General features: G+C 70.5%; 103 protein-coding genes and 5 pseudogenes (1 of these 108 only partly in view). 57 read left to right on the plus strand and 51 right to left on the minus strand.

Annotation, left to right across the window (positions count from 1 at the left end; translation table 11 throughout):
* Positions 1-115 precede the first annotated feature (115 nt).
* The 4 genes from IEY79_RS03540 (at position 116) to IEY79_RS03555 (ending at position 4,060) form a co-directional block, all read left to right on the plus strand.
* Positions 116-1,456 (plus strand): RICIN domain-containing protein, encoded by a 1,341-nt coding sequence (locus tag IEY79_RS03540; protein WP_373292467.1) that lies wholly within the window; start codon positions 116-118, stop codon positions 1,454-1,456.
* A 202-nt stretch (positions 1,457-1,658) separates the two neighbouring features.
* Entirely contained in the window at positions 1,659-2,459 is an 801-nt protein-coding gene (locus IEY79_RS03545) for an SDR family NAD(P)-dependent oxidoreductase (protein WP_229700596.1), read from the plus strand.
* Positions 2,460-2,505: 46 nt separating this feature from the next.
* Positions 2,506-3,009, plus strand: coding sequence for a 2,4'-dihydroxyacetophenone dioxygenase family protein (locus IEY79_RS03550; RefSeq protein ID WP_189105789.1), 504 nt, complete (start codon positions 2,506-2,508; stop codon positions 3,007-3,009).
* Positions 3,010-3,091: 82 nt separating this feature from the next.
* The gene (locus IEY79_RS03555) at positions 3,092-4,060 is read left to right on the plus strand and encodes a LysR family transcriptional regulator (protein WP_189105790.1); all 969 of its coding nucleotides are present in this window, start codon (positions 3,092-3,094) and stop codon (positions 4,058-4,060) included.
* Between the two features lie 84 nt (positions 4,061-4,144).
* Here IEY79_RS03555 and IEY79_RS03560 read toward each other — a convergent pair whose 3' ends face one another.
* Entirely contained in the window at positions 4,145-5,077 is a 933-nt protein-coding gene (locus IEY79_RS03560) for a LysR family transcriptional regulator (protein ID WP_189105791.1), read from the minus strand.
* 236 nt (positions 5,078-5,313) lie between these two features.
* Between IEY79_RS03560 and IEY79_RS03565 the strand changes: the two genes are divergently transcribed.
* The 5 genes from IEY79_RS03565 to groL all read left to right on the plus strand — a co-directional run bounded on the left by IEY79_RS03565 (position 5,314) and on the right by groL (position 11,351).
* Positions 5,314-6,654, plus strand: coding sequence for an MFS transporter (locus tag IEY79_RS03565; protein ID WP_189105792.1), 1,341 nt, complete (start codon positions 5,314-5,316; stop codon positions 6,652-6,654).
* A 115-nt stretch (positions 6,655-6,769) separates the two neighbouring features.
* Positions 6,770-7,426: an RraA family protein gene (locus tag IEY79_RS03570; RefSeq protein WP_189105793.1), complete on the plus strand. Its 657-nt coding sequence runs from the start codon at positions 6,770-6,772 to the stop codon at positions 7,424-7,426.
* Between the two features lie 4 nt (positions 7,427-7,430).
* Positions 7,431-8,381: a sugar kinase gene (locus IEY79_RS03575; protein WP_189105794.1), complete on the plus strand. Its 951-nt coding sequence runs from the start codon at positions 7,431-7,433 to the stop codon at positions 8,379-8,381.
* A gap of 77 nt (positions 8,382-8,458) precedes the next feature.
* A complete protein-coding gene (locus IEY79_RS03580) occupies positions 8,459-9,718 on the plus strand; it encodes a mannonate dehydratase (protein ID WP_229700597.1) in 1,260 nt (419 codons plus the stop codon).
* Positions 9,711-11,351: a chaperonin GroEL gene (groL, locus tag IEY79_RS03585; protein WP_189105795.1), complete on the plus strand. Its 1,641-nt coding sequence runs from the start codon at positions 9,711-9,713 to the stop codon at positions 11,349-11,351. The genes IEY79_RS03580 and groL overlap by 8 nt, the downstream gene beginning before the upstream one ends.
* A 109-nt stretch (positions 11,352-11,460) precedes the next feature.
* On the opposite strand, the gene IEY79_RS03590 is transcribed toward groL, so the two are convergent.
* The 5 genes from IEY79_RS03590 to IEY79_RS03610 form a co-directional block, all read right to left on the minus strand.
* A complete protein-coding gene (locus IEY79_RS03590; RefSeq protein ID WP_189105796.1) occupies positions 11,461-12,804 on the minus strand; it encodes an amidohydrolase/deacetylase family metallohydrolase in 1,344 nt (447 codons plus the stop codon).
* 79 nt (positions 12,805-12,883) lie between these two features.
* Positions 12,884-13,354, minus strand: coding sequence for a RidA family protein (locus IEY79_RS03595; protein WP_189105797.1), 471 nt, complete (start codon positions 13,352-13,354; stop codon positions 12,884-12,886).
* Positions 13,355-13,498: 144 nt separating this feature from the next.
* A complete protein-coding gene (locus tag IEY79_RS03600) occupies positions 13,499-15,046 on the minus strand; it encodes an aminotransferase class V-fold PLP-dependent enzyme (protein WP_229700598.1) in 1,548 nt (515 codons plus the stop codon).
* 317 nt (positions 15,047-15,363) lie between these two features.
* Positions 15,364-15,852, minus strand: coding sequence for a hypothetical protein (locus IEY79_RS03605; RefSeq protein ID WP_189105798.1), 489 nt, complete (start codon positions 15,850-15,852; stop codon positions 15,364-15,366).
* A 268-nt stretch (positions 15,853-16,120) separates the two neighbouring features.
* Positions 16,121-16,738 (minus strand): DUF4352 domain-containing protein, encoded by a 618-nt coding sequence (locus IEY79_RS03610; RefSeq protein ID WP_189105799.1) that lies wholly within the window; start codon positions 16,736-16,738, stop codon positions 16,121-16,123.
* A 125-nt stretch (positions 16,739-16,863) separates the two neighbouring features.
* On the opposite strand from IEY79_RS03610, the gene IEY79_RS03615 reads away from it, so the two are divergent.
* The 4 genes from IEY79_RS03615 to IEY79_RS03630 all read left to right on the plus strand — a co-directional run bounded on the left by IEY79_RS03615 (position 16,864) and on the right by IEY79_RS03630 (position 19,806).
* Positions 16,864-17,619, plus strand: a complete 756-nt coding sequence (locus IEY79_RS03615) for a VOC family protein (protein WP_189105800.1) — start codon at positions 16,864-16,866, stop codon at positions 17,617-17,619.
* Positions 17,620-17,748: 129 nt separating this feature from the next.
* Positions 17,749-18,111, plus strand: a complete 363-nt coding sequence (locus IEY79_RS03620; protein ID WP_189105801.1) for a VOC family protein — start codon at positions 17,749-17,751, stop codon at positions 18,109-18,111.
* Between the two features lie 83 nt (positions 18,112-18,194).
* The gene (locus IEY79_RS03625; RefSeq protein WP_189105802.1) at positions 18,195-19,178 is read left to right on the plus strand and encodes an aldo/keto reductase; all 984 of its coding nucleotides are present in this window, start codon (positions 18,195-18,197) and stop codon (positions 19,176-19,178) included.
* A 76-nt stretch (positions 19,179-19,254) separates the two neighbouring features.
* Positions 19,255-19,806, plus strand: a complete 552-nt coding sequence (locus tag IEY79_RS03630; RefSeq protein WP_189105803.1) for a GNAT family N-acetyltransferase — start codon at positions 19,255-19,257, stop codon at positions 19,804-19,806.
* Here IEY79_RS03630 and IEY79_RS03635 read toward each other — a convergent pair.
* The 7 genes from IEY79_RS03635 to IEY79_RS03665 all read right to left on the minus strand — a co-directional run bounded on the left by IEY79_RS03635 (position 19,796) and on the right by IEY79_RS03665 (position 30,046).
* A complete protein-coding gene (locus IEY79_RS03635; protein ID WP_189105804.1) occupies positions 19,796-21,061 on the minus strand; it encodes an SGNH/GDSL hydrolase family protein in 1,266 nt (421 codons plus the stop codon). The two genes, IEY79_RS03630 and IEY79_RS03635, sit on opposite strands and share 11 nt — an antisense overlap.
* Positions 21,058-23,502, minus strand: coding sequence for a glycosyl hydrolase family 95 catalytic domain-containing protein (locus IEY79_RS03640; protein WP_229700599.1), 2,445 nt, complete (start codon positions 23,500-23,502; stop codon positions 21,058-21,060). The genes IEY79_RS03635 and IEY79_RS03640 overlap by 4 nt, the downstream gene beginning before the upstream one ends.
* A gap of 157 nt (positions 23,503-23,659) precedes the next feature.
* Entirely contained in the window at positions 23,660-25,504 is a 1,845-nt protein-coding gene (locus tag IEY79_RS03645) for an alpha-galactosidase D (protein ID WP_189105805.1), read from the minus strand.
* A 76-nt stretch (positions 25,505-25,580) separates the two neighbouring features.
* The gene (locus IEY79_RS03650; RefSeq protein WP_373292459.1) at positions 25,581-26,501 is read right to left on the minus strand and encodes a carbohydrate ABC transporter permease; all 921 of its coding nucleotides are present in this window, start codon (positions 26,499-26,501) and stop codon (positions 25,581-25,583) included.
* Entirely contained in the window at positions 26,498-27,472 is a 975-nt protein-coding gene (locus IEY79_RS03655) for a carbohydrate ABC transporter permease (protein WP_189105806.1), read from the minus strand. Before IEY79_RS03655 ends, IEY79_RS03650 begins: the two co-directional genes overlap by 4 nt.
* Positions 27,473-27,548: 76 nt before the next feature.
* A complete protein-coding gene (locus IEY79_RS03660; protein ID WP_189105807.1) occupies positions 27,549-28,862 on the minus strand; it encodes an ABC transporter substrate-binding protein in 1,314 nt (437 codons plus the stop codon).
* Positions 28,863-28,870: 8 nt separating this feature from the next.
* A complete protein-coding gene (locus IEY79_RS03665; protein ID WP_189105808.1) occupies positions 28,871-30,046 on the minus strand; it encodes an ROK family transcriptional regulator in 1,176 nt (391 codons plus the stop codon).
* A gap of 181 nt (positions 30,047-30,227) precedes the next feature.
* Between IEY79_RS03665 and IEY79_RS03670 the strand changes: the two genes are divergently transcribed.
* Positions 30,228-32,366, plus strand: a complete 2,139-nt coding sequence (locus IEY79_RS03670) for an alpha-galactosidase (protein WP_189105809.1) — start codon at positions 30,228-30,230, stop codon at positions 32,364-32,366.
* Between the two features lie 41 nt (positions 32,367-32,407).
* Here IEY79_RS03670 and IEY79_RS03675 read toward each other — a convergent pair whose 3' ends face one another.
* Positions 32,408-32,941 (minus strand): TetR/AcrR family transcriptional regulator, encoded by a 534-nt coding sequence (locus tag IEY79_RS03675; protein ID WP_189106028.1) that lies wholly within the window; start codon positions 32,939-32,941, stop codon positions 32,408-32,410.
* Between the two features lie 22 nt (positions 32,942-32,963).
* Positions 32,964-33,800, minus strand: a complete 837-nt coding sequence (locus tag IEY79_RS03680; RefSeq protein ID WP_189105810.1) for an alpha/beta fold hydrolase — start codon at positions 33,798-33,800, stop codon at positions 32,964-32,966.
* A gap of 191 nt (positions 33,801-33,991) precedes the next feature.
* Here IEY79_RS03680 and IEY79_RS03685 point away from each other — a divergent pair, with 191 nt between their 5' ends.
* Both IEY79_RS03685 and IEY79_RS03690 read left to right on the plus strand, forming a co-directional pair.
* Positions 33,992-34,954, plus strand: coding sequence for a LysR family transcriptional regulator (locus tag IEY79_RS03685; protein WP_189105811.1), 963 nt, complete (start codon positions 33,992-33,994; stop codon positions 34,952-34,954).
* A 56-nt stretch (positions 34,955-35,010) separates the two neighbouring features.
* A complete protein-coding gene (locus IEY79_RS03690) occupies positions 35,011-35,553 on the plus strand; it encodes a DapH/DapD/GlmU-related protein (protein WP_189105812.1) in 543 nt (180 codons plus the stop codon).
* Between the two features lie 18 nt (positions 35,554-35,571).
* Here IEY79_RS03690 and IEY79_RS03695 read toward each other — a convergent pair whose 3' ends face one another.
* Together IEY79_RS03695 and IEY79_RS03700 are read right to left on the minus strand one after the other, a co-directional pair.
* Positions 35,572-35,775 carry a DUF1918 domain-containing protein gene (locus tag IEY79_RS03695; protein ID WP_189105813.1) on the minus strand — a complete coding sequence of 68 codons (204 nt, stop codon included), beginning with the start codon at positions 35,773-35,775 and terminating at the stop codon, positions 35,572-35,574.
* 17 nt (positions 35,776-35,792) lie between these two features.
* On the minus strand, positions 35,793-35,984 hold the full coding sequence (locus tag IEY79_RS03700; protein WP_189105814.1) for a DUF1059 domain-containing protein: 192 nt from the start codon (positions 35,982-35,984) through the stop codon (positions 35,793-35,795).
* A gap of 211 nt (positions 35,985-36,195) precedes the next feature.
* On the opposite strand from IEY79_RS03700, the gene IEY79_RS03705 reads away from it, so the two are divergent.
* The 4 genes from IEY79_RS03705 to IEY79_RS03720 all read left to right on the plus strand — a co-directional run bounded on the left by IEY79_RS03705 (position 36,196) and on the right by IEY79_RS03720 (position 40,067).
* The gene (locus tag IEY79_RS03705; RefSeq protein WP_189105815.1) at positions 36,196-37,188 is read left to right on the plus strand and encodes a LysR family transcriptional regulator; all 993 of its coding nucleotides are present in this window, start codon (positions 36,196-36,198) and stop codon (positions 37,186-37,188) included.
* Between the two features lie 143 nt (positions 37,189-37,331).
* A complete protein-coding gene (locus IEY79_RS03710) occupies positions 37,332-38,708 on the plus strand; it encodes a carbohydrate-binding protein (RefSeq protein ID WP_189105816.1) in 1,377 nt (458 codons plus the stop codon).
* A gap of 67 nt (positions 38,709-38,775) precedes the next feature.
* Positions 38,776-39,222 carry a hypothetical protein gene (locus IEY79_RS03715; RefSeq protein ID WP_189105817.1) on the plus strand — a complete coding sequence of 149 codons (447 nt, stop codon included), beginning with the start codon at positions 38,776-38,778 and terminating at the stop codon, positions 39,220-39,222.
* 215 nt (positions 39,223-39,437) lie between these two features.
* Positions 39,438-40,067, plus strand: coding sequence for a DUF6629 family protein (locus tag IEY79_RS03720; protein ID WP_189105818.1), 630 nt, complete (start codon positions 39,438-39,440; stop codon positions 40,065-40,067).
* A gap of 12 nt (positions 40,068-40,079) precedes the next feature.
* Here IEY79_RS03720 and IEY79_RS03725 read toward each other — a convergent pair whose 3' ends face one another.
* Positions 40,080-40,844: a class I SAM-dependent methyltransferase gene (locus tag IEY79_RS03725; RefSeq protein ID WP_189105819.1), complete on the minus strand. Its 765-nt coding sequence runs from the start codon at positions 40,842-40,844 to the stop codon at positions 40,080-40,082.
* Positions 40,845-41,169: 325 nt separating this feature from the next.
* Between IEY79_RS03725 and IEY79_RS03730 the strand changes: the two genes are divergently transcribed.
* Complete coding sequence (locus IEY79_RS03730) at positions 41,170-41,373, plus strand: cold-shock protein (RefSeq protein WP_023543681.1); 204 nt, start codon at positions 41,170-41,172, stop codon at positions 41,371-41,373.
* 82 nt (positions 41,374-41,455) lie between these two features.
* Here the strand turns inward: IEY79_RS03730 and IEY79_RS03735 are convergent, their stop codons facing one another.
* Entirely contained in the window at positions 41,456-41,800 is a 345-nt protein-coding gene (locus IEY79_RS03735) for a PRC-barrel domain containing protein (RefSeq protein WP_229700600.1), read from the minus strand.
* A 211-nt stretch (positions 41,801-42,011) separates the two neighbouring features.
* Between IEY79_RS03735 and IEY79_RS37185 the strand changes: the two genes are divergently transcribed.
* Complete coding sequence (locus IEY79_RS37185) at positions 42,012-42,620, plus strand: hypothetical protein (protein ID WP_229700601.1); 609 nt, start codon at positions 42,012-42,014, stop codon at positions 42,618-42,620.
* A gap of 109 nt (positions 42,621-42,729) precedes the next feature.
* Here IEY79_RS37185 and IEY79_RS37190 read toward each other — a convergent pair.
* Positions 42,730-43,143, minus strand: a pseudogene (locus IEY79_RS37190) (enolase C-terminal domain-like protein); the annotation flags it as partial.
* A 187-nt stretch (positions 43,144-43,330) separates the two neighbouring features.
* Here IEY79_RS37190 and IEY79_RS03745 point away from each other — a divergent pair.
* The 5 genes and pseudogenes from IEY79_RS03745 to IEY79_RS03765 all read left to right on the plus strand — a co-directional run bounded on the left by IEY79_RS03745 (position 43,331) and on the right by IEY79_RS03765 (position 45,604).
* Positions 43,331-43,654: an L-rhamnose mutarotase gene (locus tag IEY79_RS03745; protein WP_189106029.1), complete on the plus strand. Its 324-nt coding sequence runs from the start codon at positions 43,331-43,333 to the stop codon at positions 43,652-43,654.
* 81 nt (positions 43,655-43,735) lie between these two features.
* Positions 43,736-44,449, plus strand: coding sequence for a GntR family transcriptional regulator (locus IEY79_RS03750; RefSeq protein WP_229700602.1), 714 nt, complete (start codon positions 43,736-43,738; stop codon positions 44,447-44,449).
* A gap of 110 nt (positions 44,450-44,559) precedes the next feature.
* Positions 44,560-44,736, plus strand: coding sequence for a CsbD family protein (locus IEY79_RS03755; protein WP_189105822.1), 177 nt, complete (start codon positions 44,560-44,562; stop codon positions 44,734-44,736).
* An 87-nt stretch (positions 44,737-44,823) separates the two neighbouring features.
* A pseudogene (locus IEY79_RS03760) lies at positions 44,824-45,218 on the plus strand (phage holin family protein).
* On the plus strand, positions 45,215-45,604 hold the full coding sequence (locus tag IEY79_RS03765) for a DUF3618 domain-containing protein (RefSeq protein ID WP_189105823.1): 390 nt from the start codon (positions 45,215-45,217) through the stop codon (positions 45,602-45,604). The pseudogene IEY79_RS03760 and the gene IEY79_RS03765 overlap by 4 nt, the downstream one beginning before the upstream one ends.
* 153 nt (positions 45,605-45,757) lie before the next feature.
* On the opposite strand, the gene IEY79_RS03770 is transcribed toward IEY79_RS03765, so the two are convergent.
* Positions 45,758-46,186 (minus strand): SRPBCC family protein, encoded by a 429-nt coding sequence (locus IEY79_RS03770; protein ID WP_189105824.1) that lies wholly within the window; start codon positions 46,184-46,186, stop codon positions 45,758-45,760.
* Positions 46,187-46,435: 249 nt separating this feature from the next.
* Here IEY79_RS03770 and IEY79_RS03775 point away from each other — a divergent pair, with 249 nt between their 5' ends.
* The 3 genes from IEY79_RS03775 (at position 46,436) to IEY79_RS03785 (ending at position 49,894) form a co-directional block, all read left to right on the plus strand.
* Positions 46,436-48,106, plus strand: a complete 1,671-nt coding sequence (locus IEY79_RS03775; RefSeq protein WP_229700603.1) for a glycoside hydrolase family 13 protein — start codon at positions 46,436-46,438, stop codon at positions 48,104-48,106.
* A 284-nt stretch (positions 48,107-48,390) separates the two neighbouring features.
* Complete coding sequence (locus tag IEY79_RS03780) at positions 48,391-49,350, plus strand: PRC and DUF2382 domain-containing protein (protein ID WP_189105825.1); 960 nt, start codon at positions 48,391-48,393, stop codon at positions 49,348-49,350.
* Between the two features lie 259 nt (positions 49,351-49,609).
* Positions 49,610-49,894, plus strand: coding sequence for a hypothetical protein (locus tag IEY79_RS03785; RefSeq protein WP_189105826.1), 285 nt, complete (start codon positions 49,610-49,612; stop codon positions 49,892-49,894).
* Positions 49,895-49,977: 83 nt separating this feature from the next.
* Here the strand turns inward: IEY79_RS03785 and IEY79_RS03790 are convergent, their stop codons facing one another.
* From IEY79_RS03790 to IEY79_RS03810, 5 genes are all read right to left on the minus strand, one after another.
* Positions 49,978-50,916 carry a TauD/TfdA dioxygenase family protein gene (locus IEY79_RS03790; RefSeq protein ID WP_189105827.1) on the minus strand — a complete coding sequence of 313 codons (939 nt, stop codon included), beginning with the start codon at positions 50,914-50,916 and terminating at the stop codon, positions 49,978-49,980.
* A gap of 340 nt (positions 50,917-51,256) precedes the next feature.
* Positions 51,257-52,687, minus strand: a complete 1,431-nt coding sequence (locus IEY79_RS03795; protein ID WP_189106032.1) for a rhamnulokinase — start codon at positions 52,685-52,687, stop codon at positions 51,257-51,259.
* A gap of 138 nt (positions 52,688-52,825) precedes the next feature.
* On the minus strand, positions 52,826-54,883 hold the full coding sequence (locus IEY79_RS03800) for a bifunctional aldolase/short-chain dehydrogenase (RefSeq protein WP_189105828.1): 2,058 nt from the start codon (positions 54,881-54,883) through the stop codon (positions 52,826-52,828).
* 163 nt (positions 54,884-55,046) lie between these two features.
* Positions 55,047-55,874 (minus strand): nucleotidyltransferase domain-containing protein, encoded by an 828-nt coding sequence (locus IEY79_RS03805; RefSeq protein ID WP_189105829.1) that lies wholly within the window; start codon positions 55,872-55,874, stop codon positions 55,047-55,049.
* Positions 55,875-56,007: 133 nt separating this feature from the next.
* Positions 56,008-57,867: a hypothetical protein gene (locus IEY79_RS03810; RefSeq protein ID WP_229700604.1), complete on the minus strand. Its 1,860-nt coding sequence runs from the start codon at positions 57,865-57,867 to the stop codon at positions 56,008-56,010.
* Between the two features lie 349 nt (positions 57,868-58,216).
* Here IEY79_RS03810 and IEY79_RS03815 point away from each other — a divergent pair.
* Positions 58,217-58,612 (plus strand): annotated as a pseudogene (locus tag IEY79_RS03815) (hypothetical protein); the annotation flags it as partial.
* A gap of 384 nt (positions 58,613-58,996) precedes the next feature.
* Positions 58,997-59,401, plus strand: coding sequence for a nitroreductase family deazaflavin-dependent oxidoreductase (locus IEY79_RS03820; RefSeq protein ID WP_189105830.1), 405 nt, complete (start codon positions 58,997-58,999; stop codon positions 59,399-59,401).
* Between the two features lie 105 nt (positions 59,402-59,506).
* On the opposite strand, the gene IEY79_RS03825 is transcribed toward IEY79_RS03820, so the two are convergent.
* Complete coding sequence (locus IEY79_RS03825; protein WP_189105831.1) at positions 59,507-60,394, minus strand: LLM class F420-dependent oxidoreductase; 888 nt, start codon at positions 60,392-60,394, stop codon at positions 59,507-59,509.
* Positions 60,395-60,653: 259 nt separating this feature from the next.
* On the opposite strand from IEY79_RS03825, the gene IEY79_RS03830 reads away from it, so the two are divergent.
* Positions 60,654-61,526 (plus strand): FkbM family methyltransferase, encoded by an 873-nt coding sequence (locus tag IEY79_RS03830; protein WP_189105832.1) that lies wholly within the window; start codon positions 60,654-60,656, stop codon positions 61,524-61,526.
* Between the two features lie 150 nt (positions 61,527-61,676).
* On the opposite strand, the gene IEY79_RS03835 is transcribed toward IEY79_RS03830, so the two are convergent.
* Together IEY79_RS03835 and IEY79_RS03840 are read right to left on the minus strand one after the other, a co-directional pair.
* Positions 61,677-62,021, minus strand: a complete 345-nt coding sequence (locus tag IEY79_RS03835; protein ID WP_189105833.1) for a hypothetical protein — start codon at positions 62,019-62,021, stop codon at positions 61,677-61,679.
* Between the two features lie 175 nt (positions 62,022-62,196).
* Positions 62,197-63,375 carry a S8 family peptidase gene (locus tag IEY79_RS03840; protein ID WP_229700605.1) on the minus strand — a complete coding sequence of 393 codons (1,179 nt, stop codon included), beginning with the start codon at positions 63,373-63,375 and terminating at the stop codon, positions 62,197-62,199.
* 154 nt (positions 63,376-63,529) lie between these two features.
* Between IEY79_RS03840 and IEY79_RS03845 the strand changes: the two genes are divergently transcribed.
* From IEY79_RS03845 to IEY79_RS03855, 3 genes and pseudogenes are all read left to right on the plus strand, one after another.
* Complete coding sequence (locus tag IEY79_RS03845) at positions 63,530-64,501, plus strand: GlxA family transcriptional regulator (RefSeq protein ID WP_189105835.1); 972 nt, start codon at positions 63,530-63,532, stop codon at positions 64,499-64,501.
* A 55-nt stretch (positions 64,502-64,556) separates the two neighbouring features.
* On the plus strand, positions 64,557-65,162 hold the full coding sequence (locus IEY79_RS03850) for a DJ-1/PfpI family protein (protein ID WP_189105836.1): 606 nt from the start codon (positions 64,557-64,559) through the stop codon (positions 65,160-65,162).
* Positions 65,163-65,292: 130 nt separating this feature from the next.
* A pseudogene (locus IEY79_RS03855) lies at positions 65,293-65,780 on the plus strand (beta-class carbonic anhydrase).
* A gap of 46 nt (positions 65,781-65,826) precedes the next feature.
* Here IEY79_RS03855 and IEY79_RS03860 read toward each other — a convergent pair.
* The 5 genes from IEY79_RS03860 to IEY79_RS03880 form a co-directional block, all read right to left on the minus strand.
* Positions 65,827-66,726, minus strand: a complete 900-nt coding sequence (locus tag IEY79_RS03860) for an alpha/beta fold hydrolase (protein ID WP_189105837.1) — start codon at positions 66,724-66,726, stop codon at positions 65,827-65,829.
* A 99-nt stretch (positions 66,727-66,825) separates the two neighbouring features.
* Entirely contained in the window at positions 66,826-67,191 is a 366-nt protein-coding gene (locus IEY79_RS03865) for an MmcQ/YjbR family DNA-binding protein (RefSeq protein WP_189105838.1), read from the minus strand.
* 96 nt (positions 67,192-67,287) lie between these two features.
* A complete protein-coding gene (locus tag IEY79_RS03870; RefSeq protein WP_189106034.1) occupies positions 67,288-67,929 on the minus strand; it encodes a DNA polymerase ligase N-terminal domain-containing protein in 642 nt (213 codons plus the stop codon).
* Between the two features lie 82 nt (positions 67,930-68,011).
* Positions 68,012-68,479, minus strand: a complete 468-nt coding sequence (locus IEY79_RS03875) for a DUF5709 domain-containing protein (protein WP_189105839.1) — start codon at positions 68,477-68,479, stop codon at positions 68,012-68,014.
* Between the two features lie 233 nt (positions 68,480-68,712).
* On the minus strand, positions 68,713-70,002 hold the full coding sequence (locus IEY79_RS03880; protein ID WP_189105840.1) for a tetratricopeptide repeat protein: 1,290 nt from the start codon (positions 70,000-70,002) through the stop codon (positions 68,713-68,715).
* Positions 70,003-70,166: 164 nt separating this feature from the next.
* On the opposite strand from IEY79_RS03880, the gene IEY79_RS03885 reads away from it, so the two are divergent.
* Complete coding sequence (locus IEY79_RS03885; RefSeq protein ID WP_189105841.1) at positions 70,167-70,676, plus strand: hemerythrin domain-containing protein; 510 nt, start codon at positions 70,167-70,169, stop codon at positions 70,674-70,676.
* Between the two features lie 22 nt (positions 70,677-70,698).
* Here the strand turns inward: IEY79_RS03885 and IEY79_RS03890 are convergent, their stop codons facing one another.
* On the minus strand, positions 70,699-71,085 hold the full coding sequence (locus IEY79_RS03890; protein WP_189105842.1) for a fic family toxin-antitoxin system, toxin component: 387 nt from the start codon (positions 71,083-71,085) through the stop codon (positions 70,699-70,701).
* Positions 71,082-71,384, minus strand: a complete 303-nt coding sequence (locus tag IEY79_RS03895; RefSeq protein WP_189105843.1) for a type II toxin -antitoxin system TacA 1-like antitoxin — start codon at positions 71,382-71,384, stop codon at positions 71,082-71,084. The genes IEY79_RS03890 and IEY79_RS03895 overlap by 4 nt, the downstream gene beginning before the upstream one ends.
* Positions 71,385-71,499: 115 nt before the next feature.
* Between IEY79_RS03895 and IEY79_RS03900 the strand changes: the two genes are divergently transcribed.
* From IEY79_RS03900 to IEY79_RS03920, 5 genes are all read left to right on the plus strand, one after another.
* Positions 71,500-72,225 (plus strand): FadR/GntR family transcriptional regulator, encoded by a 726-nt coding sequence (locus IEY79_RS03900; RefSeq protein ID WP_189105844.1) that lies wholly within the window; start codon positions 71,500-71,502, stop codon positions 72,223-72,225.
* A complete protein-coding gene (locus IEY79_RS03905; protein WP_229700606.1) occupies positions 72,222-73,007 on the plus strand; it encodes a creatininase family protein in 786 nt (261 codons plus the stop codon). The genes IEY79_RS03900 and IEY79_RS03905 overlap by 4 nt, the downstream gene beginning before the upstream one ends.
* A 217-nt stretch (positions 73,008-73,224) precedes the next feature.
* On the plus strand, positions 73,225-74,250 hold the full coding sequence (locus tag IEY79_RS03910; protein ID WP_189105845.1) for a CE1 family esterase: 1,026 nt from the start codon (positions 73,225-73,227) through the stop codon (positions 74,248-74,250).
* A gap of 28 nt (positions 74,251-74,278) precedes the next feature.
* Positions 74,279-75,865 carry an AbgT family transporter gene (locus IEY79_RS03915; protein WP_189105846.1) on the plus strand — a complete coding sequence of 529 codons (1,587 nt, stop codon included), beginning with the start codon at positions 74,279-74,281 and terminating at the stop codon, positions 75,863-75,865.
* Positions 75,866-76,071: 206 nt separating this feature from the next.
* Positions 76,072-78,312, plus strand: a complete 2,241-nt coding sequence (locus IEY79_RS03920) for an ATP-binding protein (protein WP_229700607.1) — start codon at positions 76,072-76,074, stop codon at positions 78,310-78,312.
* 105 nt (positions 78,313-78,417) lie between these two features.
* On the opposite strand, the gene fusA is transcribed toward IEY79_RS03920, so the two are convergent.
* Complete coding sequence (fusA, locus tag IEY79_RS03925) at positions 78,418-80,523, minus strand: elongation factor G (RefSeq protein WP_229700608.1); 2,106 nt, start codon at positions 80,521-80,523, stop codon at positions 78,418-78,420.
* Positions 80,524-81,001: 478 nt separating this feature from the next.
* Between fusA and IEY79_RS03930 the strand changes: the two genes are divergently transcribed.
* Together IEY79_RS03930 and IEY79_RS03935 are read left to right on the plus strand one after the other, a co-directional pair.
* Positions 81,002-81,283, plus strand: a complete 282-nt coding sequence (locus IEY79_RS03930; protein WP_189105847.1) for a hypothetical protein — start codon at positions 81,002-81,004, stop codon at positions 81,281-81,283.
* A 246-nt stretch (positions 81,284-81,529) separates the two neighbouring features.
* Entirely contained in the window at positions 81,530-83,215 is a 1,686-nt protein-coding gene (locus IEY79_RS03935; protein ID WP_229700609.1) for a glycoside hydrolase family 99 protein, read from the plus strand.
* Positions 83,216-83,298: 83 nt separating this feature from the next.
* Here the strand turns inward: IEY79_RS03935 and IEY79_RS03940 are convergent, their stop codons facing one another.
* Together IEY79_RS03940 and IEY79_RS03945 are read right to left on the minus strand one after the other, a co-directional pair.
* On the minus strand, positions 83,299-86,316 hold the full coding sequence (locus IEY79_RS03940) for a 3-keto-alpha-glucoside-1,2-lyase-like domain-containing protein (protein WP_189105849.1): 3,018 nt from the start codon (positions 86,314-86,316) through the stop codon (positions 83,299-83,301).
* A 327-nt stretch (positions 86,317-86,643) separates the two neighbouring features.
* Positions 86,644-87,414 carry an IclR family transcriptional regulator gene (locus IEY79_RS03945; RefSeq protein ID WP_189105850.1) on the minus strand — a complete coding sequence of 257 codons (771 nt, stop codon included), beginning with the start codon at positions 87,412-87,414 and terminating at the stop codon, positions 86,644-86,646.
* Positions 87,415-87,575: 161 nt separating this feature from the next.
* Here IEY79_RS03945 and IEY79_RS03950 point away from each other — a divergent pair, with 161 nt between their 5' ends.
* From IEY79_RS03950 to mmsB, 6 genes are all read left to right on the plus strand, one after another.
* Entirely contained in the window at positions 87,576-88,739 is a 1,164-nt protein-coding gene (locus IEY79_RS03950; protein ID WP_189105851.1) for a mandelate racemase/muconate lactonizing enzyme family protein, read from the plus strand.
* Positions 88,736-89,746, plus strand: a complete 1,011-nt coding sequence (locus IEY79_RS03955) for a zinc-dependent alcohol dehydrogenase (RefSeq protein WP_189105852.1) — start codon at positions 88,736-88,738, stop codon at positions 89,744-89,746. Before IEY79_RS03950 ends, IEY79_RS03955 begins: the two co-directional genes overlap by 4 nt.
* 144 nt (positions 89,747-89,890) lie before the next feature.
* Entirely contained in the window at positions 89,891-90,859 is a 969-nt protein-coding gene (locus IEY79_RS03960) for a hypothetical protein (protein ID WP_189105853.1), read from the plus strand.
* 18 nt (positions 90,860-90,877) lie between these two features.
* Positions 90,878-91,987, plus strand: a complete 1,110-nt coding sequence (gene chvE, locus IEY79_RS03965) for a multiple monosaccharide ABC transporter substrate-binding protein (protein WP_189106037.1) — start codon at positions 90,878-90,880, stop codon at positions 91,985-91,987.
* Positions 91,984-93,525 (plus strand): multiple monosaccharide ABC transporter ATP-binding protein, encoded by a 1,542-nt coding sequence (gene mmsA / locus IEY79_RS03970; RefSeq protein WP_189105854.1) that lies wholly within the window; start codon positions 91,984-91,986, stop codon positions 93,523-93,525. The genes chvE and mmsA overlap by 4 nt, the downstream gene beginning before the upstream one ends.
* A gap of 5 nt (positions 93,526-93,530) precedes the next feature.
* The gene (mmsB, locus tag IEY79_RS03975; protein ID WP_308426644.1) at positions 93,531-94,790 is read left to right on the plus strand and encodes a multiple monosaccharide ABC transporter permease; all 1,260 of its coding nucleotides are present in this window, start codon (positions 93,531-93,533) and stop codon (positions 94,788-94,790) included.
* Positions 94,791-94,815: 25 nt separating this feature from the next.
* On the opposite strand, the gene IEY79_RS03980 is transcribed toward mmsB, so the two are convergent.
* The 4 genes from IEY79_RS03980 to IEY79_RS03995 form a co-directional block, all read right to left on the minus strand.
* Positions 94,816-95,106 (minus strand): DUF6510 family protein, encoded by a 291-nt coding sequence (locus tag IEY79_RS03980; RefSeq protein WP_189105855.1) that lies wholly within the window; start codon positions 95,104-95,106, stop codon positions 94,816-94,818.
* 1 nt (position 95,107) lies between these two features.
* A complete protein-coding gene (locus IEY79_RS03985) occupies positions 95,108-95,803 on the minus strand; it encodes a ferredoxin reductase (protein WP_189106039.1) in 696 nt (231 codons plus the stop codon).
* A 343-nt stretch (positions 95,804-96,146) separates the two neighbouring features.
* Positions 96,147-96,746 carry a sulfite oxidase-like oxidoreductase gene (locus IEY79_RS03990; RefSeq protein WP_189105856.1) on the minus strand — a complete coding sequence of 200 codons (600 nt, stop codon included), beginning with the start codon at positions 96,744-96,746 and terminating at the stop codon, positions 96,147-96,149.
* Between the two features lie 152 nt (positions 96,747-96,898).
* The gene (locus IEY79_RS03995; protein WP_189105857.1) at positions 96,899-97,519 is read right to left on the minus strand and encodes an L-threonylcarbamoyladenylate synthase; all 621 of its coding nucleotides are present in this window, start codon (positions 97,517-97,519) and stop codon (positions 96,899-96,901) included.
* Positions 97,520-97,826: 307 nt separating this feature from the next.
* Between IEY79_RS03995 and IEY79_RS04000 the strand changes: the two genes are divergently transcribed.
* Both IEY79_RS04000 and IEY79_RS04005 read left to right on the plus strand, forming a co-directional pair.
* A complete protein-coding gene (locus tag IEY79_RS04000; protein ID WP_189106040.1) occupies positions 97,827-98,567 on the plus strand; it encodes a chitinase in 741 nt (246 codons plus the stop codon).
* A gap of 110 nt (positions 98,568-98,677) precedes the next feature.
* The gene (locus IEY79_RS04005; RefSeq protein WP_229700610.1) at positions 98,678-99,598 is read left to right on the plus strand and encodes a serine hydrolase; all 921 of its coding nucleotides are present in this window, start codon (positions 98,678-98,680) and stop codon (positions 99,596-99,598) included.
* Between the two features lie 197 nt (positions 99,599-99,795).
* Here the strand turns inward: IEY79_RS04005 and IEY79_RS04010 are convergent, their stop codons facing one another.
* The 7 genes from IEY79_RS04010 to IEY79_RS04040 all read right to left on the minus strand — a co-directional run bounded on the left by IEY79_RS04010 (position 99,796) and on the right by IEY79_RS04040 (position 108,707).
* The gene (locus IEY79_RS04010; protein WP_189105858.1) at positions 99,796-99,963 is read right to left on the minus strand and encodes a hypothetical protein; all 168 of its coding nucleotides are present in this window, start codon (positions 99,961-99,963) and stop codon (positions 99,796-99,798) included.
* 21 nt (positions 99,964-99,984) lie between these two features.
* Positions 99,985-100,341, minus strand: a complete 357-nt coding sequence (locus IEY79_RS04015) for a PRC-barrel domain-containing protein (RefSeq protein ID WP_189105859.1) — start codon at positions 100,339-100,341, stop codon at positions 99,985-99,987.
* Positions 100,342-100,503: 162 nt separating this feature from the next.
* Positions 100,504-101,691, minus strand: a complete 1,188-nt coding sequence (locus IEY79_RS04020) for an ROK family transcriptional regulator (RefSeq protein ID WP_189105860.1) — start codon at positions 101,689-101,691, stop codon at positions 100,504-100,506.
* 390 nt (positions 101,692-102,081) lie between these two features.
* Positions 102,082-105,381 carry a PQQ-dependent sugar dehydrogenase gene (locus IEY79_RS04025; protein ID WP_229700611.1) on the minus strand — a complete coding sequence of 1,100 codons (3,300 nt, stop codon included), beginning with the start codon at positions 105,379-105,381 and terminating at the stop codon, positions 102,082-102,084.
* A gap of 118 nt (positions 105,382-105,499) precedes the next feature.
* Positions 105,500-106,468: a sugar phosphate isomerase/epimerase family protein gene (locus IEY79_RS04030; protein WP_189105861.1), complete on the minus strand. Its 969-nt coding sequence runs from the start codon at positions 106,466-106,468 to the stop codon at positions 105,500-105,502.
* Positions 106,469-106,835: 367 nt separating this feature from the next.
* Positions 106,836-107,789, minus strand: a complete 954-nt coding sequence (locus IEY79_RS04035; protein ID WP_189105862.1) for a hypothetical protein — start codon at positions 107,787-107,789, stop codon at positions 106,836-106,838.
* A gap of 498 nt (positions 107,790-108,287) precedes the next feature.
* On the minus strand, positions 108,288-108,707 hold the full coding sequence (locus IEY79_RS04040; protein WP_189105863.1) for a winged helix-turn-helix transcriptional regulator: 420 nt from the start codon (positions 108,705-108,707) through the stop codon (positions 108,288-108,290).
* Positions 108,708-108,826: 119 nt separating this feature from the next.
* Between IEY79_RS04040 and IEY79_RS04045 the strand changes: the two genes are divergently transcribed.
* From IEY79_RS04045 to IEY79_RS04065, 5 genes and pseudogenes are all read left to right on the plus strand, one after another.
* Complete coding sequence (locus IEY79_RS04045; RefSeq protein WP_189105864.1) at positions 108,827-109,687, plus strand: SDR family oxidoreductase; 861 nt, start codon at positions 108,827-108,829, stop codon at positions 109,685-109,687.
* Positions 109,688-109,872: 185 nt separating this feature from the next.
* On the plus strand, positions 109,873-110,889 hold the full coding sequence (locus tag IEY79_RS04050) for an MDR family NADP-dependent oxidoreductase (RefSeq protein WP_189105865.1): 1,017 nt from the start codon (positions 109,873-109,875) through the stop codon (positions 110,887-110,889).
* A 223-nt stretch (positions 110,890-111,112) separates the two neighbouring features.
* Positions 111,113-111,880 (plus strand): NPP1 family protein, encoded by a 768-nt coding sequence (locus IEY79_RS04055; protein ID WP_189105866.1) that lies wholly within the window; start codon positions 111,113-111,115, stop codon positions 111,878-111,880.
* 208 nt (positions 111,881-112,088) lie between these two features.
* Positions 112,089-113,380: pseudogene (locus IEY79_RS38600) on the plus strand (MFS transporter).
* A gap of 99 nt (positions 113,381-113,479) precedes the next feature.
* Positions 113,480-114,028, plus strand: coding sequence for an HAD domain-containing protein (locus IEY79_RS04065; RefSeq protein WP_189105867.1), 549 nt, complete (start codon positions 113,480-113,482; stop codon positions 114,026-114,028).
* Positions 114,029-114,170: 142 nt separating this feature from the next.
* Here IEY79_RS04065 and IEY79_RS04070 read toward each other — a convergent pair whose 3' ends face one another.
* Positions 114,171-114,250: the 3' end of a DUF5682 family protein gene (locus IEY79_RS04070; protein WP_189105868.1), read on the minus strand. It continues 2,746 nt past the right edge of the window; only the last 80 of its 2,826 coding nucleotides appear in the window; the start codon falls outside the window, past its right edge; its stop codon occupies positions 114,171-114,173.

Consider the following 114,250-nt stretch of genomic DNA (forward strand, 5'->3'; position numbering starts at 1 on the left):
CGGCGAACCGGCCCACCGGGCACACCCGGTGGCCCCCCTCCGAAGTGGACGGTGACCTCGCATGACTGCCTCGTTCAAGCCCTGGAAGCACCTCAGACCCCTGGCTCTGCTGGCCATGCCCCTGGTGGCCGTCGCCTCGACCATGACCGTGACACCGGCGACCGCGGCCCCCGCGGCCGTCGGCACCATCACCGGCCTCGGCGGCAAGTGCGTGGACGTGGCGGGCGCGAGCTCCGCCAACGGCGCCGCCGTCCAGCTCTACGACTGCAACGGCAGCGGCGCCCAGCAGTGGGACGTCGCCTCCGACGGCACGATCCGCGCGCTGGGCAAGTGCCTGGACGTCAAGGACGGCGGCACGGCGAACGGTTCCGTCCTCCAGCTCTGGTCGTGCACCGGCGCCGCCAACCAGAAGTGGACCGTCTCCGCGGCCCGCGACATCGTCAACACCCAGGCGAACAAGTGCCTGGACGTCACCGGCAACAGCTCGGCCAACGGCACCAGGCTCCAGCTGTGGACCTGCACCGGCGCCGCCAACCAGAAGTGGACCGCGCCCTCCGGCGGCGGCGGGAACCCCGACCCGGGCGGCGCGCCCATGGCCGTCGCGCCGTACATCTATAACGGCTGGGGCAGCCCGCCCAACCCCGCCACCGTCCAGAACGCCACCGGCGTCAAGTGGTTCACCCTCGCCTTCGTCCTCAGCAACGGCTACTGCAACCCGCAGTGGGACGGCGGCCGGCCGCTGACCGGGGGAGTGGACCAGCAGACCATCAACACCGTGCGCGCGGGCGGCGGCGACGTCATCCCGTCCTTCGGCGGCTGGAGCGGCAACAAGCTGGAGAGCTCCTGCGGCAGCGCGGGTGAGCTGGCCGCCGCGTACCAGAAGGTCATCAACGCGTACGGCCTGAAGGCGATCGACATCGACATCGAGGCCGCCGCGTACGACAGCCCCACCGTCCAGCAGCGCACCGTCGACGCGCTGAAGACGATCCGGGCCAACAACCCCGGCATCAAGATCTACATCACGTTCGGCACCGGCCAGAACGGCCCCGACACCAGCCTGATCAACCGCGCGGCCTCCTCCGGTCTCACGGTCGACAGCTGGACGATCATGCCGTTCAACTTCGGCGGCAACGGCCAGAACATGGGCACGCTGTCCGTCCGCGCCGCCGAGGGCCTGAAGACCGCCGTCAAGAACGCCTACGGCTACGGCGACGACGAGGCCTACCGCAAGACCGGCATCTCGTCGATGAACGGCGTCACGGACGTCGGCGAGACCATCACCGTCGCCGACTTCCGTACGATCCTCGCCTACGCGCAGCAGCGTCACCTCGCCCGGCTGACCTTCTGGTCGGTCAACCGTGACCGGCCGTGCACCGGTGGCGGCGCCGACACCTGCTCCGGCGTGGGCCAGGCGGCGTGGGACTTCACCCGCGTACTGGCGCAGTACCGAGGCTGACCCGGCCGCCGGCACCCCGCTCCGCGCACCCGCCCCGGACACCGATCACCCCGGTGTCCGGGGCGGTTCGCGTCCCCGGCCGGCCGGAGCACCCCGTAATCGAATGGGGGTCATCCTCCTCCCGCATGATCGAAGGCCCCGCACCCCCAAGGCTGTTGGAATCGGGTCCGTAGCGTCGTGTTTCCGTGCGGAGGGAATGGCAGTGAGCGAGGAGCACCTTGCGGAACCCGTCGACGACGACGGAAAGCGCGACGGGGAACACGACGCGTCGCGCGCGGCGGCCGGGCCCGCGCCGGCCGGGGACCGCCGCACGGTCGTCGTCACCGGCGGCACCAGCGGTATCGGCGCGGCCGTGGCCGAGCGCTTCGCCGCCGACGGCGCCCGCGTCATCGCCGCCGGACTCGACGCGGACGGCGCGGCCGGGAGGCTGCCCGACTCGGTCCGCCGTGTCGAGATGGACCTGACCCACGACGGTGAACTCGAAGACCTCCTCGGCGGAATCGAGCGGCTCGACGTCCTCGTCAACGCGGCGGGTGTGATCTCCCGGGGCCGCGAGTACGAGCCCGAGGTCTTCGCCCATGTCGTCGACGTCAACCTCACCGGCACCATGCGCGCCTGCGTCGCCTCGCACGACCAACTGCGCCGCTCGGGCGGCTGCATCGTCAACGTCGCCTCCATGCTGAGCTTCTTCGGCGGCCCCCGGGTGCCCGCCTACACGGCCAGCAAGGGCGGCATCACGCAGCTCACCAAGGCCCTCGCCGTCGCCTGGGCCGGGGACGGCATCCGTGTGAACGCGGTGGCGCCGGGATGGATCCGTACGGCCCTGACGGCGGACCTGCGGGCCGACGACGAGGTGGCCCGGCGCATCATCGGGCGCACCCCGCTGGGGCGTTGGGGCGAACCGGCCGACGTGGCCGGCGCCGTGACCTTCCTCTGCGGCGAGGACGCGCGCTTCGTCACCGGAGCCGTACTCCCCGTGGACGGTGGATACCTCGCCGCCTGAACTCCCAGGCACCCCCCGGACTTTCCACCCTCAGGAGGAGAGAACCATGACCGAACCGCAAGGCCCCGTCATCCCCGTGTCCACCGTGGTCCCGGAGGAGATCGCCGTCGCGGCGCTGCCCGACGACGACCGGATCTGGGTGCCACAGGCTCCCGACGTCTGGTTCCGGCCGCTGATGTTCAACACCGTCACCGGCCAGTGGTGCAATCTGCTCAAGGTCACGGCGGCGGGGATCGTTTCACGCCACCGCCACCCCGGAGTCGTCTTCGGCTACGTCATCAAGGGCAAGTGGCACTACCACGAGCACGACTGGGTCGCCGAGGCCGGACACTTCGTCTACGAGCCCCCGGGCGAGATCCACACGCTGGCCGTGCCGGAGGACTGCGACGAGATGATCACGTTCTTCAACATCACGGGAGCGATGGCCTACGTCGACGACAACGGGGTCCAGACCGGCTACGAGGACACCTTCACAAAGATCGACATGTGTCGTGCCCACTACACGGAAAATGGCCTCGGCGCCGACTACGTGAATCGGTTCATTCGCTGAAGAAACCCTCCATACCCCCCGTGACCTGCGAGGTAGGCTCCCTGATCTAGGTGAAGACCTAGGGATCGGAGACGGGGACTCAATGGACATCGGGAGCGTCTACCACTACCGGATCGACTGGATCGCCAGCTTCGTGGCCGTGGCCCACCACGGCGGATTCTCCGCCGCGGCGAAGGCCCTCTACCGCTCACAACCCAGGGTCAGCAGCCATGTCGCGGAGCTGGAACGGCTCCTCGGCACCCGTCTGCTCGACCGCTCCGTGCAGCCCGCGGTCCTCACTCCGGAGGGCCGCGGGCTGCTTCCGCACGCCGAGGAGATCCTGCGCAGGCTCAATGTCCTGGCCGATCTCACCGGAGGGACGATTTCCGGACAGGTCAGGCTCGGAGCGTACCCGAGCGCCGCCTCGTACCTCTATCCGCTGGCCGTACGCGCCCTGCGGATCAGCCACCCCCAGGTACGGCTCGTGCTGCGCGAGGGGCCCAGCGTCGCGCTCGGCACCGATCTCGTCAGCGGCGACCTCGACCTCGCGATACGCCCACTCCATCCGCTCGTCAACTCCGACCTGGTCGCCAGCCGGGTGCTCTGGCGCGAGCCCCTCGTCGCCGTCTTCCGCGCCGACCATCCGCTCGCGCGCACCGGCTCCGTACGACTCGCGCAGACCGCGATGCTCCCGGTGATCAGCATCGGCGAGAGCGGCGAGGGCCAGGCCCGCCAGTACGAGACCAACCTCGCCTTCGCCAACGCCGGACTCAACCCGGTCATCGCGGCCCAGACGAACCAGCCCCAGACCCTGATCTCCCTCGTACGCCACGGACTTGGCGTCGGCATCACCAACAGCCTCGCCATGACGACGGCGAACACCGAGGGCGTGGCGCTGGTCCCCATCTCCGACCCGCAGTGCGAGCGCGCCGTCGCCGCCTGGTGGCGCGCCGGCCCGGTCGTCTCACCCGCCGTCGAGGCCGTGCGCGAGGTCATCGGGAGACTGCCCATGCCGCAGTGGCCGTGGGGCGAGGAGGCCGGCTGCGAACGGACCGCGAGAGCGGGCCGGTGAAATGCCGGCCGGCCCGCTTCCGGTTATTCGTTCTCCGAATGCCCCGCCCTCGATATACGAATTGACCGGCGAGGTCCGAACGGATTACGTCAGGCGTTGAGTTCCGGGCGGAATCGGTGCTTCGAGGATTTCCCTCAACAGCGTACGCGCCGCCGGAATCAGCGGCCGATTGGCATCCCAGTGCACCGCCACCCGGCGCCCGCACGGGGAGTCGAGACGCCGGATCGTCACGTCCCTGGTGTCCGCCGTCGACACCGCGAGATGGTTGGTGACCCCCACCCCGAGCCGGCTGCGGACGAGCGAGACGAGCGTCTGCGGCTGGTTCGTCGCCTGTACGGCCTCCGGCTCGAAACCCTGCTCGCGGAAGACCTTGTACGTCTCGAAACCGGGCACGTCCGGTGAGCCGAGCCGCCCGATGGTGATCAGCGGATACGCCGCGACGGCCGAGACCGGAAGCGGATCCGGCAGCTCGTCCAGCGGGTGCCCGAGCGGCAGGACGACCGAGAGGGACTCCTGCCAGAGCGCCCGCAGCCGCACCGTGTCACCGACCGGCGGAGCCATGGGCCGCAGGTAGATGTCTATTTCGCCGTGCGACAGCGCCGAGTCGAGCTCCAGCGTCGACCGCTCGACGAGCACCACCTTGATGGACGGCCGGCTCACCGCGAGATGCTCCAGCAGACTCGGCACGAACGCGGCGCTGGCACTCGGATAGCTCCCCAGCGTCACGACACCCCGGGCCGAGTCGCGGCGGGTGGCCATCGCCTCCTCCGCCGTCCCCAGCCGGTACAGGATCGCGCGGGCGTGACCGGCGAGCACCTCACCCGCCTCCGTCAGCCGCACCGGCCGCTTGCTCCGGTCGAAGAGCGGCACACCGGCCTCCCGCTCCAGCGCTGCCACATGCATGCTCACCCGCGGCTGGGAGCGGTGAACGGCCTCGGCAGCGGCACTGAAACTCCCCGTGTCGATGACACCGAGGAATGAGACAAACCATTCGAGACGAACTTCTGGTCGCAGCATGCCCCTTGCTGTACGCGAGCCGACAGCGGGCAACAAGGTCCGTCGACCGAAGCGAATGAGACGCAATCCGTTTTCCGAATACCCGTATGTGCAACTCGCCCTTCACGCCGGGGACAACGGGCTCATACGCTCACGCCACTACCGGGATCGACCAGGAGCCCCCACCTCCCGCCCCGGCGACCGATGACTCCTGCCACTGCTCACGTGCAAGGACGACGCACGTTCGAGGAGCATTCATGACCGTATCCCCACCCGTCCCGGGCACACCGGCGGGACGTGTCAGATGGACCATGATCTGGCTGGCCTTCGGGGCCGTCACGATCAACTACATGGACCGCGCCAATCTCGGTGTGGCACTGCCCTACATCACCAAGGACCTGGACATATCCAAGACCGCGACCGGGCTGCTGCTCGGCGCGTTCTTCTGGACGTACGCGGCGTTCCTGCCCGGCGCCGGCTGGCTGGTCGACCGCTACGGCCCGCGCCGGATGATGGCCTTCGCCGTCGCCGCCTGGTCCATCGCGACCATGCTCGTCGGCGCGGTCACCGGATTCCTTGTCCTCCTGCTCGTACGTCTGGTGCTCGGAGCCGTCGAGTCGCCCGCGTACCCGTCCAGTTCACAGATCGTGTCGCGCTGGTTCCCGGTGCGCGAGCGCGGGATGGCCGCCTCGATCTTCGACAGCGGGGGCCGGGCCGGCACCGCCTTCGCGCTGCCCATCACCACCGTGGTGATCGCCTGGCTCGGCTGGCGCGGCTCGTTCGTCGCCGCCGGAGTCGTCGGACTCTGCTTCACCGCCTTCTGGCTGAGGTTCTACCGGGACCCCGACGAGCACCCCAAGCTCAGCGCCGAGGAGCGCGCCTACATCCGGGCGGGCGGCGCCAACGAATGGGACCCCACCGTCAAGGCCATGCCGTGGAGGGAACTGTTCCGCTACCGCACCGTGTGGGGCATGGTCCTGGGCTTCTTCTGCCTGTCCTTCGTGCTGTACTTCTTCATCACCTGGTTCCCGTCGTACCTGGTGGACGAGCGGGACTTCGACCTGCTGAAGCTCGGCTTCTTCGGCATGATCCCGGCTCTGGTGTCGATGCCCGCGCAGTGGGCCGGCGGCTGGGTCCAGACCCGGCTGATCAACCAGGGCCGCAGCGTCACCTACGCACGCAAGTTCCCCATCGTCATCGGGATGATCCTCTCCTCGGTGATCGTTCTCGCCGGCGTCGTCGACAGCGCCTACCTCGCGCTCGCGCTGCTGGCCGTCTCCCAGGCGTCGCTCTGCTTCGCCGCGTCCAGCCTGTGGGCGCTGCCCGTGGACGTCGCGCCCACCCCGGCCAACGTCGGTTCGCTCGCCGGTATCCAGGGCTTCGCCTCCAACGCGGCCGGCGCGCTCAGCCCGGTGGTCGTGGGTGTCCTGCTCGACGCCTTCGGCGGCTCGTACTTCGTTCCGCTCGCCGTGGCCGGTGGCATGTCGCTCCTCGGCGCCCTCGTGTACGGCGTCGTCATGAAGTACGTGGTGCCGCTGGGCTCCGAGCCGGAGACGGCGGTCAAGGGCGTGCCCACCGCGCCGAAGAGCCCGGCCTGACCCGTCGGACAGTCCGACCGGCCCGCGGCGGCGCCGGCGGCGTCTGCCCTGCCCCCGCACCTGTTCCCCCGGAACCCGTGATCCCGGAACCCGGGAAAAAGACTGGAGAACCCCTATGACCAGCTACTCCGAGGCGACCCTTGAGGCCTACAGGTCCCTTGCCACCGCGTCGGTCGCCGACGCCGTCGAACAGCACGGCGTCCGCGGCTATCTCGAAGGAGCTGTCCACCAGGTCGTACCGGGAGCGGGGACGCTGGCCGGACCGGCGGTCACGGTCCGGGAGGTGCCCGACACCGAGCTGGAACCGCCGGTGCACGCGCTGGCCGCCATCGACGAGTCCCCGGCCGGCAGCATCGTGTGCATCGACGCGGGCGCCGCCGACGTCGCCGTCTGGGGCGGGCTGATGACGGCGGGCGCCGTCGCCAGGAAGCTGGCGGGCTGCGTCCTCGACGGCGGGGTGCGCGATGTCACCGAGATCCGCAGGGACTTCCCCGACTTCCCGGTGTACGCCCGCCACGCCGTGCCCGCCACCACCCTCGGGCGCTACCGCACCGTCTCGCTCAACGAGCCCGTCGTACTCGGCGGAGTGACCGTACGCCCCGGGGACCTCATCGTCGCCGACCGCGACGGTGTCGTGCGCGTACCGAGGGACCTCGTCGGCGAAGTCCTCGCCACCGCCCAGGACATCGAGAACCGGGAGAAGGAACAGACCGCGCTGATCCTGTCGTCGGGATCACTGCGCGACGGCCTCGCCAAGTACAACCGGATCTGACGCGATGCCCGGCACCGGCCCCTCCGTGCTCTCCATGGGGGAGCCCCTGCTCGAATTCAACGCCGCCGCCGAAGGAGCGCTGGAGAGCTCCACCGCCTTCCACATCGGCTTCGGCGGCGACACCTCCAACATGGCGATCGCGGCCCGCCGTTCGGGCGCGAGCACCGGCTACATCACCCGCGTCGGCGACGACGCCTTCGGCCAGGCGCTGGCCGAGCTGTGGCGCCGGGAGGGCGTCGACACCACCCATGTCGTCGCCGAACCCGGCGGCGCGACCGGCATCTACTTCATCACCCGGCACGGCGACGGGAAGCACGCCTTCACCTACCGCCGCGCCGGGTCACCCGCGAGCCGCCTGACTCCCGAGGACGTTCCGGAGCAGGCGGTCGCCGCCGCCCGGCTGCTGCACATCAGCGGCATCACCCAGGCGATCGGCCCCTCCGCCTGCGACGCGGCCTTCCACGCCATGGAGACCGCCCGCGCGCACTCCACACTCGTCTCGTACGACCCCAACCACCGCCCCGCCCTGTGGCCGGTTGCCCGCGCCCGCGCGATCGTGATGCGCAGCGCCGAGCTGGCCGACATCGTCCTGCCCAATCTGGACGAGGGCCGCCTCCTCACCGGGGCGCACGAACCCGCGGACGTGCTGGCGGAGTTCGCGGCGCGCGGCCCGGCGATCGTCGCCCTGAAGATGGGCGCCGACGGCGTGCTGCTCGGCGAGGAGGGCCGCACCACCCATGTGCCGGCCCACCGGGTCGTACCCACGGACGCGACCGGCGCCGGCGACACCTTCGACGGGGCCTTCGCCGCGCGGCTGCTGGACGGGGACTCCCCGCTGGAGGCGGCGCGCTACGCGGTGGTCGCGGCGGCGCTCACCACGACCGGCCAGGGCGCGGTGGGACCCATCCCGGACCGGGAGGCCGTACACCGCCACGCCGGTCAGCTCCGGGCCTGACGCTCCGCGCGACGGACCCCGGCCCACCACACCCTTCCGCGCACCGCCATCGCTCAGCACCCTCCTACGGAAAGGCCGTGAACGTGCAGGACGGACAGCACCAATCGAGTTCGCGACGAACCTTCCTCAAACACTCGTCGTCGGCCGCCGCGCTCTCGGCCGCGGCCCTGGCTTCCGGCGCCGGCGTCGCCGGTGCCGCCGGACCCGGGGGCAGTACCCCCGGAGGCCGCGGCCACGCCGCGCCCCTGCCCTCGCTCCGCTGGCCGCAGGAGGTCACGGAGAGCGCCGACACCCCCAGGCTGTGCCAGTGGTTCTCCCGCGACCCCGCCGAGGAGACCGTACGGCGCTGGCGCCAGGCCGGGGTCAACGGCGCCCTGATCACCGACGTCCCCGAGGCGCCCTGGCAGACGGCGGAACTCACCGCCGACCGTGAACGGCTCGAAGCCCAGGGCCTGCATGTCACCGCCTACCTGATCAGCGCGCCCGACAGCGTGGTACGCGGCCAGGACGGGCGCGACCAGGCCATCGAGGACATCAAGGCCTCCCTGCGCGCCGCCGGCGAGGCGGGCATCCCCGTCGTCGAGTACAACTGGTACGTCCACCGTCTGATGGAGGGCTACTACGAGGAGCTCGACACCGGCGACCGGATCGGCGCCGGCTACACCGCCTTCGACGCCGACCGCGAGGTCGACGGCGTCAAGGTCAGGGACCTGCCCCGCCCCGAGGGCGTCCCCGCCTTCACCCGCGAGGAACTCTGGGAGAACTACGAGCACTTCCTGCGCGAGGTCGTCCCGGTCGCCGAGGAGGCCGGGGTACGGATGGCGGTGCACCCCAACGACCCGCCGGCGCGGATCAGCCGCGGCAACCCGCAGATCATGGGCTCGGTCGCCGACTGGAAGCGGATGGTCGACACCGTCGACAGCCCGTCGAACGGCATGACCGTGCACAGCGGTGTCACCGCCGAGACCGGCTTCGACTCGGTCGAGTTCCTGCACTGGATGGGCCGCAAGGACCGCATCAACCACATCCACTACCGCAACGTCCGCGTCGACGAGCCGCGCGTGAAGTACGCCGAGGTCTTCCCCGACACCGGCGAGGTCGACATGTTCGGCTTCATGCGTGAACTGATCCGCCACGGCTACCACCGGGGCGTCCTGGCCGAACACCCCAGGGCCCTCGACTTCGACCGCGAGAACGGCTCGACCGAGAGCAACCAGTACAAGGACGTCGGCGGCGGCGGCCACGGCGGGGAGCTGTACGACACCGGGTACGCCAGGGCGATGATGCAGGCCGCCCTGCTGATGGAACGCGGCCGATTCGGCCCGCACGATGACTGAGCTGCTGTTCGGAGCGTCCGCACGCCGCGCCCTCGGGCGCGGCGTCGACGTCGTTGGGGACACCGTCGGCCTCACCCTGGGACCGCGCGGACGCACCGTCGTCCTCCCGCGCGCCCCCGGGCCGCCGGAGGCTACGGACGACGGCGCCGTCGTCGCGGGCGCGGCCGAGCCGGGCGACCCGTACGAGAACCTCGGCGCCCGGCTCGTCCGGGAGGTGGCCGCCAGGACCCGGCGCGACACCGGCGACGGCGCGAGCACCGCCGCGGTGCTGGCCCAGGCGATCGTCCGCGGCGGTCTGCGCGCGGTGGCCGCGGGCGCCTCGCCGGTGGCCGTGAAACGCGGCATCGACGCCGCGGCCCGCGCCGTGTCGGACAGTCTGCTCGCCGCCGCCACCCCCGTGGGCGACGAGCGGCGCACCGTGGCCGTGGCGTCCGCCGCGGCCCGGGACCCTGACCTCGGCCGGCTGGTCGCCGCCGCGTTCGGCAAGGTCGGCCCGGACGGGTCGATCTCGGTCGAACAGACCCACGCGCCCACGACGGAGCTGGAGTTCGCGGAAGGCCTGCGCTTCGACAAGGGCTTCCTCAGCCCCTTCATGGTGACCCACCCGGAGCGTATGGAGGCGGTGCTGGAGGACGCGTACGTCCTGCTGCACCCCGGCAGGATCATGACGCTCGCACCGCTGCTGCCCGTGCTGGAGCAGGTGGCGAGGACCGGCAGCCCCCTGCTCGTCGTCGCCGAGGAGGTGGGAGGCGAAGCGCTCTCCGCCCTCGTGATGAACAAGCTGCGGAGCACCCTGGTCTCCGCCGCCGTCCGCGCACCCGCGCTCGGGGAGCGACGGCGGGCCCGCCTCGAAGACCTGGCCGTGCTCACCGGCGGTCAGGTCGTCACCCCCGAGGCGGGCCTCGCGCTGGAGCACATCGGCCTCGCCGCACTGGGCCGCGCCACCCGGACCGTCGTGACCCGCGACACGACGACGGTCATCGGTGGCGGCGGTACGGCGGACGCCCTGGGCGAACACGTCAAGCGACTGCGCCACGAACGGGACACCGCCCGTGCCGACTGGGACCGCGAGGCCCTGGACGAACGGCTGGCCCGGCTGACCGGCGGTGTCTGCGTCATCCGCGTCGGCGCGCCCACCGAGACCCAACTGGCGGAACGCGCACGCCGGATCACCGGGGCGGTGGCCGCCACCCGCGCCGCACTCGCCGAAGGGCTGGTGACGGGCGGCGGTTCCGGGCTCCTGCACCACGCGCGGACCCTGGACAGTGACCTGGGCCTCGACGGGGACGAGCGCGCCGGGGCCCGGGCCGTACGTCTCGCGCTGGCCGAGCCGCTGCGCCGGATCGCGTCGAACGCGGGCGCCGACGGCCGGGTCGTGGCGGCCACGGTCGCCGCGCTCCCGGAGGGCGAGGGCTGGAACGCGCTCTCCGGGCGGTACGGACCGATGGCTGACGCGGGAGTGCTGGATCCCGTACGGGTCGTCCGTACGGCCCTGCTCAACGCGGCGTCCGTGGCCGGTCTCCTGCTCGTCTCCGAGGTGCTGGTCGTCGACCGCACCCCGCGCGACGACGGCGCCGTCAGCTGGCGGCGCCGGGGCCACGGCCATCATCACGGCGAGGGGGCCACGCACTGACGGTGCGTCGCGTCCCCTCTCCGCGCCGAGCCCGCAAGCACATGACACAACGGCAGCCGCTCCCGGCCGTGAAGGCCGGGAGCGGCTGCCGTTGTGTCGGGCGGTCCGGTTACGGGGCCGCGTGCTCCTCGTTGCTCTTGTCACCCACGGCGCCCGGCGTCCACGGGTTTGCCGTCCGGCCGTTGAGGTCCCACACGACCTCTCCCGCGCGCACCGTCAGCTCGGTGACCAGCTTCTCCTTGCCGTCGACCCGCAGGCCGAAGCTGTCCGCGTACCCGAACTCGCCCTTCTCCAGGTCGAAGACCGCGATGTCGGCCGGTGAGCCGACGGACAGGTTGCCGAGGTCCTTGCGGCCCAGCGCCTGTGCGGGCTTCCAGGTCGACTCCTCGATGACGTCGCTCAGGGGCTGACCCATCGTGAGGAACTTGGACATGACGTTGGACATGTCCTTCATGCCCGCGTTCATGCTGTCCGTGTGGAGGTCCGTGGAGATGCTGTCGGGCCAGAAGCCCTCCTTCTTGCCCTCCATGGCGACGTTCCAGTCGAAGCTCCCGCCGCCGTGGCCGACGTCGAAGAGGATGCCGCGGTCGCGGCCCGCCTGGAGGGCTGGGTTGAGCTTCCCGTCGTCACCGAGCTCGTGGCGCAGCCCGGAGTAGACGTGGGAGTAGATGTCGCCGGCGCGGAGCCTCTTGGTGAGCAGCTCCTCGATGCTCCGTTCCGGGCTGTCCGACCCGAAGTCGATCATCGCCGGCACACCGGCCATCTCGCCGGCCTTTATGGAGCGTTCGACCGGCTCCCAGGACGGGCCGTTGTAGTGGGCCGTCTTGATACCCCTGATGATCTCGGGGTACTTCTTGGCGACCTTGGCGGCCTTATCGGCACTCATGTTGCTGAGGTCCTGCTCCTTGTCACCGCCCGCCATGCCCTTGCCGACGATGTTCAGCATCGCCAGCACCCGGGTCTTGGACGTGTCGATGATGTTCTTCTTGAACAGTTCGAAGTTCTCGGCGCCGGACGAACCGGTGTCGAGCGCGGTGGTCACCCCGGCCCGGAAGGTGAACCCGTCCGGCGGCAGACCGAGAACACCGTCCGCGTAGGCGTCCTGCTCACCCCGGAACAGATGGGTGTGCATGTCGATGAAGCCGGGAGCCAGGTACTTGCCCTTGATGTCGATCGTCCGCTTGGCCCGGGACGGGTCGATCTTCGAGCCGACGGCGGCTATCTTGCCGTCCTTGACGGCGATGTCCATGACCTTGTCGCGGTCGTTCTTGGGGTCGACGACATGACCCCTCCGCAGCAGAAGGTCGTAGGTGACCGCGGTCGCCGAGGCGCCCGCGCCCGGTGCCGGGTCGTCCGAGGACGGGCCGTTGGCACTGCTGGCGGCCGACGCGCCTACCACGAGGGTGAGAACCGCGGGGAGTACGGCCCAGGGGGCCCGTGATCTCAAAGTCATGCCAACCCCAATTTCGTCCGGTGACGCGAAGTACGAGCGGTGGTGGTGCGAGTGGTGGCGGTACGAGCCGTGGTGAGGCTCATCGCACCGCGATGCAGTCGATCTCGACGAGGGAGTCCCCGGGGATACCGGCCTGCGCGGCGATCGTGGTGCGAACGCCGGGCTCGGGGCCGAAGCGGCCGAGGAAGACCGCGTTCATCCCGTCGTAGTCGTCGAGGGAGTTGAGATAGACGTTGACCTTGAGCACCCGGTCCATGGACGACCCGGCGGCTTCGAGGTACTTCTCCACCTCGTTGAGCACATGCTCGGTGTGGGAGGTGATGTCGCCCTCGAAGTGCGCGCCGATGCCCGAGATGAAGACCAGGTCGCCATAGCTGACGACGGGGCTGAACAGCGGGTTCTCCGGCGGCTCGCCGCCACCCGGGTAGTGGATCTCCTTCTCGGGCTTGGGGCGCTTGCGGTCCTCGGTGGCCTTGACGGCCAGTGCCGGGGTCGCGGCCACGGCCGCCACCACCGGAGCCTTGCGGATGAAGTCCCTGCGGTTCGTCACGCGTCCTCCTTCGTCCGTGCCCGCGCGCACGGGCGCGGGAACGGAGCGTCAATGGGATTGCTGCTGGGGAGAGTTGATCGAGGGGGGAGAGATCCCGGCCGAGGCCGGACCGGGGGGAACGGGGCCGGACCGGGAGCGCGGGGCTCAGCCGCCGCGCTCGGCCTTCCAGGTGGCCTTCAGATACTCGCCCATATTGAGATCGCCGCTCATCGAGTCGCCCTTGAGCGTCCCCGTGAACGTGAAGTCGAGTGCGTCGCCCGACGATTCGCTGAGCGTGCTGCGCACGGTCACCGTCTTGCCGCTGACCGACCCGGTCGCCTTCCTGGACACGTACTCACCGGTGTGGGTGCCGGTGATCTCGGCGCCGTCCTGGGTGAGCTCCAGCCGGTGGGCACTCGAACTGCCCGCCAGGTACTCGATGTCGAGCGTCCAGGTGCCGGTCGCGTCGACCGACGGCGGACGCGGCGCGGGGGGCGGCTCGGGCGGGTCGGTGAGTATCCGGACCAACGCGTCCGCGATGGTCTTCTCCTCGCCGGGCTGGAGCATGTACGGAGTGATCGACACACCCGTCCGCGAGGGGTCCTCGCCGCCGGACGCGTTCAGCGCGATCCGGGGCTCGGCCTCGTACAGGGTGTCCATCACGGTCTGGCCGGACACGCCGAGCTTCTTCTCGTTCCAGGTGATCTTGAGGGACGGCGTTCGGTTCGACAGGCTGTCCGGCTGTGTGACCTCCGTCTTCACACTGCCGATCGCGGAGACCCGGCGCGAGATGGACTTCAGCCAGGACTCCCACCGCGCGAACTCGGCGTCGTGGTCGCGCTGCACCCACATCTCGACGGCGGCCAGCATGCCCATGGCCTCTTCCTTGCCGACCTTGTAGCCGCGGCCGATGCCGTGGTGGGGCGCGCTGCTGACCCACGCGGCGCGTACGAGATCCTCGCGGCCGAGCAGCAGACCGGCGGACTGCGGACCGCGGATGGCCTTGCCGCCGCTGTAGGCGACCAGGTCCGCGCCGCGCTCCAGATGCACGTTGGGGATGGTCAGGATCTCGGCGGCGGCGTCGACCAGCACCGGTACGCCCTCGGGCCCGGCGATGCCGGCGACGACGTCCGTGGGGAGTTCGCTCTCGTCGACCCTCGGCCCCGCCATGATGTAGACCAGGGCGGTCTGCGGGCCGATGGCCTGCTTCAGCTCGTCGGGCGTCGACACCTCGACGACCTTCACCCCGACCGCGCTGACCGCGTTCTCATACACGTTGCGCGAGTGCGCCGGGATGATCACTTCGGTCTTCCGGAAGCCCGTCAGATCGGGCAGCCGCACATGCAGATCGGGGTTTCCGCCCGCGACACACGCCGTGGTGGCGTGCGTGAGCGCAGCATGACAACCGGAGGCCACCAGACCGTGCTCGGCCTGGGTGATCTCCGCCAGCCGCTTGCCCACCGCGTCGGCGAGTTCGTCGAGATGTACGTACTGTCTTGCCGCCGCGTCAATCGCGTCCCGCACCTCGGGCAGCATCAGCGAACCGCTGATGATCGTGTAGGTGCCGCGGGCGTTGATCAGCGGCCGTACGCCGATCCGTCCGTAGACGTCCTTCCTGGCCTTGCCGGCGGCTGCCGCCGTCCCGGTGGACTGCGCCAGAGCGTCGGTCGCGCCGCCGAGCAGGGGCCCCAGGGAGAGGGCACCGCCCGCCACCGCACTACGTTGCAGAATTGCACGACGGGAAAGAGCATTACTTGGCATTCCGGCTCCCGTGTCGCCTTGTGAGTCAATGTGCGGACCACGGTAAGGAGCCGGGAGGCAACTGTTAAGGGCGTCTTCCAGATGACAGTATTCGATTTCCGGATCGGTGTCTGACCTGCGGCTTCAAATAAAACAGGGTCGACCGTTGAACTATTTACCGCCGGTTTACGTATGGCATGGGGAGTACCCCGTATTGCGCTTGATGGAACTGCCTGTGACCGCGTGAACCCGCAATGCGCAAGGCGAAGAACACGGTGCGGCGGCCCGGCTCAGAGCGCCGGTTCCACTTCCAGGAAGCGCCGGCGGCGGGGGCCCCGGTAGAGCAGGGCCTCCCAGCCCAGCGGGCTCAGCACGGCGGCGCAGGCGGTCAGTTGGTGCTCCTCGTCCTGGGCGGCGCCGCTTCCGTGGGGGCCGAGCCACTCCACCCGTACCGTCCCCGGCCGTTCACCGGCGGCGACCCGGAATCCCGTGGCGGTACGCCGCCCTTCGCCGTCGACCGCGGAGGGCGTGATCCCGGCTGCCTCCAGGGTCAGGGCGATGGCGCGGACCGGCTGATTCCGCTCCCAGGCGGCCGGAACGGCGGCGGGATCGGGGGCCGTGGTGTTGGTCAGGCGGCGGATCTGCGACAGGCCGGCGAAGGCGACCCGGACCTCGGCCGCGCGGACCTCCGGTGGTACGGCCGACGGCGGACCGTCGCCGGTCGCGGCGGCGAATCCGCCCGGCCGTTCCGTGTCCGCCCCGTCCGCCCCAGCCGTCATGGCTGAACAGTAAAGGAGGCCCCGACCGGACGGGGGAGACCGGTCGGGGCCGTTCAGGCGGGGTGCGGACGGCGGTCGCCTCACGGCGGTAGGCTCCACAGGGCTTCAGCCGAACGATCTTCCCTGTGGGCATTTCTCAATGGGGCCCGGGGACACTGCTCCGTCCACACCCACACTGTTCACAACGGCGACCGGTCGCCGAATGTTCCCGCAATGTCTCGGTCGTCCCCTCAGCCCCGTGGGAGGGGCCGGCCCCGGGGCGGCAGCGTCACAGCGCCCAGTTCGCCGAGGCCGCCGACGTCCTCGTACGGCCGAACTCCAGCGCGGTCAGGACCGCGTCCGCCGGCAGGTCGAAGACGAGCCACCCGCGCGCCGTCCGGCCGGCGGCGAGCGGCACGGTCCAGGTCATCATCGGGCCCACCGTCAGATCGGCCGAGGCGGGCAGCGGCGCGTGCCGGTGGCCGCGTCCGTCCACGGCCGTGAAGCTGTGCGCGACGTCGTGTGCGTACGGCCGCGCCCCCGCGTTGCTCACCTCGGCGAGGACGGCGATCCACTTCCTGCCGTCCTCGGCGCGCGCCTGCCTCGCCCCACCCGCGCCGCTCTTCGAGCCGGCGGCGCCGGCGCCCGCGACCTGGGACGCCTCGTCGACGACGGCCGTCACCGCCAGGGCAAGCATCGCCTCGTCCGGGCCGTCGGGATGGTTCACGAGCACGGTGTCGCCCAGCAGCACGGCGGTCCGGGCGGGCCGGACCGTGCGAGTGCTCCGCCCGTCGTCGGATTCCGAGTCGTCCGGTGCGGATACGCAGCCGGTGAGGGTGCACGCGGCACCGACGGCGACGGCGAGAACCGTCCGACCGAGGGGCCCGCGCCTCGATGAGCGTGTCATGACCGAATGATGGAGCGCCCGATCGTGTACCCGGCGCTCATCCAGGGGTGTTTCTAGGACAAGTTCTGTCCTGGTCGGTGCCTACGTTGGAGACTTCGCCCCGGCGTCTCGCGAAGGAGCACATCATGACCGTTCTCAGCACCAATCAGCCCGAAGGCACGCCCACCTGGATCGAACTCAGGACCCCCGACCGCGAGGGCGCGCTCACCTTCTACCAGGCGCTCTTCGGCTGGGAGTACGAGCCGTACCCGAGCGGCGACGGCGACGGAACCGTCTGTCTGCTCCGCGGCCGTCCCGTCGCCGGGATCGTCCCGGACGCGGACCGGACCAGCGCGGTGTGGACCATGTACTTCGCCACCGACGACTGCGACGACACCGCCCGGCGCGTCACCGAGACGGGCGGCCGGCTGATCGAGGCGCCCGCGGACCTGGCCGACCATGCCCGGACGGCGGTCGCGCTGGACGCGGTCGGCGCCCGGTTCGGTCTGTGGCAGGGCCGCTCCCGGCTCGGCAGCGAGATCGTGAACGAGCCCGACTCGCTGGTCCGCAACGACCTGATCACCCCCGACCCCGAGCCCGCCCGCGCTTTCTACACCGCGCTGTTCGGCTTCACCCTGGACGGCAACGACGAAGTACCGGAGCTCGACTTCACCTTCCTGCGCCGCCCCGACGGGCACGAGATCGGCGGGATCATCGGCAGCCCCGATGTCCCCACCTCCGCCTGGGGCACGCTGTTCGCCGTGTCCGACGCCGATGCCGTGGCGGAGCGCGCCACCGCGTCCGGCGGGTCCTCCACCGAGCCCGAGGACACCCCGTACGCCCGCATGGCGACCGTCACCGATCCGGCGGGCGCGGTGTTCTCGGTGGGCAAGGCACCGTAGGGGTGGTGGTGGTCACATTCCGCCGACGACCGATGAGCCGCGGGCCCGCCGCCGGTCAGCAACGGGAAATCATTCGTGTGCCGGAGGCTCCCGCGGGGGAGCCGAGCGGCCGTCAGTAGGAGGAAACATATGTCCGGGACGATTCAGCCGATGGTCATCTCGCCCGCGATCGACCGGCTGCTGGCCTTCTACCAAGGACTGCTCGGCGCCGAGGAGACGTCGCGCACCCCCGACGAGGGGGCGCCGTTCTTCATCAATCTGCGGGTCGGCGACTCCGACCTCGGGCTCGTCTCGGACGCGGACGTCGACCTCGGCGCGCCGCAGCGGATGCTCCTGAGCGTCGCCGTCTCCGACGTGGACGAGCTGCTGCCACGCGTGGAGGATCTCGGCGGGCAGATGCTCGGGCCCGCCAACGACATGCCGTGGGGGCAGCGGGTCGCCCACATCAAGGACCCGGACGGCAACACCGTGAACCTCACGCAGCAGATCTGAGACCGCCCGCCGGCCCTCCGCCGCCCGTCCGGCCCCCCGCCCCTCCCGCCGAGCCGCGCGGGGGCCGACGTAGCATCGTCCGTATGGAGAAGCGCGTACTGGGCAGGACGGGCCGTGAGGCCTCCGTCGTAGGACTGGGCACATGGCAGATAGGCGCCGACTGGGGTGATGTCGCCGAGGCCGACGCCTTCGCCGTCCTCGACGCGGCGCTCGAATCGGGCGTGACCTTCTTCGACACGGCGGACGTGTACGGCGACGGCCGCAGCGAACAGCTCATCGGCCGGTTCCTGAAGAGCCGCCCGGACGCCGACGTGTTCGTCGCGACGAAGATGGGCCGCCGTGCCGAGCAGCGCCCCGAGAACTACAGCCTGGACAACTTCCGTACCTGGAACGACCGTTCACGCGCCAACCTCGGCGTGGACACTCTGGACCTGGTCCAGCTGCACTGCCCGCCCACCGCCGTCTACTCCACCGACGCCGTCTTCGACGCGCTCGACACCCTGGTCGCCGAGAAGCGGACGGCGGCCTACGCCGTGAGCGTGGAGACCTGCGCCGAGGCCCTGGCGGCCATCGCCAGGCCGGGCGTCGCCTCCGTACAGATCATCCTCAACCCCTTCCGGCTCAAGCCGCTCGAAGAGGTGCTGCCCGCCGCCCGTGAGGCCGGTGTCGGCATCATCGCGCGCGTCCCGCTCGCCTCCGGTCTGCTGTCCGGCAAGTACACGAAGGACACGGTCTTCGCCGCCGACGACCACCGCAGCTTCAACCGGCACGGCGAGGCGTTCGACCAGGGCGAGACCTTCTCCGGCATCGAGTACGCCACGGGCCTCGCGGCCGCCGCCGAGTTCTCCTCACTGGCCCCCGAGGGCGCCACCCCGGCCCAGACCGCGCTGCGCTGGATCATCCAGCAGCCCGGCGTCAGCAGCGTCATCCCCGGCGCCCGCTCCGTCGAGCAGACACGGTCGAATGCCGCGGCGGCCTCTCTCGCACCGCTCTCGGAGGCGACGCTGGACGCGGTGCGCGACCTGTACGACCGCCGAATCCGCGCGGAGATCCACCACCGCTGGTAGGCATGGCGGGACGGACCTCTGTGAGGGGCGCGGAAAAGCACGGAAATTCGAAACACTGATCCAATAGCGTGCTCTCATGGAGAAGACGCTGAACGGTGCTCGCGTTGTCCTGCGCCCCGCCGTCCCCGAAGACATCCCCCCGCTCGCCACCATCCGCGCCACGCCCGAGGTCTACGCGACGTGGCGCGGCGGTGACGACCTGCTCGCGGCGGTCACCGAGGACCTCGACGAGCCCGGCATCACCTCACTGGTGATCGAACTGGACGGCGCCACCGTGGGCGCCATCCAGTTCGGGTCCGAGGAGGACGCCGACTACCGGCACGCGAACATCGACATCTACCTCGATCCGGCCGCGCACGGCCGAGGGGTGGGCACCGACGCCGTACGGACCCTGGCCAGGCATCTGATCAGTGACCTCGGCCACCACCGCATCGTGATCGACCCGGCGGCCGACAACGCCGCGGCGATCAGGTGCTACAGCAAGGTCGGCTTCCGGCCCGTAGGGGTCATGCGGGAGTACGAGCGCGGTCCCGACGGGACCTGGCACGACGGACTGCTGATGGACCTCCTCGCGGCCGATCTCACCGACGCCGACCCCGACCCCGACCCCACCGACGTCACCGGCTGAGCGCGGGGGCGCGGTCGCACTCCAGGGACTTCAGGGCGACCGAGTCGGCCATCGCCTGCATGCCCTTGTCGTTGGGATGCAGATGGTCCCCGTTGTCGAACACGGGCAGGATCCGCTCCGCGTCGTACGGGCTGCGCACCACCTTGTCGAAGTCCACGACCGCGTCGACCTCCCCACTCGTGCGGATCCACTCGTTCACCTCGGCACGTACCGCCTCACCCTGGGGATCCCACTCCGACCAGCCCTTGAAAGGCATGACGGTGGCGCCGACGACACACAGACCAGCGGCGTGCGACCGGTCGATGATCTCGCGGTACCCCGCCGTCAGGGACGCGGCGGTGACGCCGGTGTGGGCCTTGATGTCGTTGACACCCTCGAACAGGAACACCGTCCGGACCCCGGGCAGCGACAGCACGTCACGGTCGAGCCGTTTGAGCGCGCTCTGCGCCGCCCCGTCCGCCAGGACCTGGTTGCCCGAGATCCCCGCGTTCGCCACCCCCTTCACGGTGCTGCCGGCGGAAGCGTGCAGCCGGCGGGCCAGGAAGTCGGGCCAGCGCAGATTCCTGTCGGTGGTGGACTGCCAGCCGTCCGTGATGGAGTCCCCGAGCGCCACGACGGCGCCCGCCCCGCGGTCCGCGTCCACGGTGACAGCGTCGAGGTAGAACCACGACCCCAGCCGCTCGGTGTACGCCTCGTCCCGCTCCCGCGCCGCGTGGTCCCCGCTCGTGGCGTACGACGTCGCGAGCGCCATCCCGTGCCCGGTGGCGGGCCCGCCCGCGTCGCGCACGTACAGGCTGACGGCCAGATCACTCATCGCCGCCACCCTGCCGGGCAGCGGGTCGCTGTAGCGGATCTCGCCCGGCGCGAGCGTCACGGACGCCGAGCCGTCGAAGCGGAGCTTCTTGTTGCTGCCGGGGCGCAGCCGGGCGCCGCTCTCGTGGAGCCCGGCGTACGCGCTGCCGATGACCAGGGGCCGGTCCCCGAACGCGTTGGAGACCCGGACACGAAGTGCCTTGCCGCCCACGCTCGTCCGTACGATCAGCCGGTAACTCCGGTCGCCGGCCGCCTCGCCCATCCGGTCCGCGCTCGCCGCCCAGGTGACGACGGACTTCGCGGGCGGGGGAGGAACGGCCGCCGTACCGGGGCCGGTGGCGGCCGTGGCGGACGGGATCCGCGCGGGCACGAGAAGGATCGAGGCGAGGGCGAGGACACCGAGCAGCCGGCGGGCCCCGGTACGGCGTACGGTCCCGCTCATCCGAAGTGCCGCAACGTGACGCTTCTTCCCGAACGCAGGTCCACATCGTGCGAGACACCGCCGGCCGCGACCTTCGTCCTGCGTCCGCCGACACTGCGGATCTTCGCCTCCCGGACCTTCCCGTCCCGCCAGCTCAGATCCACGACGAAACCGCCGCGCGCGCCGATGCCGGTGACCGAGCCGGAGCGTGCCCAGGCGTCGGGCAGCGCCGGAAGCAGCTCGATATGGCCCGGCCGTGAGTAGAGCAGCATCTCGATCATCGCGGCGGGAGTGCCGAAGTTGGACTCGATCTGGAAGATCCCGCGGCCCTTCTCGACCTCGTAGATGTCGAAGAGGTTCATCGCGGTGCCGTTGGTGCCGTCGACGGACGGCCGCAGATTGTTGACGACCAGCTCGTACGCGTTGTCCGCGTGCTTCAGCCGCGCCCAGCACAGGGCGCGCCAGGCGTTGGCCCAGCCGAAGCTCTCCATCCCACGCGCGGTGAGGAGTTCGGTCGCGCCCTTCACCAGCGCCGCGGGCGAGGCGTCGGGGCGGATCCGGTCACCGGGGAACAGGCTGATCAGCGGCGAGAGATGACGGTGCGTCGTCTCGCCGAGGTTGTCGGGGGACATCCACTCCTGGAGCCAGCCGGTCTTCGGGCTGACCTCCGGCATGTACAGCCGCTCCTGGAGCCCGGCCACGGTCTTCGCGAACTCGGCGTCCCTGCCGAGCAGTTCACAGGCCTCGCGGTAGTTGATGAACAGGTCGCGGACCACCTCCTGCGCGTAGGTGATGCCCTTCGCGTCCTGCGGGCCGTGCTCCGGTGACCAGTCGTTGTCGGCGACGAGCACTTCCCGGTCCTCGCCGGTCTCCGGGTCCTTGACCGTCATGGTCACCAGCCGGGTCTCCCAGAACTCGCAGGCCCCCTTGAGCATCGCGTAGATCTTCTTCACATGCCCGAGGTCCTGCGTGTACTGGTAGTGCTCCCACAGCGTGTTGCACAGCCACGCGTTGCCCGGAGGGTGCCACCACCAGCCGAGTCCGCCGTAGATGTTCGTCGAGTACGCCACGGTCCACCCGGCGACCTTGCCCGAGGAGTTGCGGAACCGGTTGCGCGGATCGTTGAAGTGGGCCTGGGTCAGCTCGGACCAGACCGGCAGCTGGGCGAGACAGTAGTCGGTGAACGCGTCGAAGTTGCGGGAGAGCGCCGTGCGGTCGGCCATCCAGTAGTTCATCTGGATGTTGATGTCGGTGTGGTAGTCGCCCATCCAGTCCGGGTCGTTGCCGTCCAGCCAGGGCCCCTGGAGGGCGACCGGCAGACCGTCCCGCGAGCTGCTGATCATCAGATAGCGGCCGAACTGGAGGTACAGCGCCTCAAGTTCGGGGTCGGGCACATCCTGCTGCGTACGGTGCTTGAGCCGCTCCCAGGTGTCGAGCGCCCGCTGCTCGCCCGTGGAGGGACCGAGCGAGATGCTCATCCCCTCGAACTGGTCCCGGTAGTCGGCGACATGGGTGTGCAGCAGTGTGGTGGCCGAGTGACGTACGGCGTCCCGGACCTTGGTCCTGGCGAGCGCGACCGGATCGAGATCCGGGTCGCGGTAGCCCGTGGTGGAGTCGGGGGCGTAGTTGGATCCACCGCTGATGACGACGGTCAGGTCGGCGCACCGGGTGAAGACGATCCGCGACCCGCTCGTGGTGACCGAACCGCTCCTGCTGCTCGCGGTGACGGCGGCGCCGTACCGCAGGCCGTTGGCGAACTCCGCGCCGAGGAAGAGGCTGTCGTTCCCGCCGTCCGCCGACGTCGTCTCGTCGTGGGTGCCCTCCAGCGAGATCGTGCCGGTGTAGTGGCCGCCGCCGCGCTGCGAGAAGTGGACGACGACCGCGTCGTCCGGGTGGCTGGCGAAGACGCGTCGCTCGTAGGTGACGCCCGAGCGGACGTAGCCCGAGGTGACCAGGCCCTGGTCGATGTCGAGTTCGCGGCGGTAGTCGTTGACCGTGCCCAGGTCGTGGTCCGGGATGTCGACCGCCACATGGGCCAGCTGGGTGAAGCTGCCGAAGTCGGCCCGCCCGTAAGGGAATTGGCCGTCCGGTTCCAGCACGTCGTTGATCCCGCCGGTCCACATCGTGGCGTCGGAGACGAAGAGCAGTTCATGCCCGGGGTCGTTGCCGACCAGAGCGCCGAGACGGCCGTTGCCGACCGGCAGGGCCCGTTCGAGCATCGTCTGCTCACCGGCGGGGGCGCGGTACCACATCCGGGTCGTCGAGCCCTCGCCCTCGGCGAGCATCGGGGAGGCCGTCGGGCGCTTCGCGGGAGCGGAGGCGGCGAAGGCGGGCAGTCCGCCGAGCGCGGTGAGCGTGGCGGCGCCGGCGGCGAGCGTGAGCGCGCGACGCCGGGTCGGGCTCGTGCCGGACGTCGGGCCGGTGCCGGACGGCGCCGGGTCGTGCGGGTGCTGGTCGTTCACGGGACAACTCCATTCCTGCGGAAGGGGAAGTACGTGGGACACATGCCGGGGGCGCGCCCGTGAGGACGCGCCCCCGTGTGGTGGGTCATGTCCGCGAAGTCCCGCCGGGCCTGCGGGCGGCGCTGCTTCGCGGACACGCCTTCGTGCGGAGCCGGGATCAGATGCGCGGCACGTCGATCTTGTCGATGTCCGGCGAGTACCCCTCGCCGCTGTCGAAGGTGACGGTGTTGCTGCCCGCCTTCAGCGTGACCGGCACGCTGATCGAGTCGACCGCCGACCAGCCGCCGGTGGCGGGGAAGGCCGTCGCGACCGGGGCCTTGCCGTTGGCGGAGACGCCGATCGACCGCGGGTCGCCCGAGGTGTAGGCGACCTTGACCAGATAGCGGCCGGCCTTCTTGACGACGACGTCCGTGAACTGCACCTTGCCGCCGACGTAGAGGTTGCCGACCTTCTTCGTGCCCGAGCACTCGTCGCAGTCCGCGACGGAGGCCGAGCCCGTGAGGACGTTGTCGGGGGACTCCGCCTCGTACGCGTCGGTCTTCAGCCCGGGACCCTGCGGGGTGACGGTGAACAGCCGTGAGCCGTGCGCCGGTACGGCCTGGGTGATGCCGTCCTTGTGCCGGCCGAGGCTCTCGTGGTTCCACACGTCACGTACGGACGCCTGGCCCGTGAAGCCGAGCGCCTGCCAGTCGGCGGTCACCGGCGAGGGGGAGTCCCCCTGGTTGAACAGGGCGACGGTGTAGCTGCCGTCGGGGTTCTCGGAGGCCCAGACCTGCTCGTCACCGACCGAGGTGACGGGCTTGGCGGGCTTCCCCGGCTGCTGGTTGATCTTCAGCACGTCGCGGTTGGTCATCAGCGACAGGCCGTAGTCGTCCAGCTTGGTGAGGTCGTCGCCGCTGTACAGCGGGGACTTGGCGACCGCCCACAGCGTCATGTAGCTCTGCCGCTCGGCCTTCGTCAGACCGCTCATGTCGGCGTTGCCGACGTTGATCGCGTCCAGGTCGTTCCAGCCGCCGGGCCCGGCGTACCGGGTCCAGCCGGGCGTGTCACGCCAGCGGTCCTCGACCGAGTTCTCCCACGACACCAGGGTGTTGCAGTAGCACTCCACGTCGGTGTCGACGCGCCAGCCGTTGGACGTGGCCTTCCAGTCCTTGGCGTAGTTGATGTCGAGCGACCAGGAGATCTCCAGGTGGATGGGCCGCCCGGTGGACTTGATGGCCTTCTGCCAGGCGGCGACGTCCGTGCGGTTGTCGTAGTTGTCACCGCTCTTGAAGGACCCCGGGCCCACGCCGTCGAGCTTCAGGAAGTCGTAGCCCCAGTCCGCGATCAGCCGCGCCTGCGAGTCGACGTACTTCTGCGCGCACGGCTTGGTGAAGTCGATCTTGTAGGAGCTGTCCCAGCCGTTGGTCGTCCGCAGATCGCTGTAGACGATGTCCCCGGTGGTGCAGTCGTCGGTGTTCCAGATCTTCAGCTTGCCCTCGCCGTACCCCTCCTTCTCCAGACCCACGGGAAGGTAGATGCCGGCCTTGAGACCCTTGCTGTGGATACGGTCCGCGACCGCCTTCATCCCGCTCGGGAAGCGCTCGGTGTTGGTCTTCTGGCGACCGAACTCGTCGAACTCCGGCGTCCAGTCCCAGCCACGCCACCAGCCCGCGTCGATGTTGACGTACTCGTAGCCGTACTTCTTGAGCTTCGAGGCCAGCGCGTCCGTCTGCTTGTTCACGTTGGCTTCGGTGAGATAGCTGTAGTTGCCGCGTGTGTTCACCCCGGGGTACGAGGTGGTCTGGAGGCTCCAGCTGCTCCAGCCCATGTAGGGCTTCTCGGCGACGGCGTTCTTGCCGGTGGCGGTGGCGCTGTCCGGGACCTGGGACGCCTGGACCGGTGCCCGGTCGGGGAGTTGGGCCTGGGCCGTGGTCGGCACGGCGACCGCCAGGCCGGCCGTGACGGCGAGGACGAGCGCGGCGCGCGTGGTTCTCGCGACGGTGCGAGCGGGTGGGCGCATGGGAGGGAGCCTCCTGCTTTCTCGTGATGGGGAGGAGCGGGGGTGGGAGGGAGGTGCGGGGGGTGGGCGCTGCGGCCTACTTGCCCGCGCCGATGGTCAGACCGCTGATGAACTGGCGCTGGAGCGCGAAGTACACGATCAGCGTCGGAATCGCGGTCATCAGGGCGCCGGCCGCGATGAGGTTGGGATTGGTGAAGTACTGCCCCTCCAGGCTGGCGAGCGCGGAGGTGACGGGGCGCTTGTCGCCGGTCTCGATCAGTACGAGCGGCCAGAAGAAGTCGTTGTAGATCCAGATCGACTCCAGCGTCGCGAGCGCGGCGAAGGCCGGGCGGCACAGCGGCAGCACGATCTGGAAGAACTGCCGCCACACGGGCGCGCCGTCCACGAGCGCGGCCTCGGTGATCTCCTTCGGGATCGTCTTCATGTAGTTGCTCAGCACGAAGGTGCAGAAGCCGCACTGGTAGGCGATATGGATGACGATGATGCCCCAGTAGGAGTTGTAGAGCAGATACGAGTCGCTCATCCAGCCGGGCAGGTTCCACTGGAGGTACAGCCGGTACAGCGGGGTGATGAGCACCTGGGCGGGGAGCAGATTGCCCGCGGTGAACAGCATCAGCAGCGCGATGTTCCAGCGGAAGTCGAAGCGCGATACGTAGAAGGCGACCGCGGCGGAGAAGAACAGGGTGCCGAGCACGGCGGGCACGGTGACGAGCACCGAGTTCCAGAAGAAGTGCGCCAGCCCCGACTGCGCCCACGCGTCGGTGAAGTTCTCCAGGCTCAGACCGCTCGGCCAGGAGAGATAGCCGTTCTTCGCGGTGTCCTCGTACGGCCGCAGCGAGGTGTACATCGCCCACAGCAGCGGGACCAGCCAGAGCAGGGAGATACCGGCGAGGAAGAGATGCCGGCCCGTCTGGCGCCTCGGGCGCGAGGGCTTCGAGGCAGGTGTGGCCTGCGGTGCCCATGGCGGGGCCGCCGGAGGTGTGGCTGTCGCGGTCACGCCTCCTCCTTGTCCTTGCGGAAGTTCTGTACGAGGAAGGTGCAGATGGCGGTCAGCGAGACCAGCAGCATGATGACCGCGATCGCCGACCCGTAGCCGATATGGCTGGTCTCGCCCACGATGTTGTCGGTGATCAGCAGGGAGAGCAGCTCCATACCGGGCTTGCTGCCGATACCGCCGCCGAGGACGTACACGATGTCGAAGGCGCGCAGCGACTCCATCGCCGTGACGACGAGGATGACGATGTTGACCGGCTTCAGCGCGGGGAAGACCACGCGCAGGAATGTCTGCCGCCCGTTGGCGCCGTCGAGCGCGGCGGCCTCCTTGAGGGCGGGGTCGAAGCCTTTGAGCCCGGCCAGATAGAGGATCATGATGTAGCCGGTGTGCCGCCACGCCGACGCGACGAGCACGGCCCACAGATTGAGGTCGGGGTCGCCGAGCCAGTCGATGTGCGTGCCCGGCGAGACCGAACCGATGATGCCGTTGAGCAGGCCGTTGTCCGGGTTGTAGATGATCTCCCAGATCAGCCCGACCACGGCGAGGGACAGCACCATGGGCAGGAAGATCGCGGTCTGGTAGATCCGGGTGAAGCGGATCTTCCGGTCGAGCTGGTACGCGAGGAAGATGCCGAACGGCGTCGGCAGCAGCGCGGTGAACAGCAGCCAGATGACGTTGTGCTGGACGGCCGGCCAGAACGGCGGGTAATTCGTGAAGATCTCACGGTAGTTGTCCCAGCCGATCCAGTCGATGTCGGACAGCGAGAGGCCGTCCCAACTGGTGAAGGAGAGGGCGAACGAGGCGAGAGCGGGCAGCCAGACGAAGATCAGCAGGGCCAGCAGCGGCACCCCGACGATGACGCCGAGGAACAGCCTGTCGCGCAGGCCGAGCCGGCGCGGCCTGCGCCGGCGGGCCGGGACGTCTGGCACGGCCGGCGCGACCGGTTCCTCCGGTGCTTTGATTGTGGAAGTCATAGGGGTGGGCGTCCCTCGGGCGGATCGGCGGGGTGGCGGCTCGGGTGTCTCAGGCGTCTCGCGCGTCGTGACCGGATCAGCCGGAGAAGAAGCGCGAGCGCTGCGACTCGATCTTCTTCAGCGTGGCCGCGCCGTCGTCCGGGTGGCCGAGCCACTGCGTCAGACCGGGCAGCACGACGGTCGAGATGAAGCCGGGGTCGCTGTCCCGGTCACCGAACTGCGTGATGTGCTTGGCCGAGCCGATCAGATCGGCCGACTTCTTCTGCAGCGCGTTGTACTTGCTGGTGTCGGCCTTGCTGTGGACGGCGACATTGCTCGGGTCGACGCCCATGTAGATGCTCTCGGCCTCGGGGCTGCCGAGGAACTCCAGGAACTTGACCGCGCCCTCGGTGTTCTTGGGCTTGCGGCTCAGCATGAATCCGTCGGTCGGCGCCTCGACGGTGTCCGTGCCGTGCGCCGGGTCGACCTCCGGGAACGGGAAGAAGTCGATGTCCTCGCGCAGCGCCGTGTCGGTGATCTGCTGGCCGAGGAAGAGTCCGATGACGGCCATGCCGGACTTCTTGTCGAGCAGCGACTGGGCCGCGTCCTGCCACGAACGCCCGCCGGCACCCGGCTGGTAGTACGGGGCGAGTTCCCGCCACAGATCGAGCACGGTGCTCATGCGCCGGTCGTTCCACGCGACGTCGCCGCGCATCAGCTCCATGTGGAAGTCGTAGCCGTTGGCCCGGAGGTTCAGATAGTCGAAGGCTCCGAGGATGGACCAGCTGTCGCCGCCGCCGTAGCCGGAGGCGATGGGGGAGAGCCCGTCCTTCTTCATCTTCTTGGCCAGCGCGACGAACTGCGCCCAGGTGGTGGGCGGCGTGTAACCGCGCTCCTTGAATACGCTCTTGCGGTAGAAGACCGCCCACGGGTAGTTGTACAGCGGCACGAAGTAGTACTTGCCGTCGCTGCCCTTGGAGAGCTGCTTCGCGGCCTCGCTGAACCCGGAGCCGATGGTCTCCCACACGTCGTCGATGGGACTGGCCAGCTTCTTCTCCGCGAAGTACTGCATGCGGTAACCGGCGAACCAGGTGAAGGTGTCGTCCGGCGTGCCCTGCAGATAGCTGGAGATGCTCTTCTGGAACGTGTCGTGGTCGACCGTGTTGGTCTTGACCTTCAGCTCGCTGTCCTTGGTGAAGGCCTCGGTCACCGCCGCGTAGGCCTTCTTGGGTGTGGCGTCGGCGCCGTTGGAGCCGAACGTCACGGTCTTCGGGTCGGCGGCCGGAGGGCCGCCGCCGCACGCCGCCAGGGCGGGCCCGGCGAGTGCGGCCGCTCCGACCCCCATCAGTCCGTTGACGACGCTGCGTCGTCTCGGACCACCGGCTCCGGGTATGCGGCTCTGCTGCGTCATCGCTTCTCCTAGAAGGTGTCGGACCCGATGAAGGTCTGTATCGCGGTGGCCGCGGCCCCGCGCGCCCACTCCTCGAATGCCAGCGGACGTGTGATCACGTCGCACTGGTCGGCGGTGCTGAAAGCGGTCGCGGAGAACGCTTCCTTGATCTGGGCGGCGAACAGGTCGTAGGCCGCGAGCCCCTCGCCCGAGATGATCACCCGCTCGGGGCCGAGCAGATTCACCACGGAGCCGATCGCCCGGCCGATCGCGGCGCCCGCGTCCGCGTACGCCTCGCGGGCCACCGGGCTGCCGCCGTGGGCCAGTTCGAGTGCCTGCGCGGGGCCGGCCAGCGGCTCGCCCGTGTCGCGCTCGATACGGCGCACGATGGCCGAGTCCGAGGCGATCGCCTCGACGCAGCCGTGGTTGCCGCAGTGGCACAGCGGCCCTCGCGGGTCGATGGACAGATGGCCGATCTCACCGGCCACCCCGTGCGCCCCGGAGACCACCCGTCCGTTGACCACGAGGCCGCAGCCGATCCCGGCGCCGACGGTGACCAGCGCGAAGTTGGAGAGTCCCACTCCCGCGCCGAACCACTGCTCGGCGACGGTCAGCGCCCGTACGTCGTTGTCCACCGTCGCGGGCAGTCCGGTCACCGCCGTGGTGAGTTCGGCGAGGGCGATGTCACGCCAGTCGAGGAAGGGGGAGTAGCGGACGACTCCGGCCGCCCGGTCCACATCCCCCGACACGGCGACCGCGAGGCCCTGGACCGGGACGCCGAACCCCTCGGCCTCCGTCCTCAACTCGGCCGTCAGCTCGGCGATCACGGCGATCACGGCACCGGGCTCACGTGCGGTGAGCGGTACGTGCCGGGCCAGCCGGATCCGGCAGCACAGGTCCGCCAGGACCGCGATCACCTCGTCGGCCGTCACCTTCACGCCGATGAACAGGGCCCTGCCGCCGTCCACCCGTACCGGGTTGGCCGGCCGGCCGACGGCGGGCGGCGCACTCTCGTCCGCGGCCTCGACGAAGTAACCGGCCGCCATGAGCGGGCGTACGGCCTTGGTCACCGCGGCCGACGAGAGGCCGGTGCGCCGGGAGAGCTCCACCCGGGAGAGGGGGCCCTGGGAGAGCACGGTGGTGAAGACCAAGGAGGCGGCGGGTGTGGCCGCCGGAAACGCCTCCACCTGGTCGGTCGTTGACATGGCCGGAAACGTAGGTGAGTTAATTTCCTCTGTCAATAAAAAAAGCAGGAACCCTGCGAAGTTGAAGTTGATCATGCCTTCTCATGAGAAAAGTTTGTGGGAGCAGGGCACTTGACAGCGGATCAAAGGGCGGGATTGGCTACCTGCCGTCACAGTGCTGCCCCCGAACGTGAGGATCTCCATGCCCCAGATCTCCTACGCCCCGGATGCCGCCCTGTGGTTGCTCAGCACTCCGCACACCTCGTACGCGGTGCGGACCGACAGCAGCGGCGCGCCGTGTCATGTGGCCTGGGGCGGCAGGCTGACCCTGGACGAGGCGCGGGAGATCGCGGGGCGCCCCCACCCCGTGGACCGTGAGGCCAACAGCTTCGAGGGCCGGCCCCCGGTCGGCGAGGAACTGCCCGTCGACGGCGGCGCCCGCTACGGCGTGCCCTCGCTCCAGGTCCGGTTCGCCGACGGCACCCGCGCACTCGAATGGGCGGCCGTCGGCCACGACATCCGTGAAACCCCCGGCGGGGCGGCCGAGTTGGACCTGCTCTTCCGCGACCGGCACTACCCGCTCGACATCGTCCTGCACTACCGCGTGCACCAGGACAGCGATGTGATCGAGCGCTGGACGACGCTGTGCAACACCGGCACCGACGACATCGTCGTGCTGCGCGCCGACTCCGCCGCCTGGACCCTGCCGCCGCGCGCCGGCTACCGGCTCGGCCATGTCACCGGCCAGTGGGCCGCCGAGACCCAACTCCGCCGCGAGACACTGGCGTTCGGCGAGACCGTCCTGACCAGCCGGCGCGGCATATCCAGTCACCATCTCAATCCGTGGGTCATGCTGGACGACGGGGGCGCGACCGAGGACCACGGCCAGGTGTGGAGCGCCGCCCTCGCCTGGAGCGGCAGTTGGCGCATCACCGCCCAGCGCACCTCCGACGGCCGGGCCGGCTTCACCGGCGGCGCGGGACACGACTCCACCACCCTGCGCCTGGGCCCCGGACAGACGCACACCACACCGTGCTTCGCCGGGCTCCACACCGAGGGCGGCTTCGGAGCCGCGAGCCGGGCCTGGCACGCGTACACCCGCGCGCACGTCCTGCCGCATCCCGACGAGCTCCGCCCCGTGCTCTACAACTCCTGGGAAGCCACCGGCTTCGACATCGACGAGAAGCGGCAGATGGCCCTCGCGGCGCGCGCCGCCGAACTGGGGGCCGAGCTGTACGTCATGGACGACGGCTGGTTCGGCGCCCGGCGCGGCGACCGGGCCGGGCTCGGCGACTGGACGCCGTCACCCGACCGGTTCCCCAAGGGCCTCACGCCACTCTCCGACGAGGTGCACCGTCTCGGCATGCTCTTCGGCCTCTGGGTGGAGCCGGAGATGGTCAACGCCGACAGCGACCTCTACCGCGCGCACCCCGACTGGATCCTGCACTTCCCGCACCGCACGCGCACCGAACTGCGCAACCAGCTCGTGCTCAACTTCGCGAGGGACGACGTCGCCGACTGGGCGTACGAGTGGCTGACCGCACTCGTCGCGGACAACGGCGTCGACTTCCTCAAGTGGGACATGAACCGCCCGTTCAGCGAGGCGGGCCCCGGCGGCGCGGGACCGGACGGCGACGACCGGCTGTGGAGCGCGTACGTGCACAACCTCTACCGCGTCATCGACCGGCTGCGCGCGGACCATCCCGCGCTGCGTATCGAGGCGTGCAGCGGCGGCGGCGGGCGCGTGGACCTCGGCATCCTGTCCCGTACGGACCAGGCATGGCCGTCCGACAACACGGACGCGGCCGACCGCATCGGCATCCAGCACGGCTACAGCCAGCTCTACCCGGCGTCGACCATGGCCGCCTGGGTCACCGACGTGCCCAACGAACTCACCGCGCGGACCGTGCCGTTGGCCTTCCGCTTCCATGTCGCGATGGCCGGGCTGCTGGCCGTCGGCGGTGATCTGACCCGCTGGTCGGACGAGGAGATCGCGGAGGCGGCCGGGTTCGTGGGCACCTACAAGCAGATCCGCCATCTGGTCCAGCACGGTGTCCAGCACCGGTTGCGGGGACCGGTGGACGACGGACCCACCGTCGTGCAGTACACCTCGCCCGACCGGGCGGAGGCCCTGGTGCTCGCCTGGCAGCGGGCGCCGCGCCGGGGACGCCCGGAGCTGCCCGTCCATCTCGCCGGACTCGAAGCGGGGGCGGTCTACCGGGACGTGGCGACCGGGGTGCGGCACCACGCGACGGTGCTGCTCGAACACGGACTGCCGCTGGAGCTCCCCGAGGGCGACTGGGCCAGCACGGCGATCCATCTCATGCGCGTGTCGTCCTGAGGCCGCGGGCGCCGGCCGGGCGGCCGGCGCCGACACGCTCCTCACATGGCGCGCAGGCCCCGGTCGGCGAAGGAGATGAGCCACTCGAAGCTCTCGTCGATGTCGGCGCTCCACTGGAAGCCGTTGGCCGCCTGCAGCGTGGCGAAGCCGTGGCAGAGGCTGCGGAGCATACGAAGAGCGTGGTCCACGTCGGGCTCGGCTATGTCGTAGCCCCGCAGGACCGCCCTGAACGCCCCGAGCGACCGCCGGCCCGCGACGGCCAGCGGATCGTCCGGGCCGTGCGGTTCCACCCCGATCGTGGCGCCGTACCGGCCGGGATGTTCCAGGACGAAGGCGCGGAAGGCACGCGCCGCGGCCGCCAGGGCGTCACGGCCCGCGTACCCCTGGACCGCGCCGCCGATGGCGTCCGCGGCTTCGCCCAACGCCAGAGTCGCGATGCGCCGGTTGAGGTCTTCCTGGCCGCCCACGTGTTTGTACAGGGACGGGGTGCGCACGCCCAGCCGCTCTGCGAGCAGGCCCATCGTCAGATTGGCCAGGCCCACCTCGTCGGCGAGGGCGGCACCGGCCGCGACCACGGCCGCCGGGTCCAGGCCGGCCCTAGGCACGGGCGGCGTCCGACCGGAGGAAGGCGAGCGTGAGCGAGACGACCTGGTCGGGGAAGTGGTCGTGCGGGTAGTGCCCGGCGCCCTCGATCATCTCCAGGCGGCCGAGGCCGGGCGGCAGGGCGTCGACGATCGCCGCCCCCTCGGCGCGCGGGTCGGCCCAGTCGGGGTCGAGGGTGCCCATCACGACCAGGACGGGGCAGCGGACGTTGCCGAGCTGCGCGCCGGCGTCGGTCGGGGCGCTGCGGCCCATGCCCTGGAGGGCCTTCATCCGGCCCGGCTCGCGCAGCAGGGACTCGACACGGCCGAGCCGCTCGGCCCAGTCGGCCGGCTTCGTGCCGGGGTAGGCCACGTCGAGATACGAGCGCCAGAGCGGCACACTGCCGAACGCGCCCGCGCCGAGCAGGCGGAGCATGCCCTGCCGGAAACGCTTGACCCTCAGATCGCCGATGCGGACCGACTGCTTGCGGGTGAACGGCGTCAGCTCGACGACGGCGGTGATCAGCGAGGGCTCCCGCGCGGCGGCGACGGTGGCGGCGCCACCGGAGATCGAGTGGCCGACCAGTACGGCCGGCCCGCCCAGATGGCGGATCACGGCGAGCAGGTCACCGGCGATGGCGGTGCGGCTCCAGGCGGGCCAGCCGACGCTGGACTCGCCGCAGCCGCGCAGATCGACCGCGGCGACCCGGTAGCCCTCGGCCACCAGCCGCGGGATCACGGCACGGTACGAGGCGCGGCTGTCGCCCATGCCGTGCGCGAGAACGATCAGCGGGCCGGATCCGGCCACCTCGTAAGCGATCGTGCCGCTGTCGACGGCGAGGTACTCGGTCATGACATCTCCCCATGGCTAATGTTGTTAGCTAAAAGCTAATCTGATTAACCGACCTTGTCAATGAGGAACCGGGACCTCGTCCGGCGGAGCTTCCTCACATCCGGGTGCCGGGGCGCGGCCATCGCGGCGGGATCGAACAACGAGTCCTCGGCGAGCCACAACCATTGGTTGGGCACTCCTACGATGTGCCGGTGGACACCGAGGCATTGCGATCGTTCGTCCGGGCTGCCGAGCTCGGGCGGTTGCGGCAGGCCGCCGACGAACTGGGCATGACACAGCAGGGCGTCTCCAAGCGGATCGCCGCCCTGGAGCGCGCGCTGGAAGTGCGTCTGTTCACCCGTACGGCCCGAGGGGTCGAGCTGACGCTCGACGGTCAGGCGTTCCTCCCGCACGCGCGGAGCATCGTCGCCGGTGTCGAGCGCGCCGTCGCCGCGGTCAGACCGGGCTCCCGGGCCCTTCGGATCGACGTGCTCGGTCTGCGAAGCGCACAGGCGGTCGTGCTGCACGACTACTGGCGCTCGCATCCCGAGACCGATCTCGACGTGGTGACCCTCAGGGTCAGCGACCCGCGCGTGGCGGTCGCCGCCGTCGAAACGGGTGACATCGACGCCTCGTTCCGTACCGTCACCGACCCGGCCGTACTGCCGGCCGACGTGCGGATGATCCCCGCGTTCGACTCCCCGCTGGAACTTCTCGTCGGTCCGGGGCACCCGCTCGCCTCGGCGCGCCGGCTGACACCGACGGAGCTGCGCAAGCACCGGATCTGGGTGCCGGGCATCGAACCCGGAAGCGAATGGGCGGAGTTCTACGATCAGCTGGCGACCGACTTCGACCTGCGGATCGACGCGGCGGGTCCGCACTTCGGCGACGAAGTACTCCTCGACACCCTCGCGGACTCCTCGGACGTGGCCACCCTCGTCGGGGCGCGGGACCGGTACATCTGGCCGCCCACCCACGACCTGCGCCGCATCCCCGTCGAGAATCCGACCCTCGCGTACCCGCTCTCGCTCATCCTCCCCCGCACGAATCCACATCCGGGGCTCCGTCGCGTCGTCGCCCACCTCGGAAGCCTCGCCGGACTCCCCGAGCCGGTCTGGCTCCCGTCCTGGGCGACGGAGCAACGACGCGGCCACACCGCGTCCCGGTCCCGATGACGCCGGCTCGCCCTCGGGCCGGTTCGGTCACCCGTACACCAGAAAGGGATCGTGGCATGTCCAGCGACCGTCTCATGCGCATCCACAGCGCAGAGTTCAGAGCCATGGCAGAGAGAGTCCTGCGGGTCACGGAACTCACCTCGCGCCTGAACGTCCTGCCCTTCGACGACGAAGCTGGCAAGGCGGCACTGTTCGAACAGATCCTCGGCAAGCCACTGCCGCCGGGGGTCACGATCTATCCGCCCTTCTTCACGGAGCACGGCCTCAACCTCGACCTCTCCGAGCGCGTGTTCATCAACCAGAACTGCACGTTCCTGGACTACGCCGGTATCCGGCTCGGCGAGCGCGTGATGGTGGGCCCGAAGGTCACGTTCATCACCGGCGGGCATCCGGTCGATCCCGAGGAGCGGCGGCTCTACCTCACCGGCGCGCCCATCGACGTGGCGGAGAACGTGTGGATCGGTGCCGGTGCCACGATCCTGCCCGGCGTCAGCATCGGCCGTGACGCGGTGGTCGCCGCGGGCGCCGTCGTGGCCGACGACGTCCCGCCGGCCAGCCTGGTGACGGGCACCAAGGCGACCGTGCGCCGACAGTGGTGAGAACGACGAGCCCGGGCATCAGGCGCCCGGCCGACGGTCTCCTGGACGCTCCACCTGTGAATCAGGGCCCGGCACCATGATCAATTCATGACCGCGCTCGTCGCGCACCCGGAAAGGCGGTGAATGAGGCGGTCCCAGTACCTCGACGACCTCCATCACCCGGTCCTGCTCGCCAACGATCCGCCCGTGAACCACGAGCCTGTCACCCTTGTCCGCTTCCATGAATCCGCCCTTCGGTCTCAGGCGTGCTGAGGGACCTCGTCCTTCAGCGTGGACCGGATCTGCTCGCGCAGCTCGGGCCCGTCCGCGTGTCCGTGCACGCTCACCGCGTGATCACCGGCGGCGCGGACCACTTCCTCTTCCTCACCGGAGATCGTGAGCGTGCACTTGCTGTCGCTCGGGAAATCCCTGCAGTCAGCTACTTTGCGCATGACTCGCCTCCTCCCTTCCAGTGTCCGCCCGTCGCCGGGCATACGCGACTGTCGCCGCGTCGCAGGGCAGGGCCGACCGGTCCGAGGGACCTCCGGGGGCGTACACCGCCATACGGGCCCTCGGGCGCGCACGCCCGGCGTACGCCCCGTAGCAGCTGTTGGTCTGGACCTGACTATTGCCCTCGAACGGGCCGAAGTCCAAGCTCGCCTCATGGAGCTGGAGTTGCGGCATCTCAAGACGATCCGTGCCATAGCCGACGCGGGCAGCCTCACCAAGGCCGCGTCCGTGCTGGGCCTCGCCCAGCCGGCCCTCAGCGCGCAGTTGAAGCGGATCGAAAGCGCCCTGGGCGGGCGGCTGTTCGAGCGTGGACGGCAGGGCGTACGTACGACACCCCTCGGTGAGCTCGTGCTGGCCCGCGCCCGGATCGTGCTGCCCGCGGTCACCGAACTCCAGCAGGACGCCGTCCGGTTCGCCCGCACCCCGGAGGAGACCCGCCGCTTCCGTCTCGGCGGCACCCACGGCCCCCTTCTCGGCGGGCTCGTGGACCGGCTCGTCACCGCCCACCCGGGCATCCCCGTCACCACGTACACCTCCTGGTCCGAACGGGAGATCGCCGCGTCGGTCGCCGAAGGGCGGATCGACTACGCCCTGATCGGCTCCTGCGGAGCGAGCCGCCCACCCGCGGGCGAGCGGCTGGAGTGGCGCGAAATCGCCAGCGACCCCGTCTTCGTGATGCTCGCCGCCGCCCACCCGCTGGCAGGCCGCCAGGAAATCGGCCTCGCCGAGCTCGCCGACGAGGCGTGGGCCGACGTACCGGGCGACGGCTGTTTCGCCGACTGCTTCACCGCCGCCTGCGCCCGCGCCGGCTTCACCCCCACCAGCGTGTACGAGACGGACACCGCCTCCTGCGTCCATCTCGTCCAGGTCGGCCGCGCTGTCGGACTCTGCCGCGCCACCTTCCCCAACACCGCCGGACTGGTGACCAGACCCCTGGCCGGCACCCCGCTCAGCTGGCGGCACCTGCTCGGCTGGCACCCGGCCTCGCGGGCGGCCGACAGCGTGCCCGCCGTCTTCGAGCAGGCACGCGCCGCGCACGCGGAGGCCGCGGCACGCAGCGAGAGCTACGCCGACTGGCTCGACGGCGGGCACGGCCCCCTCGCCTCGCTGCCGCCCGGCAGCCTCCACGCCGGGCGGCCGTCGTAGAGACACGGCCGGGGACCCGGGGCGTCATCCATAACGCCAGGCAGAGGGAGAACTGGCATCTTATGAACGGCGGTTGACCACTCCTACGGTTTCGGTGCTTCCCCGCCCGCACCTCCACCTCACCGAAACCGAGGAGACTCCCCATGCTCCACAGACACGCCGCGAGCGCGTGCGCCGCGCTCGCGGCCGTCGGCGCACTCCTGCTGGCCGGCCTGCCGGGCACGGCGTCCGCCACGACCACCAGGTCCGCCGCCACCCCCCGCCCGGCGGCCGACACCCTGGCCGCCGCCGAGGCTTCCCCCGCCCTGCTGTCGGCGATGCGGCGCGACCTCGGCCTCACCCAGGCGCAGGCCCGCCACCGGCTGGCCAACGAGGCGGAGGCCGGCGCGACCGCCGGCCGGCTCGGACTCGAACTCGGCGAGGCGTACGCCGGTGCCTGGGTCCAGGGCGCCGAATCCGCCCGGCTCACGGTCGCCACGACCGACCCCGCCGACGTCCCGGCCATCGAGGCCGCCGGCGCCGTCGCCACCGTCGTACCGCACCCCCTCGCCGCACTCGAATCGGCGATGAGAACTCTCGACCGGGCCGCCGCCCGGACCGGGGCGGCCGACGCACCCGTCCGGTACGTCGACGTCCCCACGAACGCCGTCGTCGTCCAGGCCGTCCGGCCCGCCGCCGCACACGACCTCATCCGCGCCGCCGGGATCGACCGCGACCTCGTCCGCGTCGAGACATCGGCCGACCGGCCGCGCGCGCTCCACGACATCCGGGGCGGCGACGCGTACTACATGAACGGCGGCGGACGCTGCTCCGTCGGCTTCGCCGTCACCAGGGGAACCCAGCAGGGCTTCGCCACCGCGGGCCACTGCGGCCGCCCCGGCACCACGACCAGCGGCTACAACCAGGTCGCACAGGGGTCCTTCCAGGCCTCCACCTTCCCCGGCCGGGACACCGCCTGGGTCGCCACCAACACGAGCTGGACAGCCACCCCGTACGTCAAGGGCCAAGGCGGCGCCAACGTCCAGGTCACCGGGTCCACCCAGGCACCGGTCGGCGCGTCGGTCTGCCGGTCCGGCTCCACCACCGGCTGGCACTGCGGCGTCGTCCAGCAGCACAACACCAGCGTCACCTACCCCGAAGGCACCATCTCCGGCGTGACCCGCACCACCGTCTGCGCCGAACCGGGCGACTCCGGCGGGTCGTTCATCTCCGGCAGCCAGGCCCAGGGCGTCACCTCCGGCGGCTCCGGCAACTGCTCGTCCGGCGGCACGACCTTCTACCAGCCCATCAACCCGCTGCTTCAGGCGTACGCCCTGACTCTCAGGACCACCACAGGGCCCGGCGACCCGGGGGACCCCGGCGACCCCGGTGAGCCGGGCGGAACATGGGCGGCCGGCACCGTCTACGCGGCGGGTGCCCAGGTCACCTACGGTGGCGCCACCTACCGCTGCCTCCAGGCCCACCAGGCACAGCCCGGCTGGCAGCCCCCGAACGTCCCCGCGCTCTGGCAGCGCCTGTGAAGCGAGGCATCGCACCAATCGGTCGGGCCCGGTGTTTCAGCCCGCGTCGAGCGGCAACACGAACCTCATGACTGAGGACAGCGAAGCCAAAAGGAACGCGAACGGTACGGCGGCGAAGCTCGGCGCGAGCAAGGCCGCCGCCTCCAAGGCGCGGCAGACCAGCAGCAACGCCGCGAGCCGTGCCAAGACGGACTCGGCGGTCGCAGCCTCGAAGGCCAAGTCATCTGTGCGGGCCGCCGAGAAGTCCGCCGAAGCGGGTGTGCGGTCGGCCGGCGAGGCGACGAAGCGCGCGGCCACCGCCGGCTGGGAAAGCAGCCGGCAGGCCGTGGTGTCGACGGCGGGCAAGGCGGCCTCCACGGCCACCACCGCGTGGACGGTCGTCAAGCACCGCAAGGCGATCGCGGCGGGAGCCGCCGCCGGTGTCGTCGGCCTGGCCGGCGGGGCCTTCGCCCTCGGGCGGCAGACCGCCAAGCCGCGGGGCCGGCTCGCCAGGATGACCGGAGGCCGGATCTGACAGACCTCCGACAGACCCGACAGCTTCACCACGAAAGGACCGACGGACTGCCGTCGGTCCTTTCGTGCGTCTGTCCGTGTCTGTCCGCCCGGCAGTGACCCGGGGCCCCGGCCAAGGGCCGTGTCACCCGCTCGGGCGCTCCCCGAAACCGTACGATCAGACCCGTTATGCGGTGATCACACCATCACCGCCCCTTTCGGTCCCTGGATGGCACGATGTGCTGGAGCGCCACCGCCGACCTCACCGCGGGCGTCTGTATCAGCGTGATCGGTGCGGTCTGTGTCGCGCGCGTACGCCGGGCCCGCGATCTCCCGCTCGCCGCGCTGCCCCTGCTCCTGGGCGCCCATCAGATCGTCGAGGCCGTCGTATGGAACTCGGGCGGCGGCGCGGGGCCCGCCACCACCGCCTGGGCCGTCATCGCGATACCACTGCTGGCGCTCTGGATCCCGCTGGCCGTACTGGTGGCCTCGCCACCGGGGTCCCGCGGACGGCTGGCCCTGCCCATCGTCTCCGGTGCCGCCACCTCGGCCGCGCTCTCCTACTACCTGGCCACCCGCGAGGTGACGGCCGACATCCGCGGCCACACCATCGGATACGCCGTCCACCTGCCACAGCCGGAGATCGCCGTGGCCGGCTACCTCCTCGCGACGATCGGCGCCCTGCTGCTGGCCGCCGACCGGACGGTGCGGCTGCTCGGCGTCCTGGTCGCCGTCGGGGCGGTGATCTGCGCGGTGATCTGGCGGATGCAGTGGGTCTCGACCTGGTGCGCCTTCGCCGCGCTCGCCTCACTCGTCATGCTGGGCTGGGCCTGGCGGCGTACGGGAGCGCCCGGCCCGGCGGCCTGATGCCCCGGCCGGTCACGGCCGGTGCGCGACCACCAGGCGACAGCGCGGGCTTCCGTCCGGCAGCCGCCCCAGGCCGTCGAGCGCGACGAGATCCACCTCGAAGCCCGTACGCGTCAACTCGTCCACCACATCGGCGAGCCGGAAGGTGCGGTAGTACATGACGAACGGCGGATGCCACATCGCGTTGCGCGCCCGCATCGCCGCGTCGAAGCCCCAGAGCGTCCAGTACAGCCGCGAACCCACGCGCGGCGGCGCGGGCACCGGAAAGACGAAGGCGCCCCCGGGCCGCAGGACTTCACGCACCCGTGTGAAGAGCGCGGGACGCTCGGACGGCAGGAAGTGGCCGAACGCGCCGAAGCTCACGGCCACGTCGAAGGCGGCGCGGAAGGGGAGGGCACGGGCGTCGGCCCGTACGAAGTCGACGGCGGGCCCGCCGGAACCGTCCTCCCGCGAACCGCCCCCGCCCGCCCCGTCCTTGGGCAGCACGGCGGACCTGGCGGTGGCGAGCATGCCGGCGCTGAAGTCGACACCGGTGACCCGCTCGACGCACACCTCCCGCAGGACGTCCACACCGGCTCCGGTGCCGCAGCAGATGTCCAGCCCGGCGCGGAAGGGGCCGAGGTGCCCGAGGGCGTCGGCCACGGCGTCCAGCACGCGGTCCGGAGTACGGAAGGGGGTCAGGTCGAACTTCGGCGCGAGCAGGTCGTAGCCGCGCTCGGTCGACGAGAGCGCCTGCACGGTCAGTTCGCGGAGGGTCGGGCCCTGTGGGGTGAACATCACCTCTCACCCTACCGACAGATTCGACACGCGAGGCGGGGAGGGGACATTCACGGACGCTTCCCTCTCCCGGAGGACATAATGCGGCTCGCGGCGCGCTGTCACTGCCCTGTGCGGGTGTTGTCGGGCGTCACGCTTGATCGTTTCTGTGGTCTGGAAGCGAGGAGACGTGTAGCGTCAGTTTTAGCTGTCGTGGTTCCGAAGTACTTTGTCGCCCGTGATCACAGTCGCGGGCGATTCGGCTGTTCAACGTCTCTGAGGACCAGGGCGATCACCTCCGGTTCCCGCACGGTGCGGGGACCGTTATGAGTCCTTTGGAGGACACATGGCCAGCGGTACCGTCAAGTGGTTCAACTCGGAAAAAGGCTTCGGATTCATTGAGCAGGACGGTGGAGGCCCCGACGTCTTCGCCCACTACTCCAACATCGCCACCCAGGGCTTCCGTGAGCTCCAGGAGGGCCAGAAGGTGACCTTCGAGGTCACGCAGGGTCAGAAGGGCCCCCAGGCGGAGAACATCGTCCCCGCCTAGGACACCTCAGCCCAGGGACACGTCCGTGTGTCCGCCAGTGCCCCGGCAGCGTCCTGCCGGGGCACTGGTGCGTGGCGGGGTATCAGGAAGTGGTGACCAAAGAGGAGTAATAGGTGCTCAGACCACCGAGGTACACCGGGTCCCTGGTGTCGTGATCGCGCTCGAACACCGGAGCGCCCTTCACGGTCGACTTCGTACAGGCGACGCGAATCACCCGCGCGGCCGGATCGATCGAGGTCACCAGCCCCGCGGGAATGACGAGACTCTTTCCGAAGACCCACATCCCGGTGTCCACCACCAGGTGTTCGAACGGTGAGCCCTCGGACTGTCTGTCCACGCTGCCCACCGTCCCGTCGGTCGCATGGACGCTGTAACCGGTGAGGTCCATACCCGGCACATGGCCCGACTCGACAGCGAATACCCACATGTCACCCATCCCGGCCCTCACTCTCTTTTCGACTGTCGCGGCGGGATCACCGCTCGAAGTGCACTTGCCCCCCGCGCCCACCCAGCAACCACGCATGGTTCAGCAAGGTGTTACCTGACGGTCGGCTTCGGGATGGACACGCCGGCGGAAGTACCATCGCGGACAACCGGGGGACGCCACGCAGACGTCATCCAGAGGAAGTGAGCCATTCATGTCCGGCACCGCCGTCAACGAGTTCACGAGCGTCCAGTCACAGTACGAGGCCCAGGTCGCTGCCGACCTGGAGCGCAACGCGTCGGAGCGAAAACGCCTCCGCGGTGAGATCGACTCGCTTCAGGGCCAGTTGGAGAGGCTGGAGCGGGACCACTCCCTGCTGCTCGGCGTACAGCGGGTGTTCGCCGACGGCGCCGGGTCCGACGCCGCGCGGAGCCCGAAGGTGCCGGGACCGCGGACGGCGAAGCGCCCCGCGAAGGCATCGGCCGGCTCCGGCAAGGTGGGGAAGCGGGCCAAGGCCCCGGCCAAGGCCCCGGCCAAAGCCCGTGCCAAGGCATCCGGAGGCGCCGCGGCGGCCGAGAAGCAGCCCAGTCTCGCCCGGTTGGTGGGCACCCTGCTGGCCGCGCACGGCGAGCCGCGCTCGGCGGCGGAGCTCGCGGCCGAACTGGCCGCGGACCACCCGGCGCGCAACTCCAACGTCAACGTCGTACGGAACGCGCTGGAACAGCTCGTCGCCAAGTCCGAGGCCCACCGCACCAAGCAGCAGAAGTCCGTCTTCTACTCCCACGCGGTACGGGACCACGCCACGGCCCCGGCTGAGGACTGATCAGGCGACGCGCAGGTCCCCGATCGCGTCCTCGTCCCACTCGATCCCGAGCCCGGGCGACATCGGCCTGCACGATCCCCGCCGCACCCGCCGACAGATACTCCGCGAAGTGCCCCAGGCTGTAGATCGATTCGCCCACGGCGACGGGGGCAGTGGTCGAGCGGGCGAGCCGTACCTGGCCGGCGACGTCCTCGGCGGGCATCGGCTCCTCGAACCAGGCGATGTCGAGCGGCTCGAAGGTACGTGCCCGACGGATCGCCCCGGCCCCCGTCAGCGGCTTCACGCCACGCAGCCCGGCTGCCCGGGCCGCCTTGGCGTTCTCGACCAGTTCCCCGGCCGACAGATGGAGCCGGCCGCCCTCGGTGTCGTACACCGGCAGCCGCTTGTGCGCCCCGCCGGCCAGGCGCCACAGCGGTTCACCCGCGCGCAGACACCGCAGGTCCGACAGGGCCGTGGCGACGGCGGCCGGCGCGAGTGACGGCGACCGCCTTGACGAACCGGGGAGTGGTGGGGGAGCGGCCATGACGCCTCCAGAGACAGCCAGATTTCCTATAGGAAGTTAGAAGCGTCTTGAGGTTAGCCATGAGCCACGGCCGCACGTCAGCCACTGTGCGCCGGGAATTTGTTCCGTCCTGGGCTTCTCTGTCTGGGGTCGTTCCTATAGGTTCCCGCTGATGGTGGATTCCGCGGCGGACGGTGGTGGAGGGCTGATGCAGCGCATCGCACAGGTTATCAAGGTGCGGCCGGAGAAGCTGGAGGAGTACCGGGAACTTCACCGGGCGGTGCCCGAGCCCGTACTCGCCAGGCTGCGCGCCTGCCACATCGCCAACTACTCGATCCACCTGCTGGGTGACCGGCTCTTCAGCTACTTCGAGTACCACGGCGACGATCTGGCGGCCGATCTCGCGGCGATGGCCGCCGACGAGGCGACGCGGGAGTGGTGGAAGCTGACCGACCCCTGCCAGGAGCCGGTCCCCGAGGCGGGGCCGGACCAGTGGTGGACTCCGATGGAGCGGGTCTTCCTGATGGAGTAGGCACAACGGGCCCGGTGGCGGTCGAGTGAGTCCTATAGAATATGGAGGACTGCTCGGGCGCGGCATTGAGGAGACCTGACCTTGTCGGACACGACTTCGGGCCGGGCGGGGGGCACGGAGAACACCGGTGCCCCCGGGCCGCCGCGCCAGGTCCTCGCCGACGGCGTCTACGAGGCCGTCAAGGCGATGGTCATGGATCACGAGATCGAGCCGGGCGCCCGCGTCGGCATCGAATCCCTGTCCCGGACGCTTGAGGTGTCACCCACGCCCGTACGCGAGGCGCTGGCGCGGCTGGAGTCCGACGGGCTCGTCACGAAGCGCTCGCTCGCCGGCTATCGCGCCACCGAACTCCTCACTCCCCAGGGCCTTGAGGAACTGTTCGAGATGCGCCTGCTCCTGGAGCCGAGAGCGACCGCCCTGGCCGCGGTGAACGCGGACGAGCAGCAGCTCGACGCCATGGAGAATCTGGTGGAGGAGATGCGGGGCCGGCCGGGATCCGGCGAACGGTACGTCGCCTACCGCGAGTTCGCCGCCGCCGACCAGCGCTTCCACGACACGATCGCGCGGGCCGCGGGCCGTTCACTGCTGGCCGACGCGGTGGAGCGGCTGCACTCGCATCTGCATATCTTCCGGCTCAGCGGCATCCCGGGCGCCGGCCCGCTGACCCTCGCCGAGCACGACCGCGTCCTGCGCGCGATCCTGCGCCGAAACCCGGACCGCGCGGCGGAGGCGATGACGGAGCATCTGCGCCGCAGCCTGGAACGCCGGCGCACCCGCCGGGGCCCGGACGCCTGACGGCCCGGGCCGAGCGTAAAGGGCGGCGCCCGAGGGGTGTTTGGCCGCCGCGTCAAGGGTCACACGCATAGCGTCCATCCGATTCATCGGCACCAGAGGACGTGAGTGACATGACCAAGAAGAACTCGAAGACCGAGGCGAAGGTCGAGCACGCCAAGGGCAAGGTCAAGGAGACGACCGGGCGCGCGGTGGGCGACGAGCGGCTGGAGGCCGAAGGCCGCGTCGACCAGGCCAAGAGCGACGCGCGTATGGCCAAGGAGAAGGCCAAGGACACCTTCAAGCACTGACGCCCAGCCCGCCGGCCCACCGGCTCAGGGGATGTCCGTCCCCGCCCCGGTGGGCAGCCCGCCGATTTTCGTTGGAGGCGAACCACCGTGACCCAGCAGACCGAGAAGTCGGCGGCTGAGCTGGTGCAGCAGGCCTCGGAGCAGCTCTCCCAGCTCGTCAGGGAAGAACTCCGGCTCGCGACCGCCGAGATGAGGGAGAAGGGCAGAAGAGCCGGCCGCGGCGGCGGACTTTACGGAGGCGCCGCGCTCGTCGGCGTCCTCGCCCTCCAGGCGCTCGTGGCGACGGTCATCGCCGCGCTCGCCCTGGTGCTCCCGGTCTGGGCCTCCGCGCTGATCGTCACCGCGGTGCTCGCCATCACCGCCGCGGTGCTGGCGGGGCAGGGCCGCCGGGGACCCGTGAGGCCGCGCCGCTGACGCCGGAGCGGACCACGGAGAGCGTCAAGGCCGACATCAAGGAGATCAAGGAGAGGGCGCACCGATGAGCAAGAACTCGCACGGGCCCGAGGGGTCCGACGACAACACGGTGGCCGGAGCCAGGCACCGGGTCGAGGAAGCGCGTGAACGGCTCGGTGACTCGGTGGGGCAGCTCGCCGCCAAGGCCGATGTGAAAGGCCGTACGCAGGAGAAGGCCGCCGAGGTCCGCGACCAGGTCGTCGAGGTCGGTCAGCAGGTCAGGGACCAGATCAAGGAGCACACGCCGGAACGGGTGCGCGACGCGGCCACGAGGGCCGCGGTGACCGGCAAGGAGGTGGCCACCAAGGCCGCCGGGACCGGGCGCGCCAACCCCCGGCCGCTGCTGGTCGCCGGGGGAGTGGCGGTGGTCGTCCTCGCCGTCGCTCGGGCCCGTCGCAGGTCCCGCAGGTCCTGAGCCCGCCGACCCGCGCCGGACCGTACGACGGACCGGCCCTGGCGAAACGGCCCACGAGAGACCCGCGCGGGCCCCACACCGAAACACCGAAGCGTCCCGTCCGAGAAATCGGGCGGGACGCTTCGGTGTGTACGCTCGCTCCGTACGGCGGAGTCAGGGCAGCGCCGCCGCACTCTCGGCCATCTTCCGGAATTCCCCGAGGTCGTAGTTGGCCAGCGTCGAGTCCAGATTGGTGAGCGCGCCCAGGTGCTCCACGAACCCCTGCGGGTCGTACTCGATCTGGAGCGTCACCCGGCTCTCCGTGTCGCTGAGCCGGTGGAAGGTGACGACTCCCGCGTGGTGCACGCCCTCGGTGGTCCGCCAGGCGATGCGGTCCTCGGGGACGACCTCCGTGAGCTCCGCCACAAAGCTCTTGTCGGCGCCCGGCAGGGAGACCTGCCAGGCGAACAGGGAATCGTCGATGCGCTCCACATGCCTGACATGACTGAGAAAGGCGGGCCAGCGCTCGACGTCCTTCCACAGGGACCAGCTCACGGCGACGGGAGCCTTGATGTCGACGGCTTCGATCAGTGAGGACGGCATGGAATCTCCTCCGGTGTGACGGGACGACCAGGTCTGTCATCCGCTACCCGCCGGATCGGCTTTCACCGCCCGCGCCCTCACGTCCTTCGGACATCCCTTCCATAACCATTCGAAGATCCGTCCTTCAGCCTGCCGCGCGACGGTGACAGGCTGTCCCTCGTACGACGCACCACCCGTCGCAGGAACCACCTACGCATCAGGCACAACCCGCACCACAGGCCCGACCGAAGATGAGCACGAGAGGCACCCGTGATTCCGAACACCCTCGACACCCCCGGCGGCCGGCTGTCACAGCCCGCCCCGGACTGGTGGCGCGAAGCCGTCGTCTACCAGGTGTACGTCCCGAGCTTCGCCGACGCGGACGGCGACGGGATCGGCGATCTCCGCGGGATCACGGACCGGCTCGGCCACCTCGCCGGTCTCGGCGTCGACGCCCTGTGGCTCACCCCGTTCTACCCCTCGCCCTGGACCGACGCCGGCTACGACGTCTCCGACTACCGGGGCGTCGACCCGCGCCACGGCACCCTCGACGACTTCCGCGGCCTTGTGCGGCGGGCCCACGGCCTCGGCCTCAAGGTCATCGTCGACGTCGTGCCCAACCACTGCTCCGACCAGCACCCCTGGTTCGTGGAAGCACTCGCCTCACCGCCCGGCTCACCGGCGAGGGACCGCTTCATCTTCCGCGACGGGCGGGGCCCGGACGGGAGCCTGCCGCCCGCCGACTGGAAGTCGAAGTTCGGCGGCGGCGCCTGGACACGGGTCCCGGACGGCCAGTGGTACATGCATATCTTCTCCGCCGAGCAGCCCGACCTGAACTGGGAGAACCCCGACGTCCTCGCCGACTTCGAGGGCATCCTCCGCTTCTGGCTCGACCTCGGGGCGGACGGCTTCCGTATCGACGTGGCCCACGGTCTGCGCAAAGACCTCGTGGAACCCCTGCGGGACACGGGGGGACGTGACTCGGCCTCCCTGAACTCCCCGCCCGAAGGGGAGAACCACCCCTTCTGGGACCGCGACGAGGTACACGACATATACCGGGCCTGGCGCAAGATCATCGACTCCTACGCGCCTCCCCGGATCACCGTCGCCGAAGCGGGAGTCAGCGCGTCCCGGCTGCCCCTCTACACCCGCTCCGACGAACTCCACCAGGCGTTCAACTTCTTCCATCTGCGCTGTCCCTGGGACGCCGAGGAGTTCAGGAAGGTCATCGACACCTCCCTCACCGGCGCCCGCGCGGTCGGCACCCTGCCCACCTGGGTACTCTCCAACCACGACGTCGTACGGCACCGCACCCGCTACTCCCTTCCCCAGGGCATCGACTACCGCGCCTGGCTGTCCGGCGGCGGCACCGACCCCGCGCCGGACGACGCGCTCGGCCACCGGAGGGCCAGGGCCGCCGCGCTCCTGACCCTCGCCCTGCCGGGCAGCGCCTACCTCTACCAGGGCGAGGAACTCGGTCTCCCCGAGGTCTCCGACCTGCCCCTCGACGCGCTGCGCGACCCCATGTGGGAGCGGACCGGACGCACGACCAAGGGCCGCGACGGCTGCCGTATACCCATCCCGTGGACCCGCAGCGGCAGCAGCCACGGCTTCGGGCCCGGCGGGAGCTGGCTCCCGCAGCCGGAGGGCTGGGGCGACCACGCGGTGGAGGCCCAGACCGGGCGGCCCGACTCCTTCCTGGAGCTGTACCGCACGGCGCTGTCCGTACGCACCCGCTTCCGGGGCGACGAGTCGTTCGGCTGGCTGCCCGCGCGCGAGGGCGAACTGGCCTTCCGCAAGGGCCGGTTCGAATGCCGGATCAATCTCTCCGAACGCTCACTCCCGCTGCCGGACGGCGAGGTGCTGCTCGCCAGCGACAGCCTGGACGGAGATCTGATCGCCCCGGACACCGCCGTGTGGACAGCGGCGACGGGCGGCTGATCAATTCGTCGGTATCATCCGACTCCTTTCCGTCATCGCGCCCCTACAACGCGTGAGCATCGGCGGGCGCTCCCCTCGGGTGTCACCCGAATGGCTGAATCCGTCCGCCGATCTGCTCGGAGCCCAGCAGGGCGCCTCCGACGCCCCTTTGTCCCCCGGACGGGCCAGAGGGGCGATTTCCCTGGTTGCCGCCCGCCGTCAGCAGGTGCCGCATGGAAATACGCGAGTCAGCCGACGCGCGGGGATTCCGACCCCGCCGGCTCGCCGCCAAGGAGTGATCACTGATGGCAGCCGACGATGTCTTCCACCACGTGGGTGAACTCACAGGTCTGACGGCCTACGACGCCGACGGGGAGAAGATAGGCAGTGTCGAGCAGGCGTACCTCGACAACCAGACAGGGCGCGCCGAGTGGGTGACGGTCAAGACCGGCATGTTCGGCATGAAGGAGTCCTTCGTGCCGCTGGCCGGCGCAACCCGTGACGAGGGCGGTCTCCAGATCCCGCACGCCAAGGAACTGGTCAAGGACGCCCCTCGCATGGACGCCGACGAGCATCTCGACGTCGCACAGGAGCAAGAGCTGTACGACCACTACGGCGTCGCCCGTCCCAGCGAGCGCAGCGGGTCCTCGGGTATGAGCCCGGCACCCGGAACGGCAGCCACGGAAGGCAGGAGCGGGGAGGACACCATGAGCGGCGAAACCGAGGGCGCCGTCGGCCCGGACCGGACGGACGCCACGTCGCAGCCGGGCATGACCGACCGTACCGACGCCTCGGCCCAGGATGCCGGGACCACCGGTCGTACGGACGAGTCCAAGGCCGCCATGGCCGGTGCCACGGGTGGCGGCGACGACGAAATGGTGCGTTCGGAGGAGCGCCTCCGGGTCGGCACCGAGGAGCACGAGTCCGGCCGCGCGCGGCTCCGGAAGGTGGTCGTGACCGAGAACGTCACCACCACCGTGCCGGTCACCCACGAAGAGGTCCGTATCGTGCGCGAGCCCATCAAGCCGGGCGACGGGAAGATCGGCCGCTCGCCCATGGGCAACGCCGAGGCCGAGGTGATCCTGCACGCCGAGGAGGCGGTCGTCCGTAAGGAGGCCGTGCCGGTGGAGCGCGTACGCATGGAGACCGAGAAGGTCACCGAGCAGAAAGAGGTGTCGGCCGACGTCCGCAAGGAGCAGGTCGAGTTCGACGCCCCCGGGCATGACGACCGGGGCCGTGGCGGCGGTCGGGGCCCGAGCCACTGAGCGGCACACCCCAGGCCGTCCCAGCGGCTCGAAGAACCGCACAACCGCATGTCGGCGTGGGCCCACCGGTCTCCCGGGTGGACCCGCGCCGTGCCGCGTTCTCAGGGCCGCCCCGCGCTCCCGCCCGGCATGCTCCTGGCAGCATCGCGAATGAGCCCAGGTGGACGCGGTGACCGTGCGGACGGCCGGACGGGCTGTGTCAGGGGGGACTCGCCGCGATCGCTGGGCGGCGCCCGAGCCGCCCTGATAGGGAGGGTGCATGAGCGAAGAGACCCCGATCCCCCCTGTCCTGACCGTCATCGCCGCCAGCACCATCGAGCCGAACGTCGTCGGGGAGGGCGCCGCCGACCGGAACTCGTGGATGGTGATCGAGACGGCCGAGCAGGGCCAGCTCCTGCTCAATCTGCCGGGACCGCTGTACCGGGCGATGGAGCAGGCGCCCTTCCTGGCCGCCGACGAGGCCGGGCCCGGCCGCCTCGCCCTCACCGGACGCGAGATCGCCGCCTACCGCGAGCGCATCGCCGGGCTCACCGAGAAGCAGTAGCCGGCGGGACACCCCTGGCGGGCGGGCGGCGATCGGACGGCCGGATCAGGCGGCCGGGGTCGGCGATCGGACGGCCGGGCGTATCAGTACGGGCGGTCGCCCGCGATGGCCACCCGTTCGGCGACCCGCCGGTGCCTGCCGTAGTCGGCGACCGCGTAGTGCTGGGTGGCGCGGTTGTCCCAGAAGGCGATGTCGCCCGCCTGCCAGCGGAACCGGACCTGGTACTCCGGCACATGCGCCTGCTGGAACAGCAGCCGCAGCAGGCGGTCGCTCTCCTCCCGCGGGAGCCCCACGATCCTGGTGGTGAACGACGTGTTGACGAAGAGCATCCGCCGGCCCGTCTCGGGATGCGTCCGCACCACGGGGTGCTCCACCGGCGGGAAGGCGTCCTGGAACCGGGCCAGGCGCTCGGCGGGGTAGAACCGCGCGAAGCCCGGCACGAAGTCGTGAACGGCTCGCGCCCCGTCGATACGGTCCCTCACCTCGCGCGGCAGATTGTCGTACGCCACCGCCATGTCGGCCCACATGGTGTCGCCCCCGGCGGGCGGCACCTCACGCAGTTGCAGCACGGCGCCCATCGCCGGCCGCTCCCGGAACGTGACGTCCGTGTGCCACACGTTCTCGAAGGTCGGGACGGCCGTGCGGTCGAAGCGCGCCACGTCCTTGGCGTCCCCGGCCGCCGTCAGCAGCGGATTGGTCTCCAACTCGCCCCAGGCGAGGGCGAACGCCCGCTGCGCGCCGGCGGAGAGACGCTGCCCCCGGAAGAAGAGCACCTTCCACTCCAGCAGGGCGCGATTGAGCTCGTTCCGCAGGGCGGGCGACGGCGGAGACGACAGATCCAGGCCCCTGATCTCGGCGCCGATCGTCGCGGACTGCGGGACGAGCTCGAAGAGTCCGTACGGCCGGTCCTCCCAGCCCTCGGGAACGCGGCGCAGCTCCCGGTGCCCTTCGTACAGGCCGTCGGCGGGGATGTGAGGATCGCGGAGGGCGGGAACGGCGGATATGTCGGCAAAGGTGGTCACGAGGCTCCTCGGGAGTACGAACCGGTGGGGAGGGGAGACGGCCCGCACCGGCGCGTGGGCGCGGGCGGCGGGTCCGGCGAGGCAGCGGCCGTCAGGACCGTGACGGTACGGGCGAGGCGCTACCGGAGGTCAGCGACAGCGACAACAACAGGCGGGCGGGGATCCCACCCGGCCGCGGCGCAGCAGAAAGCTGAGGCCGCGAGGCGCGCACTCACCGCGGGGACCGCTGTGACGCGGCTCCACTGCACGGTAGTTCGAGTACGGGCCCATGGCAGGCACCGTACCCCAGCCGTTGTCCCGGCGACATAAGCGGAACGGGCGGTGGACTTCGACGGAAGGCTCAGCCGAGTCCGATCCGCGCCGCCGCCTCCGACCACGCCCGGGCGTCGCCGCGGGGCGCGTACCGGCGCAGCCGCTGGGTCCGCGCCACCAAGCGGCGCATGTCGGAGCGGTCTCCGACGAGGCCCCGGGTCCGGGCCTGGACGAGGACGTTGCCGAGCGCGGTGGCCTCGGCCGGGCCCGCGACCACCGGCAAGCCCGTTGCGTCCGAGGTCAGCTGGCAGAGCAGCTCGTTGCGGCTGCCACCGCCCACCAGGTGCACCACGCGGATGTCGGTGCCCGACAGTTCGGCCGCCGTGCGCAGCGTGGCGCGGTGGGCCAGCGCGAGGCTCTCCAGGATGCAACGGACCGTCGCAGCAGGGTCGGTGGGCGGTCGCTGGCCCGTGCGGACGCAGTACGCGGCGATACGCGCCGGCATGTCGCCCGGTGTGAGGAACGACGGGTCGTCCGGGTCGACCAGCGCGGCGAACGGTTGTGACCGGGCCGCCCCCGCCATCAGCGGCTCCAGGTCGGCCGGCAGCCCACGGTCCCCCCAGGTGCGCAGGCTCTCGGACAGCAGCCACAGCCCCATGACGTTGCGCAGGAATCGGTAACTGCCGTCCAGTCCGAGCTCGTTGGTGAAGTTCGCGGCCCGCGAGGCCTCCGTGACGACCGGCCCGGCCAGCTCCAGCCCGGCAAGTGACCACGTACCGCACGACACGTACGCGAAGCCCGGCCCGGTCGCGGGGACCGCGGCCACGGCCGAAGCCGTGTCGTGCGAGGCCACAGCCGTGACCGGCGTGGACTGCGGCAGCCCGGTCTCGGCCGCGACGTACGGCAGCAGCGTCCCCGCCGCGTCCCCCGGCCGCCGGATCGGCGGGAACAGGCTCCGGTCGATGCCCAGCCGGCCCATCAGCGCGTGCGACCAGTCACCCGCCCGCGCGTCGAACAGCCCCGTCGTGGACGCGTTCGTGGCCTCCGCGCCGACACTGCCCGTGAGCCAGTTCGTCAGCAGATCGGGGATCATCAACAGCGTTCTGGCCGCTGCCAGTTGAGCGCTTCCGGAGGCCGCCGCGAGCTGGAAGACCGTGTTGAACGGCAGATGCTGCAACCCGGTGATCCGGTACAGCTCCCCGGCCGGGACCGTCCTCCCGACCCGCTCACCGACACCTTCGGTACGGGTGTCCCGGTAGTGGTACGGATTGCCGAGCAGCTGCCCGTCCGCGTCCAGCAGCCCGTAGTCCACCGCCCAGCTGTCGATCCCGATCGAGGCGACGTCGCCGTACGTACGGGCCGCACGGCCGAGGCCGTCGAGCACCCCCTGGAAGAGCGAGAGCACGTCCCACCGCAGACCGCCCGGCAGCCGAACAGGCCGGTTCGGGAAGCGGTGCACCTCAGTCAGGTCGAGTGCGCCTAGATCGGACCGGCCCGGCCCGCCCACGCGCCCCGCCATCACCCGCCCGCTGGTGGCGCCGAGGTCGACGGCGACGAAGACCGGGGCGTCCGCGCCCCGTGAGGCGCCCGGCGTTGCTGCCGCCTGTGGTTCGGAGCCGTACGACACGGCGGTGCCCCCCAGCTTCCTCTCAGCGCCTCAACGCAGGAACGCCGCGGCGACACCCGCGTCGACGGGAATGTGCAGCCCGGTGGTGTGCGTGAGCTCGCCGCCGGTCAGGGCGAACACGGCGTTCGCCACATGCTCCGGCAGCACCTCTCGCTTGAGCAGCGTCCGCCGGGCGTAGAACTCGCCCAGCTCCTCCTCCGGCACCCCGTACACCGCCGCCCGCTGCGCCCCCCAGCCGGCCGCGAAGATCCCGGACCCGCGCACCACCCCGTCCGGGTTCACGCCGTTGACCCGGATCCCGTGCTCTCCCAACTCCGCCGCCAGCAGGCGTACTTGATGGGCCTGGTCGGCCTTGGTCGCCGAGTACGCGATGTTGTTGGGACCGGCGAACACCGCGTTCTTCGAGGTGATATAAACGATGTCCCCGCCGAGGCCCTGCCCGGTCATGACCCGCGCCGCCTCCCGCGAGACCAGGAACGAGCCGCGCGCCATGATGTCGTGCTGAAGGTCCCAGTCCCGGGCGGTCGTTTCGAGCAACGGCTTCGAGATCGAGATTCCGGCGTTGTTGACGACCAGGTCCACCCCGCCGAAGGCGAGCACCGCCTCGCGGAAGGCGGCGGCGATCGCGGCCTCGTCCGTCACGTCGACGGTGACCGCCAACGCCCGGTCCGCACCGCCCAGTTCAACGGCGACCTCCGCCGCGCTCCCCGCGTTCACATCGGCGACGACCACGCACGCGCCCTCGGCCGCCAGCCGGTGCGCGACCGCCTTCCCGATCCCGGACCCGCCGCCGGTCACCAGCGCGACCCGCGTCGCCAGCGGCTTCGGAGCCGGCATCCGCCGGAGTTTCGCCTCCTCCAGCGCCCAGTACTCGATACGGAACTTCTCCGCCTCGTCGATCGGCGCGTACGAGGAGACCGCCTCGGCGCCCCGCATCACATTGATCGCGTTGAGATAGAACTCCCCGGCGACCCGCGCCGTCTGCTTGTCCTTGCCGTACGAGAACATGCCCACGCCCGGCACCAGCACGATCGCCGGGTCGGCGCCCCGCATCGCCGGGGAGTCGGTGTCGGCGTGCCGGTCGTAGTAGGCGGCGTACTCCGCGCGGTACTCCTCGTGCAGGCGCCCGAAGCGGGCCGTCACCTCGTCGAGCGGCGCGGACGCCGGCAGATCGAGGACCAGCGGCCGGACCTTCGTACGGAGGAAGTGGTCCGGGCACGAGGTCCCGAGGGCCGCGAGACGCGGGTGCTCCGCGCGGGCCAGGAAGTCCAGCACCGGCGCGCTGTCGGTGAAGTGACCCACCTGGACCCGGTCCGTGGACGCCAGCCCGCGCAGCAGCGGGGCCAGCGCGGCGGCGCGGGCCCGCCGCTCGTCGTCGGGCAGCGGCCCGTATCCCTCCAGCAGCGGCCCGAACGGCTCCGGCCTACCGCGCTTCACGAGGAACCGCTCGGCCTCGCGGATGATGCTCAGCGAGTTCTCCTCGCACTCCCGCGACGTGTCGCCCCACGCGGTGATGCCGTGGCCGCCGAGCACACAGCCGATCGCCCGCGGGTTGGCCCGCTTCATCTCGGCGATGTCCAGGCCGAGTTGGAACCCGGGCCGGCGCCAGGGCACCCACACCACACGGTCGCCGAAGCACTCCGCCGTCAGGGCCTCGCCCTCCGCCGCGCAGGCGAGCGCGATGCCGGAGTCGGGGTGCAGATGATCGACGTGCGCGGCGTCCACCAGACCGTGCATGGCGGTGTCGATGGAGGGAGCCGCGCCCCCCTTGCCGTGCAGGCAGTAGTCGAAGGCGGCGACCATCTCGTCCTCGCGCTCCACGCCCGGGTACACCTCGGCGAGCGCGCGCAGCCGGTCGAGCCGGAGCACCGCCAGCCCCGGTTCGGTGAGCGTGCCCAGATCCCCGCCCGAGCCCTTGACCCACATCAGCTCCGTGTCGGCGCCGCTCACCGGATCAGGGGCCAGGCCCTTGGCGGAGGTGTTGCCGCCCGCGTAGTTGGTGTTGCGCGGGTCCGCGCCCAGGCGGTGGGAACGCGCCAGGAGTTCGGCGGCGGGGAGGGGCTGAGCGGCTCCGGGGGAGGGCGTCATCAAGAGGCTTCCTTCGATCCCTGATCGATGAATGAATCGATTCATTGAGAAGGTAGGCGGGGCCGCCGACGCATGTCAAGGTTGGATAGGACCCAGGAGAACCTCTGCCATGTACGGCTGAACCGTTCCAGGTCGGACGCCGTCTTCCAGCGGCCGGCCGAACTCACCCCCCGGCGAGCAACTCCGCGATCTCGACGTGCAGTTGAAGCGGCAGCCGGGTGCCCCAGCGAGCCGACGCCTCCGCCGCCAGGTCCCGGCTCCACCGCCAGCTCTCGACGGCCGCCGACCGCAGTTCGTCGGGCCGGGCCCCGCCGGTCGTGCGGAGATGGCGCGCGCGGTCGGCCTCCGGAAGGTCCTGCTCCAGCGCGCGGCTCGGCGTCAGCCAGTGCGCCGTGGAACCGCGCAGCAGCCGGCACAGCTTCAACTGGAGCGGTGAGACGACGGCGTGCAGCAGGTTGTACGCGCGGGCGCTCTCGCCACGCGCCGCGACATGCGCCAGCATCAGCGTCCAGTTGGCGAGCTCGTCGCACAGCTCCTGCGCCGTGGACACCGGCTCGGGTGGACGGAATTCGGCGAGCCGCCGGGTGGCGGCGGTGAGCCGCCCGCTGCGGTCGAGCAGGACGGCCGAGCCGGGGTCGGGAAGATGCACCGCGCCCTCCCAGGAAGGGATCAGGTCGATCCCGGGCCCCGCCGCGTCGACGTGGAACTCTCCACGCATCAGGTCCTCGAAGACGACGGCGAGAATGCCGTGCATATTGGTGTGGGCCAGCTTCAGCGGGGCCAGCCGCTCGACGAACTCCCGCCCGTCGAAGGTCTCCGCGTCCGCGTCCCGTACGAAGAGATACGCGTCGATGTCGGAGTGCTCGTCGGACTCCCCGAGGGTCCACGAGCCGTACAACAGCACTCCGTCCAGGCGCGGTTCGGCCTCGGCGAGCTCACGCAGCCGTTCTACGCGGCGGTTCAGGACAGGGGACGGCGGCACATGACGCATGGGACAGGTCTCTCCTGGATCTGGGTGACGGCACACGAACGAGGCCCGGTGGCTGCCGGGTCGCGGTTTTGGACCACGCTCGTGTGCTCAGGTCATACCCATGCCGCAGATCCTAGAGGACGTGCCCGGTGGCCTACCTGGACAGCAGGGGCTCCAGTGGCTCCAGGGACGGGAGAGGGATGTCCGGGAGGTCCGGGAGGTCGGGGATGAGCGGTGGGACGGAGCCCAACGGGTCGCTCTCGACGACATAGCTGCAGTACGTGTACGAGTAACCGGGATCGATCGACATGCCGTCCGTCGTGCTCGTGACGTCGTTCGCCGCGTCCCCGGAGTGCTTGAGGAGGAAGTGGTAGTCGCCCACGGGCAGCCGCAGCGTCTTCCTCGGGTAGTTCTTGCCGGAGTCCTTGCAGGCCCTGTCCACGGCGTCGTAGCTGGAGTAGTTCACACAGCCGCCGCAGGCCTTGATCTTGACCGTGCCGGTCACGGGGCCGGTGTAGAGGATCTCCACCGCGTCCGAGGCGTCGTTGCTGATCACGACCTCCAGCCGGGGACCGCCCGGGGCGCTCGAAGGCGGCAGACGGTCGCCGGCCGCGGCGCGTTCCTGCGCGATCTCGGCGGCGATGGCGATGTCCCGCGCCCGGTCCCTGCGCGAACTGTCCTTGTACGTCGACCTGAACGAGGTCAGGGTCTCCTGCGCGAGGTCGAAGTCCTTGTCCTTGAACTGGTCCACACCGCAGGCGTAGGTCCCGGACTCCACGCCCGCCGCGGCGCTCTTCTTGAGTGCGGCCGTGTCCGTCTCGAAGGTGCCGACCATCTTGGAGATGGTCTCCAACTCCGTTCTGACCGAGCAGGGTTCGGCTCCGTCCAGCTTCCCGGAGCGGTCCCTGATCGTGGCGGCCACGGCCGGCTTCACCTCACCGGCCTGCTCCGACTCGGGGAACAGCGAGATGAGTTCGGCCAGTTCACCGCCGTCCGAGACCGGCTTGCCCGGGGCCAGTCCAAGCTTCCCGCACTCCAGGAGCGAGGTGGCCAACGGCTGGTCGGGCCACTTGACCAGCTCGCCGAGCAGATCCGCGTCGACCGAATCGGGCACCTCGCGCAGATATGTGAGGGCGTCGACGGCGTCGCAGTAGTCCTTCCGCGTGTACGGGACGGACACGGCCTTGTAGAAGGTGGTGAGCCGCTCGGGCACGAGCTTGCCCGCCCTCGAATCCCCCTCGTTCTCGCCGAGGTCCCGGTAGACACCGAGAGCGGCGGTGAATCCCACGCTCTTGTCCCGGCTGTTGCCGGTGCTCTCGCGCGTGGCCTCGACCTTCTTGTCGGCCTCGGCGAGCCGGTCGAGCAGCATCCGCTCGACCGCCTCCTCCCGCGCACCGTCGTAGGCCACGGCCCCGCCCACGGGTATCGCCAGCAGGACAAGGGCCACGGCGACGGCCACGGCGGGCCGCAGGGCGGGGAGCACCAACGGCGGTCGCGCGACCGGGACACGGGCGCGCCGCGCACCGTCGAGTGCCGCGGCGATCAGCACCAGGGCGTAGAGCACGACAAGCGGCCCGGGTGCGCCGTTGGTGTCGGCGGGCAGCACGAGGAGAAGGAACAGCCCGGTCGCGGCCAGGCTGAGTCCGAGCCGGAGCCAGTCGCGGATCAGGGCGTAACCGAGCCCGAGGCCGGTCAGGTTGAGGAGCGCGACGGCGGCGACATGACCGGACGCGGGCGGCGGGCCGACGGGCTGAGGGGGAACGGAGGGCGGGGGGTACTCGAAGGCCGGGGGCTGGGTCGGTTGCGGCGGTGTCACCGGGGGCTGGGCCGGCGGTGTCGGAGGCGGTGAGGCGGGCGGCGGGGGCGGCGGCGTCAGCGGCTGCGCCGGTATGGACGGGGGTACGGCGTCGCTGGGTTCGCCGGCGACCGTCCCCGGGGCGTCCGCGTCTCTGCCCGCTTCGGAGCCTGAGCCCGCGCCCGTCCCCTCCTCGTCACTGTCTCTGCCCGTGGCCATGTGTCCCCCTGTTGTGTTGTACCGCAGTCTCCCACTGCTACTTCATACAGTGAACGTCAAGGTCGGTGCCGTGCAAGGCAGTTGGGGAATGATCGTGGCATCCGCCCAGCTCCGCCGGACTCCCCGTGGCGGTACCGAAATTCGGCCATGAAGATGATTGGCGCACTCGAACTCTGGCCAGAATGATGACGTGACAGTGAGTCGGCGAACTACATAATAATACGTTGGGGCGCCCCTAAAGATCATTGATTCTGCTCTCCGGGAATCGCCCTGCCACCGCGCACCGTCAGCACCCAGCAATACGTCCCAGGCCATCGGGCCACCAATGAACGGCGCGAGGAGAGCGGCCGTGCATGATGAATTCCTGTGCCATGTCACCGCCTACGGAGTCAGTGGCGGTCAGCGTATAGGCGTACCTCTGGGAACGTATCGCGCACCCACTCTGTCACTTGCACTGTGGTGGTTACGGGACCGGGCCACATGGATTGCGGAACGTCTCGATCCGAGCCCCGACAATGACAATTTCCCCGCCCAGGCGCTCGCCCCACTGGCGGACAATGTCCCCGACGTACCCCAGATGCTGCGGGCCTGGCGCGACAATCAGGCTCATCAGGACCGGGTCGCGGAACATCTGGCGGCAGGCCTGCTCATTCGAGTGGCCACGCACGACGAAACCACGGAATACGAACTGCTCGCGGAATCCGTTGACGCACTGCGGATGGATCGTGCCAGCCCCTCGCTGATCGACGAGACGGAAATCCAGGACGATTACGCCGGCGGTGACGCGTACGGGCGGACATCCGTCGCGGCGGAGCACCCGTACGAGAGTGAGTACGGTTACGCGTACGCATATGTAAAGCCTTCGGAAGGCGCCGGGAAATGGCGTACGTCCGAGGACTCCTTCGCCGACACCCTGCAACTGGGCAGGCTGCCCCGGTAATCGCGGGACCGGCCCATCGGAATAACTTCTTCCGCCCCGTTGTTGACGGCCTCTGAACACGCGGCGCGCGGCATGCGCCGCACAACGGCCGCCGTCGCGCGGTCGTTGCTACGGTCGGAATCGCACGGGCCCCGGGCCGTCCCTGCGCGGGACGCGGCGGGCGCGGCGAGACCCGGAAGGAGACGGCAGATGCTGTTCGGCAAAGAGCATGTGAAGCGCTACCAGGAGACGGACGGCGAGGTGGGACACGTGTGGGAGAACGGCACCACCACGCTGATCCTCACCACCACCGGCCGCAAGAGCGGCGAGCAGCGCAGCACCCCCCTCATCTACCGTCACCACGGTGACGACCTGATGGTCGTCGCCTCCCACGGCGGCGCCCACGTGGCCCCGCAGTGGTACCGCAACATCGAGGCCGACCCCGAGGTCCGGGTACAGCTGAAGGGCGACCGCTTCACCGCCCGCGCGCGTACCGCGACCGCGGAGGAGCGGCCGGAGATGTGGCGCAAGATGGCCGAGGTCTGGCCCGCGTACGACGAGTACCAGACCAAGACCGACCGGGAGATCCCCGTGGTCGTCCTGGAACGCGTCTGACCTGTCCTGCGTTGCGCGCCGGCCGCCGACGGCCGCCGGCCCGTCCTTCGCTTCCGTGAAGCCGCCCGCCCGCACCGCGGGCGGGCGGCTTCCGCGACGGCCCCGTCAGCTCCGCGGCGTCAGCTCCAGAGCCTTGGCGAGCGTGCGCCACTCGGCGAGCGGCAGGTCCTTGGCCCGGTCGCCCGCCAGCACCTGAAGCGCCAGATGGTCGGCGCCCGCGTCCAGGTACTCCTGGACACGCGCACGCACCGTGTCCGCGTCGCCGAGCGCGAAGAGCGCGGCCAGGAGACGGTCGCTGCCGCCGTCCGCGAAGTCGCCCTCGGTGAAGCCGAGCCGGAGCAGGTTGTTGGTGTAGTTGGGCAGCCGCAGATACATCGACAGCATCCCGCGCGCGACGGTCCGGGCCGCGTCGATGTCCGTGTCGAGTACGACGGTGAGTTCCGGCGCGAGCAGCGCGTCCGGACCCAGCGCGTCGCGGGCCTCCGCCGTGTGCTCCGTGGTGACGAGATAGGGATGCGCGCCCGCCGCCCTCCTGGCGGCGAGCTTCAGCATCTTCGGGCCGAGTGCGGCGAGGACCCGCCCCGAGGCCGGCACCGGGGCCGCCGCGGCGTCCAGGGCGTCGAGGTACTCGACCATGGTCGAGTAGGGCCGTGCGTAGCCGGGGGTGAACCCGCCGTGGCTGACCCCCAGCCCGAGCACGAAGCGCCCCGCGGCGTCCTGCTGGAGCCGCGCCGCCTGCTCGGCGACCGCCTGCGCCCGGTGCTCCCAGATGCTGAGGATGCCGGTCGCGACGGTGATGTGACGGGTCGCCTCGACGACGGGAGCGACCTGGTCCAGCGACGGGCTGCCGCCCAGCCAGATGGTTCCGTAGCCGAGCGAGTCGAGTTCGGCCACGGCCGCCGAGGCGGCGGCGACCCGGCCGGGGTCCGAGGGGTGCAGGGCCGAGCTCCAGATACCGATCCTGCCGAAACGTTCGTGATTCACAGAGGGCATACGGAAAACGTAACCCAAGGGCCCTTCGCCGCCCCGCTACCCCGCCCGCCCGCAGGCGCCGGCCGGCCCCTCCGTCGTCACGGGATGGTTCCCCGCCCGTTCATCAAACCAACATCCGCCGCTCACTCGGTGTCGACAACATCGCCCTACCCCCCCGGCCGCCTGAACGACATATAGGAGCCCCGTGAAGATCCTCCGTAAGTTCTCATCAAGCGCGAGCACCGGGAGGCCGCGGCCGGGCCGGCCGGCCGGTGCGCGAGTGGGCACCCGGATTCGCGATCTCGAGGAGGCCAACCGGCGGACGGAGCAGGAGGCGGCGCGGGTCAGGCCCGTCACCACCTCGGACATCCTCACCAAGCACCGCAAGGGCTTCCCGCACCACGGCTGGGTCGAGATCGACTCCGAGCACTGCCCGCCGTTCGTCATGTTCTGCGCGAACGACGAGGCCGTCGCCCTCGACACCGTGTGGAACGGCCGCTTCGGTTACGAGTCGTCGAGCCTGCGTCACTGGAGCCGGCTCGCCGCCACCAGCCGTACGATCCTCGACATCGGCGCCCATGTCGGCTACTACGCGATGATCGCCGCGCTCTCCGCGCCCAAGGCCGCCGTGCACGCCTTCGAGCCGGTGCCGCCGATCCACGCGAGGCTGGCCGTCAACCACCGGGCGAACAACCTCAAGAATCTCGTCCTGCACCAGAACGGCGTCTCGGACCACGGAGGCACGGCGGACATAAACATCCGCTTCCCGCTGTCGAACCTGCTCTCCACCGGGTCCTCGCTGGAGGACTTCACCAAGCCGCCGGCCAGCGCCTTCACCACACGCGTCCATCTGCTCACCGTCGACGAGACCATGGGGGACACCCCGGTCGACCTGATCAAGATCGATGTCGAGGGGCACGAGCCGAGCGTCCTGGCCGGAGCGCGGGGTGTCATCAAGCGCGACCGTCCGGTCATCATTCTCGAAGCCCTGCACAAGACACTGCTCGGCAAGCTCACCGAGCCCTTCGAGGGACTCGACTACACCTTCCGCTGGATCTCCGAGGCGGACGGCAGGCTCGTCCCCATCACCGGGGACCGCCCCGAGAAGAGCCGCAACCTGATCTTCGCGCCGAAGGAGCGGGAGTACTCCTGAGCCGTTCGGCCGCCCGCCGGCCCGGTCGGACATGGCGCCGCCCCGGCACGGGCGGTGACGCTCGTGCCGGGACGGCTGGTCGGCGGACCCGGCCGGCCCAGTCGGCCGGCCGGGTCCGCCGGTTCAGTGGTTCGGCAGGTCAGCCGGTGGTCAGCTGAAGACGACCGAACGGACCAGCAGTCGCTCCGAGGCGTGGCCTCCGTTGGGCCGGAGGGTGAAGTACGGGCCTTCGCAGTCGGCGCCCGCGAACACGGTCGCCGTGGCGTCCGTGTTGTTGCGGGGGCTGTGCGCCGGCGCCGTCGTCTCGTCCTGGACCTCGGGCAGCGTGATGCACTCGCGGCTCTGCGGGTCCACGAGGGCCGACGTCTGGGAGATGCCGGTCTCGGTGTAGTGCTGGTAGGTGAAGTCACCCTGAGCCGCGCCGGCCGAGGCCGGAAGGGCGATGACAAGGGCGAGGGCGCCGACGGCGGCGGCCACACTGGTACGAAGTCGCACAGGACACTCCAATGGTGCGGTGGGGTGGAACAGGTCGTCGAAAGACTGTCCCGGCCTGTGTGAATGTTCTCCGAACATCCCGGTTCGTCCCTCCAACAGCGGTTGCAGAAACGGTTCTTCATGGGCCATGTGGGTCTCTCCGGCCCCATTCGCCCACCCGTCGGTGCCCCTTGTGTCAGAGCCCGTCGGTGAACAGGAGCCGGTTCGGCGAACCCTCGCCGACGGCCGACAGCCTGTTCTGGGTGGCCGAGCCGCCGAGCCATTGCGCCAGCTCATCCGGACTCGCGTCCGGGTGCTCCGCCTTGTAGAGCGCGGCCACGCCCGCGACATGCGGAGAGGCCATCGACGTGCCGTTCAGGGAGACGCTGCCGCCGCCCAGCTTGGCCGACTCGATGGCGGCCCCGGGCGCGTACAGCGACAGGCACCTCCCGTGGTTGGAGAAGCTGGACTGCTTGTCGTTCCGGTCGGTCGAGCCGACCGTCACGACCTCTTCCGCGGAGGCGGGTGAGACGGAACAGGCGTCCTCCGCGTCGTTGCCGGCCGCGAGGATCGGCAGGACGCCCCGCCGCGAGAGCGCCGTCGCCGCGTTGTTCACGGCGACCGACTTCGGGCCGCCGAGCGAGCCGTTCAGCACGGCCGGCTGCTCGGCGTTGGCGGCGACCCAGTCGAAGCCGGCGAGGATCCCCGACCAGGTGCCCTTGCCCTTGCAGTCCAGGACCCGGACGCTCACCACGTCGGCCTCGGGAGCGACACCGTACGTACGGCCGGCGACCGTGCCCGCCACGTGCGTGCCGTGGCCCTGGCAGTCCCTGCCCTGCCGGCCGTCACCGATGGCGTCGTAACCCGCCTCGGCGCGCCCGCCGAACTCCTCGTGGCCGAAGTCGATCCCCGTGTCGACGACATACGCGGTGACACCCTTGCCGGTGCTCTTCGCGTCGTACTGGCCGTCCAGCGGCAGTTCCTGCTGGTCGATCCGGTCCAGGCCCCAGGACGAGGCGGGCACCGGGCTCTTCGCCGGAGCGGTCCCCTGCGCCTCGATCTCGGAGTCCTCCTCGACCGCGGTGACGCCCGGGGTCGCCCGGATCGTCTTGAGCTGGGTGGGGGTCAGCTCGGCCGCGAATCCGCGCAGCACGCTCGTGTAGGTGAACAGGGGCTTCACCCCGGCCCGGTTGAGCAGCGTGCTCGCGTCGAAGGCGGCGTCGACGGAGACGATGTAGCGGTCGAGCAGCGGGGCCGCCGAACGGTGCAGCGGCGCCGAGTAGGGCTGGGCGGAGGCAGGCCCGCCCATGGTGGGGAGCGGGCCGGCCGCTACCACCACCGCGCTCGTGGCGACCAGGAACATGCTGAGTTTCATGCGATTTTTCATGAAAGGTACTCAAACATGATCAAATTATTTTGACCCGCAGGCTGGGCGGGTCGTTCACCCGACCAGATGGCCCGGCGCATGGCGTGATGTGTGGGCGGTACGTCGTTGACGACGGAACCGGCGGACGCGCAGGCTTGACGACGTGCAGCACCGACGCGTTGTCTTCGTGATCTTCGAGGGATTCCAGTCGCTCGACCTCTCCGGCCCCTTCGAGGTGTTCCAGCAGGCGGGCCGGGCCGGCCCCGGCTACGACTGCCGCATCGTGGCCCCCGTCGCGGGCCCGGTCCGCTCGACCGGCGGACTTCGGGTGCACGCCGACCACGCCATCGCCGAACTGGATCCCGCCGGGATCGACACCCTGGTGGTCGCCGGCGGGGGAGGAGTCGACGAGGCGGCGCGGAACGCCGGCCTCGTCCAATGGATCGCCGAGGCGGGCGCCACCGCCCGCCGGGTCACCTCGGTGTGCAGCGGTGTCTTCCTGCTCGCCGCCACCGGGCTGCTCGCGGGCCGACGTGTCACCAGCCACTGGAGCCGCGACGCCCAGCTGCGGCGTGAGCATCCCGAGCTGACGGTGGACACCCGGCCGATCTTCGTGCGCGACGGACGGGTCTGGACATCCGCCGGAGTGACCGCGGGCATGGACCTGGCGCTCGCGCTGGTCGAGGACGACCTCGGCCGGGAGGTCGCGCACACCGTCGCCCAGCATCTCGTGCTCTTCCTGCGCAGGCCCGGCAGCCAGGCGCAGTTCAGTGTTCCGCTGTGGTCCACGCAGCCCGCCACCGACCCGATCCGGGCCGCTGTCTCGGCGGTCCACGCCGATCCCGGTTCCCCGCACACCCTGGCCGACCTGGCCGCCCGCGCCGGACTGAGTCCGCGTCATCTCCAGCGCCGGTTCACCGCGGAGCTGGGGGTGGGACCCGGCGAGTACGTGGAGCGCGTACGGGTGGAGGCCGCCCAGCGGGCACTCACCGGCGGCGACGACCCCGTGGCCACGATCGCGCGCCGCAGCGGACTCGGCAGCTCCGAATCACTGCGCCGGGCGTTCCACCGCCACTGCGGCGTGACGCCGACCGACTACCGCGACCGCTTCCGGTCGGCCGAGGGCGACACCTGACGCACCACGGCACGCCCGACCGCGAAGGACCACCCATGACGACAAGGGAGCGCCCATGACCACTTACGGACTGCTGATCTTCGACGGCGCCGAGGAACTGGACTTCGTCGGCCCCTGGGAGGTGTTCACCGCCTCCTCCATGCTGCGCGACCGGGCCGACACGGCCGTCCTGTTGGCCGAGCGGCCCGACCCGGTCAAGTGCGCCAAGGGCATGCGGGTCGTACCCGACCACACGCTCGGCGAGAGCCCGCGGCTGGACGTGCTGCTCGTCCCCGGCGGCCGGGGAACCCGGCGCGAGGTGGACAACTCCGCGCTGATCGGGTGGATCGGCAGGACGGCCGCCGGCGCCGACTGGGTCACGAGCGTGTGCACCGGCTCCCTTCTGCTGCACGAGGCCGGTCCCGCCCGTGGACGACGGGTGGCCACCCATCACGGCTTCGAGGACGAACTCCAGGCGCGCGGCGATGTGACGGTCGTCCGTGACGCCCGCTATGTCGTGGACGGGAATCTGGTCACCAGTCAGGGTGTCTCGGCCGGGATCGACATGGCGCTGTGGCTGATCGGCCGGCTGCACGGACGCGACCACGCGCGCGCGGTCCGCCGGTACATCCAGTACGAGCCCGCGCCGCCCTACCTGGCCGACGAGCCGGCGGGGTACTGACCGCCGGGGGGCCTCAGACCCTCTCTGCCGCCGGGCACGGCAACGCTGTGGCGAGGTGATCTGTCCTCTTTTGTGTTCGAATTTCGCCCCTTTACTGTGGCTCTGTCGCCAAAAGGAAAGTGGGTCTGCCATGTCCGTCACAGACGAGTTCGCCGCCGACAACGGGACCTACGCGGAGACATTCCCGGGACCTCCGCAGCTGCCCCCGACCCATCGGCTCGCCGTGGTCGCGTGCATGGACGCGCGGCTGGACATCTTCCGCATTCTCGGCCTCGACGAGGGCGACGCCCATGTCATCAGGAACGCCGGGGGAGCGGTCACCGATGACGCGATCCGTTCCCTGGCGATCAGTCAGCGGCTGCTCGCACGCGGAAGATCTTCCTGATCCACCACACGGAGTGCGGGATGCTCACCTTCACCGACGACGGCTTCAAGCGGGACATCGAGAAGGACACGGGGATCCGGCCGCCGTGGGCGGCCGAGGCGTTCACGGATCTGGAGGAGGACGTGCGTCAGTCCGTCCGCCGGATCACGGTGAGCCCCTTCCTTCCGCACACGGACGCGGTCCGCGGATTCGTCTTCGACGTGGCCACGGGACGGCTCGAAGAAGTGGAGTGAGGCGGCGTGACCCGGGCCCGGCCGCTCCGGCCGGGCCCGACCCGGGTCAGTCCCGGTCCGTGTGGCGGAGTACGGCGGGAATCGCCGTGTCCCACACGCGGGCCGGGGGCGCCTGATGACCGACCCCGTCCAGGATGATCAGACGGGCACCGGGAATCCCTTCGGCCAGGGCCCGCGCGTGGGCGGACGGGAAGAGCGGATCCTCGGTGCCGTGCAGGACGAGGGTCGGCGCGGCCAGCTCCGCCAGACGGACCGTGACCGGGTTCTCGTCGTCCTTGAGCGCCCAGTGATTCTTCATGGCCGCCTCGATGTCGGTGGTGCGGTCCACGATCCGGCCGGACACCTCCCGTACCGCTTCCTCGTCGAACGGCGCCGAGCCGGTGAAGAGCCGCTCGCCCTCGACCAGATACGCGATCACCGCGGCGCGGTCCGACCAGTCCGGCTCGGGGGCCGGATCGGCGAACGCCGCGCGCAGGCGCTCCGACGGGGGCGGCAGCTCCGAATCGGTGGGACCCGCCGGACTGGTGGAGACGAGGGTCAGCGTCGCGACCCGCTCCGGGTGCGCGACGGCCAGGCACTGCGCGAGTGCTCCTCCCATGGAGATGCCCACCACATGCGCCCGGTCCACGCCCAGCGTGTCCAGCAGACCCACCGCGTCCGCGGTCAGGTCCGAGAAGGTGTAGTCCGGGGCGCCCGCGGGAGAGGAGACGGACCGGCCGGTGTCCCGCTGGTCGTAGCGCACGACATGGCGCCGGCCGGCCGCGAGCCGGGCGCAGAACCCCTCGTCCCAGCCGTCCATCGGACTCGCCGCGCCGCTGATCAGCAGGACGGTCGGGTCGGCGGGGTCGCCGAAGGTCTGGACGCACAGGCGTACGCCGTTGGCCTCGACCAGGCGCTCGGCGCTCCGGGGCACATCGCTGCCGGACACGGCGTCATTCGGGATCATGCGTGGCTCCAGTGTTCTCGGCCGTCGGCCGTGGCCGGACTCGTGTTGTCGAATCTGCTGCTGTTACGACCGGAGGGCGCCCCGGAACTCATCGGTCTCTCAGCTCCCGAAGGACTCCGCGAGATCCGTCGGGGCTGCCTGCTTCCAGGAGTCGACCAGGATGTCGTACAACTCGGTCTCGTCCTCAAGGGCGCTCAACCGGGCCCGTACCCAGGAGGAGTTGGCCTCGTGCGGCGGCACCCAGAACTTCTCGGGCTCCGCCGCGATCAGCTCCGTACGCTCGAACTTGGGGCAGCGGACGGCGAACGACGTCCCCTCGTCGGGCACCGTCAGGAACATCCGGCCCGCGACATGGAAGGTGGGGATGTTCCAGAGTTCCTTCTCCACCGTGCGCGGCAGGGACATCGCGATACGGCGGACGTCGTCGGCGTCAAGACCTGTGTGGTCAAGGTCTGCGTCAAGCATGGTCGTTGCCTTCGGATCGATGGACGCGGCTGCTCCCATGATCCGGCATCCACCCGCCTCGCGTCCCCCGGTCGTCCCCCGCATCCCCCCGTCGTTCTACGTGCCCTCGTCGTCCCGAGTCCCTTCGTCCCGCGCGTCCCGGACCACCTCGCTCAGCGTCCGGTCCGTGCGGGCGGACCGGGCCCGCCGTGGGTCGGGGGTGGCGCGGACGCCGTGCGTACTGCCGGAACCGGTCTTCTTCACCAGCAGCCACGCCTCGCCCGATCCGTCCTTGCCGTCACGGAACCGGGTGAGCGCGTACGCGCCGCGCAGCTTCTGCCCGTTCAGCCGGAACGATGCGTGGCCCCTGTCCAGCGCGGCGGCGAAGGCCGCCAGGCTCTCGGCCCCCATCGGCGAGTAGGTCCCCTGGTCCCACACGATGACCGGGCCTGCCCCGTACTCACCGGAGGCGATGACGCCCTCGTACTCCCGGTACTCCAGCGGGTGGTCCTCGGTGGGCACCGCCAGACGTTTGTCGCCGGGGTCGGTGGACGGACCCTTCGGCACGGCCCAGGACCTCAGTACGCCGTCCACCTCCAGCCGGAAGTCGAAGTGCATACGGCGCGCGTCATGGATCTGGACGACGAACGACAACTCCTCGGAGGGGCCAGCGCCCTCGCCGCGCGGCTCGTCGGTGGTGTCGAACCGGCGCTTGCCGTGGTAGCGCGCCAGTCGGTCCTCTCCGCTCCGGTCGGCCATGGCGAACCTCAGCCCGTACGGCGACGGGGAACGTGCCCGGCGGGGGAGCCGTGCCACCCGGTGAGTCTCCGTCGCCCTCGCACTACGCCTCGTCCTCCTCGTCCGGGGAGATGTGCATGGCGGCCTCCTCGGCCGACGCCGCGCCGCCGTCGATCCCCACGTCGCGCGCCGACACATGCGAATTCCGGCGGGGGGCGATGTCGTCCACCGGCTGCAAGCGCCCCGCCCGCTCCTCACCGGTCTCCGTGTCCCTCGGCTCGCCCTCGCCGTCGGGCACGTCACCGACGTCGTCGCCCGCCTCCGGCCGCACGTCCGGCGCCTCCTGCGCGAGCCGCTGCTCCAGGGTCTCGCCCTCCTGCTGCTCCTCGCCGGTGACCCCGTACTTGTTGACACCGAGAGGACGCTCGGGCGGGGAGTAGCCCTCCGTCATCATGTCGTCCAGCCCGCGCTCGCCTATCACGTTCTCCAGATCGAGATCGTCGGAGGGGCCGTTCTGTACGTCCGAGTTCTCGGGCTGGTACACATCGTCGCCTCGTGACTCGTCGGCCATGACTCGATCCTTTCCAGAAGGGCTCCAGCCTGCGCGTTTCCGGAGCGTCGCGGTGCGACGTCCGGGACCGCCCCCTGCGGGTGCCCGGCCCGGCTCTCGTCGACCTGGAGGGTGAGAATTCGGGAACCTCCAGGAACATGAGGAGAGATCTTCAGAATACGCCCCAAATGTCCCCCGGGTGGATCGGGGCGGTCCGGAAGGGGCCGGGCGGAGGCAGGTGCCCGCGACAGGCCCTAGGCGAAGCGGGCGCTGGGGACCGGACCGGGGGAGGCGACACGGGTCCGGGGGCCGGTCGCCCAGCCTGCGGCCGTCCCGGTGACGAACGCCGCCAGCGCCGTGTCCGGGTCGGGCGGGGTCTCCCCGTCGCCGGGATCGGCGGCTCCGTCGGCGCGTACGATCTCCGCCGCGATCTCCGCCTCCGGGCGGGCGTCAGGAGGCTGCCGCGTGGCCCCGTCGTCGGTCATGAGCAGCCGCTCACCCCATGGCTCGACGACCGTCTGGCAGAGCAGGCCGCTCACGTCGGCGCTCACCACCGGCGGGTCCGTCCAGCAGGTGGCGTGTTCGTACAGGACCTGCCCGTCGGTCCGGTCCCGGAGGGAGACGGCCGCCTCACGGTCGACGTCGTTGAGGTCGTAGGCGACGACCACGGTGTCCGTGCCGCCGGGTGAGTACGGCTCCGTGGGCAGCCCGAGCACCTCGGCCGCCGCGAGACCGAGGATCCGGTCGGACCGGCCCGGCAGCAGGGAGACCGTGCGTGGCCGGCGTCCGGCGGCGTCGAGGATCACGCGCAGCCGGCCGAGGCCGCGCCGGCACTGCTCGGCACTGTCCTGGAGGTAGGCGAAGCGTCCGGTCATGGCGGCGTCGAAACCGTACGGCGAGAGCGTCGCCAGATGGCCGCCGGTCAGGACGTAGTGCCAGCCGCGCAGATCGCGCGAATCGAGGCGCGGGCCGCCGGCCGGGTGTGCGGACCGCGCGAGCTCCGCCCGGCGGAGCATGCCGCGCACCCGTGTGTGGGCCCACTCCCACGTCGGGTCGTCGGGCGCCGGCAGCCGGGAGAAGTGCGTACGGGCGGTCGAAAGGTCCCCGGCGAGAAGGGAGTTGAAGACGAGCAGATACCGCTCGGGCCAGGGCCGCAGAGTGGCGTCGCGCTCCAGGAGCAGGGCCACGACTTCGGCATGGCGGTTCTCGCCCTCCAGGGCGGAGACGAGTTCGTCCAGGACCGCGTACGAGCCGGGCGCCAGCCGCAGGGCCTCGCGCAGCGCGGGCACGGCGAGGAAGCCGACTCCCCGTTCGACGCAGCCGTAGCCGAAGTCGTAGAGCGCCTGCGGGCTCCGGGGACTGGCGGTCAGATCCCGGGACGCGGCGGACAGGTCGTCGAAGCCGGTCGCGGCGGCCAACCTGCCCACGACGTCGGCCAGTTCGGTGAGAGGGGCGGATTCGGCGGCGGGACGCAGAGCGCGTACGGCGCCGGGGATGTCACCGGCGTCGATCAGCCGGCGGGTCTCTTCCAGTTCGTCGGTCATCGGCACCGATCTTCGACGACGGGCCGGGGAGCGGCAACGGAATTTGAGCAGGGCGGCGGATTCCGGGCACACGAGCGGTCGACGGGCCGACAACGAGCTCGTGAAAGCGGACGACGAGCGGACGACGAGCGCCGAACGGGCGACGAGCCGACAGAAGGAGCCTCATGGACACCGAGCACGATGTGGTCGCACTGATCCTCCAGGACCACCGGACGATGGAGGATCTGTTCCGGCGGATGCGGAGCGTGGAGGAGGACCGTGCGGCGGCGCTGCGCGAGTTCGCCGGGCTGCTGATCGCCCACGCCGACGCCGAGGAGACGGAGGTCTACCCCGCGCTGCGCCGCTTCAGGAACATCGACGACGACGAGGTCGAGCACGGCGAGGAGGAGCACGACGAGGGCAACGAGGCGCTGCTGGACCTGCTGGAGACCGGTCTGGAGGCCGGTGACGTCGGCTCCGCCGCATGGGACGAGAAGCTGGAGAACCTGGTCGAGGCGGTGAACCACCACCTCGACGAGGAGGAGCGGACCATCCTCAACGGTGCCCGGGAGAACGTCCCCGCCGAGCGGCGTGCCGAACTCGGCGTCGCCTTCCGAGAGGAGCGTGCCAGGCAACTGGCGGCGGACTGCGGCCGTATCGAGAACGTCCGCGAGCGGGTCAAGAACCGTCGGTGACGGATCCAGGGCCGCCGCCCGGTCAGCCGGTTGTCCAGCCGTGCAGGAGGCGCGCGACGCCGGCGACACCGAGTGTCCCCGACGCGGCGTCGCGTACGAGCGCGACCGCCGCCTTCGCGGGGTACTGCAGCCGGTGCCCGTGCAGTGAGAGGAACGCCTCGCAGGAGTGCCAGGCGAAGGCCTCGTTGGAGTGCTCCAGACAGGGCAGCCGGGCCAGCGTCTGGAGCAGCGCGGCGGCCTTGAGGTGCGGGGAGCCGTAGATGTCCCGGTCCATGGCACGTGAGTAGACCCGGGCCACGGCCGCGTGGAGCGGACCGTAGTCGTCCACCTGCGGGTCGCGGGGCAGCAGTTCGGCCGCGTGCAGCAGGTAGGACACATCGATCTTCGGCTCGGGCTCGCTCGCACTCACGCGGCGTGGCCCCGCTCGCGCTCTTCGAGTTCCTGCCGGGCCCGCCGGTCGGCGGCGCGCTGCTCGGGGGTGGGGTCGACGGCGCTCGGCTCGGTGTCGAAAGCGTCGCCGCCGCGCTCCATCGACGCCTTGAAGCCTTCGAGGAACGTGTTCTCCACGGCGGTGGCGCGGTCGTACGCGGCCGACAGGATGTACTCCTGGAGGCTGACACCGGCGGCCTTGGCCGCGGCGACGATCGCGGCTCGCTGTCCGGGATCGGGGAAGCGCAGGCTCATGGCCGCGGCCTTGGATTCGCTCATGGCCGCGAAGCTACCACTGATACCGCTGCCACCACAGGCCGAGAACGATCGATGCGTCCAAAAGTCGCCGTCAGGAGCATTGACACCGCGAGAGATCAAGTGATCTATTCACTTCATGAGTCGCAGTGAGTTGTCGTTGTCCGAGCGACTGGCGGACAACATCGTCGAGATCATCCGCTCGGAACGCCTCGGTCGCGGAGACGCCCTGGCGTCCTCCCGTGACCTCGCCCGCCGCTTCGGCGTCACCACACCCACGGTGCGTGAGGCGCTGCGCAGGCTGGAGGCGACCGGCGTGGTGGAGTTCCGGCACGGTTCGGGAACGTACGTGGGCCCGGGTATCGGGCGCCGGCTGATGGCCAACCCCCATCTGCCGCGCAGCACCCGCGCCTCGGTGCTGGAACTGGTCGAGGCCCGGCTGGTGCTGGAGCCGGCCGTCGCCGCCGCGGCGGCGAACGTGCGGATGGCCGAAGCCGTACAGGACTTGGAGTCGGCGGCGTCCAACGCGCTGCTTCCACCGGAGGAATCCCTGCGGCAGTCGGTGCACTTCCACGTCGCGCTGGCCGCGGCGAGCGGCAACTCCCTGCTCCGTGAGGCCGTCGAGGCCCTGCTCCAGGTCCGCGCCCGGGACCAGGTGGAGATCCGGCACCGGTACAACGACCGGGCCCGGGACCACGCCGAGCACCTGGAGATCCTCGACGCGGTACGCGACGGTGACGCCGCGGCGGCCGAACGGCTGACCCGTACGCATCTGGCGGCGATCCGCGACGCGGTCCTCACGGCCGACTTCCCGGCGGACGAGCCGGACACCGATCTCGCACTCCCGGAAGGAGGCCTGCTGTGACCTCCGGACCCACTTCCCCCCGGCACTCCCCGCGGCTCGCCGAGATGACGACCGTGGAGGCGGCCGACGCCGTCATATCCAGCCCGGTGGTCATCCTGCCGGCCGGTGCCTTCGAGCAGCACGGGCCCGGGATGCCGATGGCGACCGACACGCTCCGCGCGGAGTCCGTGGTCGACCTGGTGGCCGCCGAACTCGGCGGGCGCGCGGTGATCGGTCCCTCCCTGCCGGTCGGAGTCTCCCCCCACCATCTGGCGTTCGCCGGTACGGTGACGCTCTCCACGACGACGTTCGCCGCCGTCGTACGGGAGTACGTCGACAGCCTGTACCGGCACGGCTGGCGGAAGATCCTCGTCGTGACCGGCCACGGCGGCAACAACGCCACCCTGTCCACCGTCGCGCAGGACCTGCTCGTCACCCGGCCCGACCTCGAGTTCGCGTGGACGCCGCTCACCGCGCTGGCGCCCGAGGCCGTGGCGGACATGCGCGTCGGCGAGGTGCACGGACACAGCGGGGAGGCCGAGACGGCCCAGATGCTCCACCTCGCGCCGCATCTCGTGCACCACGACCGGCTCACCCCCGGATCGACGGCCACCGCCGATCTCGATCCGCTCTCCCGGCTCTCCAGACGCGGCCACCCCGCGCTCGCGGTGAGCTACGACCGGCTCAGCGCCAACGGCGTGCTCGGCGACCCGCGACGGGCCACCGCCGCCGCTGGCCAGGCCATCGTGGACACGGCCGTGTCCCGCATCGTGTCTTTCGTCAAGGAGTGGCTGGACGCCTAGAGGGGCCCGGAGAAGCCCCCTTCCGCGTACTCCACCTCTTCCCGCGTGCGCCGTCCCGCGCGACCGTCGGCGCACGCTCCTCACCCGTCCCCGTACCCCGCGTGTGGTTCCGCGCGCCCTGATTCCCGCATCCCCGTCCCCGCATCCCCGTCCCCGCACCGTCTCATCACACCCAGCCGTACGCGCACCCCGCGCCGTACGGCAGAAGGAGCCTGCAATGAAGCAGTCCCCGTTCGGCGGCCGACGCCTGACTCCGGGCCGTGCCCGGGCCTTGTTCCGTACGGCCGTGGCCGCGGCCGGACTCGCCCTCGTCGGTTCGGCGTTGGCGCCGGTCACGGCGACCGCCGCCGCGCCCGCGCCCGCCACCGCCGCCACCTCTTCGTCGGCCCAGGGCTGTCGGCAGCCGGCGCCGCAGCAGCCGGGCACCAGCGAGCTCCGCACCGTCGCGAGCGGCGGGCTCTCCCGTACGTACCAACTCCATCTGCCCGCCGACTACACCCCGCGCAAGGACTGGCCCGTCGTGCTGGCCTTCCACGGCCGGGGCAACACCGGTGTCGGTACGGAGGAGTTCTCCGGGCTGTCGAACCTGCCCGCGATCGTCGCGTACCCCAACGGGGTCATCGGGACCGGCGACGGCGACCGGCAGGCCTGGCAGGGAGCGCCGTACGCCGCGGCCGGTGTCGACGACGTCGCCTTCACCGGTGACCTGATCGACGAGTTGCGGCGCACCCTCTGCGTCGACTCGCGTCGCGTATATGCCACCGGCAAGTCGAACGGCGCCGGCTTCACCGGTCTGCTCGCCTGCCGGATGTCCGACCGGATCGCCGCCATCGCCCCCGTGGCCGGCGCGTTCTACCCCGAGACCGGCGAGAACTGCCGCCCGTCGCGGCCCGTCCCCGTCATCGACTTCCACGGCACGGGCGACGTCACGATCCCCTACGCCGGCGACGCCGAGCGCGGCCTGCCCGCGATCCCCGACTGGACCGCCGAGTGGGCCGGCCGCAACGACTGCCGCTCCCGGCCGCACACCCGCACGATCGAGCCCGACATCACGATCACCGGCTACAACGGCTGCGACCGCGGCGCCGACGTGCGCCATGTCGCCATCACGGACGGCGGGCACACCTGGCCCGGCGCCGACAGCTACAGCGGTGGCGGATACGTCACCGAGACCATCGAGGCGCACGAGGTGATGTGGCAGTTCCTGCGCCAGTACCGGACCCCGAGATCAGCCGGCCGCTGACGCGGGAACCGAGTAAGGAGAGCCGCTCATGAGTACTCAGAACCCCGCACCACCAGGTACCCCGGGTACCCCCGGCACACCGGGCGAGACCCCCGCCGAGCCCCGGCTGCCGCTGATCATCCGTGCCATGGGCGTCATCGAACGCGCGGGCAACGCCCTTCCCCACCCCTTCTGGCTGTTCTGGATCCTGTCCGGGATCCTCGCCGTCGTCAGCGCCGTACTCGCGGCGGCGGAGGTCTCCGTCGTCTCCCCGGCGGACGACAAGACGGTCGTCGTACAGAACCTGCTCAGCGGCGACGGGCTCGCCATGGCGGTCTCGACGATGATCGAGAACTTCGCCACGTTCCCGCCCATGGCGACCATCGTCGTCGTCATCATGGGTGTGGCCGTCGCCGAACGCAGCGGATTCCTCGCCGCGTTGATGCGGGTCGGCGTCTCGCGCGTACCGGCTTCATGGGTGGTGTTCGCCGTGGCCTTCGCGGGCACGGTCGCCCATGTCGCCTCCGCTGCGGCCTACATCATCCTCGTGCCGCTCGGTGGTCTGGCCTTCCGCGCGGTGGGCCGTTCGCCGATCCTCGGCATCGTGGTCGCGTACACCGCGATCGCCTCCGGGTACGACGCCAGTCCGCTGCCCACCCCCAACGACGCCATCTTCGCGGGCATCACCACGGCCGCCGCGCAGATCGTCGGCGGGGACGACGCGTACGTGTCGCCGTTGAGCAACTGGTTCTTCAACATAGCCTCCTCGTTCCTGCTCGCCGTCGTGATCACGCTGGTGACCAAGTACGTGCTCAGCAAGCGGCCCGACCTGGACGCCGATCCCGACGCCGACCTGGACGACCTGGGCCAGCTCACGCTCAGCGACCGGGAACGCTCCGCGCTGCGCCGCGCCGTGTGCACGCTGCTCGCGGCCGTCGTGGTCCTGACGGCGGCGCTTCTGCCGGCCTCGTCCCCGCTGCGGGGAGACGGCGGAAGCATCGTCGAATCGCCCTTCCTGGACGGCATCGCGGCCGTCGTCGCGTTCCTCTTCGGTCTGGTGGGCATCGTCTACGGTTTGCGCTCCGGCTCGATCAAGAAGGCCGCCGACGTACCGAGGCTGATGGCCGAGGGCATCAAGCAGATGGCGCCCGTGCTGGTGCTCTTCTTCGCGATCGCCCAGTTCCTGGCGTACTTCGACTGGACCCACATAGGCGACGTGCTCGCGGTCAGGGCGGCCGAGGCGCTCGAATCCAGCGGACTGCCGATCGTGGTCGTCTTCCTGCTGGTCCTGCTCCTGCTGACGCTGGTGAACGTGATGGTGACCAGCGGCTCGGCGATGTGGGCGCTGGCCGCGCCGGTGCTCGTCCCGATGCTGATGCTGGTGAGCGTGCCGGCGGAGACGACGCAGGCGCTGTTCCGGATCGCGGACTCCGGCTCCACGGCCATCACACCGATGAGTCCGTACTTCATCATGGCGCTCGGCTTCCTCCAGCGGTACCGCAAGAGCGCGGGCATCGGCACGCTCGCCTCGTACACACTGCCGCTCGCCGTCGCGATGACCGTGGCCTGGACGCTGCTGTTCCTGGCGTGGTGGGCGCTCGGCATACCGCTGGGTCCGGGTGCGCCGGTGCGCTGATCGGACCGACAAAGGCGGCCCGTACGATGACACATGAAACGAACCACTCGGTATCCTTTTGAAGCTCCGAACTTAGGTTCTGAGTGGATTTGTCCCCCGAGAATCGACTATGGATCTCCAGTTCCCGCCCTTTGACAAAACGGCTGGACGGTTTGTATTGTTCGAGGCCATTGGTCGATGGCGACAGGCAGGGCTGGGGGGCCACGATGCGTTTCAGTGTTCTGGGGCCGTTGGAAGTCACGGCCGGTGAACGGACCGTCGAACTGGTGGGCGTGAAGCAGCGAGCGGCTCTCGGCTACTTGCTGCTTCACGCCAACCAGATCGTGCCGATCAGTCGGTTGCTCGGAGCCATGTGGAGTGTCGGCGAGGCTCCGGCGACCTCACGGAAGATCCTGCAGAACGCGGTGTGGGGGCTGCGCCGCGCACTGGCGGCGGACAGCCATCCCCGTTCCCCGGCAATGCTGTTGACCCGGGCGCCGGGCTATCAGATCCGTGTCGAGCCCGACCATGTCGACCTGTATCTGTACGACCGCTGGGTGAAGGACGGCCGGAACGCGCTCGCGGCCGGAGATCCCGCGCTGTCCGCCGCTTCGCTCCGCAAGGCCCTGGCCCTGTGGCGCGGACCCGCGCTCGCCGATGTCGCCGAGACCGGGGCGATGTGGCCGGAGCTGAACTCCCTCCAGAGCGCCCGACTGGACGTGATGGAGGACTACTTCGAGGCGGAACTCGCCTGCGGGCGCCATCTGTCCGTCCTCAGCGCCGTCGAGTCGATGGTCGAGGCCGAACCGCTGCGTGAGCGTGCCTGCGGGCAGTTGATGCGCGCGCTCTACTACTGCGGGCGGCAGGCGGACGCCCTGGGCGTCTACTCCCGGGTGCGTACCGCGCTGGTCGAGGGGCTGGGCCTGGAGCCGGGGCGCGAACTGCGCCTGCTTCAGGAGGCGATCCTCACCCATGACCCCGCGTTGCATGTGCCCGCGCCGCTGCCGGGTGTTCCGCACCGGGCGGCGGCGACATCCGTCCCGGCGTCCGCCTCCGCGCCGGCCGACACCCCGGGGTCTCCGGTTCCGGCCCGACGCGAGCCCGCGCGAGGTGATCAGGGGTCGCCGACCGAACGCCGCAACGTCAGCGTCCTGTTGGTACGCGGACGGCTGGGCAACGAGTTCAGCACCGTGCCCGCCGAGCGCGTCGACGACGTCCTCGAAGGCGTCGCGGCCATGACCCGCGAGAAGATCGAGCAGCACGGGGGAGTGGTTGCCGCCTCGATCGGATCGGTCTGCCTCGGACTCTTCGAGGCGCGCGACGACGAACAGGACGGCGGGCGCGACAGCGCGAGCCGCGCGGTGCGTGCCGCCGTCGCGATACGCGACTCCCTCGTCCCCGCGGCCGCCCCGGCCGGCCCGCCCTGCCCCACCGGAGCGGCGGGGCAGGGCGACCGCACGCGGCCGGCGCTGCGCGGACTCGCCGTGCGCGCCGCCGTCGCCACCGGTGACGCCCTCGTACGCCACCGCTCCGACGACAGCACCACGCCGCTGTCGGTCAACGGGGCTCTGCTGGACGTGTGTCACTCCCTGCTCGCACTGGTCCCTCTCGGCGCCGTCCAGGTCTGCGACAACACCCACCGGGCCACCGTCTCCGAGATCGGCTACCGCCGGATCGCCGGCACCCCCTCCCGCTGGGCCGCCGAGGACACCGCCCGCCCCGCGCGCTCCGACCCCGCGACGGCCGCGCGCCCGGGGCCGGTCACCGAGCACGAGAGCGAACTCGACCTGATGCGCGGCATCCTGGAGCGGACCCGGCGCTGCGAGCTGCCCCATCTCATCACCGTGCTGGGCGAGTCGGACGGCTGCCGGTCCCAGGTGCTGGCCGAGTTCCGTCGCCGGGCGAGCGGCGGCGGGTCCTCGGACGCCGGGCACTTCCTCTACTGGCACACCCCGCCGTCCGTGCCGGACGGGCCCCACGCCCTGCGGAGGGAGATCGTCGCCACCTACTGCGGATTACGGGAGGGAGACTCCCCCCCGACCGTGGACGACAAGCTGTACCACGTCGTCCAGAGCCTCGCGAGGAGCCGGGAGGGCGCCAGGCGCCTGCACATCCGCCTCAACTCCCTTCTCGCGCAGCCCGGTTCGGGACCCCGTGGGAACGGGCGGCGCGAAGTGGAGCAGGACTGGCGGCAGTTCCTCGGCCAGGTCGCCCGCGAGCGGCCTCTCGTGATCGTCATGGACGACCTCCATCTCGCCGGTACCCGGCTGCTGGACCTGGTGGAGAACCTGGCCGGTACGGCGGGTCCCGTACCGCTGCTGACGGTGGCGGCGGCCCGCCCCGAACTGCTGCTGCGCCGCCCGTCCTGGTCCGGCGGCGGTCCCCACACCGCCACGATCACGATCAACGGCTCCCCGGCTCCGGAGCCGGGCATGAACCAACTGCTGGAGTCCCTGCTGGCGACATGAGCCCGGACAGGCGCGGGAGGGTACCCGGCCTCGTACCGCGTCCCCGGGTCTTCCCGGGGCAGGATGGCCCCGCCCGCGTACGGGCGGGGCCACCGCTGTCAGGCGCTACCGGGGCGCGGCCGTCGCGGACGGCGCGCCCGGGGCCGGGGCATAGCCGGTCGGGCGGGCCGTGAAAGTGCCACGGCCCTGCGTACGGCTGCGCAACCGTGTCGCGTAGCCGAACAGTTCGGCCAGCGGCACCGTCGCGGTGACCACGGCCGTACCCGCCCGCGCCGTCGAGCCCGACACCCGGCCGCGCCGGGCCGCCAGGTCGCCGAGCACTCCGCCGACGGCGTCGTCGGGGACGGTCACGGTGACCTCGACCACCGGTTCCAGCAGCACCATCGTGCCGGCCCGCAGTGCCTCACGGAGCGCGAGCCGACCGGCCGTACGGAACGCCATCTCCGACGAGTCCTTCGAATGGGTCGCCCCGTCGGTCAGGGTGACCCGCACCCCGGTCACCGGGTGACCGCCGAGCGGACCCTCGGCGAGCGCGTCCCGGCAGCCGGCCTCGACCGCCCGGACGTACTCCTGCGGCACGCGTCCGCCGACCACGGTCGACCGGAACTCGAAGCCGCCCCGGTCGTCCGAGGCCGCCGCCTCCAACGGCTCGGTGTCGAGGACGACATGCGCGAACTGACCGGCGCCGCCGTCCTGCTTGACGTGCCGGTACACCAGCCCCGACACCCCGCGCCCGACCGTCTCCCGGTACGCCACCTGCGGCCGGCCGACTCCGACGTCCAGCCCGTGGGCGCGGCGGATCTTCTCCACCGCCACCTCCAGATGCAGCTCACCCATCCCCGAAAGCACCGTCTGACCGGTCTCGGAATCGGTACGCACGCCCAGCGAGGGATCCTCCTCGACCAGTCGCGCCAGCGCCGTCACCAGCCGGTCGACGTCGGTGCGCCTGCGCGCCTCGACAGCCACGGAGACCACCGGATCGGCGACGGTCGGCGGTTCGAGGACCAGCGGAGCCGACGGCACGCACAGGGTGGCACCCGCACGGGCGGCCTTCACCCCGATCACGGCGACGATGTCCCCGGCGACAGCCCGGTCCACCTCCTCGTGACGGTCGGCCTGGACCCGCAGGATCCGGCTGATCCGCTCGGTACGCCGCGTACCCACGTCCAGCACCGCCTCTCCCTTTCCGACCGTCCCCGAATAGACCCGCAGATACGTCAGGCGGCCGGTGGAGGTCGAGTTGACCTTGAACACCAGCGCCGCGAACGGCCCCGCCGGATCGGCGGCCCGCTCCTGCTCCTCGTCGCCCACCGTGCCGCGCACCGCCGGTACGTCCAGCGGCGACGGCAGATAGGCGACGACCGCCTCAAGCAGCGGCTCGATCCCGCGGTTGCGGTACGCCGAACCGCACAGCACCACGACACCCTCGCCGGTACGGGTCAGGTCCCGCAGCGCGGCGGCCAGCGTCGGCGCGGAGAGCGTCGACTCCGCGCAGAACTCGTCCAGCGCGAGCGGATGCAGTTCCGCGACCGCCTCCTCCAGCAACCGGCGGCGCCGGAGCGCCTCCGCCACCAGGGAGTCGGGCACGGGGCCCTCCTCGTAGGAGTCGGTGCCGCCGCCGGACCAGATCCGGGCGCGCATCCGGAGCAGGTCCACCACACCGGTGAAGCCGTCCTCCGAACCGATCGGCAACTGCACCACCAGCGGCGCCGGATGGAGCCGCCGGCGGATCGACTCGACGGCCGCGTCGAGGTCGGCCCCGGCGCGGTCCAGCTTGTTGACGAACGCGATCCGGGGCACGCCGTACCGGTCAGCCTGCCGCCACACCGACTCGCTCTGCGGCTCGACCCCCGCGACCGCGTCGAACACCGCGACGGCGCCGTCGAGCACGCGCAGCGAACGCTCCACCTCGTCGGCGAAGTCGACGTGGCCCGGCGTGTCGATGAGGTTGATCCGGTGACCGTCCCAGGAGCAGGTCACGGCCGCGGCGAAGATGGTGATGCCACGGTCGCGCTCCTGCGAGTCGAAGTCCGTGACGGTGGTGCCGTCATGGACCTCGCCACGCTTGTGGGTGGTGCCGGTGAGGTAGAGGATCCGCTCGGTGACAGTGGTCTTGCCGGCGTCCACGTGGGCGAGAATGCCCAGGTTCCGGACGGCGGTGAGCGGGTTGGTGAGCGCGCTGGTGTGTTGACGGTGCAGGTCGGTACGCACGGCCCATGGCCTTTCGGGTGATCCAGGGAGAGGGGCGACGCGATTGCCGGACGAAGCATCCCGCCGGAGCGACCCGGCGCGGCAGCTCTCCTCGGGCCCATGCCCAACGAGGTTGCCCAAACGGCGAGTTGACTGGGACTGACGGAGAATCAGGCGTTCGTCACGGACATCCGGGACCGGCCGCGCAGCCGGCGCCGGGCGCCGCGAGACACCAGGATCACCTCGTACCGTGCCGGGGGAACGACAACAGCGGTGCGGTAGCGCACGGCCGGTCTCCCCTCACTGGTCACGGAGCGCGCGCCGCGACGAAGTGCGTGCGGCGCGCGAGTTCGTGGCGAGTGTACTGAGAGAGGTGCGGCGACCGCACCGCTTTTTTCTTCCCGTTGTCCGGCCGCCGGCTCGTCCGGCGCCGGTTCGGCCGAGGCGTCCGTCATCCGGTACGACGGCTGGCGGGGTACTTCGGGGGTAGACGCGGCGTATGGCCACCACCATTCCGGAGTCCGGGACGAGCCGCTATCCGCTGACCGAGGAACAGGCCGGAATGCTGACCTGGGTGCGATGGGTGTACGCGGGCATGGCCGTCCTGGCCGCCGCGCACCTGGCCGCCGCCCTGTGGGCCGGACATCCGGGCGAGGAGACGCTGTGGACCAGCACGATCGGCGTGCTCGCGTTCCCGGTTCTCGTTGTCCTGTCGCACCGTCAGCTGCGCAGTCACCGGGCGGCGTTGGAGGAATCACGCCGACGGCGTGCGCCGAGGTGACGGGCCTGTTCCGCCGAGCCACCCCGGGCGGCGGTTATTTCGCTTCAGTCTTCGGATCATGACGCGGTTCGGTCAATAATTTCCAGTCCTCTGTCTTGCCCGTGGACTGTCGGGTCCCTACGTTGTGGGGGGGCCGCACCGTGCGCCGGGACGTGTACGGCGCCGTCGCGTACCGCGTACTCCGCATGCCGCCGCATGCCGCTCTTCCCCGCACCTCCACACGCAGAGCCGATTGCGAGGAACCCCGTGGCACTTTCCAGACGCACCGTCATCGCGTCCGCGATAGCCGGCGCCGGAGCGGCGGCAGGCCTGGCCGCCCAGACCGGTACCGCACAGGCGGCCGCCTCCCCACCCGGAGACGTCGTCGGCAAGATCACCGTCGGCTACCAGGGCTGGTTCGCCTGCTCGGGCGACGGCGCGCCGATCAACGGCTGGTGGCACTGGTCGCAGAACTGGGGCCAGTCGCCGTCCCCGAGCAACACCGCGATCGTGAGCTGGCCCGATGTACGCGACTACACCCACACCTACCGGACGGCCTACCCGGCGCTCGGCAACGGGCAGCCGGCCTCGCTGTTCTCCTCGTACGACCAGCAGACCGTCGACACGCACTTCTCGTGGATGCAGCAGAACGGCATCGACACCGCGGCCCTTCAGCGGTTCAACCCCAACGGCGGCGAGGGCGCGACCCGCGACGACATGGCGGTGAAGGTACGGAGCGCCGCGGAGAGGTACGGGCGCAAGTACTACATCATGTACGACGCCACCGCCTGGACGAACATGCAGCCGGAGATGAAGGCGGACTGGCTCGCCAAGATGAAGGCGAACACCGAGTCGCCCGCCTACGCACGGCAGAACGGCAAACCGGTCGTCGGCATCTGGGGGTTCGGCTTCAACGAGCCCAACAAGACCTGGTCGGCGGCCGTCTGTCTGGACGTCGTCAACTGGTTCAAGGCGCAGGGGTGTTATGTGATGGGCGGCGTGCCCACGCACTGGCGCAGGGGCATCGAGGACTCACGGCCCGGCTACATGGACGTGTACCTCGCCTTCGACATGATCTCGCCGTGGATGGTCGGCCGGATCGGGGACATCGCGGGAGCCGACAACTTCTACGCCAACGTCAACACACCGGACCAGGCGCACTGCGACGCCAACGGGATCGACTACCAGCCGTGCGTCCTGCCCGGCGACCTCCAGTCGGGCCACCGCGCGCACGGCGACTTCATGTGGCGGCAGTTCTACAACATGTGCCGGATCGGCGTGCAGGGCATCTACATCTCCATGTTCGACGAGTACAACGAGGGCAACCAGATCGCCAAGACCGCCGAGACCTCCGCCCAGGTCCCGGCGGGTTCCGGCATCCGGGCGCTGGACGAGGACGGCACGGCCTGCTCGGCGGACTACTACCTCCGGCTCACCGGCGACGGGGGCCGGATGCTCAAGGGTGAACTGGCCCTGACGCCGACCCGTCCGACACCGCCGGTGGTCGGCGGGGGCGGGCCCAACCCGCCGACGGGCGACCTCGCCCTGAGCAGGGCGGCGAGCGCGAGCAGTCAGACGCAGAGCTACGGGCCGGGCAACGCGGTCGACGGCAACGCCAACAGCTACTGGGAGAGCGCCAACAACGCCTTCCCGCAGTGGATCCAGATCGATCTCGGCTCCGCGCTTCCGGTACGACGGCTCGTGCTGTCGCTGCCGCCGAACCCCGCCTGGGGCGCCCGTACCCAGACGCTGTCCGTCCTCGGCTCGACGAACGGGACGAGCTTCACGACGCTGAGCGCGCCGGCCGCCCGGGTCTTCGACCCGGCGAGCGGGAACACGGCGACGGTCACCCTCGCGTCGGCGGCGTCGGCCCGGTACGTACGGATACAGATCTCCGGCAACACCGGCTGGCCGGCGGGTCAGTTGTCCGGCCTGAGCGTCTACGCGCAGTAGCGACCTGACGAAAGGGCCGGAAAAGCCCTCTCCCTCCGACCGTGACCGGCCGGGGGGAGAGGGCCTGGAGACCGTCGGGCCGACTACGCCGTGGGCTCGATCCAGATGTTGCGGTACCGCACCTTGTTGCCGTGGTCCTGGAGCCGGACGGCTCCATTGGCGGTGGTCTCCGGTGCGCCGTTACCCGTCGGACCGTCGATCGCCACGTCGTCGTGGACGAGTTCGCCGTTCCACACCACGGAGACGCGGGCGTCCTCCGTCTTCTTCCCGTCGGCGCCGAAGCGGGCGGCACGGAACGTGATCTCGTACGTCTGCCAGGTCTCCGGCGCGGTCGAGGCGTTGTGGTCCGCCGCCTTCTTGGTGTAGATCGCCGCCGCCTCGTTGTTCGCGAGCTTCTCGACACCGAACGAGTCCAGGATCTGCACCTCGTACCGCTCCTGGAGATAGACACCGCTGTTCCCGCGGTCCTGGCCGGTCACGTCCGGTGGCAGCTGCGGCACCCGGAACTCGACATGCAGCTTGAAGTCCTTGAACGCCTGCTTGGTGCGGATGTCGCCGCAGCAGACCTCCATCGCTTCCTCGTCGGCCGACGGCCAGCGGACGTCACTGCCGTCGATGTGCTGCCACTGCGACCGGTCCTTCCCGTCGAACAGCGTGATGCGGCTGTCCTTGGGATGGACGGTGATCAGGTCGAGATTGACATGGCCGGTGTCGCCCTCGTCGTACCGGTACGCGATGGTGTTGGCACCGCGGCTCAGCGGCAGCGACTCGGTCACCGTCGACCAGCCGTCCCACTTGCCGGTGCTGGGCAGCGTCACCTGTTTCATCCTGCGGCCGTTGACGTAGACACTCACGGTCTTGTCGCCGACGAACGGGTTCGGGCCGTTGGCGTACCGCAGCCCGACGTCGTACTTGCCCGCCTTGGTCGTCGTCACGTCGAACGTGGTGGTGGCGCCCTGCGTCCCGTAGCTGTCGACGAAGCCGCCGCCCGAGTGTCCCGCGTGCTCGGTGTCGACCCGCGCGCCGCCGGTCAGCGAGGCCTCCTCCGCCTCGTACAGCGTCTTCGGTGCCTCGTCCCCCATCAGCGAGTTGAGGGTGTACCAGGCTTCGGTGCTCCACAGCGTCTCGCCGCCCTCGGCGCTGAACGGCCGCGGCGAGCGTATGTGCACCACACGGTTGGACTTGAGGCCGTCGATCGCGAGGGTGACCTTCTTGCCGTCGGCGGACACCGTGGCCGACCGGACCTTCAGCGTCTCCTCGTCGATCTTCGGACCGCCGTAGTCCGGTGTCGCGGTGTAGTACCACTGCTTGACCTCGTAGCGGTCGACCAGTTCCGCGACCGTCTCGGCCGAGAGCGGCTTGGTGTACTCCAGCTCGAAGCCGCCCGGCTTCGCCCGCATCGCCAGGATGTCGAAGGCCTCTTCGCCGTTCGGCGTCAGCTTCTGGAGGCCGTAGGAGAGTTTGCCCTCCTGGCCCCAGTTGCCGCCGGCGCCGAGACCGCCGGCGTAGATCGCGCCGTCCGGGCCCATGCTGATCCGGTTGACCCCGGCTTCGAGTCCCTGGGTCATCCGGAAGACGGCGCCCTGGTACTCGCCCTTGACCTTCTCCAGGTAGCCGCGCTGAAGGCCGCCGTAGGTGACATCACCGAAGATCATCTGCCCGGCGAACGGTCCCTCCTTCAACAGCAGAGGGGTACTGGGGGAGTTGGCGATCTCGTTCTGCGGCAGCCACAGCACGGGCTTGGTGACCGGCTTGGCGTCGAACGGCCCGGCCGGGTTGGTGTAGTGGTTGAAGAAGCGGTCCTGCTTGATGTGGACCAGCTTCGACGAGGGCAGCCAGCCGCCCTGGTTGTCGGTCACGAAGATGTCGCCCTCGGGGCCCCAGCCGATGCCGTTGGGGGTCCGCAGGCCACCGGCCACGTAACTGACCTCGCCGGTCTCCTTGTTCACCTTGATGGTGGAGCCGCGGTTCCGCGCGGGCTGCGGATCCGTGGTCGCGCCGCCCTGGTTGATCGCGACCGACAGGTTCAGATAGAAGAAGCCGTCCTGGTAGAGCAGCCCGAACGCGAACTCGTGGAAGTTCCCGCCGAACGGCCAGGTCGCGACCTTCCGGTAGGTGTCGGTGACATCGTCGCCGTTCGTGTCCTGGAGCTCCGTCAGCTCGTCCTTCTGCGACACGTACAGGGAGCCGTCGACGTACTTGATGCCCTGCGGCTCCTTGAGGCCCTCGGCGACCTTCTTCGCCTTCACCTTCTCCGGCCCGGTGTCGCCCGTGACATCGCTGAGGAGGTAGACCTCACCCGTCTCGTTGTCCGTGCCGCCCCACGTGGTGACGGCGAGGCGTCCGTCGGGCAGCCAGTCCATGGCGGTGACCTGCGGCTCGAACCCGCTCGGCCGGAGGTCGGTCAGGGTGTATCCGGGGTGCACCCCGTTGAGGGGCAGACCGTCGCCGGGGGAGTCCCTGACGCCCTCGCACTCCTTGCGGCCCGGCGCTGTCACACGTACGACATCGGCGTCCGTGCTGAGAACGGAGTTGGGTACGACGGCGAAGCCGGACGCGCCCGGCGGCTGCCAGGCGAGGGTGACGTTCTGACCGCCGGTGCGGTCGAAGTGCTCGATGCGCAGGGAGTGGTAACCGGCCGTCAGCGTGACCGTGCCGTCCTTCGGTTCGGCGCCGTGCAGACCGTCGTGGTCGATGACGACCTGGTCGTCGATCAGCAGCCGCGAGCCGTCGTCGCTGGTCAGCCGGAAGGCGTACGAACCGTTCTGCGGGACGTCGATGTTGCCGATGGCCTGCGACACGAAGTTGTCGCCGATCCCGCCGAAGTCATCGGTGGACGACCAGTCGATCGTGGGCATCAACTTGTCCACGTTCGGGGTCTGTCCGGGTTTCAGAACGCAGATCTTGTCCAGCGGCACCTGCACGTCGAACACGCGCAGGGTGACCCCCGGTTCCTGCGGCGGCACTTCACGGGTGACGGGATCGGCCGCGACGGGGTCGGCGGCGGTGGCCGGCGTTGTCATGAGGCCGGTGGCGAGGAACGAGACGGCGAGCAGACTGAGCAGACATCTGCGCAGGCGGCGGCCCGGTCTTTGATCCATTCTTCCTCCTGGCACTTCGCGCACCGGGAGGAAAGAACACCCACGCCCCTGGGCGGAGTTCACCGCGGGCAAGCCCTTCGAACCGGATACGGAGGTCTGGCAACGGATGCGGATGCGGATTCGGACATGGCGTTCTGTCGGTTCAACGGCTCGACCGATGACCTGTCATGTACGCCGCCGGTCGACGTCGAGCGAAAGACTAGAGACTTCTGTCGGGAGCGTCCATACTTTGTCACGCACGAGTGGAAAGTCCTCGGGAGCGGCCCGCGGGCCACCCCACCGCCCACACCCCGGCCTCCCCGCCCGGCAAGATCCAAACGACGGACCCTAGCTCGCCGGCCGGTGTCCCAGCCGTACCGACAGCGCCTCCGCGCCCTTCGCGGCCAGTTGGGCCAGCTCCTCCTCGCGCGTCTCGGTCCAGCGGATCATCGGGACGGAGATCGAGAGCGCGGCCACGACCTGTCCCCGCCGGTCGCGGACCGGAGCGGCCACACAGCTCACGTCCGAGTTGGACTCCCGGTGCTCCACCGCGATACCGCGCCGTCTGATGCCGGCGAGCGCCGTCCGCAGCGCGGCCGGGTCGGTGATGCTGTTGGCGGTCATGGCGGTGAGCTCCGCGCCGGTGAGCCGGGCGTCGAGCTCCGGCTCCGGGAGTGAGGCCAGCAGCATCTTGCCGACCGACGTGCAGTGCGCGGGCAGCCGGCGGCCCGCGGCGGACACCATCCGGACCGTGTGGGTGGAGTCCACCTTCGCGATGTAGATGACGTCGAGGTCTTCGAGGATCGCGACATGCACGGTCTCGTCGCAGGTCTCCGCGATGTCCGTGGCGATCTGCCGGCCTTCGGCCGCGAGGTCGAGCTGCTCCGCGTACCGGCTGCCGAGCTGATAGGCGCGTACGCCGAGGCGGTAGCGGCCGGGCTGCTCCGGGATCGCCTCCAGATACGAGCGGGCGGCGAGGGTGGTGAGCAGTTCGTGCACGGTGGTGCGCGGCAGCCCCAGCCGCCGGATGACATCGGGCGCGGAGAGCTTCCCGTCACCCTCCAGGAACAGTTCGAGAATGTCGAACGCCCGCGTCACCGCGGGGACCAGCCGTCCCATGTCCGCCCCACCCTTAGGTTCGATATTCCGGCCATTGATCGGAATGACGAACAAAGGCTAACGGCTGCACGCCCCATTGACACCCCCCGTCCAGCTGTTTACGGTCACGCCAGCATTTCGAACGCATGACGAAATATCGAACAACCTCTAGGGGTAGCGCAGTGCGCATCACGGGAATCAGCACCCATGTCGTCGGCACACCCTGGCGCAATCTCACCTACGTCCTGGTCCACACCGACGAGGGGCTGACCGGCGTCGGCGAGACGCGGATGCTCGGCAGGACCGACGCGCTCGTGGGGTACTTGCGCGAGGCCGAGACCAATCACATCGCGGGATCCGACCCGTTCGCGGTCGAGGACCTGGTCCGCCGGATGAAGTACGGCGACTACGGGCGAGCCGGCGAGATCGTCATGTCGGGCATCGCCGTGGTGGAGATGGCCTGTTGGGACATCAAGGGCAAGGCGCTCGGCGTCCCGGTGTGGCAGCTGCTCGGCGGAAAGGTCACCGACCGCGTCAAGGCGTACGCGAACGGCTGGTACACCACCGAACGCACCCCGGAGGCGTACCACCAGGCCGCCGAAGCGGTCGTGGCCCGCGGCTACCGCGCCCTGAAGATCGACCCGTTCGGCACCGGCCACTTCGAGCTGGACCCGGCCGGCACCCGCTACGCGGTGTCGCTGATCGAGGCCGTGCGGGACGCCATCGGCCCCGACACCGAGCTGATGCTGGAGATGCACGGACGGTTCAGCCCCGCGACCGCGGTGCGGCTGGCGCGCGAACTCGCGCCGTACGATCCGGCGTGGCTGGAGGAGCCCGTACCGCCGGAGAATCTTCAGGCACTGAGCAAGGTCGCCGGGAAGGTGGACATCCCCGTCGCGACCGGCGAACGCATCCACGACCGCATCGAGTTCCGGGAGCTGTTCGCCTCGCAGGCCGCCGACATCATCCAGCCGGACGTCGGCCACCTCGGCGGCATCCTGGAGACGCGCAAGCTCGCCGCCACCGCCGAGACGCACTACGTGCTGGTGGCCCCGCACAACGTCGGCGGGTCCGTGCTGACCGCCGCCAGTCTCCAACTGGCCGCCTGTACGCCCAACTTCAAGATCCTTGAGCACTTCAACGACTTCGCCGACGCGGAGATCAAGAAGATCGTCACGGGTGCGCCCGAGGTCGACCCGGAGACCGGCTGCTTCGAAATCTCGCACGCGCCGGGACTCGGTGTGGAGTTCGACGCCGACGCGGCCGCCGAATTCCCGCAGCAGCAGGCCCGGTTCGACCTCTGGGCCGAGGGCTGGGAGAAGCGCGACCCCAAGGCGTCCCGATGAGCCGGGCCGTCGTCGTCGACCGACCGGGCGTCCACCGGCTCGTCGAGGGCGAGCCGCCCGTCCCCGGAGCAGGGGAGGCGCTGGTGAGGGTCGCGGCCGCCGGGATCTGTCTGAGCGACCGCGAGGTGTACCACGGCCGCCGCGACCCCGGTTACGTCCGCTACCCGGTCACCCCCGGCCACGAATGGTCCGGCACCGTCGAGGCCGTCGGCGGGGGAGTCGATCCGGCGCTCGTCGGCAGGCGCACCGTCGCGGAGGGCTTCCGTACCTGCGGCGTCTGCGAACGGTGCCGCGCCGGCGACACATCGCTGTGCACCGGTGGCTACGACGAGACGGGCTTCACCCGGCCGGGTGCGTTCGCCGACCATGTCGTCGTACCCGGCCGCCTGTTGCACCCCCTGGCCGACGACGCAGATCTGCGGGCCGCCGCCCTCCTGGAGCCGGCCGCCGTGGTCGCCGGAGCCGTACGGGCCGGCGCCCCGGAGCCCGGCGAGCGGATCGCCGTCGTGGGCGCCGGAACGCTCGGACTGCTCGCGGTCCAGTTCCTCGCCGCGTACGGCCCCCGCGAGCTGACGGTGATCGAACCGCGCGCCCGACGCGCCGCCCTCGCGTCCACGTTCGGCGCACACGACGTACTCACGCCAAAGGAGGCCGACGGCCGCCCGGGCCATTACGACCTCGTCGTCGAGACGGCGGGCGCGCCCACCACCGCTGCCTCGTCCTGCCTGCTGGCACGGCGTGGCGGCCGGGTCGTACTCACCGGCATGTTCACTGCCGGCGCGACCGGGATCGACCCCGTCCACCTCTCACTGAGCCAGCTGACCGTTCGCAGCGTCTTCGGCGCCCCGTCGGCCGCCTGGTCCTTCGCCGTACGCGCTTTCACGGCGGGCCTGCTCGACCCCGGGCCGCTCATCACCCACGAGTTCCCGCTGGAGCGGTACGCCGAGGCCGTCGAACTCGTCGGCGGCGGCGACCCCGGCACGGGGAAGGTGCTGCTGCGCCCCTGACCGGCCCGGTGGGGCGTTCCACGACCGCCTCCCGCCGCGCGAACCGAACGTAGTTCGGAATATCGAACAGACCTCGACACGCGTCAACTCCCCTGAACGCAAGCACCGCCGAGCACCACAGGCAGCGACCGAAGGACATGTCCGTTGACCGACATACCAGCCCCCGGCACCCGCCGCCGCCCCGGTGAGCGGGCCCTCGCCGCCCTCGGCCTGGCCGCACCCGAAGACCACCCCGCGGACACGTCGCCGCACACCTTCCCCGACGGCGGCACCTGGCGCACCGAGATCCCCTCCGTCGAAGGCCCCGAAGCCCTCACCGAGGTCCTCAAGGAATCCGCCCGCCTCGACGTGCCCGTCCACCGGATCAGTCAGGGCAGCGGCGTCTGGATGCTCACCGACGACGAGATCACCGAGATGGTCGGCGCCTGCGCGGACCGCGACATCGAACTGTGTCTGTTCACCGGCCCACGCGGCACCTGGGACACCGGCGCGGCCACCCGCACCGACTCCGGTGGCGCCGGTCTGCGTGCCCGTGGCCGGGACGCCGTCGCCGGCTGTGTCGAAGACGCCCTGCGCGCGGCCGAGCTGGGCGTCAAATGCCTGCTCGTCGCCGACGAGGGGGTGCTCTGGTCGCTGCACCGGCTGCGGGCGCGAGGCGACCTGCCCGCCGACACGACCCTCAAGGTGTCGGCGCTCATCGGGCCGGTCAACCCCGCCTCGTACGCGGTCTACGAACGACTGGGCGCCGACTCCCTCAACATCCCCTCCGATCTCGCGCTCGCCCACTTCACCGAGATCCGCGGCGCCAGCCGGGCCCCGCTGGACCTCTACATCGAGGCACCCGACGACCTCGGCGGCTACGTCCGGATGTACGAGACCGCCGAACTGATCCGCCGCGGCGCGCCCCTTTACCTCAAGTTCGGCCTCTCCAAGGCGCCCGGCATCTACCCGTACGGCGCCCATCTGCGCGAACTCACCCTGGCCACCGCCCGCGAACGCGTACGGCGCGGCCGGCTCGTGCTCGACCTGCTCGCCCGGCACGGCGCCGACGGCGGCATGTCACCGCTCGGCTCCCGTCTCCCCGGACCCCTCAACCGTTTCCCGCTCTCCTAAGGACAAGGACTGATGACCATGCGCACCAGCCGCGCCGCACTCACCGCCGTCGTCGCATCGCTCGCCCTCGCACTGACCGCCTGCGGCCAGAGCAGCGACGGCGGGAGCAAGGAGGAGAAGAAAGGCGGCAAGGGCTCCACCGTCGGGATCGCGATGCCGACCAAATCGTCGGAACGATGGATCGCCGACGGCCGCAACATGGTCGCCGAGTTCGAGAAGCTCGGCTACAAGACCGACCTCCAGTACGGCGAGGACGACGTCGACCAGCAGGTCTCCCAGATCGAGAACATGATCACGAAGGGGGTCGACGTCCTCGTCATCGCCTCCATCGACGGCCGGGCGCTGGGCGACGTCCTTGGCCAGGCCGCCGACCAGGGCATCAAGGTCATCTCCTACGACCGGCTCATCCTCGGCACCGAGAACGTCGACTACTACGCCTCGTTCGACAACGAGAAGGTCGGTGTCCTCCAGGCGACGTACCTCGTCGACAAGCTCGGTCTGAAGGACGGCGGCGACGACCAGGGCCCGTTCAACATCGAGCTGTTCGCCGGCTCACCGGACGACAACAACACCCGCTACTTCTTCCAGGGCGCCTGGAAGACCCTCAAGCCGTACATCGACAAGAAGCAACTCGTCGTGCGGAGCGGCCAGACACAGCTCGACCAGATCACGACACTCCGCTGGGACGGCGGGACCGCGCAGCGGCGCATGGACGACCTGCTCACCAAGTCGTACGGCTCCGAGGACGTCGACGCGGTGCTCTCGCCCTACGACGGAATCTCCATCGGCATCCTGTCCGCCCTGAAGTCCGACGGCTACGGCACGTCCGCCAAGCCGTACCCGATCGTCACCGGGCAGGACGCGGAGGTCGCCTCGGTCAAGTCCATCGTCGCCGGGCAGCAGACGCAGACCGTCTTCAAGGACTTCCGAACGCTGGCCAAGCAGGCCGCGCAGATGGCCGACGCCGTGCTCAACGACAAGAAGCCCGAGGTCAACGACGAGAAGTCGTACGACAACGAGAAGAAGGTCGTCCCCGCCTATCTGCTGGACCCGGTCAGCGTCGACAAGGCCAACTACCGGTCCGTTCTGGTCGACTCCGGCTACCTCAAGGCGAGTGACCTGAAGTGACCCCACCCGTCCTGGAGATGCGCTCCATCGTCAAGACCTTCCCCGGGGTCAAGGCGCTCTCCGACGTCACGCTCACCGTGGCCCCGGGGGAGGTGCACGCCATCTGCGGGGAGAACGGAGCGGGCAAGTCCACGCTGATGAAGGTCCTCAGCGGCGTTCATCCGCACGGCAGTTACGACGGAGAGATCCTCTTCCAGGGCTCACCCTGCGCCTTCAAGGACATCGGCGCCAGCGAGGCGCGCGGCATCGTGATCATCCATCAGGAGTTGGCGCTCGTCCCGTACTTGTCGATCGCCGAGAACATCTTTCTCGGCAACGAGCACGCGAGTCACGGGATCATCAGCTGGAACGAGACACTGAAACACGCCGCGGCGCTCCTCAAGAGGGTCGGACTCACCGAGCACCCACAGACCAGGGTCGCCGACATCGGTGTGGGCAAGCAGCAGTTGGTGGAGATCGCGAAGGCCCTCGCCAAAGAGGTGAAGCTGCTCATCCTCGACGAGCCGACCGCCGCGCTCAACGACACGGACAGCGCCCAACTCCTGCTCCTGATAAGAGAGTTGCAGGCCCAGGGCATCACCTCCATCATCATCTCGCACAAGCTCAACGAGATCGCCGAGGTCGCGGACTCCGTCACCATCCTCCGTGACGGCCGCACCATCGAAACCCTCGACGTCAGGGCCGAGTCGACCACCGAGGACCGCATCATCCGCGGCATGGTCGGCCGCGACCTCGACCACCGCTTCCCCGAACGCACACCGCACGACGGGGACCCCGAGGCGCGGCCCGCGCTGGAGATCCGCGACTGGACCGTGCACCACCCGATCGACCAGCAGCGCAAGGTGGTCGACAACGTCTCGATCCATGTCCGCCGGGGCGAGATCGTCGGTATCGCCGGCCTGATGGGCGCGGGCCGCACCGAACTCGCCATGAGCGTCTTCGGGCGCTCCTACGGCCGCAACATCAGCGGGACCGTCTTCAAGGACGGCCGGGAGATCCGTACGAGGACCGTGCCCGAAGCCGTGGCACAGGGCATCGCGTACGTCACCGAGGACCGTAAGCAGTACGGCCTCAACCTCATCGACACCATCGGCCGCAACATCACCCTCAGCGCGCTGCCGAAGGTCGCACGGCGCGGCATCGTCGACGAGCACGAGGAGACCCGCGTCGCCGAGTCCTACCGCACCAGCATGAATATCAAGGCCCCGACCGTCTTCGAACAGACCGGCCGGCTCTCCGGCGGCAACCAGCAGAAGGTCGTCCTCAGCAAATGGATCTTCGCCGGACCCGATGTGCTCCTGCTCGACGAGCCGACCCGCGGGATCGACGTCGGTGCCAAGTACGAGATCTACACCGTCATCGACCGGCTCGCAGCCCAGGGCAAGGCCGTCGTCTTCATCTCCTCCGAACTCCCGGAGTTGCTCGGGATGTGCGACCGCGTCTACACGATGGCGGCCGGCCGGCTCACCGGTGAGATCCCACGCGCGGAGGCGACGCAGGAAGTCCTGATGCGCCACATGACCAGGAACACGAGGTAGACGACATGGGTCCGGTCACCACCGACCTCTCGAAATCCCCGGGCGACAAGCCCCAGGGCGGCCCACCGCCGCCCGACCGCCCGCGCTCCTCCGCGACCCGCGATCTGCTGATGGACGCGGCGCGGCGCAACATGCGGCAGTACGGCATGCTCATCGCGCTCGCGCTGATCGTCGTGCTGTTCCAGATATGGACCGACGGCGTACTCCTCAAGCCCAACAACGTCACCAACCTGGTCCTCCAGAACAGCTACATCCTGGTGCTGGGCATCGGCATGATGATCGTCATCATCGCGGGCCACATCGACCTCTCCGTCGGCTCCCTGGCCGCGTTCGTCTCCGCCGCGTGCGCGGTGATGATGGTCGAGCACGACATCCCGTGGGTGCTCGCGCTCGTACTCGGCCTCGCCATCGGCGCGGTGGCGGGGGCCTGGCAGGGCTTCTGGATCGCGTACGTCGGCATCCCCTCGTTCATCGTCACCCTCGCGGGGATGCTGCTCTTCCGCGGCGGCACACAGATCTTCCTCGGCTCACGCTCGCTCGGCCCGTTCCCCGAGGGCTTCCAGAAGATCTCCACCGGCTATCTCCCGGAGATCGGACCGGCCACCAACTACCACAATCTGACACTGCTGTTGGGGCTCGCGCTGCTCGCGTTCGCACTGCTCCAGGAAGTGCGGGACCGCCGCCGCCAGAAGGAGTACGAACTGGAGGTCCTGCCCCGCAACCTCTTCCTCACCAAATGCGTGGCCCTCGCCGCGGCGGTCCTCGCCTTCACCATGACGCTCGCCAGCTACCGGGGTGTCCCCGTCGTCCTGCTGCTGCTCGCCGCGCTGCTCATCGGCTTCGGCTATGTCATGCGCAACGCGGTCGTCGGCCGCCATGTGTACGCGCTCGGCGGCAACCGCGCGGCGGCGAAACTCTCCGGTGTGAAGGACCGGCGTGTCACGTTCCTGGTCTTCGTCAACATGGGCGTACTGGCCGCGCTCGCCGGGATCGTCTACGCGGCGCGCCTCAACGCGGGTGTCCCGCAGGCGGGCGTCAACTTCGAACTGGAGGCCATCGCGGCGGCGTTCATCGGCGGGGCGTCGATGAGTGGTGGCGTCGGCACGGTGTTCGGCGCGATCATCGGCGGACTCGTCCTCGGTGTCCTCAACAACGGGATGTCCCTGGTCGGCATCGGTACCGACTACCAGCAGGTCATCAAGGGCCTGGTGCTGCTGGCCGCCGTCGGGTTCGACGTCTGGAACAAACGCCGGGTGGGCTCCTGACGGCCCGTCAGTCCTCGTCCGAGGGTCAGGGCGCCGGGGCGAGGGGGATCGTCAGTGCGGAGGCGCCGTGGAGGTCCAGCCACGCGGTGTCCTTCCCCCGGACCAGCCGGAGCACCACCTGTTCGCACCGCGGGCACCGGGCCACCAGACCCGGTGCCCGGTCGTAGACGCGCAGTTGGGCCACCGGCCCCTGGAGGCCGCACCCGGCGCAGCGGCCCACGGCGCCGGTCAGATCGACCGCGAAGATCTCGGAGAGCGGGCCGCCCAGCATGTTGCCGTCGCTGTAGGCATCGTCGCGCGTCAGGTTGGCGTCCATGTCATCCTCCACTGGGGCCGAAGCGTTCGGTCCTGATCCGGCCGGGGTCGTGTCCGAGGCCGGTCAGCAGTGTCGCCGCGTTCTCGACGAAGCCCGTCGGCCCGCACACGTAACAGATGGGCCGCTGATCGGCCGGCCAGCCCCCGCGGACCAGATCCTCGGCCCTCAACCGGCCCACCGGCCTCGGGTGTTCGGGCGGCGCGGCGCGCGTGTAGAGATACTCCGTGTCGAGGCCGGGTTCCCCGCGGAGCAGTTCGGGCACATAGAGCTGATCGTCCGGCTCGCGCACGGAGTAGAGCAGACGGAACGGCGCGCTCCCGCCCAGCGCGCCACGCGTCCGCACCATCGACATCAGCGGTACCACCCCCGAGCCGCCACCCACGAGCAGCACCGGTTCGGCCCGCTCCGGCCGCCAGACGAACCAGCCGCCGATCGGACCGCGCAGCTCCACCTGTTCGCCGCGCTCCAGAACGTCCATCAGATACGGCGACACCTCACCGTCCTCCACGCGCTGGATCGTCAGCTCCACGCGGTCGCCGTCGGGTGCGGACGCCACCGAGTAACTGCGCTGCGTGCTGTACCCGTCCTCCGCCGTCAGCCGTACGTCGACGTGCTGGCCCGCCAGATGCTCCGGCCAGCCGGGCACGTCGAACACCAGCGTCTGGGCCGTCCGCGACTCCGCCCGCCGGTCAACCAGTTCGGCCACCAGCCAGCGCAGCGGTGCGCGCGCCCTCAGAACCTGGCTCTCGGATCCTGCCGGGCTCGTGGTCCCTGGTGCCGCACCTCTCCGCGTTGTCGTCAGTCGCCGACGCTCCGCGTCGGCTCCTTCCTTCGCCTTGCGATGCACGGCACCAGACCTCGCTCTCTGATCCGGCCTGATCCGAAAGCCAGGCCCTGGGGGTTGTCTTGCCGATCCTGCCGGGCTCGCGGTCCCTGCTACGCGCGCTCGCCGCGTTGTCGTCGGTCGCACGCGCCAGCGAGACATCAGCCGCTACCGGAGCGGGCACTCCCTGGTCCGGCCTGATCGACAAGAAGACTCCCTAGTCCCCCTGATAGCGCTGCTCGCGCCACGGGTCTCCGTACGAGTGGTAGCCCAGGCCCTCCCAGAACCCCGGCTCGTCGTCGAGCAGCAGCTCGATCCCGCGCACCCACTTCGCGGACTTCCACAGATACAGGTGCGGTACAAGCAGCCGCGCCGGGCCGCCGTGTTCCGGGGCCAGCTCCTCACCGTCGTAGCGGTGGGCGATCCACGCCTTGCCGTCGAGCAGGTCCTCCAGCGGGAGGTTGGTCGAGTACCCGCCGTAGGAGTGGACGAGAGCGAAGTCGGCGGCCGTCTCGACGTCCTCCATCAGGCTGTCGAGCGAGACCCCCTCCCAGTGCGTCCCGAACTTCGACCACTTCGTCACGCAGTGCAGGTCGACCGTCGGCGTCTCGGCGGGCATCGCCATCAGCTGTGCCCAGTCCCAGGTGTGCCGGGCGCCCGTCTCCGTGGTGAGGGTGAACTCCCACTCGTCGTGCGTCACGTGTGGAGTGGGCCCCGCGGACAGGACGGGAAAGTCGTGGACCTCGTACTGTCCGGGCGGCAGTTTCCGGCCGGGATCCGGCCTTCGGCCGTGGAACCCGCGCGAGATGATCGCCATGGCGGGACTTCCTTCCTCCGCCCGGACGGTCGAAAGCGCGGTCGGGAGCACGGTCCGGACAGCCTCAGACCAGCGTAAAGGCGTGGGCCGGGGTCGGCGACGCGAGAGGCGCCCCGCCCCGGCCCGCCCCGGTCCCTGACCGTGCCCTTCGCCTACTCGAACCGCGCGGGGTCGCCCGCCCCCCTGCGTACGATCTCCGGCTCACCCTCGGAGAAGTCGATGACGGTGGTCGGCTCCGTGCCGCAGTCGCCCGAGTCGACCACGACGTCCAGCACATGGTCGAGCCGCTCCTTGATCTCCCAGCCCTGGGTCATCGGCTCACCGTCGTCGGGCAGCAGCAGCGTGCTGGAGAGCAGCGGCTCCCCGAGCTCCGCGAGCAGGGCCTGGGCGACGACATGGTCCGGGATACGGACACCGACCGTCTTCTTCTTCGGGTGCAGCAGCTGACGCGGCACCTCCCTGGTCGCCGGCAGGATGAAGGTGTAACTGCCGGGCGTCGCCGCCTTGATCGCGCGGAACACGTCGTTGTCGATCTGCACCAACTGGCCGAGCTGCGCGAAGTTCTGGCAGACCAGCGTGAAGTGGTGACGGTCGTCGAGATTCCGGATGGACCGGATCCGGCTGATGCCGTCCCGACTGCCCAACTGGCAGCCCAACGCGTAGCAGGAGTCCGTCGGGTACGCGATGAGAGCGCCGGACCGGATGCTCTCGGCCACGCTGGTGATGGTGCGCCGCTGGGGGTTCTCGGGGTGTACGTCGAAATACTTGGCCATTGGCCGAGCTTAAGGGCTGTCCCGTAATCCCCGGTGGATCAGCCCACAGGGTCGGATGCCGTGCATCGATCGGGTTGGATCAGGGGGCGGGCTCGCGGCGGGAAGTGAGCGGTCTCCGTTCGCCTAAAGAATTGGTATGGACCTTTCCAGGGAGGGGTCCCCGGACGTAGCCTCTGCGCGGCGACGTCCGCGTAACCGGCCTGCCCCGTGCGGCAGTTGTGGACGAGCGCCGGACACATGAACGCCTGTCCCCCACACATCGTTCAGGAGTGAAGCCCCAGTGTTGAGAAGAGGCACCACGGCCGTCATGGCCGCCCTGCTGCTGGTCTGCGGTCTGCTCGTCGCCGCGCTGCCGGCCGCCGCACAGCCCTCCCGGAGCGAGGGGGGCCTTGGTGCGACGGGTGAGGCGCGCGGCGCGCACCACAAGCCGCGATTCGTCGTCAGCGAGGCCCAGTTCGAGCGGATGTTCCCGGACCGGGACCCGTTCTTCACGTACGACGGCCTCATCGAGGCCACCGAGGCGTACCCCGGCTTCGCGAAGACCGGCAGTCGCACGACCCGCAAGCAGGAGGCGGCGGCCTTCCTCGCCAACATCAGCCATGAGACCGGCGGGCTGTTCTACGTGGTGTCGCAGAACCCCGACATGTACCCGATCTTCTGCGACGACACCCAGCCCTACGGCTGCCCGGCCGGGCGGGACGCCTACTACGGGCGCGGCGCGATCATGCTGAGCTGGAACTTCAACTACAAGGCGGCGGGCGACGCGCTCGGTCTCGACCTGCTCAACAATCCGTGGCTGGTCGAGACCGATCCGGCCGTGGCCTGGATGACGGCCCTCTGGTACTGGAACACCCAGTCCGGACCGGGCACGATGACCGGGCACGACGCGATGGTGAACAAGAAGGGCTTCGGGCAGACGATCTGGAGTCTGAACGGATCCGCCGAGTGCAACGGCGGCAATCCCGCGCAGATGGAACACCGGGTCGAGCTCTACAAGCAGTTCACACGCGTGCTGCGCACCGCGCCGGGCCGCGATCTGACCTGCTGAGAAGGCGAGTGAAGGCTGCCCGGCCCGGTGGTTCGCCGGGCCGGGCAGCGCCGTCCCTGTGACGATACGCACGTTGCCTCAGCGGCCCTCTATTGCCTAATGTCCGATTTGTGCTTCGAATTCCGAGACTGTCGCAGTTGGCCGCCGCCGCGCTCGCCCTCGCCGTGACGGCGTCGGGCGCGGCCTTCGCCGCGAACCGGACGCCCGACCGTCCGGCGTCCGAGGCGTCGGCGGCCGACCGTCCGGCCCACGCCGTCGCCTCGGCGTCGGCCGGAGTCGACGGCGCCGTGCGCGCGGCGCTGGACGCGCTGCCCAAGGGTGACGGCCGTTACACCGTCGCCGTCAAGGATCTCGACGGCCGGCACGCGGCTGTCTACGGCGCGGGCACCGGCGCCTACGACACCGCGAGCATCGTCAAGGTCGACATCCTCGCGACCCTGCTGCTCGACGCCCAGGACGGCGGAACGCCGCTCACCGCGAAGCAGCGGAAGCTGGCCGCGGCCATGATCCGCAACAGCGACAACGACGCGACGAACGCGCTGTGGAAGACCATCGGCGGGACGGCCGGCCTCGACGCCGCCAACAAGCGCCTCGGCCTGGAGGCCACCCACGGCGACAAGGACGGCCACTGGGGCCTGACCCGCACGACCGCGGCCGACCAGACGGTGCTCCTGGAGGCCGTTCTCGGTGATGCCCGCTCCCCGCTGAACACGCACTCACGCGACTACCTGCGGTCACTGATGAGCACGGTGAAGGCGGACCAGCGCTGGGGGATATCCGCCGCCGACGGCAAGAGGGCCGCCGCCGAGCCGCCGCTGAAGAACGGCTGGCTGTCACGGAGCGAGACGGGCCTGTGGGACATCAACAGCATCGGGCGCGTCGACTACGGCGGACGTACCCTGCTCGTCGCGGTGCTGTCCGACGGACAGCCCACGTACCGCAAGGGCGTCGACCTGGTGGAGCGGACCGCGACGACGGCCGTGAAGGCCTTCGTCAAGGCGGAGACCGGCGGCGTTGTGCCGAAGGCGTAGCGCGACGCCCCCACGACCGTCCTCCTGAGCGCCCCAGGTCCCCCCTCCCGCAGGGACACCGCGGCTGGCGTCGGCCGCCTGGCGGACCGCCTCCTCGTGAAACGGGCGTTGCCGTACCTCTCACGCTAGGTCTGACCAGCGGATTCGTTCTGTCCCCGCCACTGCCGGGCTGGGCGGCGCGGGGCCGCTCGACGGCGTCAGCGCACCGGGCGGCGGCCGGTGCGGCGCCAGAGCACGGCGGCATGGACGAAGGCGCCGAAGAGAACCGCGACGCCGATGAAGAGCAGGAAGAAGAGTCCCTCGCCGACGAATCCGATCATGCCGAGTACGAGGGCCAGGATGATCAGGAGCAGTACGACAATCATTGCGGTGAGGCCTTTCGGCGGTCAGCGGCGGGCGAGCTGGCGCTCGCCGCTGGGGCCCGGCTCGTAGGGCAGGTCGTAGTGGGAGAAGACCGCCTTCTCGTCCTCGGCGGGCAGCACATCGTCCGTACCCATGGACGGCGCGTCCTTCACGACCGACTTCGCGTAGTTGACCCGCACATAGCCGGGCCCCACGACGGCCCCCGTGAGCGGGACGAAGACGAGGCGGTGCCGGGTCGGCATGCCGATCAGTACCGTCGCGACGGAAGGCTCGTCGGTACGGGTGTCGACGTAGACCGCCTCCAGCGAACCGATCTTGCGGCCGTCGGAGTCGACGACGTCCCGAGTGCGCCACTCGCGGATGTCCACGGCATCGATCATGTCGGCTCTCCTCCTGAGGTGGCCCTCGCGATCGGGCTCACCCGTGCGTGTACCCCGTCCGGCTCCGGTCATGGTGACCGACGGCGCGGGGGGCGGCCACTCGGATGCGCCAGGGGGGCGACGCGGGTGACGGGAGGGCGCCCGGACAGGCGAACGGGCCGGTCAGGCCGCTCCGGTGGGGGACTCCTCGCCGTACGCGAGTTCGCTCGCCAGCAGCGCAGCGCCCACGACGCCCGCGCGCGGCCCCAGTTCGGACATGACGATCGGCAGATTGCCCGTGGCCAGGGGCAGTGAGCGTTTGTACACGACGCTGCGGATCTCGGCGAGCAGCGGATAGCCGAGCCCGGTCAGACCGCCGCCGATCACGATCATCGACGGATTCATGAAGCTGACCAGAGTGGCGAGCACCTGCCCGACCCGGTGGCCGCCCGCCCGGACGAGGTTGACGCTCGTGTTGTCGCCGCCGTCCGCGCACTCCGCGACATCCAGGGCGGTCAACACCCCTCGTCCGGCGAGCCGTTCGGCGAGAGCGGGTGACTGGCCCGACACCGCGGCCGCCGTGGCGTCCCTGGCCAGCGCCACCCCGCCGAAGTACGCCTCCAGACAGCCGGTGTTCCCGCAGGAGCAGACCGGGCCGTCCGACTCGGCCTCCACCTGGACATGTCCGATGTCCCCGGCGCAGCCCTCCGCGCCCCGGTAGATCCGGCCGTGGTGCTGCATACCGGAGCCGATACCGCTCCCGATCTTCACGAAGAGCAGATGGTCGACGGTCTTCGCGACCCCGCTGTGCTGCTCGCCGAGAGACATCACGTTGACGTCGTTGTCCACCACGACCGGGCAGCCGTGCTCGCGGGCGAGGGTGTCGCGTACGGGAAAGCGGTTCCAGCCCACCATGATCGGCGGCGAGACCGGGACGCCCTCCCGGAACGAGACCGGTCCCGGCAGCCCGATGCCGATGGCGTCGAGCCGTGTGTAGTGCCCCTGGCCGGCCATCTCGCGCAGGAGTTCGCTGACGCGGCCGAGCACGGCGACCGGTCCGGAGCGGATGTCGGCGGGCTCGGAGCAGGACGCCACCGGTGCGAGCGCGCCGTCGGTGATCTCGATGTCGACGGAGCTGGCCCCCAGATCGACCGCTGCGAACCGCACCCCGGGGTCGAGCTGTACGAGGGTGGAGCGCCGACCGCCGCGCGACGCGGCGGGGCCCGCCTCCACGACCCGCCCGGCCGCGACCATACGGTCGAGTTCGCCGAGCAGCCGCGGGCGGGGCACCTCCAGCCGGTCCGCGAGCTGGGCGCGGGACAGCGGGCCGTTGTCCCGCAGCAGACTCAACACGCGGTACTGGATGCTCACGGGCTCACTTCCTCTGGACGCCTATGCGCGGCTGCCGGGAGTCGTCATGGGGCGGTACGGGGGGCGCCGGCACCTCACCGGCAAGGCTCGTACTCGCGGACGGCGGGACCGTGCGCTGCTCTCGGCCGGCCGCGTACGGCCGGTCCGCCGCCCCGGCCGCGAAGCCGCCGCTTCCGCCCCGCGATCGCGCGCCCTGACGTCGCCCGCACCACCCCGCGGACGTGCGGCGTCACGTACCAGACACGCCCCCGGGCAACTTTTTCACAGAAGACCGAAAGTTGCCGCCCTCTTGACGGAACCCGCTCCACCGACGCCCCCCAGGTGCTCACGCAGTCCGGGCACGGAACTGCCCCGCCCGGTGAGGGCGGGGCAGACCCGTACATCCCGGCGTCAGCCGGTGGCGCCTCCCTTCAGCGCCCGCGCGTCCCGTGCCAGGGCCGCACCCGCCGCACTGTCCGGCACCAGAGCGGCATCGGCGGTGTAGCCGGCGAACGACTCCAGCACGGCCGCGGCCTGACTGGTGCGGCCCGCGTCGGTGTGCGCCTCGGCCTGGCCGAGCCGTACGGTCAGCCGCTGCTGTCCCTGCGCCGTGACCAGGCCGTCGGCCCGCAGCTTCGTGATCAGCGCGCGGATGTCGGCGTAGGAGGTACGGGTGGTGAAGGCCACCGTCCTCGTGGTCGTGTTGCCGGCCTTGTCGCGGGCCCTGACCGTGAGGTCGTGGTTCCCCAGCGGCAGCCGCCACAGCTCCAGCGCCTGACCGGAACTGACGGCCTTGCCGTCGACCGTGGCCGTCGTGGTGGCGATTCCGGAGACCGCGTCCGCGCCCGAGAAGACCGGTGTCGGCCGCTCGGAGTCCCCGTAGACGCCGTCGGCGTCGAGACCGGTGGCCGTCACCGTGGGACCGGTGCGGTCGATCCGTACGGTGAGTGAGCCCACCTCGGAGACGTTGCCGCCGTTGTCGGTCGCCCGGTAACGGACGGTGGTGGCACCCTCCTTGGACAGGGTGACGGCCGCGTTGGCCGACTGCCACGTCGCCCCGTCGTCGACCGAGTACTGACGACTGGCGACCGTTCCGTTGTCCGTCGCGGCGACCGACAGCGACACGTTGCCGGTGTACCAGCCGTCGTCACCGTTCGGCCGGGGCGGGTTGAGCGTCGCGGTGACCTTGGGCGCCGTCTTGTCCGCGACGCCGGCGCCCTGGAAGGTCAGTGAGTCCAGCTCGACACCGCCGGAGCTGGTGACGAAGACCTCGCCCGTCCCCGAAGGCGCGTTGCCCAGTGCGGTGGTGACGGTCTGCCAGCCTTCTCCGGCCGGTACCGGCACCGTCGCGAACGGCTCCGCGTCCGCCGAGCCCCAGCGCAGCGCCAGCGTACCGGCGCCGCTCGCACGGGTCTTGACCCCGTTGATCCCGGCGAACGACACCGGGTCGTACGCGATCCAGTCGGCCGCGTCGAACGAGGTCAGCTTGCGCTGGCCGGACGCCGTGGTGTCGTCGGTGATCGTGACACCCTCCGCCGAGTCGTAGTGCTCGCCCTGCGTCAGCGCCGGGTTGAGCACCACCTGGGCGTCTCCGGTCGCCGCCGGCACGCCTCCCGCGCCCTTGTCGGTGTAGGTGATGCCGAGGACGCCGAAGACGTTCTCGGTGTCACCGTGTCCCGCGTCGGCCGGGGTCAGCACGCCGCCCGTGCAGCCGGTGCCGCTGTTGACCGGGTGCCCGTGCTGGTTGTGTCCCAGACCGAAGGTCCAGGCGGCCTTGGCGCAGTCCGGTGTGGTGCCGTCCTCCGGGTCCTCGACGGCGATGCCGTACGGCACGGCGTCGCCCCAGTTGAAGAACCCGCCGTCCGGCGGCGAGGTGATCCGTATCGTCGGCGCCGTGTTGCCCACCGTGATCTGACGGCTCGTCAGTCCGGACTTGCCCTGTGGGTCGGTGACCTTGAGCCGGGCCTGGAACTGCCCGTTCTCGGCATACGTACGGCTGACCGCGGGTCCGGTGGCGTCGAACGTGCCGTCGCCGTCGAGGTCCCACTGGTAGGTGAGCTCGCCGTTCTCCGGGTCGCTGGACCCGGTGGCGCTGAAGGAGACCTCCAACGGGGCCTGGCCGGACGTCTTGTCGGCCTTGATCACCGCGGTGGGAGCCTTGTTGCCCTCGGCGTAGTCGATCCGGTAGAGACCCGCGTCGGGATTCTGCCGGAAGAAGCCGTCGCCGTAGTCGAGGACGTAGAGCGCGCCGTCCGGGCCGAACTCCAGGTCCATCGGGTTGTCCCACTGCGGGATGCCGTTCTGCGCGCGCTCGCTGTTGGGCAGCAGGTTCTCCAGCTTGCTCACCGGGCCGTCGGGACCGTCGAGCGTCAGCGCGGCGACGTAGTCCTGGGAGAACTCCGCCATGAACGCCTTGCCGTCCCAGTACTCCGGGAACTTGCCGGGCGAGGGGTTGTCCGCGTCGTAGTGGTAGACCGGACCGCCCATCGGGGCCTGGCCGCCCGGACCGCCGGGACCGCGGAAGGCCGTCAGCTCGGGCCACGGCTGGTCGGTGTCCCTGTCGCCGTACCAGAGCGTGGCCGGCGCGGACGCGGGCAGCTCGGTCAGACCGGTGTTCCAGCGCGAGTCGTTCACCGGCGCCGCGCAGTCGAAGGCCGGGCCGGGTGTGAGGGTCGCGAAGTCGAAGTCCCGGTAGGGCTTGGTGTTGTCACCGGTGCAGAACGGCCAGCCGCTGTTCAGCGGCTTGGTCGTGGACTGCCACTCGACGTATCCCATCGGACCGCGGTTCGGGTCCGCCGTACCGGCGTCGGGGCCGTAGTCGCCCCACATCACGGCGTCGGTCTTCCGGTCCACCGCCAGCCGGAAGGGGTTGCGCAGACCCATCACGAAGATCTCGGGGCGGGTCTTGGCCGTGCCCGGCTCGAAGAGATTCCCCTCCGGGATGGTGTAACCGCCGTCCTCCTGGACGTCGATGCGCAGGATCTTGCCCCGCAGGTCGTTGGTGTTGCCCGCGCCTCGGCGCTCGTCGAGCCCGGGGTTGTAGCCCGCCGCGTCGTTGATCGGCGTGTACCCGTTGACGTTCGGGCCCGACGCCGGCGTGTTGCCACCGGTCGCGAGGTAGAGGTTCCCCTTGCTGTCGAAGTCGACGTCACCCGCGACATGGCAGCACTGACCGCGGTTGGCGTCGACCCGGATGATCTCCTGCGCGGTGGAGAGATCGAGCTTGTCGCCGGTCCACTTGAAGCGGGTCAGGGTGTCGTACCCTTCCCACTGCTTCCAGTACGCGTCGGTCTGCCCGGCGGGCAGCGTCTGCGGCGCGGAGCCGGGCGGGGTGTTCAGCGGCGGCGAGTAGTAGAGATAGACCCACTTGTTGGTGGCGAAGTCCGGGTCGAGCGTGACCGTCTGCAACCCCATCTCGGAGTTCTGGTACACGTCGACATGGTTGACGACCTTCGTGACACCGGTGCCGGGGTCGGTGAGCCGTACGTCGCCGTTGCGGGCGGTGTGCAGGACCCGGTTGTCGGGCAGCACGGCGAGGTCGATCGGCTCGCCGGTGTCCTTCGTCAGGGTGACTTTCTCGTAGTTCGACCAGTCCAGGGCGTGTTCGTGGCCCGGGTGCGCCTGGGCGGCGGGCGCGACGGCCACACCGCCCAGCGCGGGCAGTGCCACGAGCAGGACCCCTGTCATCAGGCGTCTCAGGGTGCGGTGCACGGTGATGCGTCTCCTCGTTCGCTGGCGGTAAGGAGTGCGGGGACAGGGAGTGGACGGAACAGGCCAGGCGCCTCCGCGCGGGAGAGGCGCCCGGCCTGTTCGCCGGGGGAGGCTCCGCTCAGGCGAGGAGTCCCTTGAGCGCGGTGAAGCTGCGCTCCGCCGCGCCGAGCGAACCCGGCGGATTGGGCAGGGTGTTGGGCGCGGTGTCCTGCTCCCAGATGCCCACGTGCGAGGCGCGCGGCCCGATGTCGCGGACGAACTTCTCGTACGGGAGGTCGCCGGCACCGAACTCGACGATGTCGAAGCCGTTGGCGTTGGCCGGGTTGGCGTCGCCGTCCTTCATGTGGAACAGCGGGTAGCGGTACGGCTGGTTGCGCACGTACGCCGCCGGGTCGAATCCGGGCCAGCGGTACTGGCCCACGTACGCCCAGTAGATGTCCAGCTCCAGATAGACGTGGCGCGGGTCGGTGTTCTTGAGGAACACGTCGTACAGCCGCACCGACGGCTGGTCCGTCGCGAACGCGAACTCGCCCGCGTGGTTGTGCTGGTAGAGCTTCAGACCGCGCGCGGTGGCCGCGGCGCCCCAGACGTTGAACTCGTCGGCGGCGGCGCGGTAGCCCGCGACGGTGTTGAGGTTCGACGGCGCGTTGGCCGTGCCCACGTGCGGCATGCCGAGGATCTCGGCGGCGTCGAGCTCGCCCTGGAGGTTCGAGCGCAGGTTGCCGATGCCGACGTGACTGCCCACCGCGCGCAGCCCGTTGTCGTCGAGGAGTGTGCGGATCTCCGGGAGGGTGATCTGCCGGCCCAGGATGGAGGTGTTCTGGGTGTATCCGGCGAACTCGATCTCCTGGTAGCCGATCCGCGCCAGCTCGGCGAGGACGACGGCGAAGCCGAGCGAGGTGACCTTGTCGCGGATGCTGTAGAGCTGGATGCCGATCCGGTCCTTGGGGATGGACAGATTGGTCCGCGCCGGGGCGGCGGAGGCCGCGGTGGCTCCTGTGACGGAGGCGGCGGCCAGGGCGACGGTCGTGCCGGCGGTGGCGCGCAGGAAGTCCCTGCGGTCGAAGGACTTGTGAATATGGCTCACGGTCACTCCTGGGAATGGAGGAGAAGAGGGTGGGACCGGGGCGCGCGCGACCGGAGCCTGCTGCTCTGCGGTGCGCGCGCCGCGACGGCGGAGGGGCGGCGTGGCGACTGCGTCGGCGCTGTTCCGGCCGGTTCTCCGGCGGGAAGGGGAAGGGCGCCGAGCAGTGGGGAGGAGGAACGGCGACGGGGCGGTCGCCGTGTCCTGCCTGGTGCGTCGTCGCTACGAGTGCCGTTGGTGGTGCGTTGGGTGGTGTTTCTGGTGGTGCGTGCGGGTGTGCGGTGGGAATCGCGCCTGGGTGTGTCCCTCGGTGTACGACGTGAGAGGCGCCGGCCGGGTGTTCCGCCGCGGATGCGGCCCGGCGTCGGTGTCAGAGGCTGGACTTGCCCGCTTCGTTGGCGTCGGCCCGTGCCGCGGCGGCACGCTCGGCGGCCTTCTCGGCGAGGTCGGCACCACGGTCCTGCGGCGCGGCCTTCTTGGCCGAGCGGGAGGACGACGCGCCGGCTTCGGCGGTCTCTCCGGTGACCTTGCCGCGGATGCGCGCCGAATCGCCCACGACCAGGACGGGGTTGTTGCCGGTGGCGGTGAGGGCGCCGCGCACGATCGCGTTGTCGAGCACGGCTTCGGCGGTGTTGTCGGTGATCTCGACGTTGCCGCCGAAGTAGGAGGCGCCCGTGCAGCTTCCGAGCAGGCCCTCGCCGCCGATCTGGAGGATGTCGGCGTTGGCGGCGTACTTGGCGGCGCCGTACACCTCACTGGCGCAGAACACGCCGCCGAGGGTGTTGCCGTTGACGGTGAGCGCGCCCTTGACGGTGGAGTCGTACACGTCGGTGTACTGGTTGCCGTCGCCGGTCACCGAGCCGTTGAGGGTGCTGCCGGAGACGTACAGTTCGCCGGCCTCGCTGCTGATGTTCCCGCCGACGGTCGAGTCGACCGTGTAGAGGAATCCCTCGGTGGCGTCGACGGCCTTGAGGGTGCTCTTCTCCAGGTGCGCGCCGAACGCGGACTCGGTGGTGAGCGTGCCCTTGACGGTGGTGTCGGTGAGGTCGAGGTAGCCGTCCTCCTCGACGGTGACCGCGCTGTTGAAGGTGGCTCCCGCCGCCACGAGGTCGGCGCCGGCCTCGACCGTCACCGTGCCCTTGACTCTTGTGCCGCTGAGGGTGCAGGACTTCCCGGCAGGTACGACCAGGTCGTTGCTGACGGTCACGGCTCCGCCGTCACCGACACAGGTGGTGTAGAGAGCGGCCTGGGCGGAGCCGGAGAAGGCCACCAGGCTCCCGGATGCCACCAGTGAGGCCGTGGCGATGAACGTACGGATCTTCATGTCGCTTCCCTTCCGCTGCGGTCACGGCAGAGTCGGTGACCCGGCCGGTTTCCCCGTCGTCCGACGGGGGTTGCTGCACGGTGCGTGAGCGACGACCACCGTGACGGCGGTCGCGCGGCGCCTCGTGACGGGCGGTGGCCCGGCCATGGGGGGAGAGACGTGGAAAGACTCGTGGGGTCAAGGGCGTTCGAGGGAGCGCCGATCGGCTGCGGTGTTACCGCGACGAAACACATGTCTCGGTGGGCCGAGACATTAGAGCGCCGGGTGGGGACTGTCCAGAGGTTCGGTACGAATCTCTAGAACTTTCTGATGATTCATCAAAAGGTGTGAAGGATTGATGAAGGGGGTGATGAGGCGTCCGGCCGGATGGCGGAGCGCGTGCAACGTCGCGGCCGGGCAGGCGCGTTCACGGTCGCGAAGCGGGCGCGCGGTCGCAACGCGCCTGGGCGGAAGGTGAGTCGCGGTACCGATGCGACGGACCGGCTTTCGGAACGCGCCCTAGTGGGTCGCCTGCGCTCCGGCTCGGGTCCCGGCCCGCGGTGCGGAGCCGCGTGCCTCGTCGTACGTCTCGCGGGCCGTGAACACCGCGTCCAGCCGCCGCTCCGTCCAGCGCGCCAGCTGCCACACCTGCTCGGCCGCCTCGCGGCCCAGGTCGGTCAGTGAGTAGTCCACGCGCGGCGGGATCACGGGCTTGGCGTCGCGGTGGACGAAGCCGTCGCGTTCAAGGGTCTGAAGGGTCTGGGCGAGCATCTTCTCGCTGACCCCGTCGATCTCGCGGCGCAGTTCGCTGAAACGGTACGAGCGCTCCAGCAGAGCCGCCAGCACCAGCACGCCCCAGCGGCTCGTCACATGTTCCAGTACGAGCCGGGAGGGGCACATCCGCCGGTTGACATTGGGGGAGGAGAGGCTTTCGTCCATTCCGGTACCTTACTTCAAGGTGGGTACTTCCTCTGAGTTAGTGCGATACATATCGTTGGCCGGGCGCGTTACGTAGCACCGCCAAACAGGACCAATCATATGAAATGGGTAGCCACCTCATGAGTATCGTCGTCACCGGATCGACCGGACACCTCGGCCGTCTCGTCATCGAATCCCTCCTGACCGCAGGTGTGCCCGCCGGTGGGATCGCCGCCGTCGCGCGGGACAGCGGGAAGGCCGCGTCCCTGGCGGCGCTCGGTGTCGAGGTGCGGATCGCCGACTACGACACTCCCGCGACACTGACGGACGCCTTCCGGGCCGGCGACCGTGTCCTGTTCATCTCGGGGAACGAGGCCGGCCGCCGCGTACCGCAGCACGCGGCGGTCATCGATGCCGCGCGGGCGGCGGGCGTGGCCCAACTCGCGTACACCGGCGTACTGCGCGGCCCCGAAGCCGATTTCGAACTGGCCGCCGACCACAAGGCCACCGAGCGGCTGATCCTGGACTCCGGGCTGCCCCACACCTTCCTGCGCAACGGCTGGTACACCGAGAACTACACCGAGAACCTGGCCCCCGTGCTGGAGCACGGCGCCGTGGTCGCCGCGGCGGGCGAGGGGCGTGTCGCCAGCGCGGCCCGGGCCGACTACGCGGCGGCGGCAGCCGCCGTACTGACCGGCGAGGGTCATCTCGGCAAGACGTACGAACTCAGCGGCGACACGGCGTGGTCCTTCGCCGAGTACGCGGCGGAGCTTTCGCGACAGACCGGCCGCACGATCGTCTACAGCAACGTCCCCGGCGAGACGCTGCTGGAAATCCTCACGGGAGCCGGAGTGCCCGAGCCGATGGCGGCGATCCTCCTGGGTGTGGACAAGGCCATCGAACGCGGTCTCCTCGCCGGTACGCCGGGCGATCTCTCCCGTCTCTCGGGCCGGCCCACGACCCCGCTGGCCCAGTCGGTCGCGGAGGCTCTCAAGTCCTGAGGCCGTTCCCCTCGCCGCTCTCCTCCGCCTCGCGGGGAGTTGGGAGTTCGAGCCGTCACCCGAAGGGGTTCTTCAGGGGATGTGAGGGGCGGTGAACGCGCCAGTTTCGCCGGGGACTTGTACGTGACACGGGCGAGGCGTTCTAACGTCGTCACGACACGCCGTCCCCGTCCCCAGGAGTCGCGATGACCGCCGCCGCTGTCCCTGCCACCCACGGTGAAGTGTGGCTGCGTGCCCGGCCGGACGGTCTGCTCAGCACCGATCACTTCGAGGTGGTGCGGGTACCGGTCCCGGAGGCGAAGGCGGGTCAGGTGCTGGTGCGCAACCGGCTGATGAGCGTGGCCGCCGTGATGCGTACGGTGATGCAGGGCGGTTCCGACCTGCCCATCCCGGTGGCCGCGCTGGGTGAGCCGTTGTGGGCGCCCGCCGTCGGGGAGGTCGTGGCGGCGCCGGGCGGGGAGCTGGAGCCGGGCGCCGTCGTGACCCACGGCCTGGGCTGGCGTGAGTACGCGGTCGTGGATGTGGCGGACGCCGAGCGCGTCGACCCGTCCGTGCTCCCCGATGAGGCCGCGTACCTCTCCCAGGCGGTGACCGCGTGGATCGGCGTCGTACGAGGTGGTGAGGTACGGCCCGGGGACACGGTGTTCGTGACCGGCGCGGCGGGCGGTGTCGGGACGATGGCCGGTCAGTTCGCACGACTGCGCGGGGCCGGACGGGTGATCGGCAGCACGGGCTCCCGGCTCAAGGGTGACTATCTGGTGCGGGAGTTGGGGTACGACGCCGTCGTCATCCGGGGAGCGGGCCCGATCGAGGAGCAGTTGCGCGAGGCGGCTCCGGACGGCCTCGACGTGGTTTTCGACAATGTCGGCGGCGAGCAGCTCGTGGCAGCGCTGGCGGTGGCCAGGCGCGGTGCGCGCGTGGCCCTGGTCGGCGCGCTGTCAGGCCAGTTGGCCGGCGGGTTCACGGCGCCCGCCGGGATCGACACCGGGTCGCTCATCGTGCGGGGGATCACCCTGCGGGGCACATCGGCCAGTGACCATCTGGACGCGATCCCCGAAGGTATGCGGGAGTTCGGGCGTGGCCTGCGCGAGGGCACGGTCGTCTTCCCGCACGCGCGGCTGTCGGGCATCGACCAGGCGCCCCGCGCGCTGTGCGAACTGCTCGAAGGACGCCATACGGGCGCCGTACTCGTGGAGTTGTGACCGGAAGAGCCGGACCCTGTCCGGCGGCCTCGTCCCGGGAGCCCCCCCCGGACACCGTGGCCCGCTGTGCGGCTCCGCCTCAAGTCGCTCACCCCCGCTATTGGTTGATCTTTCATCGCGCTGACATCTCCTGACGCTCGGTATGTCAACAACGGCCGAGAAGATGATCCGAGCATGTCAAAATGACCGACGCCCCCACGTTGCGGTCGATCAGGAGGACGCAGTGAAGAAAACCTCGCGCATCCGGAATGTCTCACTCACCCTTGGTAGCGCCCTCGCGCTCGTCATCGCGTTTCCCGGCAGCGCGCTCGCCGATCCCCCCAGCGCCCTTCCCGCCAACGCGGACGGCCTGGAGCAGACATTCCAGCCGGCGTTCGACTACGACACGGACGGCTGCTACCCCACTCCGGCCATCGGCCCCGACGGCACCATCAACCCGGGCCTCAACCCGAGCGGTGCCGTCAACGGCCAGTGCCGCGACTCCTGGGACCTCGACAACACCAACGGATACTCGCGCAGCAAGTGCAACAACGGCTGGTGCGCCATCATGTACGGCCTCTACTTCGAGAAGGACCAGGCCGTGGCCGGCAGCGGGCTCGGCGGGCACCGCAACGACTGGGAACACGTCGTGATCTGGGTGCAGAACGACCAGGTGCAGTACGTCTCCACCTCCGCGCACGGCAATTTCGACATCCACACCCGTGACCAGATCCGGTTCGACGGGACGCACGCCAAGGTCGTCTACCACAAGGACGGCATAGGCACGCACGCCTTCCGCGCGGCGAACGGCAACGACGACCCGCCGGAGAACCACCACGGCACCTGGCAGTTCCCGAGGCTGGTCGGCTGGAACGGCTACCCGGCCGGTCTGCGCGACAAGCTGAGCCAGGCCAACTTCGGCAGCGCCGTCTTCGGCCTCAAGGACGGCAACTTCAACGGCCACCTGGTGAAGGCCAAGCCGGCCGGTATCCCGTTCGACCCCAACGCGTGAGGTGAGCGGGCCGGGGGTGCGCGAAGCGTGTGAGGCGCCGCGCCACCCCCGGCCCGGTCACTCCCCCGCCCTGCTAGCTTGACCGCGTGTTCCTCTTCCGTGCGTAGGACCTCGTGCAGACCGCGACGGCCGTTCCGTCGCGGTCTTTCGGCGTCCCTGTACGGCCGCGGCGCCCGAATCGCGCCGCCCTCTCCGAGGAACCGCTCCGATGTCTTCGTACGCCGCTGTCCTGCGGACTCCGCACGCCCTGAGCACCTTCGCCGCCGCTCTGCTCGGCCGGCTCTCCTACCCGATGGTGTCGCTCTCCCTCGTGCTGGCGGTGAAGGACGCGTCCGGCTCCTTCGCCGTCGCCGGCGGCACACTCGCACTGTTCGGTGCGAGCGGTGTGGCCCTCTCGCCCGTGCGAGCCGCACTGGTCGACCGGTACGGCCCGCGCGGGGGACTCGTGCCGATGGCCGTGCTGTACGCCGCGCTGCTGACCGTGCTCGCCCTCGTCACCCGCGACTCCGCAGGGCCGGGCGGTTCCGGCGGGGCGGGGACGGTGGGCACCGGCGCCGTCCCGGGCGTGCTGTTGGGGGTGCCGGCCGCCTGCGCCGGAGCCTGTACGCCGCCGCTCGGGCCCACGATGCGGACCCTGTGGAGTCAACTGCTGCCGGACCGGCGGATGTTGCGGCGCGCGTACAGCCTCGACGGTGTCGCCGAGGAACTGCTCCTCGTCGTCGGCCCCTGCTCGTCGGGGTCCTGGTGGCGTACGTGGAGCCGGCGGCCGCGGTCGCCGCCTCCGCCGCGCTCGTACTGGTGGGGACGGTCGCGCTCGCACTGTCACCCGTCCCGTTCCCGGAGCGGGCCGCGACCCGGCCCAAAGCGACTGGGCGTTGGCGGGCGCGCCGCCGTCTCGGCCACCGCACCCGGCAACGCGGTCTCGGGCAGCCGGTGCTGGCCGCCGCCGGGGTCGGGCTCTGTCTGGGCGGGCTCGAACTGCTGGTGATCGCCTTCACCGAGGAACGGCACCAGCCCGGAGCGGTGGCCTGGGTACTGGCCGCGCTCTCCGCCGGCAGCGCTGCCGGCGGCCTGGCGAACGGCGCCCTCTCCTGGCGGTCGGCCGCCCGCCCGCGGCTCGCCGTCATCTGCGCGGCGCTCGCGGTCGCGCTGGCGGCTGCGGGGCTCGCGCCGAACGTGTACGCGCTGGGCGCGGCGGCGACCGTGGCGGGGCTGTTCGTCGCCCCGGCACTGATCACCGCCTACTTGATCGCGGACGAGGCCGCCGCCCCGGACGCCCGGACCCGGGCGGGCGCCTGGGTCAACACAGCGGTGAACGCCGGGAGTTCGGGCGGTGCGGCCTTGGTGGGGGTACTGCTGGGCAGGCTGCCGCTGTCCCTCTGCTTCGCCCTGGTGGCCGTACCGGCGCTGGTCTGCGCCGCCGTGACGTTCCGCGGCTCGGACCGGCCGGACCCGGTGACCGGCCGGACGGAGGGCGGCGGCGCCGGTCAGCCCTCGTGAGCCGGTCGCGACACCTGGCGGCGCCGGGAGAATGCCCAGGATCGCGGCACCGATCGGGGCTACTCTCGCCGCACTCCGAGCGCCACGAGAGGACCCCTGATGAGCCGCCCCCTTCTCTATCTCGATGTGGACGGCCCGTTGAACCCGTACGCTGCCAAGCCCCATCGGCGCCCGTTCGGCTACAGGACGCACCGGATGAAGCCCGAGGGCTGGATCGCCCAGCACCCGGGCATGCCACGGGCGTCGGTGCGGCCCCTGCGGGTCTGGCTCAACCCCGACCACGGGCGCCGGCTCCGGGAGCTCGCCGGACTGTACGACCTGGTGTGGGCCACCACGTGGGGGAGTGAGGCGAACGTGTTCATCGGGCCCGTTCTCGGACTGCCCGAACTCCCCGCGGTGGACTGGCCGGTGATGCACGCGGCGGGACCCGACGAGACGTTCTGGAAGACACGGGACCTCGTGACGTACGCCGCGGGAAGGCCCTTCGCCTGGGTCGACGACGAACTGGGCGACGCCGACCGGGCCTACGTCGCCGCGCACCACGAGGGATCCGCGCTGCTGCTTCGGATCGACCCGCGGCTCGGCCTGCTGGACCCGGACTTCCGGGCGCTCGACGCCTTCGCGCGCACGCTCGGGGGCCGGGCTTGACCTGAAGTCTGATTGAGGTCCTACCGTCGCCGTTCGCTGAACGCTCGACGACGGGAGAACATCTCATGATCCTTGTGACCGGGGCCACCGGAAATATCGGCAGGGCCCGGCAGCGTCCTGCGGGCGGCCGATCGGCCGGTGGTCACGGTCCCGCCAGCAGCACCTCCAGGGCCACCGCCGTGTCCGGGTGGCGGGCGGTGAGCACCGCGCCCGAGGGGACCG

The organism is Streptomyces camponoticapitis (assembly GCF_014646115.1).
Classification (GTDB): domain Bacteria; phylum Actinomycetota; class Actinomycetes; order Streptomycetales; family Streptomycetaceae; genus Streptomyces; species Streptomyces camponoticapitis.

Bases quoted from the DNA above. Each gene is read 5' to 3' on its own strand.
- IEY79_RS03540 (WP_373292467.1), top strand. From the start codon at position 116: ATGCCCCTGGTGGCCGTCGCCTCGACCATGACCGTGACACCGGCGACC.
- IEY79_RS03550 (WP_189105789.1), top strand. From the start codon at position 2,506: ATGACCGAACCGCAAGGCCCCGTCATCCCCGTGTCCACCGTGGTCCCG.
- IEY79_RS03555 (WP_189105790.1), top strand. From the start codon at position 3,092: ATGGACATCGGGAGCGTCTACCACTACCGGATCGACTGGATCGCCAGC.
- IEY79_RS03560 (WP_189105791.1), bottom strand. From the start codon at position 5,077: ATGCTGCGACCAGAAGTTCGTCTCGAATGGTTTGTCTCATTCCTCGGT.
- IEY79_RS03565 (WP_189105792.1), top strand. From the start codon at position 5,314: ATGACCGTATCCCCACCCGTCCCGGGCACACCGGCGGGACGTGTCAGA.
- IEY79_RS03570 (WP_189105793.1), top strand. From the start codon at position 6,770: ATGACCAGCTACTCCGAGGCGACCCTTGAGGCCTACAGGTCCCTTGCC.
- IEY79_RS03575 (WP_189105794.1), top strand. From the start codon at position 7,431: ATGCCCGGCACCGGCCCCTCCGTGCTCTCCATGGGGGAGCCCCTGCTC.
- groL (WP_189105795.1), top strand. From the start codon at position 9,711: ATGACTGAGCTGCTGTTCGGAGCGTCCGCACGCCGCGCCCTCGGGCGC.
- IEY79_RS03590 (WP_189105796.1), bottom strand. From the start codon at position 12,804: ATGACTTTGAGATCACGGGCCCCCTGGGCCGTACTCCCCGCGGTTCTC.
- IEY79_RS03605 (WP_189105798.1), bottom strand. From the start codon at position 15,852: ATGACGGCTGGGGCGGACGGGGCGGACACGGAACGGCCGGGCGGATTC.
- IEY79_RS03610 (WP_189105799.1), bottom strand. From the start codon at position 16,738: ATGACACGCTCATCGAGGCGCGGGCCCCTCGGTCGGACGGTTCTCGCC.
- IEY79_RS03615 (WP_189105800.1), top strand. From the start codon at position 16,864: ATGACCGTTCTCAGCACCAATCAGCCCGAAGGCACGCCCACCTGGATC.
- IEY79_RS03620 (WP_189105801.1), top strand. From the start codon at position 17,749: ATGTCCGGGACGATTCAGCCGATGGTCATCTCGCCCGCGATCGACCGG.
- IEY79_RS03625 (WP_189105802.1), top strand. From the start codon at position 18,195: ATGGAGAAGCGCGTACTGGGCAGGACGGGCCGTGAGGCCTCCGTCGTA.
- IEY79_RS03630 (WP_189105803.1), top strand. From the start codon at position 19,255: ATGGAGAAGACGCTGAACGGTGCTCGCGTTGTCCTGCGCCCCGCCGTC.
- IEY79_RS03635 (WP_189105804.1), bottom strand. From the start codon at position 21,061: ATGAGCGGGACCGTACGCCGTACCGGGGCCCGCCGGCTGCTCGGTGTC.
- IEY79_RS03645 (WP_189105805.1), bottom strand. From the start codon at position 25,504: ATGCGCCCACCCGCTCGCACCGTCGCGAGAACCACGCGCGCCGCGCTC.
- IEY79_RS03655 (WP_189105806.1), bottom strand. From the start codon at position 27,472: ATGACTTCCACAATCAAAGCACCGGAGGAACCGGTCGCGCCGGCCGTG.
- IEY79_RS03660 (WP_189105807.1), bottom strand. From the start codon at position 28,862: ATGACGCAGCAGAGCCGCATACCCGGAGCCGGTGGTCCGAGACGACGC.
- IEY79_RS03665 (WP_189105808.1), bottom strand. From the start codon at position 30,046: ATGTCAACGACCGACCAGGTGGAGGCGTTTCCGGCGGCCACACCCGCC.
- IEY79_RS03670 (WP_189105809.1), top strand. From the start codon at position 30,228: ATGCCCCAGATCTCCTACGCCCCGGATGCCGCCCTGTGGTTGCTCAGC.
- IEY79_RS03680 (WP_189105810.1), bottom strand. From the start codon at position 33,800: ATGACCGAGTACCTCGCCGTCGACAGCGGCACGATCGCTTACGAGGTG.
- IEY79_RS03690 (WP_189105812.1), top strand. From the start codon at position 35,011: ATGTCCAGCGACCGTCTCATGCGCATCCACAGCGCAGAGTTCAGAGCC.
- IEY79_RS03695 (WP_189105813.1), bottom strand. From the start codon at position 35,775: ATGGAAGCGGACAAGGGTGACAGGCTCGTGGTTCACGGGCGGATCGTT.
- IEY79_RS03700 (WP_189105814.1), bottom strand. From the start codon at position 35,984: ATGCGCAAAGTAGCTGACTGCAGGGATTTCCCGAGCGACAGCAAGTGC.
- IEY79_RS03705 (WP_189105815.1), top strand. From the start codon at position 36,196: ATGGAGCTGGAGTTGCGGCATCTCAAGACGATCCGTGCCATAGCCGAC.
- IEY79_RS03710 (WP_189105816.1), top strand. From the start codon at position 37,332: ATGCTCCACAGACACGCCGCGAGCGCGTGCGCCGCGCTCGCGGCCGTC.
- IEY79_RS03715 (WP_189105817.1), top strand. From the start codon at position 38,776: ATGACTGAGGACAGCGAAGCCAAAAGGAACGCGAACGGTACGGCGGCG.
- IEY79_RS03720 (WP_189105818.1), top strand. From the start codon at position 39,438: ATGTGCTGGAGCGCCACCGCCGACCTCACCGCGGGCGTCTGTATCAGC.
- IEY79_RS03725 (WP_189105819.1), bottom strand. From the start codon at position 40,844: ATGTTCACCCCACAGGGCCCGACCCTCCGCGAACTGACCGTGCAGGCG.
- IEY79_RS03730 (WP_023543681.1), top strand. From the start codon at position 41,170: ATGGCCAGCGGTACCGTCAAGTGGTTCAACTCGGAAAAAGGCTTCGGA.
- IEY79_RS03735 (WP_229700600.1), bottom strand. From the start codon at position 41,800: ATGTGGGTATTCGCTGTCGAGTCGGGCCATGTGCCGGGTATGGACCTC.
- IEY79_RS37185 (WP_229700601.1), top strand. From the start codon at position 42,012: ATGTCCGGCACCGCCGTCAACGAGTTCACGAGCGTCCAGTCACAGTAC.
- IEY79_RS03745 (WP_189106029.1), top strand. From the start codon at position 43,331: ATGCAGCGCATCGCACAGGTTATCAAGGTGCGGCCGGAGAAGCTGGAG.
- IEY79_RS03755 (WP_189105822.1), top strand. From the start codon at position 44,560: ATGACCAAGAAGAACTCGAAGACCGAGGCGAAGGTCGAGCACGCCAAG.
- IEY79_RS03765 (WP_189105823.1), top strand. From the start codon at position 45,215: ATGAGCAAGAACTCGCACGGGCCCGAGGGGTCCGACGACAACACGGTG.
- IEY79_RS03770 (WP_189105824.1), bottom strand. From the start codon at position 46,186: ATGCCGTCCTCACTGATCGAAGCCGTCGACATCAAGGCTCCCGTCGCC.
- IEY79_RS03780 (WP_189105825.1), top strand. From the start codon at position 48,391: ATGGCAGCCGACGATGTCTTCCACCACGTGGGTGAACTCACAGGTCTG.
- IEY79_RS03785 (WP_189105826.1), top strand. From the start codon at position 49,610: ATGAGCGAAGAGACCCCGATCCCCCCTGTCCTGACCGTCATCGCCGCC.
- IEY79_RS03795 (WP_189106032.1), bottom strand. From the start codon at position 52,687: ATGGCGGGGCGCGTGGGCGGGCCGGGCCGGTCCGATCTAGGCGCACTC.
- IEY79_RS03800 (WP_189105828.1), bottom strand. From the start codon at position 54,883: ATGACGCCCTCCCCCGGAGCCGCTCAGCCCCTCCCCGCCGCCGAACTC.
- IEY79_RS03805 (WP_189105829.1), bottom strand. From the start codon at position 55,874: ATGCGTCATGTGCCGCCGTCCCCTGTCCTGAACCGCCGCGTAGAACGG.
- IEY79_RS03810 (WP_229700604.1), bottom strand. From the start codon at position 57,867: ATGGCCACGGGCAGAGACAGTGACGAGGAGGGGACGGGCGCGGGCTCA.
- IEY79_RS03820 (WP_189105830.1), top strand. From the start codon at position 58,997: ATGCTGTTCGGCAAAGAGCATGTGAAGCGCTACCAGGAGACGGACGGC.
- IEY79_RS03825 (WP_189105831.1), bottom strand. From the start codon at position 60,394: ATGCCCTCTGTGAATCACGAACGTTTCGGCAGGATCGGTATCTGGAGC.
- IEY79_RS03840 (WP_229700605.1), bottom strand. From the start codon at position 63,375: ATGAAACTCAGCATGTTCCTGGTCGCCACGAGCGCGGTGGTGGTAGCG.
- IEY79_RS03850 (WP_189105836.1), top strand. From the start codon at position 64,557: ATGACCACTTACGGACTGCTGATCTTCGACGGCGCCGAGGAACTGGAC.
- IEY79_RS03860 (WP_189105837.1), bottom strand. From the start codon at position 66,726: ATGATCCCGAATGACGCCGTGTCCGGCAGCGATGTGCCCCGGAGCGCC.
- IEY79_RS03865 (WP_189105838.1), bottom strand. From the start codon at position 67,191: ATGCTTGACGCAGACCTTGACCACACAGGTCTTGACGCCGACGACGTC.
- IEY79_RS03870 (WP_189106034.1), bottom strand. From the start codon at position 67,929: ATGGCCGACCGGAGCGGAGAGGACCGACTGGCGCGCTACCACGGCAAG.
- IEY79_RS03875 (WP_189105839.1), bottom strand. From the start codon at position 68,479: ATGGCCGACGAGTCACGAGGCGACGATGTGTACCAGCCCGAGAACTCG.
- IEY79_RS03880 (WP_189105840.1), bottom strand. From the start codon at position 70,002: ATGACCGACGAACTGGAAGAGACCCGCCGGCTGATCGACGCCGGTGAC.
- IEY79_RS03885 (WP_189105841.1), top strand. From the start codon at position 70,167: ATGGACACCGAGCACGATGTGGTCGCACTGATCCTCCAGGACCACCGG.
- IEY79_RS03895 (WP_189105843.1), bottom strand. From the start codon at position 71,384: ATGAGCGAATCCAAGGCCGCGGCCATGAGCCTGCGCTTCCCCGATCCC.
- IEY79_RS03900 (WP_189105844.1), top strand. From the start codon at position 71,500: ATGAGTCGCAGTGAGTTGTCGTTGTCCGAGCGACTGGCGGACAACATC.
- IEY79_RS03910 (WP_189105845.1), top strand. From the start codon at position 73,225: ATGAAGCAGTCCCCGTTCGGCGGCCGACGCCTGACTCCGGGCCGTGCC.
- IEY79_RS03915 (WP_189105846.1), top strand. From the start codon at position 74,279: ATGAGTACTCAGAACCCCGCACCACCAGGTACCCCGGGTACCCCCGGC.
- IEY79_RS03920 (WP_229700607.1), top strand. From the start codon at position 76,072: ATGCGTTTCAGTGTTCTGGGGCCGTTGGAAGTCACGGCCGGTGAACGG.
- IEY79_RS03930 (WP_189105847.1), top strand. From the start codon at position 81,002: ATGGCCACCACCATTCCGGAGTCCGGGACGAGCCGCTATCCGCTGACC.
- IEY79_RS03940 (WP_189105849.1), bottom strand. From the start codon at position 86,316: ATGGATCAAAGACCGGGCCGCCGCCTGCGCAGATGTCTGCTCAGTCTG.
- IEY79_RS03945 (WP_189105850.1), bottom strand. From the start codon at position 87,414: ATGGGACGGCTGGTCCCCGCGGTGACGCGGGCGTTCGACATTCTCGAA.
- IEY79_RS03955 (WP_189105852.1), top strand. From the start codon at position 88,736: ATGAGCCGGGCCGTCGTCGTCGACCGACCGGGCGTCCACCGGCTCGTC.
- chvE (WP_189106037.1), top strand. From the start codon at position 90,878: ATGCGCACCAGCCGCGCCGCACTCACCGCCGTCGTCGCATCGCTCGCC.
- mmsB (WP_308426644.1), top strand. From the start codon at position 93,531: ATGGGTCCGGTCACCACCGACCTCTCGAAATCCCCGGGCGACAAGCCC.
- IEY79_RS03980 (WP_189105855.1), bottom strand. From the start codon at position 95,106: ATGGACGCCAACCTGACGCGCGACGATGCCTACAGCGACGGCAACATG.
- IEY79_RS03990 (WP_189105856.1), bottom strand. From the start codon at position 96,746: ATGGCGATCATCTCGCGCGGGTTCCACGGCCGAAGGCCGGATCCCGGC.
- IEY79_RS03995 (WP_189105857.1), bottom strand. From the start codon at position 97,519: ATGGCCAAGTATTTCGACGTACACCCCGAGAACCCCCAGCGGCGCACC.
- IEY79_RS04000 (WP_189106040.1), top strand. From the start codon at position 97,827: ATGGCCGCCCTGCTGCTGGTCTGCGGTCTGCTCGTCGCCGCGCTGCCG.
- IEY79_RS04010 (WP_189105858.1), bottom strand. From the start codon at position 99,963: ATGATTGTCGTACTGCTCCTGATCATCCTGGCCCTCGTACTCGGCATG.
- IEY79_RS04015 (WP_189105859.1), bottom strand. From the start codon at position 100,341: ATGATCGATGCCGTGGACATCCGCGAGTGGCGCACTCGGGACGTCGTC.
- IEY79_RS04035 (WP_189105862.1), bottom strand. From the start codon at position 107,789: ATGAAGATCCGTACGTTCATCGCCACGGCCTCACTGGTGGCATCCGGG.
- IEY79_RS04040 (WP_189105863.1), bottom strand. From the start codon at position 108,707: ATGGACGAAAGCCTCTCCTCCCCCAATGTCAACCGGCGGATGTGCCCC.
- IEY79_RS04045 (WP_189105864.1), top strand. From the start codon at position 108,827: ATGAGTATCGTCGTCACCGGATCGACCGGACACCTCGGCCGTCTCGTC.
- IEY79_RS04050 (WP_189105865.1), top strand. From the start codon at position 109,873: ATGACCGCCGCCGCTGTCCCTGCCACCCACGGTGAAGTGTGGCTGCGT.
- IEY79_RS04065 (WP_189105867.1), top strand. From the start codon at position 113,480: ATGAGCCGCCCCCTTCTCTATCTCGATGTGGACGGCCCGTTGAACCCG.